Below are 110,806 nucleotides of genomic sequence, written 5' to 3'. Positions count from 1 at the left end.
GAGAACGTCGCGGCCGAGGCCGGACCGGAGGAAGAAGGCACGCGCAGGCCAATTCCGGGTCGACCCGCGTGCCGATCCTGAGGGCTCACCGCTCGACCGAGCGCGCGGGCAGGTGGGAGGCCGCTCCGCGCCGCCGGCTCAGTGCCCAGACGAGCGCGCCCGCGAGGAGCACCGCGCAGGTCAGCCCGGCGACGTGCAGGACGAGCGACGGCACGCCGTTCTCGGGGAGCAGGAAGCCGTACGGCACCCACCAGTCGGTCGCCCCGCGGACGAGCACGACGACGACCCAGACGATCGGGTAGGGCAGGACCACCCACAGCCGGCGCCAGGAGAGCTGTCCGCGGTCGGCGACGACGATCCAGTCGAGGAGGACGAGCGCGGGGAGCACCACGTGCAGGACGGCACTGACCCAGGGCGGGGCCGTCCCGGTACCGGGAACGAGAGTGTTGTAGATCACGGCGACGACGATCAGGTAGGCCGTCGCCGCGCCGCGGACGTGGCTCAGCCACACCGGGGTCGGACGGCGGGCGAGCGCGATCGAACCGGCGACGATCAGCACCGCGCTGGCGAGGAGGCTGGTCTGGTTCGTGAAGTAGCCGAAGTAGTCGAACGGATTCGGCTCGCCGGCCGCGATGCTCAAGGCGTAGGTGTGGAGGATCACCGCGACCGCGGCTGCACCGACGGCGATGCGCGCAGCGCCCACGAGAGGGCGGATCGATGCCGGGGTAGCCACCGGCTCAGCCTAGGAGCCGTCGCGCTCGATGCTGACCCGCGACAGACTCCTCCCCTTTCGGGATGTGGGCCGAGGACTTGTTCCACCTCAATGCGTTCCGCTTCCCTTCGGACGACCGAGGCCACGAGCAGAACAGAGGACCGGCGCGTGGACGAGTTCGAGGGTTCAGACGGCTTCCTCCCGTCGCTGGTTCTGGGCGTCCTTCCGTACCTCCTCATGGTCGCCCTGGTCTCGATCGTCACGTTCGGCAACCTCCAGTGGGTCGGAGAGCGCGGGCGGCCCCGTCCGCAGCCCGAGGGATCTCCCGTGAGAGGGTGATCCGCATGCAGCCCACGACAGCGGTCCGGATCTTGGTGGTCGCGGCGGCCGTTCTCTCGTCCGCTCTGCTCTCCGGCTGTGCAGGCACTCCCGCGGAGCCGACCGTCGAGCGGACGTCGCAGATGGCCGTCGACTACCCCTCCTACGACCTGCCGCAGCTCGTCGGGCAGGCCGATCGCATCATCGAGGGCACCGCCGTCTCGACCCGCGACGCCGTCCTGTATCCGACCTACGAGGGCACCGATCCGCTCTTGAACCCGCTGAGCGAGGCGTCGGAGGAGGAGCAGCGCGCCGCCAGTCTCGAGGGCGCCATCGCCGTCACGGAGGTCGAGCTCGAGGTGACCGCCGTCCACAAGGGCGAGGCGGGAGACCGCCTCACCATCACGCAGACCGGCGGCGTCCTGGACGGGGTCCGCTACACGACCGTGCAGGAGCCCCTGCTCGTACCCGGGAGCTCCTACCTGCTCTTCCTGCACGAGGGCGAGCGTCCCGCCCTCCTCGGCGGGGGCGCCGGCAGCTACGAAGCGGCGGACGGCGGCTACCTCGCCATGGCCGCGCACGCACCCGTCGAGTCGTTGAGCCGCGACGAGCTGGCGCTCCTCCTCGCCGAGGACCGCCGCGCCACCGAGTGATGCGGGCGCCCGCCGGACTGCAGCAAGGGCTCTCGAATACGCGGTGGATCTACTTGGAAGAGACGCCCGCAGACATGCTGGTCGAGTAGCCCCGAAGGGGCGTATCGAGACCCACCACCGCATGAACGTCAGTCTCTTCCCCGCCCTGCGCTGGCGCCGAAGGCGCCCCCTCTGCTCGATACGCCCGCTCCGCGGGCTACTCGATCAGCATGGGAGGGCACACGCAGACTGGTCGACACATGCTGGTCGAGTAGCGCCGTAGGGGCGTATCCAGACCAGCGCCTCCGTGCACATGTGGATCTCGATACGCCCGCTGCGCGGGCTGCTCGATCAGCATGAATCGCTCATGCCCTGCAGACGCTCGACCGAGACCGACCCACGCTGTTCGAGTAGCGCCGCGGGCGCGTATCGAGACCCGCGCGAAGCCCGGCCGCGCCGGATGCTGCGGCCTAGTGCGCTCGCGGCCGGAGCGCGACCGGGAGGGTCAGCTCGCCGCGCTCGACCAGGCTCTGGAGGGCCTCGAGGACGGCGGCCTCCGGTTCGTACCGCGGCGCGTAGCCGAGGAGCGTCGTCGCCTTGTCGATGGAGAAGTACTGGCTGCGGTGCAGGTGGCCCCAGCTCGCGTCGGCGAGGTCGTCGCCCGCGCTGCGGCGGAACTCCTCCCAGCCGACGCTCTCCAGCACGGCCTCCTGCCCGAACCAGCCCGCGGCGATCTGCGCGAACCCGCGGACCGTGAGCGCCGAGGGAGCCACGATGTGGAAGTCCTCCCCCGCGGCTTCCTCGGGCCGAGCCACCGCGAGCTCGAACGCCTGGGCGACGTCGTCGGCGTGCACGTGGTGCAGGGACTCCGCGCCCGAGCCCGGCATGCGCAGCGTTCCGCCGGTGGCCAGGGTCTCCCAGACGGCGGGGTCGAGGTTGCCCAGCGGGCCGATCGGCGCCCAGCCGGGTCCGCTGATGTGGCCCGGGTGCAGCGTGGTGGTGCGCAGGCCGCCCGCGGCGGTCTCGGCCTTCAGGAGGAGGGCGATCGCCTCCTTCTGGCGGCCGTACTCGTCGATCGCGGGCGTGCCCTCGCCCTCCCGGATCGGGAGCTTCAGGGTGGGCCCGTAGCGCCAGACCGATCCGCAGCTGATCAGATGGCCGACGTGCCCGCGGAGCGCCTCGACGAGGGCCCGCGCCGAGTCGACGGTGAAGCAGACCAGATCGATCACCACGTCCGGAGCCAGATCGCGGACCCGGGCGGCGAAGACGCCGTCCTCGTCCTCCTGCTGCCGATCGGCGACGACGTTCCGCACCTGCTCCCACTCCGGGCCGGCGGTGTAGGGGGTGCTGGTGCCGCGGGTGATGGTCGTGACCTCGTGCCCGGCGCGGACGAGCCGGGGGACGAGGAAGGAGCCGATGTGGCCGCTCCCGCCGATGACGACGACGTGCATGGTGGCTCCTCGGGGATGTGACGGGCGGTGCGCTCCACTCCACCACACTCGCGACCGGCGGCGCTGGTGACCCTCCCCTGCTCGGACGTCGGTCGCGCTGCCCTGCGCACCGGCTCAACCGGGACGTCACGAGCGAGGGCGGGAGAGCCTGCCGTTCAGAGGGCCGCGGGTGGCACCGGTGGCGGGTTCGGGATCTCGAAGACGGCCGAGCGCGGCCACATCAGCGTCGGCATGCGCATCTGCTCGGGCCCGCCGATGGCCAGCGCTGTGTCGAGCAGGTCCGCGGCGTGCGCGAGGACGTGCTCGACGTAGGCGGGGTGCACCCAGTGCGGTCCGGAGAAGGCGGAGATCAGGTCCTGGAGGGCACGGACGGAGTCGTGCTGATTCTCGTCCCGCGGGGTCATGGCGGCTCGGATCGCTAGGAGAAGCCCGCTCGGCCGAGCGATGTCACCCATCGGCGGGAGAGAGGTCGTGCACCTCCGCGACGCGGCCGGCATCCGTCACAGTACGCCTCGGACGACCCCGAAGAGGTGTTTCACGAATATCCCGGTGACACCGCAGAAACAGCCCTGCGCGTCTCCGTCCGGGCGATTGCGCGACCGATCGTCCCGGATCGGTGCGAGCAGTGCGGAACGGGGCTAGTCTCAGAGCCCATCCGAGACCTCGCGTGGCGAACCGCACCCTTCCCGGGCGCACACGACGGCGGGACCCCCATGGGCAGGCTGCAGGACGACTCCGGCCGCGGGACCGACGTCGACGACCGGCTCCTCGCTCCCCTGCAGCTCGTGATCGGGACGGAGCTCGGCACGAGCGAGTGCACGCGCGTACCCGGCTTCTTCTTGTGAGCACCAGTCGGCCGGGCGGCGCCTTCGGCGAGGAGATCGACCGGCTCCTCGCCTCCATCACCACTATGCTGCCCGGCGAGGACGCGGCCACCTCCGTGCTCGGCGCTCCCTTCGACATGCAGACTCTCGCGGCGACCAGCCGTCGAGCGGCGACTCTCGACGAGACGCAGATCGACCTCGGCGAAGGGCCCGCCTGGAGCGCGTACCGCGCCTACCGCCCTGTCGAGATGCAGGTCGACGACGAGCGGCACTTCGCCGCATGGCCCGTCTTCGCGCTCTCCGCAGAGGCGGCAGGAACGAGGACGGTCCTCGCCGTCCCTCTGGTCATCGGCACCTCGAGCATCGGCGCGGTCACCCTGTACAGCAGCGCCTCGATGCGGCTCGACGCCGAACAGCTGCAGCTCGCGGGCCGACTCTCGGGAGCGCTCGCCAGGGCCGTGGTCGATCAGGCGATCACCCTGCCGGAGAACGGGAGGCTCGCTCGTGATCCCGCGCTCTCGCGCCGGGAAGTGCACCAGGCGACCGGGATGGTGATCGGCCAGACCCGGTCGACACCGGCGGACGCCCTCGCGATCATCCGCGCCTACGCCTTCGCGGAAGGCATCGGAGTGCGCGACGTGGCCGCACTCGTCCTCGCCGGATCGCTCGACTTCTCCCACGATCCGCCCGCGTGATCCCCCTTTTCCGAGGCGGTCGCCTGCGGGCCTGGTCGGCGGTGATCAGTGCACTCGGCGCCGATCAGCTCGCCGGCGAGACGGTCGATGCGCTCATTCCAGCTCGGTCCGTGGGGCGACAACGGTGGCAGCGCGGTCACGGCAGCGGAAGCTCTTCCGCTCTGTCGGCGCCTACGATCTGGCGATGGTAGAGAAGCAGCTTCCAACCTCGGAGAGTGAAGTCATAGCGCGATCCTGGCTGCGGACAATCCCACCACCTGGACCGCCGCTCGCACCCACATGCCTAGGTCGAGCGCTACGAAGAACACCGTCTGTCCTACGATCGGGAAACGACCGAGCCCTCGAGGGCTCGAGAGGTTGGTCCATTCGATGCGACGAAAGGCTGTGGCGGTCACAGCGCTCGTGGTCCTGGCGGTAGCAGCGCCGATCACCGCCTGGAGCGTCCTCTGGGAGAACACGATCTCGTCGGCTCGGTGCACAGTGACGGAGGTCGTCGACATCCACGCCCGCTACACCCCGAAGTTCGAGGTCGAGACGACTGAATGCGGGACCCTCTTCCTCTCGGGCGGGAACGGTGCGTCCGATCAATGGGTGACGGAGCAGGCGCAGTCGTTGACCCCCTCTGCCGGCTACGACTTCGTGCTGAAGGGATGGAGCTGGTGGACCTCTCAGCGTTCCATCGTGTCGATCGCATCAGCGCGATGAACGTCGACGGCGCAACGACGACGATCGACTCACCTCGAGCGGGACAGGCGGGGCGGGACGGTCGGGGCGCCGGCACCGTCAACTCGAGAACGCTGCACGCGTCCCTAGGGGACGTACTCCTGGGACCAGTAGTCGGCCCGCACCTTCAAGAGGGGCCCCTCGACACTGGAACTCACCGAAAGCAATGACGACGCCCACTAGACCGACCAGGAGAACCCGTGTTCCTTGCGCTCCTCGCCGGCGCTCCCGCCGTGATCGGGGTCCTCTGGCTCGTCAACCTGTCAGGAGACGGGTCCCAGGAGAAGGTGCGGCGAGACACCTGCATCGGCGCCCTTGTCGTCAGCATGCTGTTCGTCGTCGGAGCCGTCGTCCTCTGGTTCGTGCCGGTGGACACGAGCAACGATGCTCAGGGGTCGTTCGGCGCTTCCGCTGTCGCCGTCTCAGCGCTGCTCGTCAGCGGCATCCTCGGCCTCGTCCTCACCTTGATCCTCCGGCTCACGATGCGGGGAGAGGCCCGCGTCGATCGCAGGTGACGCTGAGCTCGGACGATCGGGCTCGCCGCAGGCCGCGCAGCGCGGCTCAGCACGCCATCGGAGCGCAGGTCCGGGCCGGGAGCCACTGCGGAAGAACACGAGAGATCCGGTCGGCGCTCCGCCGTACTCTCTCCCCCATGACGGACTACGCCCGACCCGCTGTCGAGGACCGCGTCTTCACCGACGAGGACGGCCGGCCGATCCCCTACGGGAACCGCTGGCGAGGAGGACCACCTCCGGACGAGAGCTACTCCGTCACCCGCGACACCGAGCGGTTCCGACCCGTCCACACGATCGCGGACGCCCTGCTCGAGTACCTCGCTCGCAGCTACGACGTCACGATCGAGGACGACCCGGCCCTCGCGGCCCGGGACGAAGCCGAGATCTCCTGGGCCGCCCGCGCCGTCCGCGTCACCCCGCGATCGGTCGACGCCGCCCCGCTGACGATCGTCTGGACCGTCTTCCCCGGCGTCCTCCTCCACGCCGGAGCACTGCAGCGGTTCAACTACCCCGTCTGCGGCTGCGACGCCTGCGACGACGACTGGACCGCCCTCGCGGACGACCTCGAGCGAACCGTCCTCGACGTCGTCGCGGGACGCTACGAGGAGAGCATCACCGCTCACGACGGCGGCATCACCGTCGCCTACCGCATCGGAGGCGGTGGTGAGCTGGGCATGTCGAGCGGCTACACCAACGAGGAGGGCGTGCATGAGGTGACCAGTCACGACGGGCAGCAGCTGTCCGCGCCCTGGAGCCGGGCGTGGCAGGCCTGGCCGGAACGCAGGCGCTGACGGACGCTCCGCACGGAGTCACCTCAGCAGGAGCGCGCCGGTCGGGCGACCGCGATCCCGCGCCGCCCTTGACCTCCCTCCCCTATCTTCCTATTCTTCGGTCATGCCCAGACGGAAGCAGGGAGCGGTCCTCCCCCTCGAGCTCGACCTCCTGGACGCGCTCATCGATGCGGGCGAGCCGACGCACGGCTTCGCTCTCGCCGCATCGCTCGCCAGTGGAGACGGCCGGCCGCTCACCGCGCACGGCACGCTCTACAAGGCGCTGGGGAGGATGCAGGAGCGCGGTCTCGTCTCGTCGTCCTGGGAGGACAAGGCGGAGGCGAACGCGCAGGGCCGCCCTCCGCGCCGCCGCTACGAGGTGACCGGCGAGGGACGCGCCGTCGCCCACGCGGCCGCCGCTGCCCGCTCGAGCGCTGCCGGTCGCGCCCCGTTCGTCCTCGGTGGAACGGCGTGAGCGCCCGATCGTCGGCGGCGGTGCGCCGCTCCACGGTCGCCGCGCTGCGCTGGTGCCGCTTCTACACCCGCGGACTGGATCCGCACTTCGCGACCGAGCGGGCGGAGGAGATCGCGTCCGACCTCTTCGAGCACACCCGGTGGGCCGAGGAGAGTGAGCAGGCTCCCCGCCGCACGGCTCGGCAGATCGCCTCGCGCACGGTCCGGGGCGCCGGGGCGGATCTGCTGTGGCGCCGCGCCCGACTCCACGAGGGAAGCGCGGAGATGCTCTTCGACGCGCGAGTGGGGTCGCTCTCCACCGCCCTCTGGGCTGTCGTGTTCGTGCTCGTCCTGGCCTCCGTCGTCGTCGGCGGGTGGGCGAGCACCCGCCTGGTCACGGAGAGTCCGGTGCCGTTCGCGACGACGGCACCGGTGTTCGCGGCGACCGCCGTCGCCGCGCTGGCTCTGCTGCTGCTCCTGCACCACCGGACCCGCCGTGCCGGCGCCGTGCTGGGAGCGGTCGCCGTCTCGGTCCTCCCGACGGTCGCGGTAGACGCGCTCTGGTACATCAGCGCCACGGTCCCCGTGCTCGTGTCCTCGGTGCCCTCCCTCGACCTCCTTCTCCTGCTGCTGGGAAACGCGCAAGGACTCGTCCTGCTCGCCGCCGCCCTCTGCTGGTCCATCGCCCGACGCCCCACCGGAAGCCAGGTCACGACATGACGGATCCCCGCCCTCGAGGCACCACCCGGCTGCGCGCCACGATCGCCCTCGCCGCGGGAGGACTGCTCCTCACGGCAGGCCTCGGCGCCGTCCTCGCCGCCACCACGGCGTCGGCCGTCCAGGACTACGACGACCGCTTCGCCGCCGCGCGGGCGGCCGACCCGCCCGTCGTCGAGGACGACGTCGCCTCGTCGCCGCTCCCCTCGATCACCCCCGCCGCCCACGAGCCGGGCACGCCGTTCGAGGAGGCGACGCCGACCGCCGCCCCCGACGGGCACCGCTACGACCAGTGGGGCGTCCGCCTCTACGACGTCTCCGACGCACCGGACGACATCACCTACCCGGCGAGCCTCGTCGGCGACGAGCTCGGCAACGCGGTCAGCTGGGTCGACATGCAGCTGCGCATCGCCGGCTGCATGCGCGAGGAGGGCTTCGACTACACCTTCAAGCTGTGGTGGGAGCGCTCGCCCGAGGACCGGGGCTCCGAGCCCCTCGCGGAGGACAGCGAGGCCATGGCCGCCCTCTACGGCACGAACCTCACCTCGACCGGCCCCTACGACTGGACGCAGGCCGGCTGCCAGGGCCGGATCGTGCACGAGATGGGCAACGACGACGCCCACTGACGCCCCGACGACGGAGCCCCGCGACGGGCGGGTCCTCGCGGCCCCTCGCCGACCGTGCTCCGCTCCCGCGGTGCGCTCAGACCTCGTCCTGACGTGTCGCCCAGCAGGCGGCGGAGGCCGACCCGCGTCGCAGAGGCGGCGGGCTGCCGACGGCAGCGCGACCGGTGAGCACCAGGCGGACCGGAGCACCCGGAGCCAGGACCGGAGCCGCCGCGGAGGAGTGCGGCGGACCGACTTCGAGTCACCCGCGCCGACCGGTTCCCGGCTCCTCCGTTCGAGGCCTCGAGAAGGGCGTATGGTCCGGCCATGACCGCACTCATCAGCACGGCGCCGACGACCGGATCCCCGATGACACGCCTCCCGGTGGCACCTCGACCGCGCACCGCCGTGCCGGTCCTCCCCGCGGACGATCTGCGGGAGGAGGCGGCTCGCCACACGCGGTTCTGGGCCTCGTACGACGCCGCACCCGGGTCGGTCACCGCCTGGGCCGACGCCGCTCTGTCGACGTGGCGGCGCCCCGCCCCGGCCCCCCGGTCGCCCGCCCGCGAGGGTCTCGACCAGTGGGACGAGGAGGGCGGGTACGACCCCGCCTGACCCCCGATGCCACCGAGGCGCGCCGTCCTCGAGCGCCGCGTCGGTGACGCCTCGACACCACCGCCGGAGGCGAGGTGGTCGAGTGCTGTCGCTCTCCGCGGTCCGGGCGCCCCGCTCGGACCGAGCGGAACTCCGGGCGGTCACTCCCCGCTGGTCTGAACGCTCGCCACGCCGTCGCAGGTCGCCGTCATCGCGGCGACGACCGCGGGGTCGTCCTGCGCGAGGTCGTCGCCGCCGCTCGTGACGGCGCCGTTGGTCGCGGTGCGCCCGTCGGCCGAGAGCTCCACCTGCGTCGAGGTGATGCTGTAGCGCCCATCGGCGTCCCGCGCGGCGAGGACGCCGGAGATCGAATGGTGGCCGTCGGCGTCGGCCGTACCGCAGGTGACGCCCGTTCCGGCGTCGCCGAACCCGGCGAGCACGAATCGGTAGGGCTCCCCGTCGACGCCGACCGGCGTCACGAACGCGCAGTCGGTGAACGCGAAGAGCGCGGCGGTCCTGCCGTCGCTGAGGACGGTCGCCGCGAGGGTCGGGCTCACCGCGACCGTCCAGCCGCGGTGGGTCGCCGGGCCCGCCAGCGTGTCCTGCTGCAGGAAGGTCGCGCCCGAGGCGGTGCGGATGCCGTAGTCGAAGCCGCCGTCCTCGTCGTAGAACGCCTGGTCCGCCCGGCCGTCGCCGTCGATGTCGCCTATCTCCGCCGTCGCGACGCCGGCCGGGACGGGGGTGTCGTTCGGGGTGCAGCCGGCCGAGGACGCGGGCGGTGCGGACGACGGTGCGGACGCGGAAGGGCTCGCCGGTGCGGCCGTCGCGCTGGACGCGGCCGTCGACGTGGACGCCGAGGGCGCCGTCGACGCCTGCGTCTCCTGAGCCGCCCCCGTCGAGCAGCCCGTCACGCCGGCGAGTCCGCCGATCACCGCGACGGAGAGCACGAGCAGACGGGGCGTGAACGGACGGGTCTTCCTGCTTGCCGATCGAACCATGACGACCTCCTCCATCACGATAGGACTGCCGGGCCGCTCGCGCCTCCCCGTGATCGCCGTCTTCCGGTCTCCCGGCGCCGGCTCAGCGCCCCGGCAGGGTGTCGAGCGCCCGGGACCGGGCGGCGAGGAGCTCGGCGTAGGTGCCGTCCCGCTCGGCCCAGCGCAGTCGCTGCGCGGCCCGGACGACGATCTCGTCCGGGGTCGGCTCCTGCGTCAGGAGCTCGAGGACCTCGTCGAGGTAGGCGTCGAGGGGCAGGGCCGCCGGGTTGACGGCCTCCTGGCCCGCGGTCGCGACGGCCGGCGGGACGAGCTCGGTCACCCGGACGCCCGTGCCGGCCAGCTGCGCCCGCAGCGACTCGGTGTACGCGTGGACGCCCGCCTTGGACGCGCCGTAGCTGGGCATCAGCGGGAACGGCAGGAAGGCGATCCCCGAGGACACGGTGACGATGTCGCCGCCGCCCCGGCCGAGGAGGTGCGGGGTGAAGGCGTCGACGGCGCGGATCGTGCCGAGCAGGTTGACGGCGACGGTCCGCTCCGCGGTGGCGAAGTGGGCGGGGTCGCGGAGATCCTCCTGGAGCAGGACCCCGGACATGGTGACGACCGTGTCGAGGCCGGGATGCGCCGCCAGCACCTCGTCCCTGGCCCGGGTCACGGAGTCGGCGTCGGTGACGTCGATCCGGACGGTCTCGAGGTCCTCGACCCGGGCGGTGTCGCGTCCGCCGACGACGACGGTGCTGCCGGCGGCGGCGAAGCGGCGGGCGAGGCCGAGGCCGATGCCCGAGGTGCCGCCGATGACGAGGACGGTGCGGTCGGTGATGTCCATGGTGTCTCCTCCTGGGGGAACGGGTCCGCGGTGAGCGGCTCGGCTCGATGGTCGTCGCCGCCGCCGGGGGCAGCCAGGTCCCGGCGGATCCGGGGAGTGGCAGGGCCTCTCTCCGCGGGCGACGGGGTGGGTATCGTCGGCCCCATGGATGTCGACGCACCGGCGAACGCGCTCGGCGAGTACCTGCAGGCCCGGCGCGCGCTCGTCGCTCCCGAGCGGGTGGGCCTGCCGCCGGGGACGCGGCGGCGGGTGCCGGGCCTCCGCCGGGAGGAGGTCGCCCTCCTCGCCGGCATCAGCGCCGACTACTACGTCCGCCTCGAGCGCGGCCGCGACGACAACCCCTCCGCGCAGGTGCTCGAGGCCATCGCCCGGGTCCTGCAGCTGGACGACGTCGAGACGGCCTGGCTGCACGACCTCGCCGCGCCGAAGCCCCGCGTGCGGCGGCGCGCGCGGTCGGCGGAGCAGGTCCCCGCGCGGCTGCACCACCTCCTCGCCGCACTCGAGGTCCCCGCGTTCGTCGAGGGCCGCTACTTCGACGTCCTCGCCTCGAACCGGGCGGCCGTGTCGCTCTCGCCGCGGCTCGCTCCCGGCCACAACCGCCTGCGGTCGCTGCTGCTCGATCCGGAGGAGCGCCTGTTCCACCGCGACTGGGAGACAGCGGTCGAGTCGTTCGTCGGCGTCGCCCGGCAGACCCTCGGCCAGGACGCGAGCGACCCCCGCGCGGTCGAGCTCGTCGGCGAGCTGTCCCTCGCCAGCGCCCGCTTCCGCACCCTCTGGGCCCGGCACGACGTCCGCCCGCTCCGCGGCGGCACCGCGACGATCGACCACCCCCGGGTCGGCCCCCTCGACCTGCACCGCGAGAAGCTGCCGGTCGACGGGCTCGTCCTGGTGATCTACTACCCCGACGAGCACGGCGACAGCGCCGACCGCCTCCGCCTGCTCGCGGCCTGGGACGGCAGCACACCCGAGTCCGCCCTCGGGGCGCGCGACTGACGGTCCCCGGGACGATGTCAGAGCCGCGGCGCCCGCGGGGACGATGCCGGAGTCACGGTCCTCGTCGGACGGTCCCCCTCGGGTTCCGGCTCGTCGGTGAGGCGCAGCCCGCCCGGGGCGTAGGAGTCCGCGATCCAGCGCCGCACCCAGGCCTGGTTGAGGACGACGCGATCGACACTGGCGTACCGGAAACGGAGCGCGCTGGCGGGATGCAGCCAGATCGAGGTGCGACCGCTGCCCACGGCAGGCAGGTCCTTCCAGGAGAGGTAGAAGCTCTCGCCTCGGCCGAGCTTGGTGCCGATGACGACCTGGAGGTGACCGAGGAGGCGGTCCTCGAAGTCCACGTCGAGCCGCGAGTCGTAGACGAGTCGTCCCATGGGGATCCTGACGTCGGGTGCATCCGGAATGGATGCCGTGGCCACGCGAAAGGGGTCCTGATGGGGTCGGAACGGAGGCTACGCCCGAACGGGCCGGAATCCTCACGCTTCGTCGATATCGGTGCGACATCCCGCTCCTGGCCCCCCCGAGCGCTTCCCAGAGCGACTCGGGAGGTCTGGGTTGCAGACACACGGGGTTCCGGATCCGGATCGGAGGCCGTGAGGAGGGGGCTCACTGTCCTGGCGGCGCCGCCTCTGCGCGGGTTCCCGTCGGCTGCGCGCACTCCGGCGTGACCGACAGGCGCCGCAGTGCGGAGCCGGCCCGACCTGCGCGGCCGCGCGGAGCGCCTCGCTCCGCAGGACGAGCGGCGGTCGGCTACCTCCTGCTCGCCGGTCCCGGCAACCCCGTCCCCGCCCGGGCGACGCATCGCCGACCATGGAACGGTGCAGCAGCTGAGCAACGCCCTCCGGAGCTCCTTCCCGGCCGGCGGCGGAGACCGCCGTGACTGAGCCGGGCGAGGAGCCGGGCCCCTTCCTGTCCTGGGTCGGCGCGCTCGAGGAGGTGGGCGACGACGACGTGCCGGTCCTGCAGGCGGTCGGCTTCCTCAGCGTGAGCCTGCGCCTGAGCGCGGACGCGGCGTTCGCCGCTCTGCGCGACGAGGCCCGAGCGCTGACCCTCGACCTGCGGGAGGTCGCTTCCGAGGTGATCACCTTCCGCCGGACCATCCCCGCACCCGAATGAGGGGCCGGCGGGCGGACGGCGGGGCACACCGGTCGGATCGACGAGCGGCCGGGTCCGCGGCACGGGTCTGTTGCCCCGCATCCCTGTCCTCTAGCGGACATGTCCGCTAGAGGATCTTGCCGCGGACACTCCCCCACTGCGACACTCGCCCCGATGAGCACACACGGCGTCCGCGACCCCCGCCCCTCCGACGTCGCGAGGCGCACCGTGCTCGGGGCGGCCTGGTCGACCCCGGTCGTCGCGGTCGCGACGGCCGCGCCGATGGCCGCGGCGAGCACCGCCGGGCTCACGGCCCGCCTGTCCTGGGACGGCCCGAGGGGCGTCCAGACGGAGTCGTCCCTCCTGTTCCTCACCCTGGAGTCGCCCTCACGCGGCACTCCGGTCGTCCGCGGGACCGGCAGTCTCACCCTGACCGTCCTCGAGGAGTACGCCTTCTCCCCCGCGAAGTCGGTCGTCGCGCCGGCGGGGTGGACGGTGATCAACGACAACGGCCGGACGATCACGATCCTCGCCCCCGACGGCGTGAGCGCGGGGACCAAGGGCTTCAACGTCGAGTGGGGTGAGCTGTCCGGCAACTGGACGACTACGGCCACCTGGACCGAGAGCGAGGTCACCGGCTCCGTCTCGTCGACCATCGAGGTCGGGCCGCGGGGCTTCCCCGTGCTCGAGTGGCTGACGAACCCCGCCGTCTTCGGCGGGACGTCGACGCTCCGGCTGCTGGTGCCCGCCGACTGCTACGCGATCGGCTACCCCGGACTCCTGCTGATCCCCGCCGAGCTCTTCGACGCGTCGACGATCGCCCTGCCCGCGGGCTGGAGCGTCGTCGACGAGGACAGCGCCGCGTTCGCGTACCTCACCGGTCCGACCGTCGCCGGTGCGGCCGACTTCGCCTTCACCTTCGGCCCGGGCTCGACCACGACCAGCCCGGTCGTGCAGTGGATCTCCCCGACGGCACCGGGGACGACGCCGATCCAGCCCCGCCCGCCCCTCCGGCTCACGCCCGCCTGACGCGGCGCCGCCGGCGCACGGCTGCCGCTGGGTCTCGATACGCGCCTGCGGCGCTACTCGACCAGCATGCAGGGCGCGGAGCCGCACGCAGCAGGCAGCGCACCCATGCTGATCGAGTAGCCCGCGCAGCGGGCGTATCGAGATCCACCATCACCGACACGTCAGGCGACAGCGGGTCTCGATACGAGCCTGCGGCGCTACTCGACCAGCATGCAGAGGGCTCCGCCTCCGCCTGCTGCGGCGCACCCCTCCGCCGGCTAGGCCGGGTTCGACTTCAGCAGCCGGGTCACCGCGATCATCGCGCCGCCCACCACCGCGGGGATCCCGCCGCCGGGGTGCACCGACGCTCCGACCCGCCACAGCCACGGCCGCAGGCGGTCGTGGTACGCGGGCCGGTGGAAGGGCCCGCTCTGCCAGGAGGGCCGCGCCGCGCCGTAGAGCGCGCCGTGCGGTTCGCCGCCCTCGCCGTAGTACTGCGGATCGAGCACCGTCTGCTCGTCGAGGAGGTCGGTGAGGAGCCCGTCGAGCCTCATCGCCCGCGAGACGCGCTCGACCTCGCGCCGCACGAAGGGGTGCTCGGCGGTGTACCGGCCGCCGTCGGCGGGCGCGGTGAGCAGGACGCCGAGGGTGCTGTGCGGATTCGGGTACACCTCGCCCGCGCGGTACTGGTTGACGAACACCATGGTGTCCGCCGGCTCGTCGCCCGCCTCGAGGCTGCGGTGCAGCGCGGCGGGCCGGGTCGGCAGCACCACGCTGTGCGTCGCGATGCTCGCCGGCAGCTCCTCCCGCAGCACGCCGTAGAGCGCGATCGCCGAGCAGGAGAGGGTGCGGGGGCGCAGGCGGGGCAGCGCCGGCAGCCGCGACGGACCCGTCAGCACCTCCAGCCGGTCGGCGTCCAGAGCGCTGACGACGAGGTCGGCCGGATAGTGCCCGGTGTCCGTGGTGACCGACCCGCGCTCGATGCGGATGACCGCCTCGCCGGTGCGCACCTCGACGCCGGCCGCCTCGGCCAGCCGGCTCAGCGCCAGCACGATCTCGTACACGCCGCCGCGGGGCACCCAGGCCCCGGTCTCGGCCATGATCGCCGGCATGCTCGCGTAGAGGGCGGGGGTGCGCGCGGGCGAGACGCCCGCGTTGAGAGTGTGGATCGCGATGATCTCGCGCAGCCCCTCCGGCAGCCAGGGCAGGCCGTCGAGGTAGGCGCGCGTGGTGAGCCGCGAGCCGTAGACGGCCAGCAGCCGGCGCAGCGCCGGGAGCGCGGCCCGGTCGAGCGGGTCGGCGAGCAGCAGCTCGGTCACGTCGTCGGCGAGGGGCGCGTGCAGCTCGGAGAAGCGCCGCCAGGCCGGGTACCAGGGGTGTTCCGGCGCGACCGGCAGCGAGGTCTCCTCCCCGTCGTAGTAGTAGCGGCCCACCTCGGGCATCCGCACCAGGTCGAGCCGGCCGGCGTCCCGGACGCGCTCGGGGGCGCGGTCGCCGTCGCCGAGGCGCCGCAGCAGCTCGTCCCACACCGCCGGGAACGTCACCAGGGACGGCCCGGTGTCGATGCGGTCCTCGCCCAGCTGGAGGCGGCGGCTCTTGCCGCCGAGCTCGGCGGAGGCCTCCAGGAGGGTGACCCGGTGGCCGGCGCGCGCGAGCAGCGCGGCCGCGGTGAGCCCGCCGATCCCGCCGCCGACGACGACGACGCGGCTCATGCGGAGCCTCCCAGCACGATCGAGACCAGCAGCAGGACCCCGGTGAAGGAGCCCGCGATGTACGGGAAGGCGACCGACAGGCGGTAGAGCCGGTGACCGGTCTCCGGCGTCGGGTCGCGCAGCAGGCGCACGACGAGGACACCGGCGATCAGGAGGTTGACCGCGGCGACCGGCACGCTCACCAGGGCGAACAGCACTGTGGAGACGAGCCACCAGGCCCCGCTCCACAGGGCCGTCCCGCGCGCCCCGAGCCGCACCGCGGTGGTGGTGATGCCCGCGTCGCGGTCCTCCACGATGTCCTGCACCGCGTCGAAGGCGTGCTTGGCCACACTCCAGGCCATCAGCCCGAGGGCGGCCGGCCAGACCGGCGACACTTCGAAGGCGGCGGGCACGATGACCAGCGGCAGCGCGTAGGCCGCGTTGCTCAGCGAGTCGAGGAAGGGCCGCGCCTTGAAGCGCAGCGGCGGCGCGGAGTAGAAGACGAAGACGCCGGCGTAGAGCAGGATCGCGGCGTTCGCGAGCGGCGGCAGCGCGAGGAGGAAGTAGACCAGGAACGGGACGTTGGTCGCCGCGACGGCCCAGGCGATCAGCCGCACCTCGGACTGCCGGATCCTCGCGCCCTCGATCGAGCCCTTGCGGGGATTGGCCGCGTCCGTGTCCTGGTCGTAGATGTCGTTGACGCCGTAGATCAGCACGTTGAACGGCAGCGTGAGCCACAGGATGATCGGCAGCGCCCGCAGGTCGAACAGCGCGCCGGTGAGCCACACGGCGACGAGTCCGGAGCCGATGGTGTTGATCCAGAGCACCGGGCGCGAGATGTGCACGAGGCGGCGCACGACCGCGCCGATCGCGAGCGGTGCGGTGCTCGCCGTCCGCTCACTGCCATCAGTCACTCGCCCGAGGCTACCCGGCCCCTCGACGCGGGGTGATGACTTGCGGGCCACACTGGGGGGATGCGTATGATGCTCGCCACCGCCGGCACCCGCGGCGATGTGGAGCCCTTCGCGGCCCTCGCCCGGCACGCCGTCGCCCGCGGTCACGAGGTCCTGCTGGCCCTGCCCGACGACGCGGACGCCCCCGAGGGCGTCGACACCGTGGCGCTCGGCCTGGACGCGCGGCGGATGCTCTCCCCCGCCGGCCGCACCCCGTGGGCGCTCGCGAACCATCTGCGCCGGGAGGTGCGGCCCGCAATGCGGCGGATGCTGGCCACCGCGGTGCGGGAGACGATCGCCTTCGAGCCCGACGTGGTGGTCCACCACCCGCTGATCCTCAGCGCGCCGATGGCGGCGGACGCGCTCGGCGTGCCCCGGGTGCTGGTGGAGTTCGCTCCGGTGGCCACCCCGAGCGAGCGCTTCCCCGCCGCCGGCGGCCCCACGGCCACCCGCGACCTCGGCGCCTACAACCGGCACACCTACGCCGTGCCGCGCAGTGCCGCGCGGCTCTTCGAGGCCGACGTCGCCCGTGCCGCCGCCGAGCTGCCGGGCGGTCGCCGTCCGAAGCAGCGCTCGCCGTCGCGCGCGACGCTCATGGCCGTCAGCTCCGCGCTGCTGCCGCGCCCCGACGACTGGCCGGAGCGGGTGCACCAGACCGGGGCGTGGCACGGGGAGGATCCGGCGGCCGCCGTCGACCCGGGGGTCGCCGGATTCCTCGCCGCCGGCCCGTACCTCGTCGCCTCCTTCGGCTCGATGGCCGCCGGCGACGCGGCGGCCCGCGGGGGCGCGATCGTCGCCGCCGCGCGAGCGCACGGCCTGCGGGTGCTGCTCGTCACCGGCTGGGGCGGCCTCGCGCTGCCGGCGGAGTCCCGCGGTCACGATGTGCTGGCCGTGCGGTCGGCGCCGTTCGACGCGGTGCTGCCGGGCGCGGCGCTCGCCGTGCACCACGGCGGGGCCGGCACCTCCCACACCGTCGCGCGGGCCGGCGTGCCGGCGGTCGTCGTGCCCGTCACCGCCGACCAGCCGTTCTGGGCCGCGCAGCTGCACCGGCAGGGCCTCGCCGCCGCCCCGGTCCCGCTGCGCCGGCTCTCGGCCGGCACCCTCGTGCCCGCGATGACCGACGCCCTGTCCCGCCGCGAGCGGGCCGCCGAGGTGGGCCGCCTCCTGCGGAGCGAGCACGGGGTCCAGCGGGCGCTGGACGTGCTCGAAGCCCTCTGAGCCGAGGCGACCCGCTCGAGGACCGCCTCGAGGACCGCCCGGAGGATCGGCTCGTGGACAGCGACAAGACCGAGGGCGGTTGTCGGTGACCTGAGTGAAGACCATGCCGCGGGTCCGCCCGGAAGACTGGAGGCATGGATCAGGACAGCGTCAGCATCTCCTCCGAGCTCGCCCAGGTGTCGTCGCACTGGACGCCGCGGGTCGTCGGACGGGTGAACGATCAGTACGTGAAGGTGGCCAGGCTCCTCGGCGAGCTCGTCTGGCACTCGCACGACGAGGAGGACGAGATGTTCCTCGTCGTCTCGGGCCGGCTGCGCATCCAGCTCGAGAACCGGCCCGACGTGCATCTCGCTCCCGGTGAGTTCTTCGTCGTCCCCCGCGGTGTGCGGCACAATCCCGTGGCCGAGGAGGAGGTCGAGATCGTGCTGATCGAGACCGTCACCACCGCTCACACCGGCGACGTGGTCGTCGCCGGCACCGTGCCGATCGCCGCGCAGCTGAACCGCTCCTCCGAGCCCGGGGCCTAACCGCTCACTCGACGCCGGAGCCGCCCTGCTCGACGCCGGGTTCCGATCGCCGGGCCTCCGCCCGGGTGTACTCTCTCCTCATCTGAGGTAAAAAGCAGTCCGCGCTCGTCCGCGGTCTGTGCGCACACGCGGCATCGAGTGATCCGCCACTTCTTCCCCGTGAAGGAGTGCGCCCATGGTGATCGACGCCCCCGATCCGCCCCGCGAGGCACGGCCCCACGCCGCCTGCGCGAGGAGCGGGTCGCCCTCACCGGCCTGTCGGCCGCGTCCCTGCTCGGGATGCTCGACAGCTCGATCCTCACCGTCGCCCTGCCCGCCCTCGGCCGCGGCCTGCACCCGTCGACCACGGGCCTGCAGCGGGTGACCGGCGCCTCCTCGGTCGCGTCCGGCGGCCGCGGTCCTCGCGGGGACCGGCTTCGTGATCCGTCAGCGCACCGCCCGACCTCCTCCGCTTCCAGGACGCGATCACCGTCGCCGCCCTGACCCTCGCTCTCGCCGCCGCGGTGCTCGTCGCCGCCGACGCCCTCCGTTCCCGCACCACCTCGACCCAGGAGACCACCGATGTCCGACATCCTCACGCCGCCGCCCTTCGACCCCGAGCTCGCGACCTTCCTCGACCGGCTGCAGGAGCGCGGACCCTTCACCCTGACCACGGCGATGCTCCCGCGCATGCGCGAGCTGGAGACGACGGAGCAGGAGCTCGACGACGCACTGCGCGCCCGCGGCCTCGAACGGCGCACCGTCACCGTCCCCGGGCACGACGGTGATCCGATCGACCTCGGCATCCTCCAGCGCGCCGGTCGCACCGGCACCGCCCCCTGCTTCTTCACCATCCACGGCGGCGGCATGATGTTCGGCCACTACCTCGGGAACCTCGACTCCTACGACGACTGGCTGCTCACCCACGACGTCGTCCTCGTCACCGTCGACTACCGCCTCGCCCCCGAGCACCCCGATCCCTACCCCGTGGAGGACTGCTACGCCGGTCTCGTCTGGACCGCCGAGCACGCCGACGCACTGGGCGTCGACCCCGACCGCATCGTCCTGGTCGGCCAGAGCGCCGGTGGCGGACTCGCCGCGGGCACCGCCCTGCTCGCGCGCGACCGCCGGGGACCGTCGATCCTGGCCCAGATCCTGATCTCCCCGATGCTCGACGACAGCGATTCGACCGTCTCGACGAGGCAGATCGACGGGATCGGCGTCGCCGACCGAGCCATGACCCGGTTCGGCTGGGACGCCTACCTCGGCGCCAGGCGCGGCGGCGAGGACGTCTCCGTCTACGCCGCGCCCGCACGAGCCGGCGACCTGTCCGGACTCCCCCAGGCCTACCTCGACTGCGGCAGCGCCGAGGTGTTCCGGGACGAGACGGTCACCTACGCGAGCCGCCTCTGGGAAGCCGGAGTCCAGGCGGAGCTCCACGTCTGGCCCGGAGCGTTCCACGGCTTCACCAGCATGTTGCCCGGCGCCGAGCTGTCCCGCGCCGCCGTCACCGCGCTGGCCCGGTGGACGACCCGCCTCCTGGAGGGACGACCGTGAGCGGCGAGCGGGCGAGGCGCTGAGCGGGTCGCGCGCCGCCCGTTCGCCGGGTCGGGCCGCGTCCCGCGGGGCGCGCCCGTCCTCCGAGAGGTCTGCGACCTGAGGGGGAGGCTCGCGCCGAGCCCCGCGGCTACCGTGGAGGGATGGCTTCGAACGAGAATCCCGCTGCGCCCGTCGCGGTCTGGTACTTCGTGGGGGCGACGTTCGTCGCCGCCCTGCCGATGATCCTGTTCCCGGATCTGCCCTGGCCGCTGCGCCTGTGCAGCATCGCGCTCGCCCTCGTGCTGATCGCGGGCGGCGGCGCGCAGCTGCGCCGCGAGAAGCGCGGCGCCGACCGCGGCGTCGACCAGCCGCCCGAGGCGTAGCGCCGGCTTCCGCAGCAGTTGAGCGCCGCCGCGCGGAGCTTCTCGGGGTCGAGAGCGTCGACTCCCTCGTCCCGGACCCTCTCGACCCCCCCTGTCCGAGACCGACGGGGTGGGGCGGATGATGGTCGGGTGAACCGCACCGATCGTCTCTACGGGCTTGTCGAGGAGCTGCGAGCGGTCTCGCCGCGGCCGCGGAGCGCACGGCGCCTCGCCGAGCGGTTCGAGGTGTCCGTGCGGACCATCGAGCGGGACCTGTCCGCGCTGCAGCAGTCCGGACTGCCGATCTGGGCGGAGCCGGGCCGGACGGGCGGCTACGTCATCGACGCGACCGCGACCCTCGGCCCGGCGGGACTCACCCTCGACGAGGCCCTCGCCGTGCTGATCGGCCTCAGTGCGCTGGAGGGCAGTCCCTTCCGGCACGCAGCCCGGACCGCCGCCCGGAAGACGCTCGCGGTCCTGCCGGACGGGGAGGCCGCCCGTGTCGGCGCGGTCGCCTCGCGGGTGCACTTCCTCGAGAGCGAGGAGGAAGCGGTCGTTCCGGCGGAGTTCGCGACGGCCCTCCGAGCGGATCGGGTCGTCCGGCTCCGCTACCGGGACAGCAGCGGTGCGGAGTCCGTGCGCGAGGTCGAACCGCTGGGCTCGATCGGGAAGGAGGAGCACTGGTACCTGATCGCCTGGTGCCGGCTGCGCGAGGGTGTCCGCGCGTTCCGCGGCGACCGCATGCTGTCGGTGGAGGTGACCGAGGAGCGGACCCCGCAGCGCACCCTCCGAGCCGAGGACCTCGCGCTCCAGTACGGACGGCTGCGGTCCGTCATCGACGGCTGATCCGGCGCGCGGATCTCCCGGAGACGCCGACGATCGCCGGAAACACCGACAGGACGGTGTCGCGACGACCGACGAGCCTGGTGCGACGGCCTCACCCTCACCGGCCTCACCCGCACCACTGAAGGAGCTCCATGTCGTTCACTTCCCTCCGCATCGTCACCGACGACCTCGAAGGCCTCGTCGCCTTCTACGAGAAGGTCATCGGCCGGCCGGCCGAGCGCCCGGCGCCGGTCTTCGCGCAGTTCACCGGAGCGGGCGCGACCCTCGCCATCGCTCGCACCGCGACGGTCGGGATGCTCCACGGCGCCGTCGCCCCTGCGTCGAACCACTCCGTCCTGCTCGAGTTCGAGGTGGCCGACGTGGACCGCGCCTTCACCGAGCTCGGAACCGGGAGCGAGGACGTGGTGCTCGCGCCGACCACCATGCCGTGGGGCAACCGCTCCGCCCTCGTGCGCGACCCGGACGGCAACGTCGTCAATCTGTTCAGCAGGCCCGCCCGCACCGGACCTCCTCCGACGCCCTCTTCCGGACATGACCGCTAGAGGACGTTGCGGCCCGGATCGGGCAGCTGTCACGGTTCGAGAGCGACCGATGACGGTCGGCCCCACCCGACCTGAAAGCCGCCCATGCGCTCCGCCTCCCTCCCGACCACCGCCGACATCCCTCCGTCCCGCACTCCCCGGCGACTGGCAGCCGTGCTCACCACCGTGACCACGACGGTCGCGCTGCTCCTCACCGGCGTCGGACCCGCCGCCGCCGCGGAGACACCGCCGACGGCGCCCGCGGGCGGGATCGCGATCTGGGGCTGGAACTACTACGGCCAGAAGAACGTCCCCGCCGACGTGGGCGGCCTCGTCGCCGTCTCGGGGGGCGGCTTCCACAGCGTCGGCCTGCGGGACGACGGGACGGTCGTCTCCTGGGGGAACGACCGGTCGGGCCAGACCGCTGTCCCCGGCGACCTGAAGCCGGTCGTCGCGGTCGGCGCGGGATGGATCCACAGCCTCGCCGTGCAGAACGACGGGACCGTCATCACGTGGGGCGGCCAGGGATCGGGAGAGATCGTCCCTCCCGCGGGCCTGACCGACGTCGTCGCCGTCTCCGGCGGCGAGCAGTTCAGCCTCGCGCTGCAGAAGAGTGGCACCGTCGTGGGCTGGGGGCAGGATGCGACGACGAGCAACGCCGTCCCGGCGGGCCTCACCGGCGTCACGGCCATCGCGACCGGCTTCGATCACAGCCTCGCGCTGAAGGACGACGGCACGGTGGTCGCCTGGGGCACCGGAGCGCAGGTCACGGGCATGCCGGCCGGCGTCAGTGGCGTGGTCGGCATCTCGGCCGGCTGGTACCACAGCCTCGCGGTGAAGAGCGACGGGACCGTCGTCGCGTGGGGGTCGGACGAGTACGGGCAGACCGATGTCCCGGCGAACCTGACGGACGTCGTCGCGGTGTCCGGCGGCGCGCGACACAGCCTCGCCCTCCGGAAGGACGGGAGCGTCGTCGGCTGGGGCAGCAACGAGGACGGGCAGCTCGATCAGCCCATCGGCGTCGTCGGCGCCCGCCCCACCGCGCTCGTCGCCGGCGGCTACCACAGCATGGCGCTCGGCGCCCGACCGGCCCTCACGGCGGACGCTCCCCCGGCGACCACGGAGGTCGGGGCGCCCTACTCGTACACGTTCGCGGCGGACTCCGCCTCCGCCACGTTCTCCCTCGCCTCCGGCAGCCTCCCGCCCGGCCTGACCCTCGATCAGGCGGGCGAGCTGTCGGGCGCGGTGACCGAGCCGGGCGACTCCACCTTCACCGTGGCGGCGAGGACGAGCTTCGGCAGCACCAGCGGCGCCCAGCACACGATCCGCGTCGCCGCGACCGCAGTGGCTCCCGCGCTCTCGGGAGACGCCCCCGCCGGCACGGTCGGAACCGCCTACGACTTCGGCTACACGATCACCGGCACACCGGCGCCGACCGCCACCCTGCTGTCCGGCAGCCTTCCGCCCGGCCTGTCCCTCAGCCCGAGCGGTCGCGTCACCGGCACCCCGACAGCGGCGGGGACGTCCTCGTTCACCGTCCAGGTCTCGAGCAGCGCGGGTTCCGCGCAGCTCGCCGACTCCGTCACGATCACACCGGCGGCCGTCGCGCCGGGCATCTCGGGGACGGTCGCGGCCGGCATGGTCGGCTCGGCGTACGACTACACCTACACGGTCACCGGCTTCCCCGCCCCGGCCGTGTCACTGAAGTCCGGGACGCTCCCGCCCGGTCTCACCCTCGAGCCGACCGGCCGCCTCTCCGGCACGCCCACCACGGCGGGCATCTTCGTGTTCACCCTCCAGGCGACCAACGCCACCGGGAGCGCGACGGCGACCAGCACGCTGACCGTGTCGCCGCAGAAGGTGACCGCGCGCGCCGATCTGCGCGTCGACCTCGCCGGGCCGACGTCCGCGGTCAAGGGGAGGACCGCCGTCTACACCCTCACCACGACGAACGCCGGGCCGTCCACCTCGAGCAGCGTCTTCTCGAAGGTCGTCCTCCCGCCGAACACGCAGTTCGTGTCCGCCACCGGCACGTACACCCGCGTCGGGAACCTCGTCGTCTTCCAGCGCTCGAAGCTCACCAACGGGCAGAGCGTCATCGAGAAGATCACGGTCACGGCGACCGCCACCGGAAAGGGCACCGCGCTCGCGACGACGTTCTCGGTCAGGACCCCCGATCCGTCGATCCGCAACAACGCCGACACCGCAGCCACCACGGTGCGCTGAACCTCGGCGGACGAGGGAGGCGGGCGGTCCTCGCCGACCACCCGCCTCCCTCACCGTCCTCCGTCGGAACCGCCGGAGCACCTCGATGCTCAGGGGCGGAAGACCGCCCGCACGCACCCGTCGGTCTTCTCCTTGAACATGGCGTAGCCGGCGGGACCGTCCTCCAGCGGCAGGACGTGCGTGGCGAGGTGCTCGGTGACGATCTCGTCCCGCGCCATCCGCTCGAGGAGCATCGGGATGTACCGGTGCCCGTGCTGCTGAGCGGACCGGAGCGTGAGGCCCTTGTTCATCACCGCCCCCAGGGGGAACTTGTCGACGAAGCCGCCGAAGACGCCCAGCACGAAGACGCTGCCGCCCTTGCGCGCGGCGAAGATCGCCTCACGCACGGCGGTGGGCCTGTCCGTCTGCAGCCGCAGCTGCTGCTTCAGCTGGTCGTAGGCGAAGTCGGGTCCGTCGCGGTGAGCCTCCATGCCGACCGCCTCGATGCACACGTCGGGGCCGCGTCCGCCCGTCAGCTCGCGGAGCTCGGCCGTCACCTCGCTGGTCTCGTAGTTCATGGTCTCCGCGCCGATGACCTGCTCGACCTGGGTCAGCCGCTCCTGGAAGCGGTCGATCACGATGACGCGCTCGGCGCCGAGCAGCAGCGACGCGCGCGCCGCCATCTGCCCGACACCGCCGGCGCCCCAGACCGCGACGGTGTCTCCGGGCCGGACGCCGCCGAGGTCCGCTCCCATCCATCCGGTCGGAGCGGCGTCGGAGGCGAAGAGCGCCCGCTGGTCGCTGATCCCGTCGGGAACGGGGAAGGCGCCCTGGTCCGCGTACGGCACGCGGATGTACTCGGCGTGGCTGCCGGCCCACCCGCCCAGCGCGTGGGAGTAGCCGTAGCAGCCGCCGGGCGCCTGCCCCCAGAGCATCTCGGGGATCCCCGCGTTCGGGTTGCCGTTGTCGCACAGGGAGTAGAGCTCGTTGCGGCAGTACCAGCACTTCCCGCAGCTGATGAACGAGCAGACCACGACACGGTCGCCGACCCGGTGCTTCGTGACGGCGGATCCGACCTCGACGATCTCGCCGAGGAACTCGTGCCCGAGCACGTCGCCCGCTCGCATGGTCGGGACGTACCCGCCGAGCAGGTGGAGATCCGAGCCGCAGCTCGTGCTCAGGGTCACCTTGACGATCGCGTCCTGAGCATTGAGGATCCCGGGATCCTCGACGGTCTCGACCGAGAGCTCGTTCACTCCGGTCCAGCACAGAGCCTTCACAGCACACCCTCGCCCTTCGCCTCGTCCTCTGCCTCGTCGACCGCGCCACCGAGCAGGGTGCGCGGTCGTTCTCCGTGCGGTCTCGGGGTCGCCCGCAGCACCTCGCCCGTCTCGAAGATCTGCTTGGCGTCGCGCAGAGCCGCGCGCAGCGCCTTGCCCGGGTCGTCGCCCACCCCGGCATCGGCACCCTCGCGGACCCGGGCGTGCACCTCGAAGCCCTTGTCCCCGGGGGCCGGATCGATCCGGATCTCGAGCGACTCCGCCAGACGCGCCAACGGCTCGGGATACCCGCCGCTCTCGAAGTCCCGGGCCTCGCCCAGGACGGTGACCGCTTTCCACCCTTCCGGGTGGGCCCCGTCCCCGTCGGACTCCCGTTCCTTCTTCACGAGGGAACGGGCGACGAGGCCCACCGCGACCCCTGCGATGCCGACTCCGACTGCCGCAGCCGCTCTTCCGGCCATGATCACGCCGCCTTTCCCGGCTTGAGGACGACCTTGGTCCAGCCGTCGTCGCGGTTGTCGAAGTGCTCGTAGGCGTCCGGTGCCTGCTCGAGCGGCAGCTCGTGACTGACGAGGAAGGACGGCGTCGCCTTGCCCGCGGCGATCAGATCGCGGAGCCGGCGGTTGTACTTCTTGACGGGCGCCTGCCCGGTGCCCATGGTCTGGCCCTTGAACCAGTGCAGTCCCGCATCGAACGCGATGCGCCCCTGCTTCGCGAGCTCGTCGGGGCCACCGGGGTCCTGCGGGACGAAGACGCCGACGGTGCCGATCCGCCCGGTGAAGCGCACCGACTGGACCAGGCGGTTCAGCGTGAGGTTCGGCTGCTCGTCGCCGCCGGGGTCGTGCGCCTCGTAGCCGACGCACTCGCAGCCGTTGTCGGCGCCGAGCCCCATCGTGTGCTCCAGGACGGCCTCCACAGGATCGACCTTCGAGTCGTCGATGGCGATCGCGCCGAGGGACTCCGCCAGTCGAAGACGGTCCGGGTGCCGATCCACGACCATGACCTTGCTCGCACCCTTGATGGTGGCGGACAGCGCGGCCATCAGTCCGACGGGGCCGGCACCGTAGATCACGGTCTGGTCCCCCGGCTTCACCCCCGCCATCTCCGTCGCGTGATAGCCGGTCGGGAAGATGTCGGCGAGCATCACGTAATCGGCGGCCTTCTCCTCCGCGTCCTCTCCCAGGCGGAGGCAGTTGAAGTCCCCCCAGGGCACCCGCAGCAGCTCGGCCTGGCCTCCGGCCCACGGTCCCATGTCGGCGAAGCCGTAGGCCGCGCCGGCCCATTCGGGGACGGGCTGAGCGGTGAGGCAGTAGTTGGTCAGCCCGCGCTCGCAGTTCTTGCAGTGCCCGCACGCCACGTTGAACGGCAGGACGACGTGATCCCCCACCGCGACCTTGTCGACGCCGTCGCCGACCTCGATCACCTCGCCCATGTTCTCGTGACCGAACCACCGCCCGGTCTCGAAGCTGGTGCGCCCCTCGTACATGTGCAGGTCGGACCCGCAGATGTTCGTGGTCGTGATGCGCACCAGCACGTCCGTGGAGCGCTCGATCCGCGCATCCGGGACGTCTCTCACCGCGACCGTGCGCGGCCCCTCGTAGACGACTGCTCTCATGCTCGTTTCCCTCCCGTGCGCGACGTTCCGTCGACGCCGCCGCGGGTCGGTCGACCCGGCGACACGCCGATCTCACGCCCCGCGGACCGGGAGGCACCATCGGCAGACCTGCCGATGCGGTCTTCCTTCGAGGGGGTCCCCGTGAAGGGGCTCCTGGTGGTACTCCAGTAGCAACGGTCTCCGGACAATCCCTTCGTTTCCCCTGCCCCCGGTCCTGAGGTGGTCGAGTCCCGTGTCACGCACTGCTGCGCTCCAGCTCGCCGAGACGGCCGCGCGCCCCGGCCCGATCCGCGAGCGGGCGCAGGCGATGCTGGACGAGCTGCACCAGCACATCCCCTTCGACGGCGCGTGGCTGGCACTGGCCGAGCCGAACGGCACGGGGTACCGCTCGGTCGCGAGCACCGACCTCGACGAGTCCTGCGTCCGCTACCTCAGCGGCCCGCAGATGGCGCTCGACATCGAGAGGACCGGCGCCGATCGCGAGCGGCCTCCCCTCAGCCTGTCGGACGTCCCCTACTCGCCGAGGGACCTGCAGACCTGGGCGGAGTGCCTGCTCCCCGCGGGATTCCACGAGACCCTGTCCGTCGCCCTGTTCGAGGACGGGGGCCGGCACGTGGGCTTCATGACGGTGCTGTTCCGGAGCGCGGAACCGCCGTCGCAGGCGGTCCGCCGACGCCTCGCTCGACTCGTGCCGACGCTCACCTCGGGCATCGACCCCGTCCGCTCGCTCGCCGCGTCGGCCTCGGTCGTCAACGGAGCCGGAGCAGGCGTGGTCCTCCTCCCCGACCACGGCGTCGCCTCCCTTCCGGGCCTCTCCGCGGACGAGCTGCTCGCCGCCGATTCGGCTCTGATCGACGCCGCGAGGGACGCCCTCGCCGAGGGGCGGAACTACGCCTCGTTCCTCTGGCCCCGCGGACGCCGGCAGTCGCCGGATGGCTACGTGCGGGTGACCGTGCTGGCCTGCGAGAGAGAACTCGCCGCAGTGACCCGCGGAGTCGTCGTGCTCTCCCCCGCGACGGGCCTGCGGGGCCTGACACCGCGGGAGCTCGAGGTGCTGGGCCACGTGATCGAGGGGTGCTCCAATCTCGAGATCGCCCGGGCGCTGAGAGTCGCTCCCCGCACGGTCGCCGCCCACCTCGAGCACATCCTGGTCAAGCTGGACGCCACGTCGCGCACGCTCGCGGCCGTCCGCGCCGAGCGCGCCGGCCTCTACGTCCCCCTCTCGCGAGCCCGGGCCGGGTGAGCCGGCCCGGACGAGCTCCGCGCGGGGCATCACGGCACTGCGCGACCGGACGACGAACCATCGATCAGAAAGGAACCGTCATGTCCCACTTGTCCGTCAAGGCCGGCGTCGCCGCACTCGTCGGCGCAGTCGTCGCGGCGATCGCCGCGCTCCTCGGTGTCCCCGATCTGTCGCCTCTGCTCGGCTGGGCGATCGCCGCGGCGGTGTTCCTCGTCTGGGCCTGGTCGACGGCGTGGCCGGCCGGCCCCGAGCGCACCCGCGACCTCGCCCGCCACGAGGACCGGTCCCGGAAGCTGGTCGACTCGCTCATCATCGCCGCCACCTTCCTCAGCCTCGTCCTCGTGGTCATCGCACTCCTCCGCAGCCAGCAGAAGGACCCCGTCGGATCCGCGGCCGCGATCCTCGCGGTCGTCGGGGTCGTCGCGGCCTGGGCGCTCCTCAACACCGTCTACGCCTTCAAATACGCGCGCATGTACTACCTCGACGACCGCCACCGCTTCGACTTCGACCAGGACGAGGACCCGTCCTACAGCGACTTCGCCTACACCGCCTTCTCGATCGGGATGGCCTACAGCGCGAGCAACATCACCCAGTCCTCCACCCCGTCACGTCGCATCGCCCTGGCCCACGCTCTGCTGTCCTACTTCTTCGGCACCTTCGTCGTCGCCGTCGCCATCAACCTGATCACCGGCCTCACCCAGGGAGGGTGAGGAGCGCGGCACGCCGTCCGCCGCAGGGTCGCGTCCGCGAACCTCGTCGGAAGCGGGTACCGGATCCTCAGAAGACGGCGATCGGGTTCACCGGAACACCGGTGAGTCCGAGCAGGCGGGGCGGAGCCACGCTGAGCAGGAACGACGAGCGTGACAGCTCCGCGCAGAGTGCACTGACCTGTTCGACGTTCGCGCTGTCGATGAGCGGCATGCCCAGTCGCGCGAGCGCGACCATGTGCATCGGCATCGGGATCTCCGGGTCGAGAGGCGGGAAGCTGTCGCCGACGTCTCCGGCGTAGAGCGCCACACCTCGGTCGTGCATCCAGGTCACTGCATCGACGGTCATGCCGGGCCCCTGCTCCTCCGAGTTCCAGGAGAAGCCCCATCCGCTGCGCACGACCAGCGCATCACCGGGCTGCAGAGCGACGCCTGCGCGGTCCTCGGCCGCGTCGAGGTCGGCGGCGATGATCGCGTGCGCTGCGGGCAGCCGTCCCTGCGGCGCGAGGTCGAGGAGGACGCCGCGCGTGACGATGCCCGCGGCGAAGGACGTGGTGGATCCGTGCTGCACACCGCCGGCGGTGACCGCTTCGCCGACAGGCCGGCCCGGGTACACGACTCCGTCCTCGACAGGCAGGTGGGCGAACGCGTCCAGGTGGGTCATCGCCGGGTGGTGCGGCGTCACGACGAGCACCTCGGACATGCCCATCGGCGGCGTACCGGTGTGAAGCAGCGCCTGCTGCACGGGCGGCGACGGCGGGGACGGCGGGGCGAACGGCCCGCCGAGCATGGATGCGGGAGCGACCGGCAGGGCGAGCGAGGCCCAACGGCCGGTCCGCACCTCCTCCGCTGCACGCCGGCGAGCGGCGTCGTCGATGAGGTTGAGAGTGCCGAGGTCGTCGTCGGCGCCCCATCGGCCTCGGTTGTCGGGGATCGGCGTGCGGGTCATGGGGTGTCCTGTCGAATCGACGTGGCCCGAGGAGTGGTGCACACTCCAAGGAAGGATCTGCGGTAGCAGGTTCCTGCAGGTCACCCTAAACCAGGTTCCTGCTTCTGCGTCATGGGAGAGGACATCGGGATGGGCGATGACGAGGGACTCGACGCCGTCCTCGGCTGGAACGCGGTCAAGGTCGCGCGGATCATCGGCGCACGGATCACTGCCGGGCTCGCGGAGCACGACATGAGCCTGGTGCAGTTCGGCGTCCTCTCCTGCCTCACCGGTGGAGTGCAGCTGACGTCCGCCGAGATCGCCCGCGCGGTCTTCGTCCGCCCGCAGACGATGTCCGAGGTCCTCGACGGCATGGAGCGGCGAGAGCTGATCGAGCGCGTCGGGATCCGAGGCAAGGGCCGACGCAACCCCGTGCGCATCACTGAAGAAGGGGGGCGAATGGTCACCGCGGCCCGCGCGGTCGCGATGGCGACCAATGACCTGAGCGACGTCGGCCTCAGCGCGGCGGCCGCCGGACAGCTGAACGAGCTCCTGCTCTCTGTCATCCGAAACGCCGAAGAACCGACGGGAGCCGGTTTCGGGGAGTGAGGACCGGCTGTGGACCGTTCCCGTTCGGGACGCCTGGAGCGGCGGAACGCCACCTGGCTGACCGACCTCCACACGGGACGGCCTCCGACTCGAGGACGGGGCTAGCGTGGGACCGGCGAGGAGGGCGAATGCACGCCGAATGGGACGAGTCGTACTTCGACGCACCGCGGGAGGACCCGTCGATCTACTGGGTCTGTTTCTGGACCGGAGACGACATCGAGCAATCGGCGCGCCACGACCCGCAGCGGATCACCGGTGCGGGTTCGGTCGCGGAGGTGCTCGAGTGGGTGCACGAGGTGAAGGAGGAGCGCCGGTTCGAGCTCTCCGTGGAGACCACGGACCGCGCCGAGTCGAGAGCCCACGGTTGGCTCGACCACCGCAAGCTCATCCGTCTCGCGGGCGACTTCACGCCGGGAGGCACGACGTTCACCATCGCGTCGTACGCACCGGAGTGAGGGTGAAGCGGTCCGGTGAGCCGACCCTCCCGCCTTTGCGGCGAACTGCATCCATACGCTGACGGCGACGGTTTCGGCCCGCAGACGATTCAGACGATCCCTTCACGGGACACTCGGCTGCGCAGAGAGCAGCTGAGTACGATCGGGCCGTGCAGCGCGCAGTAGGCGGAGTAGTGATCGAGATCACTCACGCGAGAACCGATGACGCGACTCGGACAGCCGACACTCCCGTCCAGGCGTGGACGGTCACCCTCTCCGGAGCAGGTATCGCTCACACTGCGACCGTCGCCCTGGTCGGCACTCTCAAGGAGCCGGACGACGACGTGTTCGCCACGGTTCTCGAGGTGGCCGTGCTGGAGTACGTCTCCCTGTCGGAGGACACGGATCCGCTCGCGACCCCTGTGATCCGCGAGTGGAAGCGGGCCCACGCAGCCGAACTGCAGGAGCTCGTGGCGACGCTCCGAGCGACGGACAGCTAGCGCCCTCCCTGACGCACTCGACAGCGGACTGCTCATGACTCACCGCAGGCCGACGCTCGAACCAGAGCCGCCGGCCGACCTGGCGGGCCGACCCCGACGGGACGATCCGGACCGAGGTTCACGCTTCCCGAAGCATCGACCGAACGGCCTCGAGCGTGAACCCGGTCGCGACGGCGAGCTCGTGCTCGTCGGCACCGAGAAAAGCAGCGGAGCGCGCAGCAGAGAGGACTTTCTCCCACTCACCGGATCCCGAGAGCTGACTGCGAAGAAGTGCACTCTCCTCCGAGGCGTGCACGAGAGCCGCTTCCTCTTCGCCTGCCAGAAGCCTCGGCGGGTCGCTGAGATCGATTCGCCACCCACGAGCAGACGGCTCAGTGGCCTCATCCATATCCCGAAGCTACCCGACGCCGACGTCGAGCACCCGTCGCTCCTCCACTCGCGTTCCTGCCCCGACCCCCTGCTGGACCCCACCTGCTCACAAGGACGGGTCAGAGCAGAGATCGGGGGCCTCTGAGCTGACCCCACCCGAACGAGCTCTCCGCGATGAAGTCCTGGAGATCGCTCCGGACCGCGAGTGCGAAATCAGCAGGATCGACGCCGCGCTGCAACCCGCGGGCCGATCCCGGTTCACCGAGGATCTCCCGGTGGACGCGCACGTCGCCATCGTCCAGGCTCTCGCCGCCGTTGAGGGGACGCTCTGTGCCGTCGATGAACAGGCGCGTGAAGAAGAGGCGCAGCGAGGCGAATTCGTGCTCGCTGAGCATCTCCTCGAAGACCGGGCTCAGCGCCTCACGAAGCTCAGCGTCGGTGATCACCGGTTCCCTCCACGTCCGGCCTCAGCCTGCCAGTGTGACGACCGGATCGCGACGGTCGCGGAACGATCTCTTCGGCTGAGGATGCAGCCGGCGCTCCCTCCCTGCCGAGACGAGATCCCGACGTTCCATCGGCGCGGAGCGATCGGCTAGGACTGCAGTGCCTCGAGGTGCTCGAGGAGGCTCGAGTGCGTCGGCTCCCATCCGACCGCTTGTCGGGTGCGTGCGCTGGAGGACGGCTGGTCCATCGCGAGGATCGGCCCGAAGGGGCCGAAGGTGTCGTCCGGCACGGACTCGACGGGCAGCCCCAGGCGGCGCCCGACCACGGTGGCGATGTCGAGCACGCGGTCGCCCTCGTCGGCCACGGCGTGCCAGGCGGTGCCGCCCGGCACGGACTCGAGCGCGATCCGGAAGAGCGAGGCGGCGTCCCGGGCGTGGACGGCCGGCCAGCGCTGCTCGCCGTCACCCGGGTAGCCGGCGACCCCGGTCCTTCGGGCGGCGTCGGTGAGCAGAGTTCCGGGAAGCGACCGAGCTCCTCGCCACGAGCGGGCGGCCCTCGAGCGGTCGTCGTGTGTGGTCTACTGGTCTCGATCCGGGGGGATGAGCGATGAACAGCACGGTGGAACGGTCGGCGTGGGCGCGGTTCTGGGACCACGGGCGGTGGTGGAAGGCTCTGATCCTCGCGGTCGGCTACCTCGCGATCTACGAGCCGGCCTCACTGCTGATGGCTCCGTTTGTGCCCTTCATCGGTGACGCGGATTCCGCGAGCTACGTCGTCGTCCTCATCGTCGTCCCGGTCCTCATCGGCAGTCTCCTCCTGGTCGGCTTCGGCGCGAGCCTCGGCTGGCTGCGGAGCACGTTCGAGCGGCAGTCCCCTCGCGGCGGCGGCTGGATGTGGATCGCGATCGCGGTCGTCCTGCTCTTCAACGTGATGCGCTTCGCGAGCATCGACTACTCCGCGGCCGGGTTCGACTGGGTGGCCGCCTGGCTGCTCGCCGGACTCGTCATCGGCTTCTCCGAGGAGCTCCTCACCCGCGGCTACGTCGTGCGGATCATGCGCTCGTCGGGTCGCTCCGAGATCGCCGTCGGACTGGTCTCCGCCGCCCTGTTCGCCCTGCTGCACGCCACCAACCTCTTCGTCGGCCAGCCGCTCCTGCCGACGCTGCTGCAGATCCTCTACACGTTCTTCTTCGGCTTCTGCATGTACCTCGCGATGCGCGTGACCCGCACGATCATCGCGCCGATCCTGCTGCACGCCAGCACCGACCCCAGCATCTTCATGCAGGGCACCTACCCGGCCGGCGGCGCCCTCTCCGCCCTCGCCCAGCTCGGCAACATCGTCGTGATCCTGGTCGGAGTCGTCCTCCTCGTCGTCTTCCTCCTCACCGAGCGCCGAGCCGGCCACCGCCCCCGCGAGGCGCAGCACGAGGCCGCGCAGATCTCCTGAGCGATCGCGCGGGATCAGCTGCCGCGGGGTCCGCGGCGGAGGAGGACGAGCAGGGTCTGGGACATGACCGTCTCGTCGTGCTGGTCGAGCAGCTCGATGCCGATGCGGACGAGGCCCCTGTCGGGTCGTGAGGTGGAGGGGCGCGCGGAGAGGACGAGGAAGCGGCCACGCAGCCGGTCGCCCGGGCGCACCGGGAGGTGCCAGCGCAGGTCGTCCACTCCCGGCGAGGCGATGCTGGCGCGCTCGTTGAGGAAGGTGTCGACCAGGAGCCGCATCGTCATCGCCGTGGTGTGCCAGCCGCTGGCGATCAGGCCGCCGAAGTCGCCCGCACGGGCGGCCTCGGGGTCGGTGTGCATGCTGTGCGGGTCGAACGCCGTGGTGAAGGCGATGATCTCGGCTTCGGTCACCTCGATCGGCCCGGAGGTGCCTCCGAGTCCGGGACGGTAGTCGTCGAAGTACCGCTCGGCCAGGGGAACGGTGAAGGGCGTCATCGTCCGACCGTACTGCCCGGCGTGAGACGCCCCGTCGACGACCGGGGAGCCCTCCTCCCCTGCCGACCGCATCGCGTCATGCCGTCTCGGGCTGGTCGGCGCGGCGCCGGCGTCCGATGAACAGTGTTCCGATGAGCCCTGCGATCGCGAGGATCCCGCCGGTCATGAAGGCGGCCTGCCCAGCGGAGACGGTCTCGGCGACGCTCAGCTGCCCTGCGTCCGCGGCGTTCGAGCCGATCGTGTAGGCGGAGATCAGCACCGCGCCGCCCGCGGCGCCCGCGAGCTGCTGCACCGTGGTGAAGGCGGCGCTGCCGTGCGGGTAGAGCTCCGAGCGGAGGGAGGAGAGGGCGAGGGTGGTCACCGGCGCCCAGATCATCGCCTGCCCGGCCGTCATCACGAGGTAGCCGGTCAGGTACATCCACACGCTGTCGGCGTCGGTGAGGGTGCTGAGGAACCAGATGCTCGCCGTCCAGATCACGGCGCCGGGGATCGTCAGGGGCAGCGGACCGAAGCGGTCGTAGACACGGCCGCCGAGCGCGGACACGACCGAGATGATCACGCCTCCCGGGAGGAGGAACAGGCCGATCGACAGGCTGCTCAGCCCGAGCGCTCCGGTCAGGACGAACGGGAGGACGAGGGCGACGCCGAAGCCGTTCATCGCGACGAACAGCATGATCACCACCGCGACCACGAACGTGCGGCTGCGGAAGATGCGCAGGTCCAGGAGCGCGTTCCCTCGTCGGCGCAGCGCCACCTGGCGCAGGACGAACGCGCCGACCCCGACGACCCCGATCACGAGGGGCAGGAGCGGAGGCATCGGCGCGTGACCGGAGACGGATTCGCCGATCAGGGACAGCCCGAGCACGAGTCCGCCGAAGCCGAGCGCGGACAGGACCAGGGAGAGGAGGTCCAGAGAGGCGCGCTCGGGCGTGGTGATGTTCCTCAGCTTCAGCGCGCCGGCGACGAGGGCGAGCACCGCGAGCGGGAGCACCAGCAGGAAGAGCCAGCGCCAAGGCAGGTAGGTCAGCACGAGGCCCGAGACGGCGGGGCCGACGGCCGGAGCGATGGCCGGGACCGCCGTCACGATCGCCATGATGCGGCCGCGCCGCGACTCGGGGATGAGCCGGATCGCGGTGGTCATCAGCAGGGGCACGAAGACCGCTGTTCCGACGGCCTGCACGATCCGCCCGACGAGCAGGAGCTCGAAGCCCGGAGCGGCGGCGGCGAGAGCCGTTCCGACGATGAAGACCGAGAGGGCGGTCAGGAAGATCGTGCGGAGGTGGAAGCGCCGCATCACGAAGCCGGTGGCCGGGATGAGGACCGCCAGGGTCAGCAGGTAGCCGGTCGTCAGCCACTGGCCGGCCGCCGGGCTGATCTCGAGATCGGCGATGAGGGTCGGCAGGGCGACACCGAGGAGCATCTCGTTGAGCAGCACGAGGAACGTTGACGCCATCAGCAGACCGATGACGAGCCCGTCCCCCTTCCTGAGCCGGTCGGAGTGCGGAGGCTGTGCGAGCGGGCGCGTGGAGGTGGTCATGACTCCATGCTCAACCTTGACATCAGTGGCAATGTCAAGCGATATCCGCGGAATCGGTGCTCAGTAGATCGCGCGATTGAGCCGCACGAGGTAGTCCGCGCTGATCGAGCCCTCCGCCTCGGCGCGCTCGGTCACGACGGCGATCGCGAGATCCCGCCGGCGGGGGGAGCGAGCGGCATCGGCCGCGGCGAGAGAGCCCGGCAGCTCGGCGGCCGTGCGCTCGGTGCAGTACGCGGGGGTGCCGGGCTGCTGCTGCCAGGAGTCGGCGAGGGGACCCGCGTCGAAGGCGTCGAAACCGGTCTCCTCGACGAGGGTCATCGCGAGGCGCTTGCCGTCGGGGTCGTCCCCGGCGACGGGGATCGCGATGCGATCGGGCGTGCCCGCGGCCGTGGCGTGCTCGCTGAAGGACTGCGAGGTGATCGCGTTCCACGCCTTCAGCACCGGGCGCCCGAGCTGCTCCTGCACCCAGAGGCTCTCCACCTGGCCGCTCTCGAGCTCAGCGATGCGTCCGTCGCGCAGCGGGTAGTAGTTGCCGGTGTCGATGATCACCGCGCCGGCGGGCGCGGCGCGCACGAGCGGCGCGAGATCGGGGATGCGGCTGATCGGGACCGTCACGATCAGGACGTCGGCCAGGAGAGGAGCGTCCCGCGCTTCGACGGCCTTCGCGCCCCCGCTCAGCGCCGCTGCGCTGATCGTCGAGGGGCCGCGCGAGTTGGCGATGCCGACGTCATGGCCGGCCTCGCCGAGCCGCTGCGCCAGTGTGGTGCCGATCATTCCCGCGCCGATGATGCCGATCTTCATGTCCGTCCGTCCTTCTGCTGAGTCCTCCCTCCATCCTGAACGTTCGCACTAGTGTGAAGGTCAAGCGATCAGGAGGAGACGGACATGCGCATCGGAGAGCTCTCGAAGAAGACGGGCGTCGCGGCGCGGATGCTCCGCTACTACGAGGAGCACGACCTCATCCGCCCGACCCGCCTCGACAACGGCTACCGCGACTACGACGACTACCTCGTCGACCGCGTGAAGAAGATCCGCGGCCTCGTCGACTCCGGGATCCCGACCCGGATCATCGTCGACATCCTGCCCTGCCTCGACAAGCCGCAGACGATCGTGGTCGAGAACGCCGAGCCGGGACTCCGGGACCTGCTCACGACCGAGCGCGACCGGATGAGCGAGAAGATCGACTTCCTGATCCAGAACCGCGACGCGATCTCGCGCTACATCGACGCGATCGACGCGGCGTCGGACCGAGAGCTGCTCCAGACCGGCTGACGCTCGACCTCGTCGCTGGCGTGATGGTCCACCCGATCCTGCAGGACGGAGGCCTGTTCCTCGTCCCCGCCGCTGGGCGGGGCCGCCGCCGAGCCCCGCTCAGCCGAGCAGGTCGAGGCCGCCCTCGGTCACGACGGCCCGCACCTCGGTCAGGTAGCGCCGGGCCTGCTCGGTGAGGGGGATGGCGGAGTGCCCGATCCAGCCGATCTCGATGCGCTCGTCGACGTCGAGCGGGACGGCGACGATGGCGGGGTCGAGGTCGTCGCTGATGATCCCGGTCGAGATGGTGTAGCCGTCGAGGCCGATCATGAGGTTGAAGATCGTCGCCCGGTCCGACACGCGGATCTCCCGGTCGCTCGACAGCGTGGACAGGATCTCCTCGGCGAAGTAGAAGGAGTTGTCCGCCCCCTGGTCGAAGGTGAGCCGCGGCAGATCGGCGAGATCGGCGAGGGTGACCCGCTCGCGCGAGGCCAGCGGGTTCCTCCGCGAGACGAAGATGTGCGGCAGGGCGAGGAAGAGGGGATGGAAGGCGAGCCCCGCGTCCCGGAGGATCTTGTCGATGACGTCCCGGTTGAAGTCGTTCCGGTACAGGATCCCCAGCTCGCTGCGGAGAGTGCGGACGTCCTCGATGATGTCGCGGGTGCGGGTCTCGCGCAGCGAGAACTCGTACTTCTCCCCCTCCGTGCCCCGGACCATCCGCACGAAGGCGTCGACGGCGAACGAGTAGTGCTGCGTGGACACCCCGAGCAGGCGACGCGACGGCGGCCGCCCCAGGTAGCGCTGCTCGAGGAGCGCCACCTGCTCGATGACCTGCCGGGCGTAGCCGAGGAACTCGGTGCCCTCGGTGGTGAGGGTGACCCCGCGCGCGACGCGGACGAGGAGGGCGCGTCCCACCCGGGTCTCGAGGTCCTTCATCGCCGCGGACATGGTCGGCTGGGCGACGTAGAGCAGATCGGCGGCGGCGGAGATCGAGCCCTCGGAGGCGACCTCGACGAAGTAGTGGAGCTGCTGGAGCGAGATCCCGCCCGTTCGACGTGCCATAGGTCGGGACTATACCTCGGCATAGTCGCGCCGGATTCTTCGATGCCTCCCAGTGACGGGCACTCTGGTCCCGCACGCTTCCACCAGGGCCGGTGCGGCCTGCTGATCATCGGATTGGGCGCTCATGGCGAACGACGTCACCTTCAGGATCACCACGACCTGCTTCGACGAGCACTACTCGCCGTCGTCGAGCTCCCGGGCCACCACGAACTTCGCCAACCTCGCCCGGGGCGAGCACCGCCGGCAGAACCTCCGCAACGCCCTGACGATGATCGACCGCCGGTTCAACGACCTCGCCCACTGGGACAACCCCGGCCGGGACCGCTACGCCGTCGAGCTCGAGATCGTCTCGGTCGAGGTGCGGTTCCCCGCCGAGGAGGCGGTCCGCGACTTCCCTCTCCTCGAGGTCCTCGACGTCACGATCTGCGACAAGCTGACCGGCGTGCGCCACCACGGGATCGTCGGCAACAACTTCTCGTCCTACGTCCGCGACTTCGACTTCAGCGTGCGGCTGCCGGCGGCGAACAAGGGCGCGACGGAGTTCACCGTTCCCGACGACTTCGGCGACCTGCACGGCGCCCTGTTCCAGAGCTTCCTCGACTCCGACGCCTATCGGGAGCGCTTCTCCGCGCCGCCCGTCATCTGCATCAGCGTGTCGACGAGCAGGACCTACCACCGGACCTCGAACCACCACCCGATCCTCGGCGTCGAGTACCGGCAGGACGAGCGGTCCCTGACCGACGAGTACTTCGGCCGGATGGGGCTGCAGGTCCGGTACTTCCTGGCGCCCGGCTCCGTCGCGCCGCTCGCGTACTACTTCCGCGGCGACCTGCTCAACGACCACTCGAACCTCCAGCTGGCCGGCACGATCAGCACGATGGAGACGTTCCAGAAGATCTACCGCCCGGAGATCTACAACACGAACTCCGCCGCGGCGGACGTCTTCCGGCCGAGCCTCCAGCAGCAGGACTACTCGCGGACGCAGATCGACTACGACCGTGCCGAGCGCGATCGGCTCGCCGTCGAGCAGGGCGCGTACACGGCGGAGCACTTCATCGAGCCGCACCGGGAGCTGCTGGACGCCTGGGTGTCGAAGCACCGGACCCCCGCCCGCTGATCAGAGAAGGATCGCCACCCGTGAACACTCTCCTGCCCACCTCCATCGCCGGCAGCCTGCCCAAGCCCTCCTGGCTCGCCGAGCCGGAGACCCTCTGGTCCCCCTGGAAGCTCGAGGGCGACGAGCTGGTCGAGGGCAAGCAGGACGCCCTGCGCATCGCCGCCCACGAGCAGCACCGGCGCGGCATCGACATCATCAGCGACGGCGAGCAGACCCGGCAGCACTTCGTCACGACCTTCATCGAGCACCTCGCCGGAGTGGACCACGTGAACCGCGAGACCGTGCGGATCCGGGACCGGTACGACGCGAGCGTGCCGACCGTCGTCGGCGCCGTGAGCCGCGAGCGGCCCGTGTTCGTCGACGACGCGGCGTTCCTCCGCCGGCACACGTCGCAGCCGATCAAGTGGGCCCTCCCAGGTCCGATGACCATGATCGACACCCTCGCCGACCGCTACTACGGGAGCCGGGAGGAGCTGGCCTGGGAGTTCGCGGCGATCCTCAACCAGGAGGCGCGGGAGCTCGAGGCCGCCGGCGTCGACATCGTCCAGTTCGACGAGCCGGCCTTCAACGTCTTCCACGACGACGTGCGGGACTGGGGGGTCGCGGTCCTGGAGCGGGCGGCGGAGGGGCTGCGCGCCCAGACGGCCGTGCACATCTGCTACGGCTACGGGATCAAGGCCAACACCGACTGGAAGCAGACCCTCGGGCCGGAATGGCGCCAGTACGAGACGTCGTTCCCGCTGCTGCAGCGCTCCACGATCGACATCGTGTCGCTGGAGTGCCACCACTCCCGCGTCCCGATGGAGCTCATCGAGCTCCTCCGCGGCAAGAAGGTCATGCTCGGCGCGATCGACGTGGCGAGCGAGACCGTCGAGACCCCGGAGGAGGTCGCCGACACCCTCCGCAAGGCCCTGCAGTTCGTCGACCCGGCGGATCTCCTGCCGAGCTCGAACTGCGGCCTGGCTCCCCTGCCGCGCGGGGTCGCGCTCGGGAAGCTGAGCGCGCTGACCGCCGGTGCGGCGATCGTCCGCGCGGAGCTCGCCGGCTCGGCACTGTGACCCGGCTCTTCGCGCGGCCCGCGGAGCAGTAGCTGGTGTTCACGCCTCGTCGCGCAGCCCGATCGCGACCAGGGACGCCGCCGCGTCACAAACACGATCCGGCGCGTCGTCGGCGTGCCCGTGCTGTGCGGTGACGGCCGCGGTGAGCGCGTCGCCGCGCAGGTGCGGGTGCTGCCAGATGGTCGCGGCGATCCCGTCGAGCACGTGCACTGTGCCGGCGGCGAGGACGACGACCCGCTGCCCGTCCGTGACCGCGTTCCGGTCCTCGACCTCCCGCCAGCTCTCGTCCGGAGCGGGCGGCGCCGCGAGCAGCCCGGCGGTGATCGGGACGAGCTGCTCGGCATCGCGGTAGCGGGCCCGGTGCACGCCGCCGATGCCGGCGGCGAGGCGGGCGAGGATCGGGACGCCGTTCTCGAGCGCCGGCAGGGCACTCGTCTCCGGGACCAGGAGCGGGATCGCGTCGGCCAGGTCGAGGCGTTCGAGATGGGCCGGCCCGATCAGGTACGGGTCGCGGTCCAGGATCACGAGCGCGGCCAGCCGCGGGTCGGCGGGTGCGGGGAGGAGGCCGAGCTCGTCCGGGGAGAAGGGCCGCTTGGGCATGCCCTCCGCGGTGCGGAGCAGGAGGGGCTTCTCGTAGGGGAGGATCCGCCCGTCCGGAGTGATGCCGGTGGTCTCGTCGGTGAGGTACCCGTAGGAGCGGCCCAGGGTCGCCGCGGCCGTCGTCTTCCCGCGGCCGGAGGGTCCGACGAGCACGATCGCCGCGCCGGTCGGGTCCGCGAGAGCGCAGGCGTGCAGCATCAGGAGCGAGCCCTGCGCGGCCTCGATCGCCCGCAGCGTCACCTCCGCGATCGCCAGGGCGGCACTGTGCTCGAACGGATCCGTTGTTCCGGCCATCGAGAAGGAGCTCTCCGCCGTCGTGTCGAGGTCTGCGAGACGTGCGCGACGCCAGAGCGCCTCGAGCGCACCCCGGTCGGTCGTCGAGAGGGCGCCGGTGTCGACGCTGATCCGCACTCCCAGCCCGCGGATCAGCAGTGCGGCGTCCGGCGTCGGGCAGGATCCGAGGGTCAGGAGCGGAAGACCTTGGTCGGGAAACTGGTCGGTGCGGGTCTGGTGTTGAAGATGGCGAACGGGGCGAGGACAGGGACGAGTTCGACGACGCTGCCGGGGGCCTGCCCCAGGGAGACATCGATCACGAGCTGTCCGCCGGGAACGATGACGCCGGACTCCTCCTGGCTGTAGAGCACGCAGGGGATCCCGGCCGAGCGGTTCAATCGACCGGTGTACGTGGCTTCGTTCGTCTGGATGTACCCACTGAGGCCCATGATGACGAGAGCCCCCTGGTCGCCGCTCTCGGCGGAGTTGTGGCTGAACATCGTCATCGAGTTGAAGTCGTAATTGCTCGTGCCGGTGTTGACCACGGTGAAGGTGGTGTCGAACATCCTGCGCTCCGTGGAGACGGCACCCCAGAATCCCGTGAGACCTTCGAACGCCGCAGGCGGAGTCGCACTCGCATGAGCGGCAGGAGCGCCGACTGCAGCGATCAGGAGGGGCGCGGACCAGCCGGCGGCCTGCGCGACGCGGCGCCGCGAAGGGCCGGTCGGGTCGATGGCGGTGTGGTCGTGCTCAGTCATGGGGCGCTCCGCAGCGGTCGGTCCGACGAGGGATCGGAAGGAGTGCCGGCCGGGGAGGGAGCCGGGCCGGCATCGGTGCCGCGAAGCGTCGCCGCGGTCCGGTCGAAGGGCATGGGGACGCGATCCTCGACGGGCTCAGTGTGACGCATCCCCTTCGATCGCCCGCGGACCGGGGTACCCCCCGTTAAGCACGTGCGTGCAGCGACCGTCCGGCCCCTCGCCTGGTCGGCGATCCTCTACCGCGAGGCGATCTTCTCCTCGAGGACGGTGCGCTCCGCCGCGTTCGTGCACCGCGCGAGCGCCCGCGTCCACTCGGCGCGCGCGTCGGCGGTGCGGCCGAGCCGGGCGAGCAGCTCTCCGCGGACCGCGGGGAGGAGGTGGCTGCCGGCGAGCACCCCGCGCGCGTCGAGGTCGTCGACGAGGGCGAGCGCGTCCCGGGGTCCGGTCGCCATCGCGACGGCGACCGCCCGGTTGAGCTCGATGATCGGCGAGGGCGTCAGCCGACCGAGCGCCTCGTAGAGGACCACGATCCGCCGCCAGTCGGTCTCCGCGACCGACGGGGCGACCGCGTGGCACTCGGCGATCGACGCCTGGAGACCGAAGGCGCCGAGACCGCGCGGCGAGACGGCCTGCGCGAGAGCGGCGCGCCCGCGCCGGATCGCGCTCCGATCCCAGAGCCGCCGGTCCTGGTCCTCGAGCAGGATCGCGCGCCCGTCCGCTCCGAGCCGGGCGGGGAACCGGGCGGCGGTGAGCTCGAGCAGGGCGAGGAGCCCGAGCACCTCGGGCTCGGGTGCGAGGGCGACCAGTCCCCGCGCGAGGCGCCGGGCCTGGTCGGCGAGGTCGGTGCGCATCCAGTCGTCCCCGGCGGTGGCGGACGAGCCCTCCGTGAAGATCAGGTAGACCACCTGCAGCACCGAGCCCAGGCGGGCGGGGCGCTCCTCCGCGTCGGGGACGGCGAACGGGATCCGGGCGGCGGAGAGGGTCTTCTTCGCCCTCGTGATCCGGGCCTGGATCGTCGCCACCGGAACGAGGAACGCCTGCGCGATCTCGGTCGTGGTGAGCCCGCCGACCAGCCGCAGCGTCAGCGCGATCCGGGCCTCCTTCGCCAGCAGCGGATGGCAGGCCGTGAACATCAGCGCGAGCACGTCGTCCTCGATGGCGTCGGGATCGAAGAGCGCATCCGGACCCGGGCCCGCCTCGTCGAGATCGCGGGCGAGCAGCGCGTACCGCGCGTCGCGCGCCCCGCGCCGGCGGAACGCGTCGATCGCGCGGCGCCGGCCCGTGGTCAGCAGCCAGCCGACGGGCTCCGCCGGCACGCCGCCGACCGCCCAGGAGACGAGCGCTTCCGCGACCGCCTCCTGGGCGAGATCCTCGGCGAGATCGACGTCGCCGGTGTAGCGGGCGAGGGCGCCGACGATGCGGGCGGACTCCATCCGCCAGACCGTCTCGACGGCGGCCCTCGCGTCAGAGCTGGCCGGTCTGCTCACGCCAGGCGCGCTCCCGCTGCACGTACTCGTTGTCCTGCGGGAACTCGTCGATCGAGGGGATCCGGCGGATCTCGGCCTTGCCGCCGCCGGTCATCGGCGCCCGCTTGGCCCACTCGACCGCCTCCTGGATCGAGGCGACGTCGAGGACGTAGTAGCCGTTGAACAGCTCCTTCGTCTCCCCGTAGGGCCCGTCCGTGACGACCGGGGTCTCGCCGCTGAAGTCGACGACGACCCCCTGGCTCGGGTCGTCCAGCCCCTCCGCGGCCAGCAGCACTCCGGCCCGGATCAGCTCGTCGTTGAAGCGCCCCATCGACTCCAGCATCTGGCTGAAATCGGTGTTCATCATCGCGGCCAGCGACTCGTCGGTCGCGCGCCAGATCAGCATGTACTTCGGCATCAGGGGATTCCCGGCTCTCGGTGATGGAAGGAGCGTCTCGCGACCTTCTCACCTCGAGGTCGAACGGCGCGATCCCGGATCGACACCCGGCCCGAAGAAAGTCCGGCCGGCACTTCAGTGGTGTCGATTCTCGAGGGTCAGCGGCCGCCGCGCATGCCGCCACCTCCGGCGGCAGCCGTGCCCGCGGTGACGGTGGCGAGGGTCGTGCCGTCGGCGGTGAGGGTGTAGCTCTCGCCGGAGGTGATCTCCGGGCCGGCGTAGACGACGCCCGCGATCGTCTTCGACGTCGTGAACGTCGTGACGGTGGTGCCGTCCGCGTCGGTGATCGTCACATCGGTGCCCGCGGGGAGGGTGCTGCTGAGGGCGGAGGAGATCCAGCCCTGGGTCGAGGACGCGTCGGGCGAGACCATCATCCCGGCGCTTCCGGTGGCGAGCACCTCTCCGCCGGTGACGACGAGGGTGCCGTTGACGTCGAGTGCGCCGTTGCCGCTCTGCTCGGGGCCGTTCACGACGAGGCTGCCGCCGCTGATCGTCGCACTGCCGTTCGAGTCGAAGCCGTCGCCCTCGGCATCGATGGTGACCGTGCCGCCGCTGAGGGTGATCACGGAGCCGTCGTCGCCCTCGCCGCCCATGCCTCCGCCGGGGCCGCCGGTGGTGCCGGTCGCGGCTCCGTCGGAGTCCGTGCCGGTTCCGCCGGAGGCGTTCAGGCCGTCGTCGCTGGAGACCACGGAGACGTCGCCGTCGGTGATCCGGATGTCGGCGCTCTCGATCCCCTCGACCGAGTCGGTCACGGCGATGTCGGCTCCATCGAGGAGCAGGGCCGAATCGGCGTGGACGCCGTCGTCGCCGGTGGCGAGCGTCAGGGTTCCGGCGGTGGTGTGCACCCAGGTGTCGGAGTGCACGGCGTCGTCAGCGGAGTCGATGGTCACGTCGCCGCCCTCGAGGTCGACGATGATCCCGGCCTTGAGACCCTTGGCGGAGGCGTCGGTCGCGAGCTGCGCGCCGCTGCCTCCTCCCGCGGTGAGGTCCAGGTTTCCTCCGGTGACGACGATGTCCGTGACGGCGACGACGGCGTCGCCCTGCGCGTCGACGGTGATGTCGCCTCCGGCGATCGAGACGAAGCCCGCGGTGGCGTCCTCCTCGTTGTCGGAGGTGAGTCCGTCGCCGCCGGCGGTGACGGCGAGGGTGCCGCCCCGGACGACGAGGTAGTCCTTGCCGCGGATGCCGTCGTCGACCGCATCGACGGTGATGGTGCCGGAGAGGATGACGAGGCCGTCCTTGCCGGTGATGCCGTCGTTGCCGTTGCCGTGCACCTCGAGCGAGCCCTCGCCCGTGACGGTGAGGTCGGCGGCGCTGTACAGCGCGGCGTTCGACTCCGCGTCCTCGGCGTAGGAGGCGGTGTCGCTGAGGGTGTTCGTCGATCCGGTGGCGAGTTCGACGACGACGTCGGAGGCGGCGGTGACCGTGATCGCGGAACCGGTGGAGCTCGTGATGTCGACGCCGTCGAGCACGAGTCGCACGGTTCCTTCGGCGGTGGTGTCCACCACGACCTGGCCGTCGGTGAGGGTGCCGCTGAGGACGTAGGTGCCGGCGTCGGTGATGGTGACGGTCGAGCCGTCGACGCGCACGGCGTCCCCGTCTGCCGCGGCGCTGTCGCCGGAGAGGGTGATGCTCGTCGAGGCGGCGTCGGCGGCCTGGTCGGTGGCGTGCACGGCGGTGTTCGCCGCGAGGATCTGCGTGGCGGTGGAGTCGAGGGAGGTGCCGACGGCCTCGACGGTGGTGCCCGCCTCCGTGTCGTCGGTGCTCGTGCCGGTGGGGGCGGTGGAGCTCGAGTCGGTGGTGGTGCCGAAGGCGGAGCCGGCGACCGCGGCGGCGCTGCAGCCGGTGAGGAGAGCGCCGGTGAGACCCAGGACGGCGAGGACGGACAGCGGGCGGGAGCGGTTGTGCATGGTGGTCCTATCGGGGAGAGACGACTCGGGCGGGGGCCCGGTCGAAATGACGGTCGAGGGTGCGGGTCCACTTGTTGGCGGGGAGCTCGGAGCGGAACGCGGCCATCCCGGTCCCGTACTTCGAGAGCGAGACGGGGCGGTGGCCTTCGGCCCAGAGCGCCCGGTCGACCTCGGACGGGCGGGAGGCCGACTTGGTCTCGACGACGACCACGGCCGGTCGATCCAGCACTCGGGCCGGTGCGCTGCGCAGCCGCCAGACGAGGCGGGTGTCGATCGTGGCGCGGGTGGCGGATCCGGGGAGGAAGAGCGTCGTCCGGGCGTACTCGGTGGACAGCACCGGGGCGAGTTCTCGGGAGTCCAGGGCGATGCCGGTCGCGGCGAGGGTCTCGTCGATGTAGGTGAGACCCTCCGCGGTGAGCTCGTCGCGCCGTCCGGCCGGGTGGTCGATCCGCTCCTTGACGGTGCTGCTGCGGGATCCGCGCGTCTTCACCTCGAGGTAGCTCGTCGCGGAGTCCAGATAGGTGCGGGTGCGGATCTTGAAGCGCCGCCGGCGGCCGCGCACGGCGAGGTGGTAGCTGTCCAGCTGCGGGGTATCGAAGTAGACCGATTCGTAGTCGCAGTCGCGGCGCCCGCCGATCTCGAGCACGCGCGTGCTGTCGTCGAGTCGGGCGAGCACGGCGTCCAGGCTGCCCGCGGGAATCAGGTACTTGCGGTCGATGCGGGTCTGCAGCGACGCCTGGTCGACGAGCTCGGGGAGGCTGATCGGGGCGAACGACTGCAGGCGCGACGCCGTCACGGCGGTCATCGCGAGACCGGGACGCCGACGGCGGAGGTGGCCGGGGCGAGCTCGTCGTGCTGCCCGCCGCGGGCGCGGCGCTCCGCGACGTCGAAGCGGACGTCGACCTGCGTGGTGTCGTTGACGAGATCGAGCTGACGGACCTGCACCGACCGGATGCGGCCGCCGAGCAGCGCGGCCAGGTGAGCGGTCAGGGCGCCCTCGTCGGTGAAGGCGCTGTCGAGAGTGATCGTCTGCTGACGGGTGCGCGGGAACAGCCGCGGGTGGTCGGCGATGAACAGGACCGCGATGATCAGCGCGATCAGACCGACCGTCAGCGCGGACGGCGCGGTGCCCAGGCCGCTGATGAGGCCGATGGCCAGAGCGGAGAAGTAGTAGGCGACCTCGTGCTGCTCGATCTCGTCCGAGCGCAGACGGATGATCGAGAGGACCCCGAAGAGGCCCAGCCCGAGACCGGCTCCGACCGTGCTGGAGGCCAGGACCAGCGAGACGGCGAGGACGCCGACGTTCACGCCGAGGAAGGCGGCGACGAGGTCCCGACGCCGGTGGCGGGGGAAGTAGATGCCGAACGTCAGCAGAGCGATGGCGACGAGGTCGATGGCGACGGTGGCGAATGCGAGCACGAGAACTCCTGAAGACGGGCCGACCCGAGGTCGGCGAGCGAGGTGTCCCCATTCAGCCGCCGCGTCCTTTGCGCTTCCTATGACCCGTCTATGACGCTCGCCTGCATTGTCGGGCGAGCGCTGATCGCCGCGCGGAGCCGGTCGGAGACCAGCAGGTCTCCCCCGGTGCCGCAGGCGAGGACGTCCACGTCCCAGCGGGAGAGGACGCGGTCGAGGGTCGGCTCGCCGCCGGCGAGGACCGCGGTGGCGAGAACGTCGGCGGTGAGGATGTCGCCCGCGAGGACGGTGACCTGGCGGAAGCGCACCCCGTTCGCGTCGTGCGGGCGCCGCCAGACGTGCTCCCCGCGCTCCGCGGTGCCCGACGTCGCGACGGCGCGCCGGTCGCCGGTGAGCTGGACGGCGCACAGGAGCGAACGGCGGTCGTCGGGGTCGACGATCCCGATTCGGACCGGTGCGTCGTGGGCGTCGACGGCGCGGGATCCGAGGACGTCGCCCCCGACGGTCAGGAGCCACGGCGCGTCGCCGCCGCGCTCCAGCAGCCTCCCCGCCGCCGCGATCGCGCGGGCCTTGACCGTGCCGGCGAGGTCGAGCACGCCGTCCGGGCGGTGCGGGGTGAAGGCGCCGTCGGTGGCGGTCCGCCACTCGAGGGCCTCGGCGTAGGCGTCGCGCATCTCCGCGCTCGCGTCGGCGAGGCGGAGGCGGCCGTCGGCGATCCTGCTCGCCTCCGACTCCGGCCGGTACAGGCTGAACCGCTCGTCCGCGGACCGGAAGACCGCCCGGATCGCCGCCAGCGGCGCGTCGGCCTCGGCCCGGAGGCTCGCGACCGTTCCCATCGTGGCGAAGCTGGAGATCACAGGCCGGCCTGGTCGATCGCGGACTGCAGCGAGTCGAGGTAGGCGTCGCTGGTGTAGGTCGCGCCGCTGACCGAGGCGACGTCGGCGCTCTGCGCGGCGAGGACTTCGCTGCGCAGGATCGGCGCGGCACGGTTCGAGATCGAGACCGACCGGTTCTCCTTGTCCGTCAGCTGCAGCGCGGTCACGTCCGTGATCGCGCCACCGGCGACGGTGATCGCGACCTGCACGTCGCCGTAGCGGGTCGCGACGGCGGTCCCCGTGTAGGTGCCGTCCGTTCCGCCGGTGCTGTCGGTGTCGCCGCTGCTGTCGGTTCCGCCGGTGCCGGCGGGCGCCGAGGGCGTCGACGGAGTGGAGCTCGGCGTCGGAACCTCGAACGTGCCGGAGCCGCTCGAGCCGCTCGAAGAGGTCGGAACCGGAGTCGGAGTCGAGACGGCCGGCGCTGCGGCCTCCGGGGCCGGTGCGGCGGGAGTGCTCCCCGCGGCGCCGAGGTCCCAGCCGATGACGAGGACGGCCGTGGACGCGAGGACGCTCACGAGGGCGGCGCGCGTCCTCACCAGCTGAACCTCTCGACGTGGATCCGGTGCTCGGGGAGGCCCGCGCTGCGGGCGTCGCGGAGGACGACCTCGCTCCAGGCGTCCGGTCCGCAGACGTAGAGGTCGGAGTCGAGCAGCCGCGGGAACACCGAGGTCAGCGTGACGCCTCGCGAGAGAGCCTCGGCGGACAGCCAGGTGTCGCTGCCGGACGGGCGATGCCCCTGCATCCAGTAGAGCGTGCCGCCTCCGCGGCGCACGAGCTCGCCCGTCTCGTCCCAGAGGCGGTCCTGCGCGTGGTCCGCCCCGCGCAGGAGGACGGTGGCCTCGCCCGACTGCAGGGCACTGTGCTCGAGGAGTGCGCGCGCGGGGGTGATGCCGATGCCCGCGGCGACGACGGCGAGGAGTGGAGCGGTGCGCGCCGTGTCGGTGAAGATCCCGTAGGGGCCCTCGATCGACACGGCCGTGCCCGGCCGCAGTCGAGCGAGGCGTGCGGTGCCGGCGCCCAGCACGCGGACGGTGATCCGGGCGGTGCGGTCGGTGGGGACCGCGGAGAAGGAGACGGGGTGGGCGTGCCACCAGGTGCCGGCGCTCCAGAACCGCCAGATCGCGTACTGACCGCCGACGGCGCCGAGGGAGCGCATCCGTCGCCCCGTCAAGTGCAGCGAGAACACCCCGGGTGCGATCGTCTCGACCGCCTCGACCCGGATGCGGTGGCGGAGGGTGCGCACGACGGGCACGGCGAACCGGAACCACGCGACGGAGCCGAACGCCGCGACGTAGAGGGCGATCCAGTAGGCGCGCTGCGCGGACCCCTCGGCGAGGACCTGACCGGCGGAGAGCTGATGCGGCACCGCGACGAGCACGGCCGCGTAGCTGAGGAGGTGGATCGCGTGCCACGCCTCGTAGGCGAACCGGCGGCGCACCGCGACCAGCGAGGTGACCACGACGAGCAGCAGCAGCGCGGTCGCGAGCAGGGCGAGCAGCAGGTCGCTGCCGGAGTAGAGGGCGAGGCTCTCCTGCACGAGGTCGAGACCGTCCGTCATCGCGTAGCCGACCGTGAGGAGCAGGCCGTGACCGAGGATCAGCAGGAGGGCGGGCTTGCCGAGCCGCCGGTGCAGCGCCGTCGCGACGTCCTGACCGAAGGTGCGATCGATCCACGGGATGCGCGCGGCGAGGACCAGCATCAGCAGGAGCAGATCGGTCCCCACCAGCCCGGCGACGATCCCCGCCGCCGACAGCGCAGTCGGCAGGTCGGTCACGGCCTCGGGACCACCGGAGGCGAGGAACAGCGCGATCGCGACAGCGACCGACACGACGCACGCGGTCACCAGCGCATCGGCCGAGCGTCTCCGCCGCCGGAGGGCCCGGCGGCGGCGCTCACCCGAAGAGACGTCCACCCCCGGGCCGTCCGCCGCTGCGGGCGCCGGTCGAACTGTTCGCAGCACCGTGCTCATCGCATCGACCTTCCCTGAGCATCACCCTTTGCGGGGTCCCCGCCGGGAGATCAGGATCGGCGACGACGCTATGCACTCCCGATGAACCCGCCATGGCCTGCATCGGAGTCGGCCCGCGCCCGGGCCGGCGCCGCAGCGCTCCGATGCTGAGGCTCTCCGCGATGCCGCTGCCGGCGACCTCGACGACGGTCTGCCAGGGCGGGGAGGAGGTCGTCGTCCGCCGTCGCTCACCTGCCCGCGCGCCTTCATGGACAACCGGTCGAGCGGGACGAAGCGGATCAGCGCGCGTGCGCCGTCGCCAGCTCCCCCCAGTGCGTCGTGGCGCGCAGCGACAGCGCGGCGCGCTTCATCGTCCAGACCGGTCCCTTGCGGATCCCGGCGAGCCCGAGGCCGACGGCGGAGCGGCCGTGGCGCTTGGTCACGGCGTCGATCGTCGCGCCGAGACCCTTGCTGTCGAACGCGGTGTCGAACACCTCGAGGAGGGCGTGCGAGTCGCGCGGCGACAGGTTCGTCAGGATCACGCCGGCCCGCACGTAGCGGGCGCCCTCGCGCAGCCGAGGCCGCAGCGTCCCGATCGCCGCCTTCACGATCGCCACCGGGTCGTCCGTGGGCACGGGAAAGCCGGCCAGCCCACCCGCGGACTCGTACGGCGCGTCCGCGAACGGCGACGTCGACGCGAAGACGCTCATCGTCTTCGTCACCGACCCCTGCGCGCGGAGGCGGTGGGCCGCGCGCTGCGCGTAGACGGAGAGCACCTGCTCCATGTCCGCGATCGTCGTCACCGGAGTGGCGAACGAGCGCGAGAAGATCAGCTGGTCCCGGACGGTCCGCGCCGCCTCGAGCGGGATGCAGTCGACCCCGCGCAGCTCGTAGACGGAGCGCTGCAGCACCACCGAGAACTTCTTCCGGATCAGCGCCGGGTCGGCATCGCGCAGGTCCCGGATCGTGTGGATGGACAGCTCCGCGAGGCGCTTCCCGGTGCGGCCCGCGACGCCCCACAGCTCGGTGACGTGCTGCGACGCCATCAGCGCGTCGAGCTGCTCGGGGGTGTACCAGTCGGTGTCGCAGACGCCTCCCAGGCGCGGGTGCTTCTTCGCACCGCCCTTGTTGACGAACTTCGCGAGCGTCTTGCTCGGCCCGAACCCGACGCACACGGGCAGGCCGACGTTCTTCGCGACGGCCGCCCGCATCGCCCGGCCGATCCTCGCCCGCTCCGCCACGTCGCCGTCGACGCCGAGGAAGCTCTCGTCGATCGAGTACACCTCCTGCCAGGCCGAGTAGCGGCCCAGCAGCTCCATCACCCGCGCGGACAGCTCGCCGTACAGCTCGTAGTTGCTGGAGCGGGCGATCACCTCCGGGAGGCGTCCCGAGCGGATCAGGGGCAGGACCTTGAACCAGGGCGTCCCGTTCTCGATGCCGAGCTTCTTCACCTCGTCCGAGCGGGCGACCACGCAGCCGTCGTTGTTCGAGAGGACGACCACCGGCCGCCCCTGCAGCTTCGGGTCGAACAGCCGCTCGCAAGAGACGTAGAAGCTGTTCACGTCGACCAGGCCGATCCGCCGCTCAGAGCGCACGGTGCAGCCGGTGCAGGCAGACGGTGACGACGCCCCAGATCTGGAGGTCGCTCAGCTCGGCGACGAGGATCGGCGGGTAGTCCGGGTTCTCCGCGCGCAGCACCACTCCCCCGGGGCTCAGCTCGAGCCGCTTGACGGTCAGCTCGCCGTCGAGGATCGCGATCACGACGCTGCCGTGCGTCGGGGTCAGCGAGCGGTCGACCACCAGCTCGTCGCCGTCGCTGATGCCGGCGCCGGTCATGCTCTCGCCCGAGACGCGGACGATGAACGTCGAGGTCTTGTCCCGGATCAGGTGGTCGTTGAGGTCGAGGGAGCCGTCGAAGTAGTCCTGCGCGGGCGACGGGAAGCCCGCCGCCACCGCGTCGGCGGGGACGAGGAGGGAGACGGCCACGGCGTCCCGGGCCGGGGTCGCGATGCGGTCCACCACGGTCACGCTCATTCTCGGCCCTCCTCACGGGATCGAACATGTGTTCGAACATGTCCGAGTGTAGGTCGACCCCACCGACATCGGCACGGGAGGGACCTCGCTCGTGGCCGCCCCCGATGCGCGAGGATCGGACCCGTGGATGCGGAGCGGGTTCTCGGAGACGGTCGTGCCGACGGGGTGTGGTGCCGGCTCGGCGAGCCGCTGACGGTGGCGCAGATCGCGCGCGGCGGACCCGCCTGGCTCTGCCTGGACGCGCAGCACGGCGCCTTCGACGACGCCGCGGTGCTCGCGACCATGCGCGCGCTGGCGACGGTGACCTCGCGGCCGCCGGTCGCCGTCCGGGTCGCCGGGCTCTCGGACCCGCTGATCGGGCGGGCTCTGGACGCCGGAGCCGACATCGTCGTCGTCCCGATGATCGAGTCGGTCGAGGACGCGGCCGCGGCGGTCCGCGCCGCGCACTACCCGCCGCTCGGCCGACGCAGCTGGGGACCGATGACCGACCTCTGGGACGTCGCGCCCCAGTCGGCCGCCGAGGCGCGGCCGGCCCTGTGGCTGATGATCGAGACGCAGGCCGGCCTCGACGCCGTCGAGCAGGTCCTCGCGGTGCCGGGGGTCGCCGGCGTCTTCGTCGGCCCGTTCGACCTCGCGATCGGACTCGGCCGGGCGCTGCCCGACCTGCTCGCCGCGGACGGACCCGGGGACCCGCTGCCGAGGATCGCCGCGGCCGCCAGGAACGCGGGCAGGGGCGCCGGTGCCTACGCGGGCGACCCGGACCGCGCTCGGCAGCTGCGCGCGCTCGGCTTCCCGCGGGTCGCCGTCGCGACCGACCAGTCGCTGATCGCGCTCGGCACGGCGGCGGCGCTCGGCGCGGTGGCGGACGGCTCCGGATACTGAGCCTCCGAAGAATGCGACGATGACGACGACTCTCGAGCGGCTAATCCAGCGGACCGCCGACGCCGCGGACGACGGCCTCTCCCCGGGCGTGCTGGCCGACGCGCGCCGCACGCTGACGGCGGCGCTGGAAGCGCACGTCCGGGGCGACCGCGAGGCCGAGGCCGCGCTGCTCGCCCCTCTCGCCCGCCGCATCTCGGACTCCTGGCCGCACACGTCAGCGCTCGGACGGGACGTGCTCGGCTACGTGCAGGCCGTGCGGCACTGAGGCGCGGGTGTGAGCGGACGCTGAACCGAGTCCGAGGTCAGCAGCCGGGTCCCCGCGATCGTCGTACCGCCCGCTTGCGGAACTCCGCCGTGAGGATGCTGCGGGCGATGGTCGGTCGTTCCTGCGGGAGGCCGTGTCGATCGACGGCTCTCCGAAGGCGGTGTGGGACTCGTCGACGTCGAGCGTGCGCGGTGCCCCTTCCGCCGGGGTGCTGCAGCGGTGCCGCACGACGGTCGGTCCGGTGCAGGCCGGCTGCTCGGCGGCGACATCCGGGAGGGAGCGACCGCTCGATCCTCAACTCCGACACGATGAACTCAAGCGCGCGTCCGAGCGGGCGGTGCGGCTGGTCGGCTGCCGTCTGCGTTCTCCGTCCACACGATCCGCTCCTCCGTGAAACGGGGATCGGAACGCAGCTGCCGCTCGACGTCGCCGAACACCACGGCTCGAGTGCGCGGCCTCGTCTTGAAATCCACCATCCTTGTGTCCCGATAGCCGCCCCGTCATCGGGCATCTCATCGGGCGGGTCTAACGGGACGCTGCCGCCCCCGCCCCTACGGGGTGAACCCCGCTCGTCGACCTGACGCGGTGAACGACCGGCTATCGGACGCCCGCTTCGCCAACTGATCCCCCTCTGCATCGCGGCTTCACGGCGCGCAAGGGCGAGTCCGGCGTCGAGGGCCCGGGACGATAGGTGCCTAAGGCATGCTCCCCGACAGCCTCGGTGCAGCCTGGTTCATCAACGTCATCGTCCTCTGAGGCTGACCGAGCAAGACACCGGTGTGCCGGTCGGATCGGCGTTCTGCACAGCGACGTAACGCTCGAGTGAGGCCCACAGCTCGTCGGGCTGGGTGGGAATGGCGAGCAGGGGCTTCCCCTTCGTGAGTCGGGTTGCTCAGTGCCCGAGCAGCATGTTGTTGCGGGCCCGGATCTGCTCTTCGGTCGCGGGGAAGTAGCTGCTGACGCCGATGTGCTCGGCGTCGTGCTGGATCTCGTCGACGACCGGGCGGAGTGCGTGCTCGTAGTGGGCGAACGCCTGCTCGACATCGCCATCCGCCGCCTGGAAGGCGTCGAAAAGCGCTGTGGCGCCAATGACGGCGAGCGACCCTCCCATGCCCGCGGCAGGCGATGCGCAGTAGCCGGCGTCGCCGACGAGCGCGACGCGTCCTGACGTCCACGCCGGCATCTTGATCTGGCTGAGCTTGTCGAAATAGAAGGTCTCGACGTCGATCGCCTGTTCGAGGTGATCAGAGAACGGCGGGCCGGCGTGCAGCAGGTGTTCGCGGAGGATGCTCTTCTGCTCCTCCTCGTCGTGGTGGTCGTACGGGATCTCCTTCTCGGAGCGGAAGCCGAGAACGAGTTCGGTGGTGGAGTCGTACGAGTTCACCAGCATCGTCACGCCCGGAGAGCTCGTGATCCGAGTCGTCTGAGGGGCGATGATCAGGCTGTCGAGGGTCGCGATGGAGAAGTACGTCTGGAGGAAGTGGCTGTAGAGCGCTTCCTGACCGAAGTGCAGTCGGCGCACCGTGGAGTGATTGCCGTCGCAGCCGAACACCAGGGAGAAGTTCCTCTCGGTGCCGTCACGGAAGGTGACGCGGAGGCTCTCCTCGTCGAGCTCGTGCAGCGACGCGATGGAGTTGCTCCACAGCATCTCCACCTCGCCCTCCGTTGCCGCGGCGAGGATGTCGAGCAGATCATCACGGTGGATCTCGTAGCCGTCGCCCACCGCGTCCGCTGTGGGCGGCTCGGGGTCGATCCGTGCGATGAGGTCCCCCGCCGGCGTAGTGAACTCCGTCACGCGAGGAGCAAGTGCTTTCGCCGAGATCTGCTCGAGCAGGCCCATCCGCTCGATGATCGCGATGGTGTCATCGCGGATGTCGACCGGGGTGCCTCCTCGCTTCAGGCCGGACCCGATCTCAACGATCGTGACCTCGTAGCCGAGCCGGCGCATCCAGAGCGCCGTCGCGAGCCCCGCGAAGCTCGCTCCCGAGATGAGCACTCGCCTCTGCCTGTGCGCGTTCATCGGACATCCTCGTTCCCCGGCTCCCGCCGAATGTGTAGTGACTCGAACTTCGTCACCGTAACAGAAACTTTGAGTCACTCAACTCTTCGTGGCAGACTGGCGTGATGGGGGAAGCAGGCACGGTGGTCGCGTCGGGACTTCGAGAGCGCAGGAAGCGAGAGACCCGCGCGCGCCTGGGCGACGTCGCGGCACGGCTCTTCGCTGAGCGCGGGTACGACGAGGTGTCCATCTCGGACGTCGCGCGTGCCGCTGCCGTCTCGGATCAGACGGTCTACAACTACTTCCCGACCAAGCCCGATCTCGTCTTCGATCGAGCGGACGAGGTGCTCGAGAGGATCCGAGCCGCGGTCGCCGAGCGAGGCGCCCAGCAGTCCCCGGCCGACGCGATGCGCGCCGTCGTCCTCGAGGACATCGATCGGTACGTCGAGGAGGATCCGACCCTGGCACGAGGGGAGTTCCCCGCTCAGTGCAGACTCAGCACAGTGCTCCGGCGCCGGGCTCTGGAGTTCTACAGCGACGCCACGACCGCGGTTGCAGCGGAATTGGCTGGCACGGGGATGGACTCGATGACTCGGCGTGCTCAAGCAGCCGCACTCGTCGCGGTCGTGCAGCAGACCACCGAAGCCATCGGCGACGCGGTCCTCACCGGTGCTGATCGGGAAGCAACCCGCACGCGTTTGACGAAGGCGAGCACTGCCGCGCTCGATCACCTGTCGGCTTGGTGGCGCACGGAGCTGACCGACCAGACGCCGTCTCGGTGATCCATCCCCCAACGGGACGGCGCCGGATCAACGGTGCTGCACCCAGATATTCGGCTCTACGTAGGTCCCCTCGTCCGCGTCGCGGTCGAGGCGCAGCGTCGAGAGGCCGCCGGGGATCACGTACTCCCCCGACGACGGCAGCACCATCCCGGTCCACTCCTCCCACTGGGCGACGGTGCCGGTCATCACCTGCGATCGCGGGGCGACGTCGAGGACGCTCGCGCCCATCCGCACGTGCGTGCGCAGCCACGGATCCAGCGGCAGCCCGTCCTCACGGGTCCAGCCCGCGTAGACGTCGATCGGGGTCAGCGGGTAGCGCGGCTTCATCGTCGGGCGCAGCGGCACGATCACGTGCTCGAACCCGCTCGTGACGCTGAGGTCGCGGAACGCGCCGAGCAGCGTCCCGACGAGCCCGGCGCCGGTGCGATCCGGATGCACCTGGGCGGCGCAGACGGCGAGAGTCGTCGCCTCGTCCTCATCCTCGAGCGCCTGGCGGAGGGAGTCTCCGTACCCGGTGGGCAAACCCTCGCGGGTGCCGTCCCACCGGATCGGCACCGCCCAGCCCGCGGCGACCGGCACGTTTTCATCGAGGACCACGAGCTCGAACCGGGTGAATCGCTCGCGGACGTGCGGCAGGTGCTCCTCCGCGAGGCGGTCGGCGGAGATGAACGCCGGCCACCCCGAACTGAAGAGTGACTCCATCTGCGCGTCGTCTCGGGGGCGCGCATTAAGTAGTTCTACCGACGTCACGGGCTCAGTCTGCGCGGAGGGCGACCGCTAGGCGATCCCCATACGGGACGCTTGCCGCGACGCCCTGCGTCGTACTCTGAGCGGGCGCCTGGACTGTAGGCGCGACGAGCGCGTGTGGTCACACGTGCGCGGTGCGGCTGCTTTCCGTGGGAGGAGAGGCGAGCGGATTCGATTCGAGTTGTGCGAGTGGTCACCTGTGAACATGCCGGAGCTCCGTTCGCTCGAGGATGAGGGGCCGCCGACTGAAGCGGACGACGGAGGCAGCTGGACGGTGTCCGGCGCAGGACCGGTCAGCGAGGAGAAGGACTCGTCCTCTTTTACGCCGCTGCGGGCTCGACGGCGCTCAGCGCCATCAGCTGCTCGAGGGCGTCCTGGGGGAACGCGCCGCCGGTGAAGGCGAGGAACTGCTGCATGGGCATCGATTCGACCATCTTCAGATCGTTCGGGTTCTCCTGCGCGTGCTGACGCTGCTCCTCGCTCATGCCGGCCGAGAGGCCCTCCATCAGTGCCGGTCCGACGATCGGGTGGCCGAACCAGTCGCCGACGGTCGAGTCCATCGTGAGCGGGCGGAGGAGGACGTCGCCGGTGAGAGCGATGGTCGCTTCGGTGCTGATGCTCGCGACGGAGTCGCCGATCTGCACGGTGTAGTCGCCGGCCGGAACGACCCACTGGGAGAGCTCGATGTCCCAGTAGGCGAAGGCGCGACGTTCGAGCGTGAACTGGACGGTCTGCGACTCCCCCGGCTCGAGTGCGATCTTCGTGAAGGCGCGCAGTTCGCGGGAGGGTCGGCGGACGGGGCCGGCGACGGTGGCGACGTAGAGCTGGACGACATGCTTCCCGAAGATCCCTCCCGTGTTCGTCACGGTCAGGCGCACCGAGGCGGTGTCGGTGCCGGTCGCTGTGACCTGCAGGTCGGAGGCAGCGAAGCTGGTGTAGCTGAGTCCGTGGCCGAAGGGATAGCGGACGGGGGTGCCGGCGGTCTCGTAGTGGCGGTAGCCGACCATGACACCTTCGCCGTAGCGGACGTGTCCCTGCTCGCCCGGGAAGTTGTTCCAGCTCGGGTTGTCCTGCAGCCGCAGCGGGATGGTCTCGGCGAGGTGGCCGGACGGGTTGACGATCCCGAAGAGGATGTCCGCCAGAGCAGATCCTCCGGCTTGCCCGAGCAGCCAGCCCTCGAGGATCGCATCGACGTCGTCGTGCCAGCCCTCGAGCGAGACGACTCCGCCGTTGGAGAGGACGACGACCGTTCGGGGCGCGACCTCGGCGACCGCTCTGATCACCGCGAGTTGCGGTTCGGGGAGGGAGAGCGTGTCGCGATCGAAGCCCTCGGACTCCTCACGATCGCCGAGCCCGACGAAGACGATCGCGGTGTCGCAGCGACCGGCGACGTCGACGGCGAGTGAGCGCCGGGCTTCGGCGTCGGGGTCCTCCGTCAGCAGGAAGCCGTCAGCGTGTTCGACGGTGACACCGCGCTCGAGGGCGAGGTCGCGGATGCTGTGGAGCGCCGCGTCGGTGCGGGTGGGGTTGATGTGGGAGCTGCCGCCGCCCTGGAAGCGCGGCGTGGTGGCGAAGGAGCCGATGACCGCGAGCCGGGACGGGCCTGCCAGCGGGAGCACGTCGCCGTCGTTCTTGAGGAGGACGACCGAGTCCGCGGCGAGGGTGCGCGCGAGCGCGTGGTGCGCGTCGACGTCGATATCGCCGATGGCGGTATGCGGGAGGTCGGTGAGGGCGAGCACTCGGGCGACGGAAGCGTCGACGAGGCTCTCGTCGAGTTCGCCGCTGTGGACGGCGTCGATGATCTGCTGGTCGGTGCCTCCGCCGCTGCCGGGCATCTCGAGATCCATTCCGGCCTCGACGCCGGCGACGCGGTCGCTGACCGCGCCCCAGTCGGAGACGACGGCGCCCTGGTATCCCCATTCGTCGCGGAGCACGTCAGTGAGGAGCCACCGGTCGTGGGAGGCGTAGACCCCGTTGATCTTGTTGTAGGAGCACATCACGGTGGCGGGCGCGGCTTCGGTGACGACTCGTTCGAACGCGGGGAGGTAGATCTCGCGGAGGGTGCGCTCGTCGACGTCGGCGCTGATGCGCATCCGCTCGTGCTCCTGGTTGTTCGCGGCGAAGTGCTTCACGGAGGCGCCGGGTCCGACGTCCTGCATGGCCTTCACATGAGCTGCGCCGAGGACGCCGGAGAGCAGGGGGTCCTCGGAGTAGTACTCGAAGTTGCGCCCGCACAGCGGTGAGCGCTTGATGTTCACCCCGGGACCGAGCACGACGGCGACACCCAGAGCGAGCGCCTCGCGGCCGACGGCGGCACCCACCTGCGCCGCGATCTCCGGGTCCCAGCTGGAGCCGACGGCGACGGCCGGCGGGAAGCACGTCGATGGCAGAGCATCGTTGATGCCAAGGTGGTCGGCATCTCCTGCTTGACGGCGGATGCCGTGCGGGCCGTCGGTGAGGACGAGCGAGGGGATGCCGGCGTCCTCGATCGCGGTCGTCGACCAGAAGTCGTGGCCGGAGAGGAGCGAAGCCTTCTGATCGAGGGTCAGGGTGCTGATGTCGATGTTCATGCGGGGGCTCCGGTGGATGCGGCGGTGAGGGCGTTGACGAGGTCGGTGCGGAACTCGTCCGCCACTCCGGGGATGTACTCGAGCATCGTGGCGACGGACATCGCGGCGGCCTCGGGGGCGGCGCCGTCCAGCGGCACTCCGGGGTAGTAGCTGCCGAACACGTCGGTGAACAGGCGCCACGCGTTCGGATCGGCGGCCAGGGTTCCGAGAGTGGAGCCAAGATCGTAGACCGCGGTGCTCGTGGACACGTCGATCTCGTAGCTCCAGTCGTGCTCGCCTGCGTCGACAGGGATCGTCAGCGCGTCGGGGTGCTTCGGCAGGACGACCTCGGCGGTCGTTCCCTCCGGGATGCTGACCGAGACGTCGACCTGCGATCCGGTGATGCTCCAGCGCACGTGCACGTCTCCGTAGACGGTCGCGTGCCGCAGGGACGCGCTGGTGAGCTTCCTCCCGGGCTGGGGGGCGATGCGCATGGAGCGGTAGCCGGCGTCGAGGGCGGTGAGTCCGCCGATCGTGCGGTGCATCCAGTCGACAACCGCGCCGAGCGCGTAGTGGTTGAGCGAGGTCATCCCGGAGGGGTTGATGCTCCCATCGGGTCGGACGGAGTCCCACCGTTCCCAGATGGTCGTGGCTCCCATCGTGACGGGATAAAGGAAGGACGGGCAGCCGGTCTCGAGGAGCAGCAGGTACGCCTCGTCGAGGTGCCCGGTGGAGGAGAGTGCATCGGTCACGAGCGGTGTGCCGGCGAATCCGGTGGAGATGTGGAAGCCGGCCTTCGCGACGATCGCGGCGAGCCGGTCGCCGGCGTGCTGCTTCTGAGCCTCATCGAGGATGTCGAAGGTGATCGCCAGGGCGTAGGCGGTCGCTGTCTCGTTGACCACTCGTCCGCGGGGGGTGACGTACTCGTCGAGGAAGGCGGCTCTCACGCGCCGCGCGAGGGCGTCGAACTCGGCGCTGTCGTCGCCGCGGCCCAGAAGGCGGGCCGTGTCGGCCATCTCGCGGGTGGTGCGGCAGAGGTAGGCGGCCGCGACGAGGTGCCGATCGGTCTTGCCGCCGGCGGGGTTGTCGTCAGGAGCGTCGGGGTCGAGCCAGTCTCCGTACTGGAAGCCGGTGCTCCAGAGCCCGCGCTCGTCGAGGAGCTCGGCGACCTGGCGGATGAACGCGGTCATCGAGTCGTAGGCGTCGGCGAGGATGCCGGTGTCGCCGTATTCGCGGTAGAGCGCCCAGGGGAGGCTGACGGCCACGTCGCTCCAGAGCGCGGTCGGTGAGGACGGAGTGGAGAGCACGTCCGGCACGACCCACGGCACGAAGCCCTTCTCCTTCTGCTCGGCGGCGAGGTCGCGCAGCCAGGAGCCGAGCACTCCGCGCACGTCGAAGAGGAACGCTGCGGTGGGAGCGAAGGCGTTGATGTCGCCGGTCCAGCCCAGGCGCTCGTCGCGCTGGGGGCAGTCGGTGGGGACCCCGACGAAGTTGTCGCGCATCGACCAGACCGCGTTGGAGTGCAGCTGGTTCAGCAGCGGCTCCGAAGTCTCGAGCCAGCCGGTGCGCGGCATGTCCGAGTGGACGACGATCGCGCGGACCGCGCCCGGGGTCAGCTGTCCAGGCCATCCGTCGATCTCGACGTAGCGGAAGCCGTGGAACGTGAAGCGCGGCTCCCACGTCTCCACGTCTCCTCCGCGGAGGGTGTACCGGTCGGTTCCCGCTGCGGTGCGGAGGGTTTCGAGGTCGATCTCTCCCCCGGTCATCACCTCTGCGTGCCGGAGGGTGATGGTCGCCCCTGGCTCCCCGGACACGGTCAGTCGGACCCAGCCTGAGAGGTTCTGGCCGAAGTCCACGACCGTCTTGCCGGCGGGGGTGGTCAGGATCTGGACCGGGGCGAGTTCCTCAGTGCGCCGGATGGGCGGAGCGATCGGTTCGACCAGTGCATCCAGTGGCCAGTCGAACGTCTCGACCTCTCCCCAGCCGGAGGCGTCGAAGCCGGGACGGTCCCATCCGGCGGGTTCGAGTCGAGCGTCGAAGACCTCGCCGTCGTAGATGCTGTTCGCGAGCACGCCCCCGCGGCCGGCTCGGAAGCCGTCGCTGCCATCGATCACGTGGACGGATCCGTCGGTGTTCTCGAGCTCGAGCTGCACCCATGCGGCGGGGCGGTCCGAGTAGTGGTTGCGCTTGTCCTCCCAGCCCAGGCGTCCGAGCGCCCAGCCCTCTCCGAGGACGAGCCCGATCGTGTTCGCGCCAACGGTGACGCGGTCGGTGACGTCGTGGCTGCTCACGACGAGCCGATGACGGTAGGAGGTCCACCCCGGCGCGAGCACCTCGTCTCCGATGACCTCGCCGTTGAGGTGGGGCTCGATCAGACCGATCGCCGAGACCCGCAGTGTCGCGCGGACCGGCGCCTGCTCGATCGCGAACTCGCGTCGGAGGTAGGAGGCGGGCTCGTCGGTGGCGCCGCGCGAGGCGACGGGGGTGATGAACGGGGCGGTCCAGGCTGCGGGCATTGCGAAGAGCTCCAGAAGTCGAGAGGAACGAGGGATCCGAGAAGCGGTCGGTTGCTAGCGGACAGACTTGACCCGCATGACGACCAGACCGCCGATGATCGTGAAAGCGCCGGCGATGAGGTAGAGCAGGGTGTAGTTCTTGTCGCCTGCGGCGCTGGCGCCGACGGCGAGGAACACCGGGGCGATGAAGGGTGCCGCGGCCTGCGGGATCGAGACGGCGAAGCCGATGATGCCCAGGTAGCGGCCGGCGCTGGTCTCCTTCTCGGGGAGCACGTCGAGCATCAGGGCCTGATCGACGGCGGCGAACACGCCGATGCCGACCGAGGTGAGCAGCGAGCCGATGTACAGCTGGGGAACGTCGGTCGCGAAGGCGGCGACTGCCGCGCCTACAGCGAAGAGCACAGAACCGAGGAGGACGAAGGTGCGGCGGCGACGCAGGCGGTCCGAGAGGAATCCGCCGCCGAGCGCGCCTACGGTCGTCGCCAGAATGCCGAACAGGCCCATGGTCGCGATGATCGGTGCGACGTCCACCACTTCCACGCCCAGGCGAGAAGCGAAGAAGAACGCGGTGAAGGTCGTGTTGAGGGTGAGACCGAAGTAGAAGAGGAAGCGGCCGAGCCAGACCCAGGAGAAGTCCGGGTACTGACGCGGGTTGTAGATGTACTTTCTGAAGATCGTCTTGGGTGAGAGGCGCTCGTCGAAGACGTTGCCGCGGCTGTCCTGCTCCTTGATGAACAGGACGAACAGCGCGACGAAGAACACTCCGACCGCACCGGGAAGCAGGAAGAGCAGCAGTGAGTTGCTCGCGAACCCTCCGGCGATGACGACACCGAACACCGGCGCGACCTGGGTGGCGAAGCCGGTGAGGCCTGCGACCTTCCCGCGCTGGCTCTCCGGGAGCCTGTCGGCCATCGAGATCTGCAGATTTCCCAAGACCTGACCCCAGCCCAGCTGAGCGAGGATCCATCCGGCGCCGAGCACGAGAGGGTTCGGCGCGAGCGCCATGACGATCAGGGACACGACTCCCAGCAGAGTGCCCACGATCAGGAACGGGCGACGACGACCGAGACGAGTCCGGGTCCGGTCGCTGAGCGTTCCGAGCAGCGGCCCCGTCAGCATCACGACGAGGGCGCCCGAACCGGTGATGTAGCCGAGGTACTCCTCCCGGCCAGGAGCGAGCTCGGCGAGGCGGATGGAGAGCGAGATCGCGAGCGGCGTGATGAAGGCGATGAAGACGCCGAACTGCCCGAGAACCTGGAGCCAGATGTAGAGAGCGCTGACCTTTTGCTCGGCAGGCGGAGTCTGCTCCGCCGCGGTCGTCTCCTCCTGGGCGGCAGGTGCCGAGGGGATCGGGAACGGAGCGGGAGCTCCGGTGGGTGGGACGTCGCGTGCGGGCGTGGCCATGTAGGACTCCATTGTCAGAGGCAGATCGGAAACTAGAGCGAGCTAGTAGCGCGAGGTTAGCGCTCCCCGGCTAGCGCGTGCAAGTGATTTTTCGGTCCGTCCCGCCGAACGACTAGCGCGGTCAAGCGATAGGCTCCGATCGGAGGGACCCATGACCCAGACGACGGCAGACCGACGAGTCACCGCTGCCGACATCGCGCGCGAGGTCGGTGTCTCGCGAGCCACTGTCGGGTTCGTGCTGAACTCGACACCCGGGCAGACGATCTCCGAGATGACGAAGAGCAAGGTCATCGCCGCCGCGCAGCGCCTCGGATACCGGCCCCACCTGGCAGCCAAAGCCCTCGCCAGCGGACGAAGCAAGATCGTCCTCCTGGTGCTGCCCGATTGGCCGATGGAGTACTCCATGAGCCGGCACATCGACCAGGCATCGACAGCTTTGGACGAAGCCGGCTACTCCCTCGTCACCATGACGCCTCACGCCGGTGGCAGAGCACGGCCCCTCTGGGAGACCTTGCAACCTGATGTCGTCCTGGGCATGGTCCCCTTCACCCGCGAGCAGGCCGACATGATCCGCGCTGCAGGAGTGACAGCGGTGATCCAGGGTCCGGATCAGCCGCTGAGCGACGAAAGCTTCTCCTGGGGAGACGGCCCGCGCCTCCAGGTGAACCACCTGGTTGAGCAGGGGCGACAACGACTGGCGTTCGCCGCCCCGACGGATGTCCGGCTCTCCGAGATCTCCACAGCCCGACACCGCATCGCGTCGGCAGCCTGCGACGCTCTCGGAATGGACGCTCTCGACAGCGTGCGCATCGATGCGGAGACCGCGCGTGACGTGGTGTCCGCATGGCGCGCGAACGGCGTGGACGGCGTCGTCGCCTACAACGATGAGATCGCCGCGATCGTCGTCGGAGCAGCCCTGCGCCTGGGGATCTCCGTACCGGAGCAGCTCTCCGTCGTCGGCCACGACGACGCCCCGCTCGCACGACTCTTCGTCCCTTCGCTCTCGAGCGTCTTCATCGACGACGAGGGCCTCGGAAGACACGTGGCACAACTGGCGCTCAGCGCCGCGCTCGGAGAGGCCCCTCCGACCGGGCACGTTCCCCGCGCGCAACTCGTCCCTCGTGAATCGACGGCGACCCGGACCGGCCTGGACTCGAGCTCATGACCACGCAAAGATCGACGCCGTGAACGCGGAACAGATTCTCGGTGACGGTCGAGCCGACGGAGTGTGGTGCTGGCTCGGCGAGCCGCGGACCGTCGCGCAGATCGCGCGCGGCGGGCCCGCCTGGCTGGCGCTGGATGCTCAGCACGGAGCCTTCGACGACACCGCCGTGATCGCCACCATGCTCGCGCTGGCAACAGTGAGGAAGCGGCCTCCCGTCGCCGTCCGGGTCGCAGGACTCTCCGATCCCCTGATCGGCCGTGCCCTCGACGCGGGAGCGGACATCGTCGTCGTCCCGATGATCGAGTCGGTCGAGGACGCGGCCGCGGCGGCCCGCGCCGCGCACTACCCGCCGCTCGGCCGGCGCAGCTGGGGCCCGATGAGCGACCTCTGGGGCACCGTACCCCCGTCGGCCGCCGAGGCGCGGCCGGCCCTGTGGCTGATGATCGAGACGCAGGCCGGCCTCGACGCCGTCGAGGAGATTCTCGCGCTACCGGGAGTCACCGGCGTCTTCGTCGGTCCGTTCGATCTCTCGATCGGACTCGGTCAGGAGCTGCCCGACCTGCTCGCCGCGGACGGACCCGAGGACCCGTTGCCGAGGATCGCCGCCGCCGCCCGACGCGCCGGGAAGAGCGCCGGCGCGTACGCCGGCGACCCGGAGCGCGCGCGACAGCTACGCGCCCTCGGCTTCCCGCGGGTCGCCGTCGCGACCGACAAGTCGCTGATCGCGCTCGGCACGGCCACGGCACTCGACGCAGCGACGGCAGCCTCCAGCTACTGACGGCTTCCGGCACTATCAACGCAAGTGCCACACGCCAGCACCGAGATGGTCGACGCGAACTGTCAGACGATCACCGCTTCCGGCGCGAGCGAGCGACACGAAGCACGTAGAAAAGACGGCCACGAAGCGGCAAAACCCATACGGCTCATCAAGCTGTCAGCACGTGTACCGGTCACCGATCCCCTTACGGGATGACCTAGCTGGCTTCGCAGGAGCTGACTTGAGCGGTGAGCCGTTAGGGAGTGCTCTGCGCCGCGCGCACTGTTAGGAACCATGACGTGTCGTGATCGGCGTTCGTTGTGGCCACGCCGACCAGGCCGATCGGGTCGGTGCCGAGAGAGGCCGGGTCGATCGCGTGCGGACCCTTTGCGCAGTCCACTGCCTCGACAGTCGTCGTCGTCGTCGTGTTGGCCGCACCTGTTGTAGAAGCGGAATCGAGCTGCAACTCGACCGTGCCGTCTCCAAAGCATTCAAAGGTGATGGCGCCTGGCAACTCTGGTCGGTCGAAGACGGCCTCCACCCGATCGCCTTCCTGCCCAGCGGTCGATTCGGACGACAGCACCGCGAGAAAAGGACCGTCCGCGTCGATGTCGGCCTGACGATCCGAGCGCCACTGATCGAGTTGCGCGCGATCCACTGGGTCCGGCGCGCAGGCGGTCATGGTGCCCACGACAGCCAGAAGAAGAGTGAGTGCAACAGAACGACGACTCATCTGCCCACCCTAGATCGGGGCGGGCGGGCCTAGTCGCCCGGTCTGCCAAGAGTGTCGCACCGAGCAATCCCCATACGGGACGCCCTTAAGCGCCTCGCGGTCACGCGGCGGGACGGAAGCGCCGACTGAAGTGCTGACCAGATTCGACCGTGCTGCGCGCGCGGCGGAGGCGCTTCTTCTCGTAGCGGAGCAGAGCGGTCGTGGTGCTCGCGGTATTGGAGTGCGTGCGGCGTGCGTGGTCGAGGGCGTCGGCAAGAGCTTCGGCGTCGTTGAGAGCCTCCGTGAAGCCGCGGCCGGTCATGGGTGTGGCAACGTGCGCGGCGTCTCCGATGATCGCAAGTCGTCCATCCACGAGACGGGTCGGGACGTACTCGGTGATGGGCGTGCCAAGGACGATGTTCTCTCGGAGGCTGGTGATCATGGCTTCGCGCCAGGGTGAGGGCCAGCGCGACTCGACCATGGCTGTCAGCTCGCGGCGGAGCGGAGGGGTGATGTCCTGTGGGCTCACGGAGTGGTGGACCGTGTCGTTGCGAACGTGACCGTTCCGGATCAGGAAGTCGTTGTGGGTGCTGTCGTACATCGCCCACCCGATGATGCGGTGACCTGGGGTCGCCGTTCCGTCGGCTCCGGGGAAGGATCCGGCGGCGAGTAGCGCGTCTGAGCCGAGGAAGACGCCGTCATCGAAGCGGCGGTCGCCCTGCACGCTGACGGGCAGGTCTTGCTCGTTGATGCTGGCGAGCCAGACCAGGTAGCCAGCGAATGTCGCGTCTTCGTGGTCGGGAGCGACTGCGCGTCGAACGACGCTCCGGTGGCCGTCGGCGCCGACGACGAGATCGGCGTGGAACGTGCCGGAGTCGGCGGTCACCCAGGCAGTGGTCTCGTCCTGGCCGACGGTGACGGCGCGGGTGTTGTGGACGAGGGTGACTGCGGGGTCGTGCTCGGCGGCGTGCAGGAGTGCCGTGTAGACGGTGTGCCAGGAGTGCATTCCAGCAATCAGTGATGTCGGCGCCGTGGGCTGGTCGGTGCGGCTGCCCCAACCGGTGACCTGTTCGACGAGGCCGTCGGGGATGAAGAGGCCGCCGCCGCGGCTGCGGACGGGGCCGCTGCGTTCGAGGACGGTGACGGTGATTCCGACTCGCGAGAGCGTCCGCGCCGTCATCAGGCCGGCGAGGGACCCGCCGACGACGATCGCCGTGGACGGTCGTGCTTCTGCGCGGGCCGCGGCGTTCATGTGCCGCTCGTGAGGGCGTCGAGGTCCCGGCGCACGGAGGCGGGCTCGTTGGCGAGGGGCATGTTCACTTGGTCCCGGATGCCGTCGATGGAGTCCGCGGCGTCGGGGTCGAGGGCGGCGAAGGCGGGGCTGAGGTCGTCCTGCTCGGGTCCGTGCTCGGAGACAAGTTCGAGGGTGCGGTGGGCGGCGTTCGGGTCGGTGAGAGCGGCGACGAGGACGCGGGCGATCTGGCGTCTGGCGATGGCGCCGTCCGCGGGGGATCCGGTCCAGCGATCGTCTCCCTGGCGCATCAGGATGCGGTCCTCGCCGGGGCCGTTGTAGTCGAACCACCCGGGTCGGATGATGGTGTATTGGTTGCCGCTGGCGCGGACGAGGCGTTCGCCTCGACGCTTCCAGTCGCTCATGTCGTGTCTCGCGGTGGCGCCGATCGAGGTCATCAACGAGATGCGGATCGGCGTGCCGTCGAGCGCTTCGAGGACGTTTCTCACGGCCCCGTAGTTGGCGCTTCCCCGTCGGAGCTGCCGTGGGCGAAGATCACCGCGTCGACGTCTTCGAGGGCGGAGCGGAGAGTGTCGATCTTGGTGGCGTCACCCACGATGATCTGGGCGCGCGGGTTGAGGTTCTTGGCGCGGCGCGTCTTCCGCACGAGGGCGCGGGTGGTGTGACCCGCGGCGACGGCCTGCTCGACGACGAGGGTGCCGATACTTCCCGTCGATCCGACGACGAGGACGGTCAGGTGCTGCTGGGTCATGGTGTGTTCCTGTTCTGCGAGGTGGGCCGGCGGCAGGGCCGCCAGCCCACCTCGCTGGTGGCCTAGAAGAACGTGGGTTCGCGGGGCGTGTAGGGGCCCTCGAGGGCGGCGATCTCGTCGTCGGTGAGCGTGAGTGCGAGGGCGGCGACGGCGTCCGTGAGGTGCTTGTCCTTCGTGGCGCCGATGATTGGGGAGCTGATCACGGGGTTCTTCAGTACCCAGGCCAGCGCGACGGTCGCCATGGCCACGCCACGGTCGGCGGCGATGGCCTCGACGGCGTCGACGATGGCCTTGTCGGAGTTCAGGAACAGAGGCCGACCGAACTGGTCGACGCTCGGGTAGGACTTCGCGCGAGTGGTGCTCTTATCGCCCCACGGGCGCGCGACGATGCCGCCTCCGAGAGGGCTCCACGTCAGGCTGCCGATGCCCTGGTCGGCGAGCAGGCCCTGCATCTCGCGCTCTTCTTCGCGCTGAACGAGGTTGTACTGGTCCTGCATGGAGATGAAGGTCGTCCACCCGTTCAGCTCGGCTGCCGTCTGCATCTTGGCGAACTGCCACGCCCACATGCTCGACGCGCCCAAGTAGCGCGCCTTCCCGGCCTTGACGACGTCGTGCAGCGCCTCCATCGTCTCCTCGACGGGGACCTCGGGGTCGAAGCGGTGGATCTGCATCAGGTCGACGTAGTCGGTGCCGAGACGGGTGAGGGACGCGTCGACCTGCTCGAAGATGGCCTTGCGGCTGAGCCCGCCGCCGCCGGCGTTCTGGCTCATCGGCCAGTAGATCTTCGTCGCGAGGACGATCTCCTCGCGGCTGGAGTACTCCCGGATCGCGCGGCCGACGATCTCTTCGGAGGTCCCCATCCCGTACACGTTGGCGGTGTCCCAGGTGGTGATGCCGAGCTCTACCGCTGTGCGGAACAGTGGGGCGGCCCCTTCTTCACCGAGCGACCAGTCGGCCATCGGGCCGGGGTCGCTGAAGCTCATGCAGCCGAGAGTGATCCGGCTGATCTTCAGCCCGGAGGTGCCGAGGCGGGTGTAGTCCATTGCGAGTGTCCTGTCAGGAGAAGAAGTGGGGTGGGGAGGTCATGGGCGGGCGGCGCGAGGCCGCCCACCCGTGGAGGAGGGGTTACGCCTCGGGGATCTCGAAGGCGTAGGCCTCGCGGGTGATCGACTCGACCGGGGGGCCGCTGCGGACTCCGGCGTCGAGGGCGTCGATCGCGGCGAGCTGGTCGGCGGTGAGCTCGAAGTCGAAGACGTCGAAGTTCTCCGCGATCCGGGCGGCCTTGGTCGCCTTGGGGATGGCGGAGCGGCCCTCCTGGACGTGCCAGGCGAGCATGACCTGCGCCGGGGACTTGCCGTGCTCGGCCGCGATCTCGCCCAGGGTGGGGTTGTCGAGGGCGCTGTTCTGTCCCGGGATGTAGGTCGTGACGCCGCCGATGGGCGACCACGCCTGGGTGAGGATGCCGTGCTGGGCGTGGAGCGCCTGGAGGTCCTTCTGCTGGAAGTAGGGGTGCAGCTCGATCTGGTTGACCGCCGGCACGATCGTGGTCGCGTCCAGGAGCTGCTGGAGCAGGTCGGTGGTGAAGTTGCTGACGCCGATCGCGCGGATCTTGCCGTCGGCGTGCAGCTCCTCGAGAGCGCGGTAGGCGTCGAGGGTCAGGTCGAACTCGGACGGGAGCGGCTGGTGCAGGATCACGAGGTCGATCGTGTCGACGCCGAGCTTCGCGGCGCTCTTCTCGAACGCGTGCAGCGTGGCGTCGTAGCCGTAGTCGCTGATCCAGATCTTCGTCTCGATGAAGACCTCCTCGCGGGGCACGCCGGAGGTGCGGATGCCCTCGCCGACCTGCGCCTCGTTGCCGTACGCGGCGGCGGTGTCGATGTGGCGGTAGCCCACCCGCAGCGCCTCAGCGACCGCGGAGACGGTCTCCTCGGGGGGAGTCTGGAAGACGCCGAGGCCGATGGCCGGAAGCTCGACGCCGTTGTTCAGGGTGATGTTCGTGTTCGTCATGCTTCGACGCTACGAGCGGATGCTCCCGGGGTGAGAGTCACCAGCATTCGCCCCCAGCACGCTGGTGGGGGCGACCAGCAGTGACTCCCAGCCGCCGACGGCTCTGAGCTACCGTCAGCGGCATGGACACCCCGAACGACGTGCAGCAGTTCCTCACTGCCCTGCGCGGTCGCATCACCCCGGAGAAGGCAGGACTGACCGTCTTCGGCGGAGAGCGCCGCGTCCCGGGCCTTCGCCGTGAGGAAGTCGCCCAGCTCACCGGCGTCAGCACCGCGTACTACACGCGGATGGAGCGCGGTGACCTCTCCGGCGTCTCCGAGAGCGTCCTCTACGCACTCGTGCGCGCCCTTCAGCTGGGCGACGCGGAATCCGCGCACCTGTTCGACCTCGCCCGCGCCGCCACCGGTGCTCGCCGGCAGCCGCGCGCGAAACCGGAATCGGCCGTGTCCCCTCTCGTCGCCCAGCTCCTGGACACCATGCGCGACGTCCCCGCGATCGCGACGAACCGCGTCACGACCATCGCCGGCTCCAACGCACTCGGCCGCGCCGTGTTCCCCGACCTGTTCCCCGCCGACGGAGCCCCCGTGAGCGGCGCCCGGTACCTCTTCCTCGATGACCGTGCGAAGGACTTCTACCTCGACTGGGAGACCAGCGCCCGCGAAGCCGTCTCCGCGCTGCGTCTGCTCGCCGGCCAGGACCCCAGCGACAAGGCCCTCATGGCGCTCGTCGGCGAACTCGCCACCCGAAGCTCCGACTTCCGCACCTGGTGGGGCGGACACACCGTCCGCGTCCACAACTCCGGAACCAAGCGCATCAAGCACCCCGTCGTCGGAGAGATGACCCTCTCCTACGAGTCGATCGTCGTCCCCTCCAACGCGGGGATCGTCGTCGCGACCTACCTCGCCGAACCGGGAACGCCCTCCGCCGACGCCCTCGACCTCCTTCGTAGCTGGAGCGCTCAGCCTGTCGACCCGGCATTGAACGGATCAGCGTTCAACTGAGCCACAAGCAGCACCACCGTTGAGTGCCGTCAGTGGCCAGCAGGGGCGTCGCGTGGCTGTCAGAAGCCGCCGGCGGCGCGCACGGTGTAGTGCTCGGTGAGCGCGGTGTGCTCGTCCGGGGTGAGCTCGATGTCGACGGCTGCGGCCGCATCATCCAGGTGGTGGGGCTTTGTCGCGCCGATGATGGGGGCGGCGACGACGGGGTTGCTGAGCACCCATGCCATCGCGATCTGCGCCATCGGCACACCGCGGGCCTCGGCGATGCGCTGCACGGCGTCGATGACGGGGCGGTCGCGTTCGGTGTCGGCGAAGAAGCTGTTGCCCACCGGGTCGTCGGAGGAGCGCTGGGTCTGCTCGCCGGCGGGGCGGGCGACGCGGCCCTTCGCGAGGGGGCTGTAGGGGATGCTGCCGACGCCCTGGTCGGCGAGTAGGCCGAACATCTCGCGCTCCTCCTCGCGGTAGAGGAGCGAGTACTGGTCCTGCATCGAGACGAACCGGGTCCAGCCGTGCAGGTCCGCGGCGTGCTGCATGGTGGCGAACTGCCACGTCCACATCGCGGACGCGCCGATGTAGCGGGCCTTGCCGGCCTTGACGACGTCGTGGAGGGCTTCCATCGTCTCCTCGATCGGGGTCTCCGGATCGAAGCGGTGGATCTGGTACAGGTCGACGTAGTCGGTGCCGAGGCGGGTGAGCGACGCGTCGATCTGCTGCATGATCGCCTTCCGCGACAGGCCGGCGACGCGCAGCCCCGGACCACTGCCAGCGGTGTCGCCGAAGTGGGCCTTGGTCGCGAGGACGATCTCATCGCGGTTGGTGAACTGGCGCAGCGCTTCGCCGACGATGCGCTCGGAATCGCCGTAGGAGTACACGTTCGCGGTGTCCCAGAAGGTGATGCCGAGGTCGAGGGCCTGCCGGAAGTACGGCAGGGCGTCGTCCTTGGGGAGTGACCACGGGAGGTGGCCGCTGGCGGGGTCGCCGAAGCTCATGCAGCCGAGCGCGATGCTGCTGATTCTCAGGCCAGAGTTGCCGAGGCGGGTGTACTTCATGGCGTGAATCCTTTCGATGGGCGCGACGACGATAGCCGGGGCGGCTGGGGTGTCGAGCGGGTGCAGTGACGCGGGCGGGGTGAGCCCGCCGCTGTCACTGGGTTCTGGTGGGTGCCGTGGTCGGGGTGGGGCTGGCGGTCCAACTGGCGAGGACGCGGAGACGTTCTTCCGACACGGAGGCGGGTTCGGTGACGTAGGTGATGATCGTGATGTCGGGTTCGCTGGCGAGGGTGAGCGCTTCGCCGGTGACCTCGACCTCGCCGACCGTGGGGTTGTGCAGGGTCTTCGTGGCGCTGGTGTGCAGGCGCACGTTGTGGGAGGCCCACCAGGTGCGGAACGGGTCGCTGCGGGTGCTCAGTTCACCGATGAGGTCGGTCAGGGACCGGTCGAAGGGGGTGCGGCCGGCTTCGATGCGGAACGCGGAGACCATGTCGCGGGCGACGCGCTCCCAGTCGCCGTAGAACTCCTGCGAGGACGGGTCGAGGAAGAGGTACCGGGCGAGGTTCGCCGGCTCGTTCCCGTTCGGAACCAGGCCCGGCATGAGGGCGGCGCCGAGCTGGTTCATCGCGATGATGTCGGTGCGGCCGTTCCGGGCGTACGCGGGCAGTCCGCTCATCCCGTCGAGGATGCGCTGCACCCGGTTGCTGGCACGGAACTTCGCGGGGGTGCGCTGGGGCGTGGGACGGGTCAGGGCATGCTCGGCGTTCGCGGCCCGGGCGAGGTCGAACAGGTGCTGCTCCTCGGAGTCATCGAGCTGCAACGCCCTCGCGACGGCGTAGAGGACGGACTCGGAGACGCCGGCGAGCTTCCCGCGCTCCATCCGGTTGTAGTACTCCGCGCTGACCCCGGCGAGGGTCGCGACTTCCTCGCGGCGCAGGCCCTTCACGCGCCGGCCCGTCGCGGAGGCGGTGAGGCCGGCCGCTTCGGGGGTGATGCGGTCGCGACGGGTGCGGAGGAAGTCGCTCGCTTCGGTTCCGGTGTCCATGTGGGTCAGCGTAGGCCGGACCCGTCCGGGTGAAACAGACACTGCCAGTACACCAAACGCTGCTGCCTGTTCCGTAAGGAGGGGCCGCTGTTGGATGGGATCACCGGCGGAACCGCAGCCGGTCCGCTTCTTGGAAGGAATGCTCGTGAGCACCATCCCCACCGTCACCCTGAACACCGGCGCTGAGATGCCGCAGCTCGGCTTCGGCGTGTTCCAGATCCCCGCCGAGGACACCGAGCAGGCCGTCATCGACGCGATCAAGGCCGGCTACCGCCTCATCGACACCGCCGCCTCCTATGCCAACGAGGAGGCTGTCGGCCGCGGCATTGCCGCCAGCGGTGTGCCCCGCGAGGAGCTGTTCATCACCTCGAAGCTGTGGATCCAGCGCCGCGGCGAGGAGGGCGCCCGCGACGCGATCACCACGTCCCTGCAGAAGCTCGGCCTGGACTACCTCGACCTGTACCTGATCCACCAGCCCTTCGGTGACTACTACGGCGAGTGGCGTGCGCTCGAGCAGGCCCACAAGGACGGCCGGCTCCGCGCGATCGGCGTGTCCAACTTCGCCTCCGACCGCCTCGTGGACCTCATCGCGTTCGCCGACGTCGTGCCCGCGGTGAACCAGATGGAGACGAACCCCTTCCACCAGCAGGTCGACTACCAGGAGCTGCTGCACGCCGAGGGAGTGCAGCTCGAGGCGTGGGCGCCGTTCGCCGAGGGCAAGAACGACCTGTTCACGAACCCCGTCCTGACCGAGATCGGTGACGCGCACGGCAAGTCCGTCGCACAGGTCGTGCTCCGCTGGCTCGTCCAGCGCGGCGTCGTGGTCGTGTCCAAGTCCGTCAAGCCCGAGCGCATGCAGCAGAACCTCGACGTCCTCGACTTCGAGCTCACCGACGAGCAGATGGCGAAGATCGCCGAGCTCGAGGCGGGCGAATCGCAGTTCTTCTCCCACGTCGACCCCGACATGGTCCGCTGGCTCACCGGCCGCGCCGAAGCGTAAGCATGCCCGTCCACCAGCCCACCCGCAGGCAGCTCCTGCGGAGCGCCGCGGCCGGCGCGATCAGCGCCGCCGCGGCCGGGCTGCTGGCCGCCTGCACCACCCCGGCGCCTCCTCCCTCCCCGTCCACGCCTGACGCCGCCGCGCCCGCGCCGACCCCTTCGAGCTCGACAGGAACCTTCGTGACTCCCACCCCCAGCAGCCGGATCCTGCTCGCCTACTTCTCCCGCCCGGGCGAGAACTACTGGAACGGCGGCCGCCGAACCCTCGACGTCGGCAACACCGAAGTCCTCGCCGGCCTGCTCAGCGACCGTATCGACTGCGACGTCTACCGCATCGAGGCCGCCGACCCCTACTCCGACCGCTACGACCCCACCGTGGCGCGCAACGTGCAGGAGCAGGACACCAACGCACGCCCCGCGATCGCGAACCCCCTCCCCGACCTCACGGGCTACGACACGGTGCTGCTGGGCAGCCCGATCTGGAACGTGCAGCCGCCGATGGTCCTCGCGACCTTCACCGAAGGAGTCGACCTCACCGGGAAGACACTGCTCCCCTTCGTCACCTACGCCGTCAGCGGCCTGGGCTCCACCGACTCCTTCTACCGAGACCTCAGCACCGGCGCGCAGCTCGGCGACGGACTCGCCGTCCGCGGCGAAGACGTCGCCGAAGGCGTCTCCGACGTGGCGACCGACGTCGACCAGTGGCTCAGTGCCTCCGGCCTGGCCTGAAAGGCACCCTCATGACCGACCCCTCCCTCACCGTCCTCCTCGTCGGCGCCACCGGCAGCGTCGGCCGCCACGTCGTCACCGCCTCCCTCACCGCCGGACACCGCACCCGCGCGCTCGTGCGCACCCCGTCCCGCGCGAGCGACGTGGATCCCCGCGCGGAGACCGTCGTCGGGGACCTCACCGACGCGGCGACCCTCGCCGACGCGGTCGAGGGGATCGACGCGGTGATCTTCACCCACGGCGACAACGCTCACGCCGAGGCCGTGAACTACGGCGCCGTCCGCAACGTCCTCCGCGCCCTGAACGGCCGCCCGGTGCGCATCGCGCTGATGACGACCATCGGCGTCACAGTCCGCCACCCCAGCTCCGAGTGGAAGCGCCGCGGAGAACGCCTCGTCCGCGCCAGCGGCAACCGGTACACGATCGTCCGGCCCGGCTGGTTCGACTACAACGACGCGAACGAGCGGAAGATCCTGATGCTGCAGGGCGACACCCGCCGCAGCGGCTCCCCCGCCGACGGCGCCATCGCCCGCGACCAGCTCGCCCGCGTCCTCGTCGCCGCCCTCACCGACCCCGCCGCCGAGGGCCGCACCTTCGAGCTCTTCGACGAGCGCGGCCCCGAGCAGGACGACCTCAGCCCCCTGTTCGCCGCCCTCGACACGGACCCCGCCAGATCCGTCGATGGAGTGCTCGACCAAGCGAACCTGCCGCTCGAGCAGGAACCCGCGCCCGTCCGCGCGGACCTCGACCGCGTCCGCGCCACCCGCTGACCATCACCACCGACGGGAGAAGCGTCACGACACGAAGCCCCGTGAAAACACCGCCACGAAGAGCCGAGATCCACAGACAATGAGAGCCGCGAGATCTCGGCACGTCGAGACGCCATCTTCGGCGGCCGGACGACGACCCCCTTACGGGACGGGCGCGTCGCCTCCCCTGGCGTCACTAGCGTGACATTTTGACAGTATGGTGACGTATATTCGTCGCATGCACCCTCCGCAGCTCGCCGAGCACGACCCGCCCTTCCAGGATCTGGTGCTCAGCGTCTTCCACCTCAGCAACGTGCTGTCCGCGTCCGGGGACCGCCTCGTTGCGGATCTCGGGTTGACCTCGGCGCGCTGGCAGATCCTCGGAGCCCTCGCCGCGGGTGCGCCGCGGCCGGTCGCGTGGCTCGCCCGCGACCTGGACCTCTCCCGGCAGAACGTCCAGCGGATCGTGAACGACCTCGAACGCGACGGCTTCGTCGCCTTCCAGCCCAACCCGCACCACCGGCGCGCGCAGCTCGTCACCCTGACGCCGGAGGGTGACGCCGTGCTCGCCGCCGCCGCCGCCCGCGCCGCGCCCTGGGCGGGGAACGCCGCCGCGGGACTCGATCCGGCCGACGTCGACACCGCTCGACGCGTGCTCCACGCGATCGGCACCGCGGTCCAGGCCCACGACACCGACTCCCGCCCGAAGGACCCAGAATGAACGACCGACCGGACCTCCCGCCCCTGCTCAAGTACGGCAACGCTGCGGTGAAGCTCCTGAACCGACTCGGCGTCCCGGCCGGGCCGCCGAGGATCCTCACCGTCCGCGGACGCGTCAGCGGACAACCCCGTTCCACGCCCGTCTCGATCGTCACTCTCGAGGGCGCCCGATACGTCGTCGCCGGGCGGCGGATGGAGTGGGTGAAGAACGTCCGCGCGGCGGGCGAGGGCGAGATCCAGCGCGGTCGGCGACGCGAGAGAGTCACTTTCACCGAGCTCCCCGAGGAGCAGCGCGGCCCCGTCCTCCGCGCCTACTGGCATCAGCACAGCCAGGGACGAAAAGTCGCCGCCCGCATCTTCGAAGCCGGCGAGAACGCGGGCCCCGACGACTTCGCCGCGGCGGCCCCGCGCTGCGCGGTGTTCCAGCTCACGGCGGTCGACCTCGATCGCTGACCCGAGAACCGCTTCGCCACTTCGTACCGGTGAACGATCCCCTTACGGGACGGGCTGAGCATGCTCCAGCGGACTTCAAGGAGGTCGTAGGACCATGCTCAGCCGTCCAGGTCAGTTGAACAGTTCGCCAAGGACCTGGTCGCTGGATCCGCGGTAGCGGTCGCGCTGCTTCTGCCCGAAGGGTCCGTAGGGGTAGTCGTTCGGGGTGGGGGCGCTGACCTGGTCGAGGCGCCGGGTGGTGTCCTCGTCGAGGACGAGGTCGGCGGCGACGAGGTTCTGCTCGAGCTGGCGGACGGTCTTCGCTCCGATGATCGGCGCGGTGACGCCGGGGCGGTTCGCGATCCAGCTCAGCGCGACCTGGCTGGGCGTGACGTCGAGCTCGGTGGCCGCGGTGCGGACGGCGTCGACGACGGCCCAGTTCTGATCCTTCGCGGCGAGGTCGCCGAGGACGTGGCCGAACAGGGGGTTCCCCTGTCCGCCGCGGGTGTCGCTGCCGGCTTTCCGGTCGCGGTCGTACTTGCCGGTGAGGAAGCCGCTGGCGAGCGGGGACCAGGGCAGGATTCCGACCTGGTTGTGAAGGGCGGCGGGGATGATCTCGTACTCGATCTCCCGCGACGCGAGGCTGTACTGCGCCTGGAGGGTGACGGGGATCTGCACGCCCATCGCCTTCGCGGTGTCGAGGGTGAGCTGCAGCTGCCAGGCGGTGAAGTTGGACAGGCCGATGTAGGTGATCTTCCCGGCGTGCACGGCGTCGTCGAGGAAGCTCAGCGTCTCCTCGATCGGGGTGAGCGGATCCCAGCCGTGCAGCTGGTACAGGTCGACGTTCTCCCGGCCCAGACGACGCAGGGACGCGGTGAGCGCGCGGTTCAGGTGCCGGCGGGAGAGGCCGGTGTCGTTGGCGTCGGGTCCAGTGCCGAAGCGGCCCTTGGTGGTGAGGACGACCCGGTCGGTGACGTCGTCGGGGCGGCTGGTGAACCAGCGGCCGATGGTCTCCTCCGAGACGCCGCCGCCGTAGACGTTGGAGGTGTCGACGAGGTTGCCGCCGGCTTCGACGAACGCGTCGAGGACAGCGAACGCGTCGTCCTCGGGGGTCTCGGTGCCGAAGCCCATCGTGCCCAGGGCCCGGTTCGAGACGCTGGTGCCGGTGCGAGCGAGGGGGACGTACTTCATGGTCGTGCTCCGTTCAGAGGTAGTGAGCTTCTCGGTGCGCGTCGTGGCGGGGACACCGGCCGGCGACGACCCTCCGCCCGGGGGCGGTGGGATCGCGCGTCGTGCTTCTTCCAGAGAACGCTGTCCCGGCAAGGCGGGGAAGGCCGCCGTGAACACTGGGTGCGCCGCACCCAGGTACCGGCAGGACACCCTTCGCGGGAACGGTCCGGCATAGCCTCGGAGCGTGAAGCTGGAAGACGAGATCAAGGACTTCTTGACGACCAGGCGCGCCCGGATCAGCCCCGAGCAGGCCGGCGTCCCGATGTTCCTCGGCACCCGCCGCGTGCCCGGACTGCGCCGCGAGGAGGTCGCCCACCTCGCGGGCGTCAGCGTCGACTACTACAACCGGCTGGAACGCGGGAAGACGCAGGGCGCCTCGCGCGAAGTCCTCGACGCGATCGCCCGCGCCCTCCAGCTCGACGACACCGAACGCCAGCACCTGTTCGACCTCGTCCACACCACCCGCACCCGCACCACCGCGCCGAAGAAGCGCACGGCGCGCAGCCGCGTCACCTCGGCGCTGCAGGCGGTCCTGGACTCCATCACGGGACCGGCGTTCCTGCAGAACGAGCGCATCGACCTCGTCGCCGCGAACACTCTCGGCTGGGCCCTCTACCCGGCCGCCGCGGAAGCCGCACCCGCACCCTTCAGCCACCCACGATTCACGTTCCTCGACCCGCGCGCCAGCGACCTCATCACCGACTGGGACTCCACCGCCCGCACCACCGTCGCCCTCCTGCGCGGCGCCGCCGGCCGGAACCCCTACGACGACGACCTCATCGCCCTCGTTGGAACCCTCTCCACCCAGAGCGAGCACTTCCGCACCCTCTGGGCAGCACACGACGTCGTCCGCTACCGCGGCGGCGCGAAGCACTTCCAGCACCCCACCGTCGGCGAACTCGAATTCGGCTACCAGACCTTCGACGTGCCCACCGACCCCGGCCTCGTCCTCCTCGTCTACACCGTCGAACCAGACTCCCCCACCGCGCAGGCCATGACCCTCCTCTCCAGCTGGATCGCCCCCACCGCCGACCGCCCCGCGGAGCGCAGCGCCACCGACCAGCACCGATGACAGCGCCCGCACCCGCACGCACCACCGACACCGGCCACAGCTCCCCGAAACGGACCCTGTTCCTCGCGTCGCTCGGCTTCTTCCTGATCACCCTCGACATCCTCATCGTCAACGTCGCCCTCACCCGCATCAGCGACGACCTCGGCGGCGGCACCACCGGCCAGCAGTGGATCATCGACGGCTACACGCTCCTGTTCGCCTCGCTGCTGCTCTTCGCCGGGAACCTCGCCGACCGGATCGGCGCGAAGCGCGCCCTCGGCACCGGGATCGCCCTGTTCCTGCTGTCGTCGATCGCCTGCGCCCTCGCCCCCACCGTCGGAGCGCTGATCGCCGCCCGGTTCGTGCAGGGCGCTGCGGCCGCCGCGATGCTGCCCTCCTCGATGGCGCTGATCCGCGAGGCGTTCCCCGACGCCCGCGAGCGCGCCCGCGCCCTCGGCGTCTGGGCCGTCGGCGGGGCGGTCGCCGGCGCCGTCGGCCCGCTCCTCGGCGGCCTGCTGACCACGATCGACTGGCGGCTCGTCTTCCTCATCAACATCCCGGTCTGCGCGGTCATGCTCGTCCTGCTGCGCTGGGTCGCCCCCTCGCCCACCACCTCGCCGCCGTTCGACTTGGCCGGCCAGGCCCTCTCCCTCGCCGGGCTCGGCGCGCTGATGTACGGGCTGATCGAGGGCGGCGCGATCGGCTTCGACGACCCGCTCGTCCTCGGCTGCCTCGCCCTCGCCGTCCTCGCGCTGTCCGGCTTCCTGGTCGTGCAGCAGCGCGCCCGCCATCCGATGATGCCGCCCGACCTCTTCCGCAGCCGGAACATGCGCCTCGCCCTCCTCGTCGGCTTCGCGTTCATGGTCGGCAACTTCGGCTCCGTGTTCGTCGTCAGCCTCTACCTCCAGCAGCACCTCGGCCTCACCCCGCTGCTCGCCGGGCTCGCCTTCCTGCCCTCCGCCGCCTTCGCCGTCGTCGGCAACATCGTCAGCGGCCGGCTCGCCAACCGCTTCGGACCGCGCCTGCCGATCGTCGGCGGGCTCGCCACGATGGCCGTGGGGCTCCTCGGACTCCTCGCCGCCGCACCGCTCGGCGCGCCGCTCCTCGTCAGCGGGTTGCTCGTGCTCACCGGCGCCGGCGGCTCCGTCGCCATGCCGCCCGCGACCGCCGTGGTCCTCGCCAGTGTCCCGCCGCACCGGGCGAGCACGGCCAGCGCCGTCTTCAACACCTTCCGCCAGATCGGCGGCGCCGTCGCCATCGCCGTCTTCGGCGCCCTCCTCGCCGGGTCCGACTTCGTCGACGGCATGCGGACCAGCATGCTGATCGCCGCCGCCGTCCTCGTCCTCGCCGCTGCGGCCGGCTCTTTCGTTACCCCACGAGAACAAAAGCCCTAGTCCCTAAAGACATCCACACGCGGCACCGAACGCCGCGGGAAGACCGCCATCGAGCGCCGCGATCCACAGACACTGCCGCCCACGCCGAAGCGCGGCGCATACCGCTCGACGAACTGATGCAGTAAACGATCCCTATACGGGACGCGCATAGCGTCACCGGAGAGCGTGCCGGGCCTCAATGGTGGCCTGCAGCTGCCGTTGCATTACGGCGATGTCGGGATGGTCCCGACTCCAGAGATGTGCGAGCTGGTAGGTGTGAGCGATGTCGTCCGGCGTGGCCGTGTCCCACCAAGTGGGATCGTGGGTGGCAGTGAGGGCGGCCCGGGTGCGACGGAGGCCGGCGGCGAGACGGTTGAGCATCCAACGCGCTTCATCGGGATTCGTCTTCGCGCGCCAGAGAGCGTCGATGTGCATTTGCGCTGTGAGGTCGGCGAGATGGCGAGCGGCGGCGATCGCAAGGGTGAGGTCGTCCATCGTGTCGTCTCGTCACGTCGTGCCATGGGTGGCGCGGGTCGCTTCGTCTCGGCGGGGTGCGCCGAGACGAAGCAGCCATGGCGCTTGCTCGTCGCGGGAACTCGCGAGCAGGGGTGGGGCTGGGGATTCACCTGCTCGTGAGCGCCTCGGGTTCTTCCGCACCTGTGCCGAGGCAGAGGAAGGGTTCAGCAGGAGTGCGACTGCTCTCGCCGGAGGTGGGTTTCAGTCGAGTGCGCCTGTTGCCGCCCAGCTGCTGAGGAGGGTGAGTCTGTCCGCGGTGTCGGAGCCGTCATCGGCGGTGTAGGTGGTGATCGACAGCCCGTTCTCGCCAGGCATCTCGAACACGTCGTAGGTGAGGTCGAGGTCGCCGACAGCGGGATGCCGGTAGATCTTCCGTCCGGTGCGGTGCTCGTGGACGTCGCGGTCGGTCCAATCGATCCGGAACTGCGGGCTTCGCGTGGCTAGCTCTCCGATGAGTGCTGTCAGTTCGGCGTTCAGGGGATCTCGACCTGCTTCGAACCGGAGCATCGCGGCAGTGAGGCTGCAGGCGAGGGACCAGTCCTCGTAGAAGTCTCGTGCTCGGGAGTCGAGGAAGATGAAGCGCGCCAGGTTGGGGTGCTCCGCTTCGAAGTGCGGGGCGAAGAGGGCGCGGCCGGCGAGGTTGGACGCGATGAGCGACTGGGCGGCGTCGATGACGACGGCAGGCACTGCCATGTTGTCGAGGACGCGCTGGACCGACTCGCGAACAGCGGGGGGCGAGGAGGCGTCGCCGTGCTGAGCCGCGAGGGCGAGTGGGGCTGTCCGAGCGAGATCGAACAGGTGCTCCCGTTCGACGTCATCGAGGTGCAAGGCACGCGCGATCGCGTTCAGGATGCTGTCCGAGGCGCCTTCCAGTCCGCCGCGCTCGAGCCGGGTGTAGTAGTCCGCGCTGATTCCCGCGAGCATCGCCACTTCCTCGCGACGCAGACCAGGAACGCGGCGTTCACCGCCGAGGACAGGGATCCCGGCGTCGGCCGGCGTCAGGTTGCCGCGGCGGGAGATGAGGAACTCCCGGATGTCGCTCTTCCGATTCATGATCGCTCCAAGCTAGGACGCCGAGGTCTGCAGGGGGGCACCTCGGCGCCTCGGGACGGTGGCGGCTAGAGGGTGAGGAGGACCTTCGTCGCGCGGCGCTCGTCCATGGCCTTGTAGCCCTCAGACGCCTGCTCGAGCGGAAGGGTGAGGTCGAAGACCTTGCCCGGGTCGATCGCGCGATCCCAGATCAGCTGAATCAGGTCCGGCAGGAACCGGCGGACAGGAGCCGGCCCGCCCTGGGTGTGGATGCCGGCCATGAAGAGGTCGATGCCGGGGAGCTGCACGCCGTAGTTCACGCCGACGAAGCCGAGGTGGCCGCCTCCGCGAGTGGCGCCGACGGCCTGCATGAAGGACTCCTGCGTGCCGACCGCTTCCACGACCGAGTGGGCTCCGAGGCCGCCGGTGAGCTCCTTGATCCGTGCCACTCCCTCGTCGCCGCGCTCCTCGACGATGTCGGTCGCTCCGTAGAACCGGGCGAGCTCCTGCCGGTCCTTGTGCCGCGACATGGCGATGATGCGCTCTGCACCGAGCTGCTTCGCGGCGAGGATCGCCATCAGTCCCACTGCTCCGTCGCCGACGACGGCCACCGTCTTACCGGGTCCGGCCTCGGCCGCGACCGCGGCGTACCAGCCGGTTCCGAGGACGTCGGAAGCGGCCAGCAGCGACGGGATGAGGTCCGCGTCCGGCTGGCCCGGGGTGGCGACGAGGGTCCCGTCGGCGTAGGGGATCCGAGCTTTCTCGGCCTGCGTGCCGATGGTCGCCGCCACGAACTCGGCGTGAACGCACTTGGACTGGAAGCCTGCCTGGCAGATCTCGCAGGTGTTGTCGGAGATGACGAACGAGCCGACGACGAAGTCGCCCGGCTTCACTGTCTTCACGTCCGCGCCGACCTCCTCGACGATGCCGACGTACTCGTGACCCATCGCCTGATGATCCGCCGGTTCCACACCGCGGTAGGGCCACAGGTCCGATCCGCAGATGCACGTGGCGGTGAGCTTCACGATGGCATCGGTCGGGTGGACGATCGTCGGGTCCTCCCGCTCCTCCACTCGAACATCGCCGGCGGTGTGCATGACCACTCCACGCATGGGTTTCCTCCTTGCTCTCGGCATCCGTGATGCCGTTGCGAACGATGGGCGTCCTCGCGACCCCACACGTTCATAGAACGACGATGCACGGCGAGAGTGGGAGACCCGATTCGGTCCCCCCAGCGCTGCACAGACCTCGAGGGCGCTCTCGGAGAGCCGAGCACTGAGAGAGCAGCTCCCAGGGCATGCGCGTCCGTTCAGCGATCCCCTAACGGACGCCCGCACGACACGGGACGCCTAGAGCCCCTTTGGGAAGCCGATCGGCCGAAGGTCTGGGTCGAGCATCTCCCATTGGCGCCGCCGCTCAGCCTCGACACCGCCCTCCTCCATCCCGTGTAGCGCGATCGCTTTCGCTGCGTAGGTCGCAGCGTGGGGAGAGTGGTCGAACATATGGGCGACGGCGGCGGCTTGGCCGGCCGCTCTCGCGGCTGCGGTCGCTCCGGCAGCGCCGGCCTGAGTGGCGGAGCGTGCGGCGGCGTGAGCCGCGAACGCAGCGGAGCGGCAATCCGTCATCGGGACCTCTCCTCGCTCCCAAGCCCGGAGGACGTTGAGCGCCCGTCGCGGGCGAGTGTCGGCCGGGTCCCATTCCTCGAATACGGGCAACGCTCGTTCTGCACAGTCGGCCGCCCAGCGTGCCAGCGCTCGGTGGATCTTCGGCTCAGGGTTGGACCACTTCTGCTTCGCGGATTCGATCACGAAGCCATCGAACCAGCGGCCGGCGCCGAGAACATCAGCCGTGGGCCGGTTGGTCGCACGAGCCCTGCGCGTACGTAGCCCCACCCCCTACCGGAGGCCCGCCAGATCATCATCCGCGCGCGACGGTCGGCCTGGCATTGCGCCGCCGTGATCATCGCTCGGGAGTCGAGGGACGGCCTTACGGCATGTGGGAGGCGATGGCCGCGAGGGCGAAGCCGACGAGTGCGGTCGGCAACGCCAGGATGCACCAGACGATTTCCCACCCGTGGTGAGCATGGGCCCCGCTTGTCGCGCGAACGACGGTGAGGACCCAGACGCTGATAGCGCTGATGAGGGCGACGATGCCAGCCGCGAGGAGGAAGGCTTTCCCTGCTGCAGCCTCCTCGTCGGTGGGCATCAATCCCATGCCGATTCCTCTCTCACTGATGGAGAGGTAGGTCAGCACGACGGGTGCGACGATCATCCCGAGGATGGCGATCGCGGCGATCACCGAACTCAGGTGTCCCTTCCGAGCGACGTCAACTACGCAGTGCACACTATCCGCGCGTCGCTACCCTCGCCCCCCTGCGAGCGGGCCGCTCGTCGTCGGCATGGAGACGCCCTGCCGGACGCCCGCTGGACCATCCTCTAGCGGGAGGCTCCACCAGCGATGGCGGGCGCCTGAGCCGGAGCTCCTGCTCGGATCTGCACGAGGGTGAGGTCGAGGAGCGGCGTCGGGACGCTCAGCTCCCGCGCTCGACGAGCGAGGTCGCCGAGCAGGTGCTCGGCCTCGGTGGGCAGGCCGGCGACGAGGTCGCGGTAGAGCGAGGTCGTGAAGGCGGACCCCTCCTCGGTGAGGATCGCGAGGGACTGCTCGTGCGCCGCGGCGGACACCGGCAGGCCTGCCGCGTCGGCGACGGTCTCCGCCTCCTCGATCGCGTCGAGGATCCACGGGAGGGCCCCCGCCTCGAGGGCCGGGCCGATCGCGCTGCGGAAGAGGCAGGTGACGACGCCCGCTGCGGCGATGAAGACCCACTTCTCCCACAGCGCGGAGAGCACGTCATCGGACACCCGCAGGTCGATGCCGGGGACGTCGAGCGCCTCGGCCACGTGGGCCGGCACCGGTGCGTCCGTCAGCGAGCCGATCGTGAGCACCGAGAGCCCGGTCATCTGGCGGACCGCGCCGCCGTCGAGAGTCGCGACGATCTTGGCCGAGCCGCCGAGCACTCGCCCGGGGAACTCGGTCTGCAGCAGGTCGATGTGCGCCGTGCCGTTGAGGATCGGCAGCACGAGCGTCTTCGCGTCGACCCAGGCACGGACATCGGCCACGGCGTCCTCCAGCGCCGACGCCTTGACCGTCACGAGCACCAGATCGAAGGCGGGCGCCTCCTCCCCCACGACCAGTGTCGTCACGTCGAGGGTGCGGTCCTCCGAAGGCGAGACGAAGCGGAGTCCGTCTCTCCGCAGCGATTCGGCCCTGCCGGCACGCACCAGGTAGGTGACGTCGCGGCCGGCTTCCTGCAGGCGGCTCCCGAACGCACCACCGGTCGCGCCCGCTCCGATGATGAGAATCCGCACGGCGATGCCCTTCTGTCGCGACCACGAGTCCTCCGAGAGTAGGACGTGGCCGCCACCCCGCTCGACCAGCCGCAGCGTTCACCGGCAGCTCCGCACCCGTGGACAGCGGACCCGGTCACCGGTCAGCGGGCAGGAACGGCCCTCCGTACTCGCGGATGTGCGCGATCCTCCCGTCGCGGAGGGTGAGAACGGAGATGTACCGTCGGCGCTGCGCTCCCGGCATGTCGGCGCGGACGAGGACGCCGACGTACTCGCAGACCAGGACATCGGGTCGATCGGTCGGCAGGACGCTGGTGAAGTCGACCCGCTCGAAGCGCAGGAAGCCCGCGAGACCGGCGACCATGCGCTCGATCGCGGGCCGGCCGACGATCGGCGCGCTGTCGCCGTCGCCGTCGAACGGCACCTCGATCGTCCCGTCCTCGCAGAAGAGGTCGGGGAAGGTCCTGACCTCTGGATCGATCCGCCCTTCGAGGGCAGCCGAGAACGCGACGACCGCCGCGTCGAAACCGCTGGAGTCCGAGGTCATCAGCGGACCCGCGTGCTGCGGCGGAGGGGACGGAGACGATCGGGAGTGGACGGCATGGTCCCTTCCTAGCGTGAGAGCCCTCGGAACGGTGGTGAATCGCCCTCGTGGAGTACCCCGTCGAGTCGGAGCGCTCGCTGTCAAGCATCCGATCCGCTCTTGCCGGGCGTCCGCGATCGCTGTTCTCCGAGTCCGGAAGCTCTCCCGCCGGCCGGACCGCGGACCGGCCCCGCACCCGGGCGCCTCGACGAGGCCGCTGCCACGACCGATCGAGGAGCACCCCATGACCGACCCCGCACCCGAACGCTACTACCGCACCAACGGCATCTGGACCGACCGCCTCGTCCGCCGCGACGGCCGCTGGCTCTTCGCTGAGCGCAGCTACCGATACCTGTGGCTCGACCTCTCCCCGTTCAACGGGGACGTCTTCCCGCTCCAGGGCGACTGACGACGAACGGGCGGAGACACCGTCGGGGCTCCGTGATCCCCTGGCGATGCGCTCGAGGGCGGCGACCTGGTCGGCGGAAGGCCCGCCCGAGACGCGCGCTCAGTGTCCCGTTGAACGATCCCCATACGGGACATCGATCGTGCTTGACAAGAGGATCCGACCGGAAGCGCGCAGCACCCCCGATCGAGCTGCGGCCGACTAAGAGAATGCGCGCACGCCCGTGACGTCAGAGCCCCTTGGATGGCTCAACGCGGCATCTGAAGAGACGCACGGGGCCTCCCCGCCGGACGGATCGGCGGGGAGGCCCTTCTGCACGCGGTCCTCCGGTCAGCAGGCCTTCAGTCGTGCGACGTCGTCGGAGAGTGTGCCGGGTCCTCCGAGGAGGATGACTCTGTCGGCGCCGAGGGCGGTGATGTCGTCGAGGACCTTGCGGGGGACGCAGTCGGGGCGGACCGCGAACAGGGGACTGCTCGTGTAGCCGGCGGCGGTAGCGCCGGCGAGGGCGTCGGGGAAGTTCTCGCCGGTGGCGAAGTAGACGGTCTCGGCCGCTGTGAACGCGGCCCGGTTGAGCTGCTCGGAGGTGTCGTAGCGGTCGGTCCCGCCGATTCTCGTCGAGGGGACGCCGAGTGAGCTGCGGATGCCCTCGCTCACCGAGAGGCTGCTGCCGGCGATGGTGAGCGAGCTCGTGCCCAGGTCGGTCAGGAGCTGCCGGGTCGCGGGTGCAGCCGATGCCTGTCCGCCGTTCACGAGGAGCACGGGGGCGTCGACGGATCCCGCCGCGGCGCTGGCGCCGAGGGCGTCGGGGAACTTCTCACCCGTGGCGATCCAGGCCCTGCTCGCGCCGGAGGGGAACGCGTAGCGGACGATCCTGTCGGCCGTGTCGTAGCGGTCGACGCCTCCGATGCGCTGGATCCCGCCCGAGCCCGCGTAGCCTCGCAGCTCGTTCAGGAGTCCGTCGCCGACGCTGAGCGCGGAGCCCACGACGACGATCTTCGCCGGCCGGAGGCGGCTCAGCTCGTCTCGGACGCTCTGGCTCATGGTGTCGCGGTCGACGAGGAGCAGCGGGCCTCCCTGCGTCGCAGCGGCCGGGGCGGCGGCGAGCGCGTCGGGGAACTTGCCGCCCGTAGCGACGTAAGTGACGGGCACTCCCGGCGCGAAGGTCGCCTTCGATATCTCGACGGCGGTCCCCTGACGATCGCTCCCCGCAAGGCGCGTCACATCGACGTCGGGTGCGGGAGTGTCGGTGCGGGTGACGGTGAGCCGATACGGCAGGCCTGCCGTGACTCCTCCTGTGCGGGCGGAAACGAGGAAGTACACGTTCCCTGCGGGAGCGGCGACGGTCATGGCCCGCAACGTCTCCCCTTCGCAATCCGAACCCTGGAGGTCGGCTGTCGTCAGCCGGTTCCCGGCGTTGTCGTAGGAAGAGACCGAGTAGACCTTCCCCGTCCCGAGGTCGCACGCGAACCGGAAGTCGATGCTCAACCGTGCGGGAGAGGGGAGCTGGAGGCGGAAGTAGTCGCAGTCGGAGCTGTTGCAGTCACCGTCGAAGATGGATCCCTCGATGGTCTGTCCGAGGGTGATGACGTCGGCCGTCGCGGTCGTGCCGTTCTTCTCCGTCTCGACGACGCCCGGAGTGAGGCTCGCGCTGAGGGAGTAGGCCTGACCGGACCAGATGTACCCGCTGCTGAATCCGGCCACGCGGGTCTTCAGCTGGACATAGGACGTGCCCGAGTCCACGTACATCCCGAGGCCTCGCAGTCGGCTTCCGTCGTAGTCGGCTGAAGAGATCGTCTCGGTGTAGATGTAGTCGCCTCGGGCGTCCTGGACCACCAGCTCGAACGACGAGGCGGTGCCCAGGGAGTCCGAGAACCGCAGGTCGAGGACGAGCCGCCCCGCGCTCGGCGCCGCGATCCGGTAGACGTCGCAGTCGTAGAAATTGTTGTCGCAGTCTCCGGACGGCCCGAAGACGGCGGCGACGCCCGTTCCGAGCGCCAGCGGTTGAGCAGTCGCCGTCGACCCGTTCGGCTCAACCTCCAACGCCTCCGCCGCCCGCGCGGGTGGCGCTGCGATCAGCGTCGCGAACAGGAGCAGCAGGACGAGCACTGCGAGCAGTGGACGGGCGAGCGGACGAGGAGCGGCGTAGGACGACATCGGTCGCCTTTCTCGGCAGTGAGGAGTGGTTCCGGACGCCGCGGCCGCATCGAAGGAGCCCGAGGCCGCGTGCCGCTCACTGTAGGCATTCCGCCCCGACCTGTCGATGAGTAGGACTACCCACCCGCACGGGGAGCCACGTCACGGCCGGGGACCGAGGCTGACGCCGCCGAGCCGGAGGAGCGGTGCGGGGGCGTCCGGCCCACGCGCACCGCTCTTCTGCTCAGTCGCGCTCTGCGTGCGGCTCGGACGTGTCCCGGTCGCCGATCGGCTGTCGGACACGCTTGCGTTCCCATGCCCGGTCCCGCGGGTCGCGCAGCCGCCGCGGCTGGGGCTGAGCATCCGAGACCTCTCCGACGCGCAGTTCGCTCTGTTCGAGTCGCTGTTGAAGGCGACCATCGGCACGGCCACCGGCCTCGGCTATGACGAGGTCCAGCAGCACCTCAACGCGGACGACTACCTCGCGGACAACGGGGGCGGCGACGACTACGGCCGCTCCCAGTTCTTCGTCGCCTTCCTCGGAGTCCCTCAGGACACCGGCACCTGGGAGTTCCAGTTCGGCGGCCACCACCTCGCTGTCGCGAACACCTACATCGACGGCTCCCTCGCCGGCGCGACCCCCTCCTTCCGCGGCATCGAGCCCAACGGCGACTTCGAATGGGACGGCGCGACGAACCACCCGATGGCCGAGAAGGAAGCCGCTTTCACCGCCGCGTTCTCCTCCCTCACGAGCGAGCAGCAGGCGACCGCGAAGCTCAGCGACGTCAACTCCGACCTCGTGCCCGGCCCCGGCGACGACTGGGCGTTCCCCCCGACCAAGGAAGGCCTCCAGGTCTCCTCGCTCTCCGCCGACCAGAAGTCGCTCGTCCTCGCCGCGATCGCCAGCTACGTCGACGACATCGCCGACGCGGACGCCACCACCATCCTGGCGAACACCGCGGGCGCCCTGCTCGGCACGGTGCTCGCTCCCGTGCTCGTCCTGCTCACCGGGCGGCGCAGCGAGCGCGACGCGGGGCAGCCGCGGCCGGTCACCCTGCGGCGCCGGCTGTTCGGGATGCTCTGCGACGCCCTCGTGCTGACCCTGGTGTCGGGGGCGCTGGCGTCGGTGACCGCGCTCGGCCTCGCGCTCCTCGAGCCGGGTGTGCCGCCGGGGCTCAGCCCGCTGGTGCTGGGCGTCCTCGCCTTCGTGGCGCCGGCACTCCAGCTCGTGCTGGTGCTGCGCACCGGGCGGACGATCGGCGAGGCCGTCGTCCGGCTGACGCCCTCGACGACGCCGGTGCTGTGGCAGCGGCTGGTCCGTTGGGCGCTGGGGTCCGGCGGATGGGCGGCCGCGCTCGCCTCCCCGCTGCCCGGCTCCGGGACCGGCGCGACGCTGCTCGTCCTGGCGGCGCTCGTCGGGGTGCTCGCCACCCGGGACCGCCGCGGTTTCGCGAGCGCGGTCGCAAGGCTGCGGGTGATCGACGACCGGGCGGCACCTGCCGAGGACGCTGTGGACGCGATCGACTCCCCCTGACCACAAGGTCCGCACATCTCGCTGGAGTGTCGTTATAGTGAGAAACGCGAAGTCGCACGATATCGCCACGAGCGATCCGCCTCCCTCCGCACCCACCACCTCTTGACTCCTGGAGACACCTCCGTGACCGCCGCACCCATCCGCGCCGCGACTTCCCCGGCGCCCGCCGCCGTGAGCCCGTCGGGATGAGCGGCGGCGACGAGCAGAGGGCGGCCTCCCGCCCCTACGACGCCCGGCGGCGGCGTGAGCGCGGCGACACCGATCGGGCGCAGACCCGGGCGCGGATCCTCGACGCCGCCGCGGGACTGTTCCTCAGCCAGGGCTACGCGGGGACGACGATCTCGCAGCTGGCCCGCGCGGCGGGGACCTCCGTGCAGACCATCTACCTCGCGATCGGCGGCAAGGCCGACGTGCTCCGCGCGCTCACGGCGGCGATGACGACCGGGGAGGACTCCGAGGCGGGCGTCACCGACCAGGACTGGGTCGCGGCGGTCGCGGCGGAGTCCGATCCCGAGCGGCAGCTGCGGCAGCTCGCCCACCACTCCGTCGCCCTGGCGCAGCGGGCCGCGCCGCTCTGGAACGTGATGGCCGCCGCCGCGCAGGACGACCCCGACCTCGGCGAGGACCTCGCCCGGCAGAGCGCCGGCCGCCTCGCCGACCAGCAGGCGTTCGCCCGGCTCGTGCGCGGTCCGCTGCGCGACGACATGACCCCGGAGCAGGCGGGCGACATCCTCTACGCCCTCGCCAGCCCGCAGCTCTGGAACCTGCTCGCCCTCGACCGCGGCTGGAGCGCCGAGCAGCTCGAGCGGTTCCTCGGGGACGCGCTCACCCGCCTGCTCCTCCCGCCGCACGCCGAGAGCCCCGCGAACCACCCCGAAGACTCCGAGCACCACCCCGAACCGACCTGATCGAGGAGCCGTCGTGGCCACCATCCTGCTCTGCAGCACTCCCCTCTACGGTCACCTGGCACCGCTGCTCGCCATCGGCAGGCATCTGGCCGAGTGGGGGCACCACGTCATCGTGCTGACCGGCTCCGCCTTCGAGGAGCGCGTGCACGACGCCGGCCTGCACCACGAGGCCCTCACCGGTCGAGCCGACTTCGACGAGCGCGACGAGGCGAGCTTCCTGCCCGACCTGCACCGGCACCGCGGCCTCGCGCTCTCGCGGTACCAGGTCGAGCAGACGTTCGTCGCGACCCTGCCGGAGCAGCACCGCGCCGTCCGGGCGATCCTCGACCGGGAGCGGATCGACGCCGTCGTGACCGACTCCTTCTTCGCCGGGATCCTGCCGCTGCTCGAGGCGGACCCATCCTCGCGCCCGCCGATCCTCGGCGTCGGCATCGGCCCGCTCGTGCAGGTCAGCCGCGACGTCGCCCCGTTCAACACGGCACTGCCGCCCTCCGCGACGCCGCTCGGGCGGCTGCGGAACCGCGCGCTGAACCTCCTCGTGGCCCGCCTGCTCTTCGCGAAGACCCAACGGCTCGCGGAGCGGCTGACCCTGGACACCGCGGGCGTGCCCCTCCGCACCTTCGTCCTGGACTTCACCGCGGCGTTCGACCGCTTCGTGCAGCTGGGCCCGGCGGAGTTCGAGTACCCCCGCTCGGACCTCAGCCCGAACGTGGTGTTCGCCGGACCGATCCCGAGCACCCCCTCGCCGGCCGCCCTGCCCGACTGGTGGGCCGACCTGCACGACGGCCGCCCGGTGGTGCACGTCACCCAGGGCACGCTCGACAACCACGACTTCGGGAAGGTCGTCCGCCCCACCCTCGAGGCGCTCGCGCACGAGGACGTGCTCGTCGTCGTCAGCACCGGCCGCGCACCGCTCGCCTCCCTCGGCCCGCTGCCGGCGAACGCCCGCGCCGCGGAGTTCCTGCCCTACGAGCAGCTGCTGCCGCTGACCTCCGTGATGGTCACCAACGGCGGCTTCGGCGGCACCCTGCTCGCCCTCCGTCACGGCGTCCCACTCGTGGTCGCCGGCGCCGCCGAGGACAAGCCCGAGGTCGCCGCCCGCGTCGCGCACTTCGGCGTCGGCCTCGACCTGCGGACCGGGCGTCCCTCCGCCGAGGCGCTCGGCACGGCGATCCGCGCCGTGCTGCGCGACCCCGCCTACCGCGCCCGAGCCGTCGAGATGGCGGCGTCGATCGCCCGCTGCTCCCCGCTGGCCACGATCGACGACGAGCTGAGCCGCCTCCTGCGGCGGGACCGGAAGGGCTGAGAGCGCTCCCGGGGCGACCGGCCCCCGCCTGACCCCCGAGGGGGAGCACGACCGACGCCGGCGCCTCCCCCGCCGCTAGCGTGGGGCCGTCGGCTCCGCACCGGGCCGGCACGAGGGGGGTACTCGTGGACGATCAGCGGACGGCATCGGCGTGGCGGCGGTTCTGGGAGCGCGGCGGGGGCCGGCGGGCGCTGCTGCTGGCGGCCGTCTACTACGGCCTCTACGAGCTGATCGGCTTCGTGGTCGGCGACACCGGCAGTCCCCTCCGCGGCGAGGAGGGATCCGCGACGGACGTCTTCTTCTCGGTCGGGCTGCCGATCCTGCTCGCGAGCGTGCTGCTGGTGCTCTTCGCACTCTCGCTCGGCTGGCTGCGCGAGCTGTTCGCGCCGCAGCGGATCCGCGGCCGCGGCTGGATGTGGATCGGGGTCGCCGTCGTCCTCGCGATCAACGTGTCCGCCCTGCTCGATCTCGACTACGCCGGCGCGGGCGGCGCGCTCATCGCCTCCTGGCTGCTGACCGGCCTGTTCGTCGGCTTCGCCGAGGAGACGCTCACCCGCGGCTTCGTCGTGAACCTGATGCGCAAGCGCGGCCACGGCGAGACCCGGGTCGCCCTGGTCTCGGCCGGGATCTTCGCCGCCCTGCACATCGGCAACGTCTTCACCAGCGACCAGGGCGTCGCCGTCACCGCGCTCCAGGTGGTCTACACCTTCGGCTTCGGCGTCGTGATGTACCTGGCGCTCCGGGTGACCGGCACGCTGCTCGGGCCGATCCTGCTGCACGCGTCCACCGATCCCACGCTCTTCCTGCACGGCGCGCACCCCGCCGGCACGATCGCCGGGATCCTGCCCGCCCTCAGCACCCTCCTCGTCATCGCGACGGGGCTGATCCTGCTGCTCGTCCTCGTCCTCGGCGAGCGCCGTCGGACCCGGGGCGCCGTCTCGGAAGGAGCACTCGCATGACCGCGAGCACCGATCACCGCCCGGTCCCCCGCACGATCCCGGTCGGGATCGCGGCCGCCGTCCTCTACGTGCTGATCGCGGCCGGCGTCGGCACGGTGCTCGATCCGCTCGCCGGCGGCGACGAGACACTCGACTTCGTGATCGGGACCTGGCTGCCTGTCGGCGTCCTCATCGTGATCGGCCTGCTGTTCGCGCGGCGCGCGGGCTGGCTGCGCGAGGCGTGGACGGCGCCGTCGCCGTTCACCGAGCGGCGGCGCTGGTGGCTGCTCGCGATCCCGGTCGTCCTCGTCGTGCAGACCGTGCTGCTGCTGCTCGCCGTGCCCTGGGCGGAGCGGGCGCTGCCGATGGTCCTCGTCTACCTGGTCGGCTGCCTGCTGATCGGCGTCGGCGAGGAGCTCTACTTCCGCGGTCTCTTCCGCGTGGCGGTCCGCGGGCACCACGGCGAGCTGGCCGCGCTGCTGATCACCTCGATCACGTTCGGCCTCGCGCACACCGCCGGCTATCTGATCAACGGCGTCCCGCTGCCCGCGACGGCGCTCGCCGTGGCGTTCCTGGCGATGGACGGCGCGATCTTCTACGGCGCCCTCCGCGCGACGGGGACGCTGTGGGTGCCGATCCTGCTGCACGGGCTCGGCGACTTCGCCCGCTTCCTGCAGCAGGGCGGCGACGACCAGTCCACCACTCCGGGCTTCGGCGGCGACGTCGTCGCCGCGCTCGTCGAGTACGTCCTCATCGGCCTCTCGATCGCGCTCGTGGTCAGCGTCGCTCGCAGCGACCGCCGCGAGCGGAAGGCGAGAAGGGCCGCCGCCGTCCCGGAGTGACGCGGCGTCGGGAGCTCCCGACGGCAGGCGCTCGACCGCTGGCGTAGGGAACCCGTGAGGTTCCGCCGTCAAGCCGTATGGGAACCGTGAGCACCGCCGGACGGCGGGCCGCGGAGGTGTCTAGTGAGTGCTCGTGCCAGCTCTGGCACGTGCCCGCGGATCCGCGGTCACGATCCGCCTCCGGATGGAGTCCTCCCGTGCTCGACCTCGTCTCCGTGATCGGCGTCCTCGCCGTCTTCACCCTCCTCGGCGTCCTCGCTAAGGGGGTCGAGAAGCTGAGCCTCCGGGCCGGCGTCGCCGACCCCCGCGACGCGCGGAAGGGAGGGGACCGGGCGTGATCGTCCTCGACACTCTCGCCGCGGTCCTCGCGATCGCCGCGATCGGCTACCTCGTCGTCGCCCTCGTGAAGCCGGAGCGCTTCTGATGGCCGCCTTCCTCGCGATCCTGCAGGTCGCCTCCGCCGCCCTGATCCTCGTGCTGCTGCACCGCCCGCTCGGCGACTACATGGCGCACCTCTATACCTCGCCGAAGGACCTCGCCGCCGAGCGCGGCTTCTACCGCCTCATCGGCGTGGACGCCCGCGCCGAGCAGAGCTGGCAGGCCTACCTGCGCGGCGTCCTCGCGTTCTCGCTCGTCAGCGTGCTGATGCTCTACGCGATCCAGCGGGCGCAGGCCGTGCTGCCGTACTCGCTCGGGTTCCCGGCGATCCCGGAGGGGCTCTCGTTCAACACGGCGATCTCGTTCGTGACCAACACGAACTGGCAGTCGTACTCCCCCGACGTGACGATGGGCTACTCCGTCCAGCTGATCGGCCTCGCCGTGCAGAACTTCGTCTCGGCCGCGGTCGGCATCGCCGTCGCCATCGCGCTCGTCCGCGGCTTCGCCCGGCGCGGCAGCGGCACGATCGGCAACTTCTGGGTCGACCTCACCCGCGGCCTCCTCCGGCTGCTCCTGCCCCTGGCCGTGCTGAGCGCGGTCCTGCTCCTGGCCGGCGGCGTGATCCAGAACGTCACCGGCTTCACTGACGTCACCACGGTCACCGGCGCCACGCAGAGCGTCCCGGGCGGCCCGGTCGCCTCGCAGGAGGCGATCAAGATGCTCGGCACCAACGGCGGCGGCTTCTTCAACGCCAACTCGGCGCACCCGTTCGAGAACCCCACCGCCTGGACCAGCCTGCTGCAGGTGGTCCTCATGCTGGCGATCCCGTTCTCCCTCCCCCGCACCTTCGGGCGGATGGTCGGCGACGCGAAGCAGGGCTCCGCGATCCTCGCCGCGATGGCGACGATCTTCCTCGTCTCCCTCACCGCGCTCACGCTCCTGGAGCTCGGCGGGGGCGGCGGCGCCCCGCAGGCCGCCGGCGGCGCGATGGAGGGCAAGGAGACCCGGTTCGGGATCGTCGGCTCGACGCTCTTCGGCGCCACCAGCACCCTCACCTCCACCGGCGCGGTCAACTCGATGCACGACTCCTACACCGCCCTCGGCGGGATGCTGCCGATGCTGAACATGATGCTCGGCGAGGTCGCCCCCGGCGGCGTCGGCTCCGGCCTCTACGGAATGCTCGTGCTCGCCGTCCTCGCGGTCTTCATCGGCGGGCTGCTCGTCGGCCGGACGCCGGAGTACCTGGGCAAGAAGCTCGGCCCGCTCGAGATCAAGCTCGCCAGCATCTACATCCTCATCACGCCGACCCTCGTGCTCGCCGGCACCGCGCTCAGCTTCGCGATCCCCGCGGTGCGGGCCGACGTCGAGAGCACGTCGATCTGGAACCCCGGCCTGCACGGCCTCTCCGAGGTGCTCTACGCCTTCACCTCCGCGGCCAACAACAACGGCTCGGCCTTCGCCGGGCTCACCGCGAACACGCCGTGGTTCAACGCGGCCCTCGGAGTCGCGATGCTGCTCGGCCGGTTCCTGCCGATCGTGATGGTGCTCGCCCTCGCCGGCTCGCTGGCCCGGCAGGGCGCCGCACCGGCCACCGCGGGCACGCTCCCCACCCACCGGCCGCAGTTCGTCGGCCTCCTCGTGGGCGTCACCGCCATCGTGACCGCCCTCACCTACTTCCCCGTCCTCGCACTCGGACCCCTCGCAGAAGGACTGCAGTCATGACCGCCACTCTCGACCGACCCGCCGCCTCCCCCACCCCAGAGAAGACCCCGCGGCGCGGCGCCTCCGCGTTCAGCCCCGAGCAGATCCTCGCCGCCGTGCCCGGCGCGCTCCGCAAGCTCGACCCGCGCCTGATGGTGCGGAACCCGGTGATGTTCCTGGTCGAGGTCGGCGCCGCGCTGACCACGGTCCTCGCGATCGCCGAACCGTTCCTCGGCGGCGCGCAGGAGTCCGGCGGCTCCCCGGTCCCCGGCTCCTTCACCTGGGGCATCGCGCTCTGGCTCTGGGCGACCGTCGTCTTCGCGAACCTCGCCGAGTCGGTCGCCGAAGGCCGCGGCAAGGCGCAGGCCGACAGCCTCCGGCAGACCCGCACCAGCACGATGGCCCGCCGCCTGCTGGAGTACCGCGCGGGCGACGGCGCCGCAGCCCACGGCCAAGTGCGCGAGGTCTCCTCGGCCGACCTGCAGCTCGGCGACCACGTCGTCGTCGAGGCGGGCGACCTGGTCCCCGGCGACGGCGACATCGTCTGGGGCATCGCCTCGGTCGACGAGTCCGCGATCACCGGCGAGTCGGCCCCCGTGGTCCGCGAGTCCGGCGGCGACCGCAGCGCCGTCACCGGCGGCACCCGTGTGCTCTCCGACCGCATCGTGGTGCGGATCACCTCGAAGCCCGGCGAGACCTTCGTCGACCGGATGATCGGCCTGGTCGAGGGCGCCTCGCGCCAGAAGACGCCGAACGAGATCGCGCTGAACATCCTCCTCGCGAGCCTCTCGATCGTCTTCCTCGTCGTCACCCTCACCCTGAACCCGATCGCCTCCTACGCCGCCGCCCCCGTCAGCGTCCCGGTGCTGGTCGCCCTGCTGGTCTGCCTCATCCCGACCACCATCGGCGCCCTGCTCTCCGCGATCGGCATCGCCGGCATGGACCGGCTCGTGCAGCGCAACGTGCTCGCGATGTCCGGCCGCGCCGTCGAGGCCGCCGGCGACGTCACCACGCTGCTGCTCGACAAGACCGGCACCATCACCTACGGCAACCGCCGCGCCACCGAGTTCGTCCCCGTCGGCGGGACCGGCGAGGACGAGCTGATCCGCGCCGCCGCGTCCTCCTCCCTCAGCGACCCGACGCCCGAGGGGAAGTCGATCGTCGACCTCGCCGCCGCCCGCGGGATCCGCGAGGAGGCGCTCGCGAGCGAGGTCCTCTCCGCCGAGGTCGTGCCCTTCACCGCGCAGACCCGGATGAGCGGCCTCGACCTCCCCGACGGCGCGATGATCCGCAAGGGCGCCGGCTCGGCCGTCACCGCCTGGCTCGCGGACGGCGGCCCGCTCGCCGCCGCCGCCGAGCTCGAGGCGCAGGTGCACCGCATCTCGGAGAGCGGCGGCACCCCGCTGGTCGTCGCCGTGAAGGACGCGAGCGGCACCGGCAGGATCCTCGGCGTCGTCCACCTCAAGGACGTCGTCAAGGAGGGGCTCAAGGAGCGCTTCGCCGACCTGCGCGCGATGGGCATCCGCACCGTGATGATCACCGGCGACAACCCGCTCACCGCGAAGGCGATCGCCGCCGAGGCCGGCGTCGACGACTACCTCGCCGAGGCCACCCCCGAGCAGAAGCTCGCGTACATCCGCCGGGAGCAGGAGGGCGGCAACCTCGTCGCGATGACCGGCGACGGCACCAACGACGCCCCGGCGCTCGCGCAGGCCGACGTCGGGGTCGCGATGAACACCGGCACGTCGGCGGCGAAGGAGGCCGGCAACATGGTCGACCTCGACTCCGACCCGACCAAGCTGATCGACATCGTCCGGATCGGCAAGCAGCTGCTGATCACCCGCGGAGCGCTCACCACCTTCTCGATCGCCAACGACATCGCGAAGTACTTCGCGATCATCCCCGCGATGTTCACCGGGGTCTTCCCCGGCCTCGCCGTGCTGAACGTGATGCAGCTGCACTCGCCGTCCTCGGCGATCCTCTCGGCGATCGTCTTCAACGCGCTCGTCATCATCGCCCTCATCCCGCTCGCCCTCCGCGGCGTGGCCTACCGCGCGCTCAGCGCCTCGAAGGTCCTCAGCCGCAACCTCCTCGTCTACGGGCTCGGCGGGGTGATCGCGCCGTTCGTCGGCATCAAGCTGATCGACCTCGTCGTCTCCCTCCTCCCCGGCTTCTAGCCGGACCCAGCACTCCCAGCACTCCCAGCACTCCTCAGCAGGAAGCAGACCATCCCATGACCACCCCCCGCACCGGGCTCCGGCAGTACGGAGTCGCCCTCCGCGCCCTCCTCGTGCTCACCGTCGCCCTCGGCGTCCTCTACCCCCTCGCGATCACCGGAATCGGCCAGGTCGCCTTCGCCCGCCAGGCGAACGGCTCCCTGCTCACCGAGAACGGCGAGACCGTCGGCTCGAGCCTCATCGGCCAGTCCTTCACCGACGCCGACGGGAACCCGCTGCCCGAGTGGTTCCAGTCCCGGCCCTCCGCCGCGGGCGACGGCTACGACGCGAGCGCCTCCAGCGGCTCCAACCTCGGCCCCGAGAACGAGGACCTCATCGCCGCGATCCAGGAGCGCCGCGCCGCGATCGCCGCATTCGACGGCGTCGACCCGGCCGCCGTCCCCGCCGACGCCCTCACCGCCTCCGCCTCGGGTCTGGACCCGCAGATCAGCCCCGCCTACGCCGCGATCCAGGTGGCCCGCGTCGCCGCCGCCCGCGGGCTCACCGAGGAGGACGTCCGCGCTCTCGTCGCCGAGCACACCCAGGCACGCGATCTCGGGTTCCTCGGCGACGAGACCGTGAACGTCCTCGAGCTCAACCTCGCCCTCGCGGCGCAGGCGAGCTGAGACGGCGATGAGGACGGGGCGGCTCCGGGTGCTGCTGGGCGCCGCCCCGGGCGTCGGCAAGACCTACGAGATGCTCGAGGAGGGCCGGCGCCTCCGCAGCGAGGGCCGCGACGTCGTCGTCGCCTTCGTCGAGACCCACGGCCGCGCCGCGACCGCAGCGATGGTCACCGGGCTCGAGGTCGTCCCGCGGACCACCCTCGAGCACCGCGGCGTGCGGCTCGACGAGCTGGACCTCGACGCCGTCCTCGCCCGGCGCCCCGGGATCGCCCTCGTCGACGAGCTCGCGCACACCAACGCGCCCGGCTCGGCCCACGAGAAGCGCTGGCAGGACGTCCGGACCCTCCTGGACGCCGGGATCGACGTCGTCTCCACCGTCAACATCCAGCACATCGAATCGCTCAACGACGTCGTCCAGCAGATCACCGGAGTCCCGCAGCGCGAGACGATCCCCGACGCGATCCTGCGCGGCGCCGACCAGATCGAGGTCGTCGACCTCGCCCCGCAGGCCCTCCGCGACCGGCTCGCGGCCGGCCGCGTCTACCCGTCCGAGCGGATCGACGCCGCCCTGTCGAACTACTTCCGGCTCGGCAACCTCACGGCGCTGCGCGAGCTCGCGCTGCTGTGGCTGGCCGACGAGGTCGACTCGGCGCTGAACGGCTACCGCGTCGAGCACGGCATCGACAGCACCTGGGAGGCGCGCGAGCGCGTCGTCGTCACCCTCACCGGCGGACCCGAGGGCGAGACCCTGCTCCGCCGCGGCGCCCGCATCGCCGCCCGCTCCTCCGGCGGCGAGCTGCTCGCCGTGCACGTCACCAGCCAGGACGGCCTGCGCGCCGCCCGCCCGGAGGTGCTCGCCGAGCAGCGCGCCCTCGTCGACACCCTCGGCGGCAGCTACCACCAGATCGTCGGCGAGGACGTGCCCCGCGCCCTCGTCGAGTTCGCCCGGTCCGTCAACGCCACCCAGCTCGTCCTCGGCGTCAGCCGCAGGAGCCGGCTCGCCGCCGCGCTCACCGGCCCCGGCATCGGCGCGACGGTCATCCGCGAGTCCGGGACGATCGACGTCCACATCGTCACCCACGCCTCGGCGGGCCGCTCGCCCGCGCTGCCCCGGCTCGGCGGAGCGCTGACGCTGAAGCGGCGCGTCCTCGGCCTGCTGCTCGCCCTCGTCGGCGGGCCGCTGCTCACCTGGCTGCTCGCCGCCTTCCGGAGCGACGAGTCGATCACCAGCGACGTCCTCGCCTACCAGGTCCTCGTCGTCCTGGTCGCCCTCGCCGGCGGCCTCGGTCCGGCACTGTTCGCCGCCGTGCTGTCCGGGCTCACCCTCGACTTCTTCTTCGTCGACCCGCTCTACACCGTCACGGTCGACGAACCGCTGCACGCCCTCGCCCTCCTGCTCTACATCGCCAACGCGATCCTGGTCAGCGCCGTCGTGGACCGCGCCGCCCGCCGCGCCCGCACCGCCCGCCGGGCCGGCGCCGAGGCCGAGCTGCTCGCCACCATCGCCGGCGGCGTCATCCGCGGCCAGGACGCCCTGCAGGCGATCCTCGAGCGCGCCCGCGAGGCCTTCGGTCTGACCGGTGTCCGCCTGCTCCGCGGCTCCGAGCTCGTCGGCGCCGACGGCGAGCCCGGCGGCGAGCACGAGACCGTCCCGGTCGGCCGCACCGCCGTCCTCGAGCTGCACGGCCGCCCCGTCGGCGCGGGCGAGCGGCGCCTGCTCTCCGTCGTCGTCGCCCAGCTCGACGCCGCCCTCGAGCACGAGGACCTCAGCGAGACGGCGAGCGGCCTCGCTCCTCTCGCCGAGACCGACCGGGTGCGCAGCGCCCTGCTCTCGGCCGTGAGCCACGACCTGCGCCGGCCGCTCGCCGCCGCGACCGCCGCGATCAGCGGACTGCGCTCCACCGACATCGCCTGGAGCGCCGCGGACCGCGCGGAGCTGCTCGCCACCGCCGACGAGAGCCTCGGCACCCTCGCGGACCTCGTCACGAACCTCCTCGACGTCACCCGGCTGCAGGCCGGGGTGCTCGCCGTCTCCCTCGCCCCCGTCGACCCCTCGGACGTCGTCCTCCCCGCGATCGACGAGCTCGGCCTCGGACCGGCGGAGCTCGACCTCGACCTCGACCTCGACCTGCCGCCGGCGCTCGCTGACGCGGGGTTGCTCCAGCGCGTGGTGGTGAACCTGCTCGCCAACGCCGTCCGGCACTCCCCGGCCGACCGGCGCGTGCGGATCTCGACCAGCGGCTTCGCCGGCACGCTCCAGATCCGGGTCGCCGACCACGGACCGGGCATCGCCCCCGAGCGCCGGGCCGACGTCTTCGTCCCGTTCCAGCGCCTCGGCGACACCGACAACACCACCGGCCTCGGCCTCGGCCTCGCCCTGTCCAAGGGCTTCACCGAGGGGATGGGCGGCACGCTCGACACCGAAGACACCCCCGGCGGCGGGCTGACCATGGTCGTCACCCTCCCGCTCGCGCCGCCGCCGACCGCTTCCGCGCCCGCACCGACGCCCCGGGAGGGAGGCCGATGAGGGTCCTCCTCGCCGACGACGACGCGCAGCTGCTGCGCGCCCTCCGGATCACCCTCGGCGCCCGCGGCTACCACGTCGTCACGGCCGAGGACGGCACCAGCGCCCTCGCGCTCGCCGCCGAGCGGCGTCCCGACCTCGTCGTGCTCGACCTCGGCCTGCCCGGGCTCGACGGCCTCGACGTGATCCGCGGACTGCGCGGCTGGAGCACCGCGCCGATCCTCGTCGTCTCCGGCCGCACCGGCGCCGCCGACACGATCGACGCCCTCGACGCCGGCGCCGACGACTACGTCACCAAGCCCTTCGCGATGGACGAGCTGCTCGCCCGCCTCCGCGCCCTCACCCGGCGGCTCGGCACGCAGGAGACCGGCTCGCTGGTCGTCCTCGGCGACCACGTCGTCGACCTCACCGCGCGGGCCGTCACCCGGCGCACCGGCGACGGCCCGACCGCGGTCCGGCTCACCCCCACCGAGTGGCGCGTGCTGGAGCTGCTCGTGCGGAACCCCGGCCGGCTCGTCACCCGGCAGACCCTGCTGCACGAGATCTGGGGACCGAGCCACAGCACGGACACCGGCTACCTCCGCCTCTACCTCGCCCAGCTGAGGAAGAAGCACGAGCCCGAGCCGGCCCGCCCCCGCCACCTGCTCACGGAGTCGGGGATGGGCTACCGCTTCGTCCCCGGCGACGGCCCGGACTCCGGCTGAGCACGCGCGGCGCCGTCGCACTTCGGCTCTCGCCATCGATACAGCACTGCGTGTACTGTGGCCGCGTGACCGACACCGCGACCGTGACCGTGACCCACTCCGCCGCCCTCGCGCGCCTGGGCTCCGCTCTCGCGGACGAGACCCGGGCGCGGATCCTGCTCGCACTGCGCGAGGCGCCGGCCGTCCCCTCCGATCTGGCGGACGCGCTCGGCGTGTCCCGGCAGGTGATGTCCAACCAGCTCGCCTGCCTGCGCGGCTGCGGACTCGTCGAGGCCGTCAAGGACGGCCGCTACACCTGGTACCGCCTGGCCGAGACCCGCCTGGCCGGCGCGCTCGACGACCTGCTGCGCCTGGTCCTCGTGGTCGACCCGGACTGCTGCTCCGGTACGGACTGCCACTGCGCATGAGCGCCCTCCCGCTCCGCGCCCCGCTCGCCCCGGCCCGCCGCCGCGTCCTGCAGCGGCGCATCCGCTGGATCGTCGCGGCGACCATCGGCTACAACGTCGTCGAGGCGGTCGTCGCCCTCGCGGCCGGAACGGTCGCGTCCTCCAGCGCGCTCGTCGGATTCGGCCTCGACTCCGTCGTCGAGGTGCTTTCGGCGGCCGCCGTGGCCTGGCAGTTCTCCGGCCGCGATCCGCACGCCCGCGAGCGCACGGCCCTGCGCGTGATCGCCCTGTCCTTCCTCGGCCTGGCCGCCTTCGTCGCGGTCGACTCCGTCCACGCCCTGCTCGGCTTCTCGGAGGCGCAGCACTCCCCCGTCGGCATCGTGCTCGCAGCCGTCAGCCTGCTCGTGATGCCGGCCTTCTCCCTGGTCGAGCGGCGCACCGGCGAGGAGCTCGGCTCCGCCTCCGCCGTGGCCGACTCGAAGCAGACCCTGCTCTGCTCCTACCTCTCCGCCGCCGTCCTCGTCGGCCTGCTGCTCACCAGCACCCTCGGCTGGACCTGGGCCGACCCGGTCGCCGGTCTCGCCATCGCCGCCTTCGCCGTCCGCGAGGGCCTCGAGGCGTGGCGGGGCGACGCCTGCACGCAGCCGGTCGCCGCCCTCACCGCCGAGAGCACCGCCTCCTGCACCTGCTGCTGACCACCCGTGCGGACCAGGACCGGCCGGCGCGCGCATTCCCATGCTGATCGAGTAGCCCGCGAAGCGGGCGTATCGAGATCCACCCCGGCAAGGACCTGGGCCGCAGCACACCCGCCTCACCCACCCGAGCCCGGGGCTTCCTGCACATCCTGCGTCCGGCGCTGAGAACGTCCATATCTCCGCGGATCCGGCCGACTCCCACCCGTCGCCGGTGCGACCATGACCGTGGGAGGCCCTGATGCGTGACGCGGTGCTGGTCGTGGAGGACGACGTCGAGATGGGGGAGCTCCTCGTGCGAGGTCTCACCGGCGACGGCTACGACGTCGACCTGTTCCCCGACGGCATCGGTGCGCTGAACGCGGCGCGCGGCACCGACTACGCGGCGGCCGTCCTGGACGTGATGCTTCCCGGCATGAGCGGCTTCGAGATCTGCCGGCACCTGCGCGCGACCGGCGCCACGCTCCCGGTGATCATGCTCACCGCCCGCGACGCGCTGCAGGACCGGGTCTTCGGCCTCGATGCCGGCGCCGACGACTACCTCGCGAAGCCGTTCCACTTCGAGGAGCTCTCCGCCCGCCTGCGGGCGATGATCCGCCGCGAGCGCCTGACGAACCGCGCCCCGGTCGTGCTCGGCGATCTCCGGGTGGACCCCTACACGCACACCGCCTCCGTCGACGGGTCCGTGCTGCCGTTGAGCCCGAAGGAGTTCGGGGTGCTCCGCGCGCTCGCAGCGCGGGCCGGCGACTTCGTGCCGCGGGGGGAGATCCTGCTCGAGGTCTGGGGCTCCGCGGAGTTCGTCGACCACAACATCGCGGAGCAGTACGTCAGCTACCTCCGCCGCAAGCTCGCTGCCGGCGGGGCGTCGGTCGAGATCACCACCCGGCGCGGTGCGGGCTACCGCCTCGAAGTGAAGCCGTGAGCTGGCGGTCGCTGTCGATCCGCGTGCGGATCACGGTGTCGAGCCTGCTGGTCGCGATGCTGTTCTTCGGCGTCGTCGCGGTCATCGTCCGCGAGCAGCTCGATCACATCCTCGACGCCTCCACGATCGAGCTCGTCCGCTCGGGAGCGTCGCAGGCGCTGATCGAGGAGAGCCGCGACACCGCCGAGGCGGTCGTAGGCGGTGTCAGCACCACCCTGCTGATCGCCCTGGCGATCCTGTTCGTCGCGTTCGCCGCCACCTCCTGGCTCCTCGTCGGCCTCGCGCTGCGCCCCGTCGGCCGGATGCGCGCGATCGCCGACCGGCTGCGCCACGGCCGCTCCACCGAGCTCCTCCCTGTCGGGCCCGCCCGCGACGAGCTCTCCGACCTCGCCGCGACCCTGAACGCGCTGATCGCGGATCTGCGGGAGTCGGCGGACCGGGAGCGGCGGCTCGTCGCCGACGCGAGCCACGAGCTGCGGACCCCCCTCGCTGCCCTGCGCACCCGCCTCGAGCTCGCCGAGCGCGTCCGCGACGATCCGGCGGCGCTCTACGCCGACGTCGTCGACGCGCGCCGCTCGATCGACCGCCTCCAGTCCCTGACCGACGGGCTGCTGATCCTCTCCAGGATCGACGCCGGCACCGTCGCCGGCGACGCCTCCTCGGCGGCCCTGCGCGAGGAGGTCGCCGACAGCGTCGACCGCGCCCGGATGCTCGCCCGCGACCGGGATCTCGCGATCGACTTCGTCGCCCCCGCCTCGATCACCGCAGCCCGCTACCCGGTCTCCCCGACCGACTTCGGCCGCATCCTGGACAACCTGCTCGCGAACGCCGTCACCGCGACGCCCGACGGCGGCAGCGTCACCGCGACCCTCGTCGAGCGCGCCGACGAGATCGTCCTCTCCGTCGACGACGACGGCCCGGGCGTCCCCGACGCGTTCCTCGCCGTCGCGACCGACCGCTTCACCCGCCCGGACGACGCCCGCTCCCGGGAGGGCGGCGCCGGCCTGGGCCTCGCCATCGTCGCCGGGCTCAGCCGGGCCGCCGGCGGACAGTTCACGATCCGCAACCTCGCCCCCCACGGCCTCGGTGTCGAGATCCGACTCCCCACGACGCATCCCGACCACACCCCTCCCAAGGAGAACCGATGATCGACCCCCAATCCCTCCTCGACGGCGCCGGCCCCTGGGCGATCGCCCTGGTCTGCCTGATCGCCTTCGTCGAGACGGGCCTGCTGATCGGGTTCTTCCTCCCCGGCGACACCCTCCTCTTCTTCACCGGAGTCTTCGTCGCGACCGGCGTGATCTCCCTCCCGGTGCCGCTGGTGATCCTGATGGTCGCCGCGTCCGCGTTCCTGGGCGATCAGCTCGGGTTCGTCATCGGCCGCGAGACCGGCCCGCGGATCTTCGAGCGCAAGGACAGCGGCCTGTTCAGCCGCTCGAGCGTCGCCCGCACCCAGAAGTTCTTCGACCGCTTCGGCGGCTGGGCGGTCACCATCGCCCGCTTCGTCCCGGTCGTCCGCACCTTCGCCCCCGTCGCGGCCGGCGTCGGGAAGATGCACTACGCCCACTTCGTCGGCTTCAACGCCCTCGGCGCGGCCGTCTGGTCCACCGGCGTCATCCTGCTCGGCTTCTTCCTCGGGCGGATCCCCGGCGTCGCGGACTTCGTGGGGAAGTACATCGACATCGTCCTCGTCGGCATCGTCGTGATCAGCCTCGCCGGGATCGCGCTCACCTACTGGCGGCAGAAGAACCGCGCCCGCCGCGACGCCGCCTGACCGCGGTCGTCAGACGGTCGGCGCCGGTGCGGCCGCGCGTGGCCGACGGCCGACCGCGATCACGGCGACCAGCAGCAGGAACACCGCCAGAGCGGCGAGCGTGACCGGGCCCGTCCCCAGGCCGAGCCCGCTGCGGCTCACCGGGTCCGCGAGCCAGTCGCACACCGACGCACCGAGCGGCCGGGTGACGACGTAGGCGGACCAGAACGCGAGGACCGCAGTCATCCCCGCGAACCGGTGCGCGACGGCCGGCACCGCGATGATCAGCGCGAACAGGACCGCGGAGGGCAGGTAGCCGAACCCGAGGGTCGACGCGGTCAGGTCGCCTGCTGCGGTGCCGAGCGCGAACGTCCCGGAGACGGCGAGCCAGTAGAACAGGGCCCGGCGCGGCGTCGTGATCGAGTGGATCGACAGCGTCCGCTCCATCCGCCACCACACGGCGAAGACTGCGGCGAGAGCCACCGCGAACCCGAGGGTGGAGACGAGGTAGGGGACGCCGGCGACGACGTGCAGCACGTCGGCGGCCATCGTGCCGAAGACGCTCACCATCAGCACGGCCAGCCAGTACACCCAGGGGAGGTACCGGCGGACCGCGAACTGCAGCCCGAGGGCCGCGAGGAACGCGAGCCCGGTCGCGACGACCACTATCACGGGGTCGAACGCGGTCGCGAGGAAGTCCGACGCCGTCTCGCCCATCCCGGTGGTCAGCACCTTCAGGATCCAGAACAGCGCCGTCGCCTCGGGCACCGTGGAGGCGCCGTACCGCCCGGCGAGGAGGCGGCGCGGGTCGGGACGGGACCGGAGGCGCGGGGCGGCGAGGTGCGTCATCCCGCCATGCTCGACGACCGCGGCGGCGTGCCCGCTGTGCCCTCGGCCGTCGTCGTTGAAGATGTGTACAGCGCCCACCCGCCCCCGGACCGGCGCGCTGTCAGCGCCGTTGCCAGCGGATCGGCCGAGCCGGAAGGAGCCGACGGATGACCGGCGCCGTGGACGCTGCTGCCGTGATCCTCGCCGTCGCCGTGTGCGGGGCGGTCTCGATCGCCGCACTCCGCACGTTCGGAGTCGTCTCGTTCGCGCGGCCGGCGCTGGCGATCCTCCGTGGGGCTGTTCAGCTCGGGGTGCTCGCGGTGATCCTCTCGGGAGTCATCGCGGACCTCCACTGGGTCCTGCTCTTCCTGGCCGTCATGTTCGGTGCCGCGGTGCTCACCGCGGCCGGTCGCCTCGGCCGCACCCGGCGCACGGTCCTCGCCGTCACCGCGGCGATGGCGGCCGGGGTCGCGGTGAGCGCCGGGATCGTCTTCGGGCTCGGGGCCGTCCCGTTCACCGGCCGCTACGTCCTCGCGGTCGGCGGGATCCTCCTCGGCGGCGCGATGACCGTCGCGACCGTCACCGGTCGAGCGCTGGCCGCGACGCTCGCCGACCGCTGGGATCAGGTCGAGGGCTGGCTGGCTCTCGGCGCGCGGCCGCGGCAGGCCACGCTCGGCCTGGCGCGGGAGGCGGCCTGGACCGGGCTCGTGCCGCTGACCGACCAGACGAGGACCACGGGTCTCGTCGTCCTGCCCGGTGCGTTCATCGGCGCCGTCTTCGGCGGACTCTCGCCGGTGGCGGCGGGCGTCTTCCAGATCGTCGTGCTCGCCGGCCTGGTCGCGTCCGGGTCGGTCGTAGCCGTCGTCCTTCTCGTAGTCCTTCGCGGCGATCTGGTGAAGCCTCGGCCCTGACGGGGCATCAGCCGAGTGAGCGTCGCTGGTCGACCCGCCGCCAGAGGGGCGGCGGTGACGACACGCGCTCGGTGTGCAGCCGGACCGCGAGCGGCGCCCAGACGATCAGCGCTACGCCGGCGCCCAGGAGCAGCCCGCCGACGGTGTCGGAGATCCAGTGCGCACCGAGGTACGTGCGGCTGAGCATCATCGCCACCGTGTAGAAGGCACCGGCGATCCGGACCCACCACAGCGGGAAGACGATCGCGAGGACCACCGCGGTCGTGGCGGCGTTCGCGCTGTGGCCGGAGGGGAACGAGCCGAAGTCGGCGTTCACGAGGATCTCCAGCGGCCGCGGACGCCCCACCGCGTTCTTGAGGATCTGCACCAGCAGCCCACTCAGCGGCGCGGCGATCGCGAAGTACGTCGCCGCCCACCGACCCCGCCAGACCAGCAGCGCCGCGAACACGACGAGCGGGACCACGATCGTGCCGACGATCCCGCCGCCGAGGCTGTTCATCACCAGCGACGGCACCAGCCAGAACGTGGACCGGTGCTCGACGACCTCGTTCATCCACGCGGTGTCGAACCCGAACGGCTTGTCGTGCTCGCGGTAGAAGATCAGCGCGGCCAGGAGTCCGGTGAGCAGCACCGCGAGGCCCGCCGAGATCAGCGGCCAGCGCCGCGCCGCCCGATAGGCGATCGCACCGTCTGTCGCGGGTTCCCGGTTCGGCATCAGTGTCGTCCTCGTCTCTCGACGCGGAGCGCGCCGAAGGAAATACACGCTACGAACGCGCGGCCTGTGGTGGCGGAGGATTCCCCCGCATCCGTTGTGAAACCACAGAGCCTCGGCTCCTCGGCTCGGTGCCGACCCGATCGCGTTCGGGAGCTTCTGGTCGTTGTGAGCGAACACAACGCAGCAGGGCGCATCCCGAGCCGCCGCCCCCGTCCCGGCTGGGACTCCGCGGGCATGGACACGTCAACGACGACGACCCGCTTCCCGGTGCACCGGCTGCTCAGCAAGGTCCCCGAGGTCACGATCTGGTTCTGGATCATCAAGATCCTCTGCACCACCGTCGGCGAGAGCTTCGCGAGGCGCTCTACTGGCTCACCGTCCTCGTCACCTTCGCGCTCGGCACCGCCCTCGGCGACTGGACCCTCGAGCTCACCGGCTGGGGCCCCGGCGTCTCGATCCTCCTGCCCCTCGCCCTGATCGCGGGAGCGGGCACGGCCGGAAGCCCGGCCGTCCGCAGGGGACCGGGGCGGTCTGCAGCGGCGGTCCCCTCGGCCGGAGTGTGCGGAGGAGGACACGGCTGAGCGCCCGCCTCTACACTCGCAGCAGGGCGTGTCGAGGATGACGCGCACCGACGGAACGAGTGCCCCCATGGACCTGGACGTCGCGCAGCAGCGCTCCCGCGAGACCGGCGCCCCGGCGTCGACCCCCGAGAGCGCGCGCCCGCTCACGACCTTCGCCGTCCGTCACCGGAGCGGACTCGACGTCGCCTTCCTCCTCGACGGCACCGACGGTGACTTCCAGATCGGCATGGGAGCCGCCTCAGAGGACTTCCGGAGCGTCCTCACCATCGGCGTCGATCAGCAGCGCGGCCGGCTGCGGGCCGTCTCGGAGTGGATGCTCGACGGCCGCAGCATCCACGTCCCGGTCCGGATCCTGCACCGCTCGCCCACTGCGATCCTCGTCGAGGCCGCGCACCTGCCGCTGGAGCGCCGCCCCGCCTCGCTGAAGTGCTGGTCGTTCCTGCGCCGGCGGTCCGTCGACCACTGCGCCGAGGTCATCGCCTGCGTGTCGCCGGAGCTGGCCGGCCTCCCCGCGATCAGGTTCGTGACCGACCCGAGGACGGCCGCGACCCGCTGACCGCACGGGGATCCCGACCAATCCGCCGCGGCCGCCGCTGCGAACAGCATCAGGACGTCCTGGTCCCGCAGGGCGGTGCCGAACCCGATGAGGCTCCGCCCTGCAACGCCGGACGCGCCCCTCAGGCGCCGGAGTCAGGCGAAGTCGGCCGTGTCGCCGACGAGGCGGGTGTTCTCGGCGGGGATCGGCTCGACCGCCGCGAGGGCGACCTCGGCCGCGAACTCGCCGACGTTGTAGAGCTTCCCCGCCGATTCGCGACGCGAGCTGATCGCGCCGGGGTTCGAGCGCTCGAGCAGCGTCGCAGTGATGGTGCCCTCGATCATGTCGCCGGAGACGACCACGAACTCGACACCGCGCTCGGTCAGCGCCGGGATCCGCTCGCGGAGGGCGTCCTCGCCCGCGCGCTTGGACAGCGCGACCGGCTCGTACTCCGGCATGGTCGGCGTGGTCCGGATGAAGTGCGCCTGGTGGCTGGTGACGAAGACGATGCGCGAGCCTTCGCCGAGCAGCGGCAGCGCCGCCTCGAGCGTGGCGACCTGGGAGTCGCGGTTGAGGACCATCGCGTAGTCCTCGCCCATGTTGCTCTCCATGCCGCCGGAGGCGTTCAGCACGAGCACGTCGAGCCCGCCGAGCCTCTCCTCGATCTCCGCGAAGAGCGCGGTCCGCGACTCCGCGTCGGTGAGGTCGGCGCCCACGGCGAAGGCCGAGCCGCCCGCGGCGGTGATCTGGTCGACGAGCTTCGTCGCGCGCGGCGCCTTCGAGCGGTAGTTGACGACGACGCTCGCGCCGGCCTCGGCGAAGTAGCGGACGGTGTCGGCGCCGATGCCGCGCGAGGAGCCGGTGACGAGGACGCGCTTGCCGTCGAGCGAGCCGGGAGCGAGGGGGTTGGACACGAGGAGATCCTCCAGGACGCCGGCGCAGGAGCCGGATCGGGCACGGGTGACGGGCCCACGGCCCGACGCAGGAGCCTACCAAGCCGCCGCCGCCGGCGCCGGTCCCGCGCCGCCCACTCCCCTCCCAGCCCCCCTTGCTACCGTTGACTCCCGTGCTCGTAAGGGGAAGGAGCACCGCATGGACGCAGTGACTCAGTACGCCTGGATCCTCTGGATCGCCCTCATCCTGATCTTCGTGATCGTCGAGATGATCACTCTCGAGTTCACCTTCCTGATGCTCGCGGTCGGCAGCATCGGCGGCCTCGCGACCGGCCTCGCCGGCGCCCCGTTCTGGGTGCAGGTCCCGGTCGCCGCGGTCCTCGCCGTGCTGCTGCTCTTCCTGGTCAGGCCCCCGCTGCTGCGGCTGCTCAAGCGCGGCAGCGACCCCACGCCGACCGGAGCCGACGCGCTGCTCGGCCTCGCCGGCAGCGTCGTCATCGCGGGGCCCGGCCCGGGCCAGGTGAAGCTCGTCAACGGCGAGACGTGGACGCTCAAGCTGTCCCCGCTCGTCGAATCCCGTCCGCTCGGTCTCGGCGAACGTGTCGTCGTCACCGCCATCGAGGGCGCGACCGCGGTCGTCGTCCCCGCCGAAAGGAGCTCCTCGTGAACACCGCAGCAGTCGTGACCACGGTGATCATCGCGGTCATCGTGCTCTTCGCCCTGGTGGTGCTGTTCAAGGCCATCCGCATCGTCCCGCAGGCCACGGCCGGGGTCGTCGAGCGCCTGGGCAAGTACCACCGCACCCTCCTCCCGGGCCTCAACCTGGTGATCCCCTTCATCGACCGGGTCCGCCCGTCCGTCGATCTGCGCGAGCAGGTCGTCTCCTTCCCGCCGCAGCCCGTCATCACCGAGGACAACCTGGTCGTCTCGATCGACACGGTCGTCTACTTCCAGGTGACCGACGCCCGGGCCGCGACCTACGAGATCGCCAACTACCTCGGCGCCGTCGAGCAGCTCACCACCACCACGCTCCGCAATGTGGTCGGCGGGTTGAACCTGGAGGAGGCGCTGACCTCCCGCGACAACATCAACGGCCAGCTGCGCATCGTCCTCGACGAGGCCACCGGCAAGTGGGGCATCCGCGTCGGACGCGTCGAGCTCAAGGCGATCGACCCGCCGATCTCCATCCAGGACTCGATGGAGA

General features: G+C 71.3%; 120 protein-coding genes (1 of these 120 cut by a window edge). 64 read left to right on the top strand and 56 right to left on the bottom strand.

The window, feature by feature from the left end; translation table 11 throughout:
• Positions 1-85: 85 nt before the first annotated feature.
• On the bottom strand, positions 86-733 hold the full coding sequence (locus MT350_RS16880) for a Pr6Pr family membrane protein (protein WP_243616302.1): 648 nt from the start codon (positions 731-733) through the stop codon (positions 86-88).
• 323 nt (positions 734-1,056) lie between these two features.
• Between MT350_RS16880 and MT350_RS16875 the strand changes: the two genes are divergently transcribed.
• Entirely contained in the window at positions 1,057-1,683 is a 627-nt protein-coding gene (locus MT350_RS16875) for a hypothetical protein (protein WP_243600122.1), read from the top strand.
• 449 nt (positions 1,684-2,132) lie between these two features.
• On the opposite strand, the gene MT350_RS16870 is transcribed toward MT350_RS16875, so the two are convergent.
• Positions 2,133-3,113, bottom strand: a complete 981-nt coding sequence (locus MT350_RS16870; protein ID WP_243600121.1) for an NAD(P)-dependent oxidoreductase — start codon at positions 3,111-3,113, stop codon at positions 2,133-2,135.
• 155 nt (positions 3,114-3,268) lie between these two features.
• Positions 3,269-3,517, bottom strand: a complete 249-nt coding sequence (locus tag MT350_RS16865; RefSeq protein ID WP_243600120.1) for a hypothetical protein — start codon at positions 3,515-3,517, stop codon at positions 3,269-3,271.
• Positions 3,518-3,826: 309 nt separating this feature from the next.
• On the opposite strand from MT350_RS16865, the gene MT350_RS20240 reads away from it, so the two are divergent.
• The 9 genes from MT350_RS20240 to MT350_RS16825 all read left to right on the top strand — a co-directional run bounded on the left by MT350_RS20240 (position 3,827) and on the right by MT350_RS16825 (position 9,030).
• The gene (locus tag MT350_RS20240; RefSeq protein ID WP_279392414.1) at positions 3,827-3,958 is read left to right on the top strand and encodes a hypothetical protein; all 132 of its coding nucleotides are present in this window, start codon (positions 3,827-3,829) and stop codon (positions 3,956-3,958) included.
• On the top strand, positions 3,955-4,632 hold the full coding sequence (locus MT350_RS16860) for a GAF and ANTAR domain-containing protein (RefSeq protein WP_243600119.1): 678 nt from the start codon (positions 3,955-3,957) through the stop codon (positions 4,630-4,632). Before MT350_RS20240 ends, MT350_RS16860 begins: the two co-directional genes overlap by 4 nt.
• Before the next feature lie 384 nt (positions 4,633-5,016).
• Positions 5,017-5,337 (top strand): hypothetical protein, encoded by a 321-nt coding sequence (locus MT350_RS16855; protein WP_243600118.1) that lies wholly within the window; start codon positions 5,017-5,019, stop codon positions 5,335-5,337.
• A 218-nt stretch (positions 5,338-5,555) separates the two neighbouring features.
• Positions 5,556-5,870, top strand: coding sequence for a hypothetical protein (locus MT350_RS16850; RefSeq protein ID WP_243600117.1), 315 nt, complete (start codon positions 5,556-5,558; stop codon positions 5,868-5,870).
• Between the two features lie 137 nt (positions 5,871-6,007).
• Positions 6,008-6,661 (top strand): DUF6226 family protein, encoded by a 654-nt coding sequence (locus tag MT350_RS16845; protein WP_243600116.1) that lies wholly within the window; start codon positions 6,008-6,010, stop codon positions 6,659-6,661.
• 103 nt (positions 6,662-6,764) lie between these two features.
• The gene (locus MT350_RS16840) at positions 6,765-7,115 is read left to right on the top strand and encodes a PadR family transcriptional regulator (RefSeq protein WP_243600115.1); all 351 of its coding nucleotides are present in this window, start codon (positions 6,765-6,767) and stop codon (positions 7,113-7,115) included.
• Positions 7,112-7,813: a hypothetical protein gene (locus MT350_RS16835; RefSeq protein WP_243600114.1), complete on the top strand. Its 702-nt coding sequence runs from the start codon at positions 7,112-7,114 to the stop codon at positions 7,811-7,813. Before MT350_RS16840 ends, MT350_RS16835 begins: the two co-directional genes overlap by 4 nt.
• A complete protein-coding gene (locus MT350_RS16830) occupies positions 7,810-8,436 on the top strand; it encodes a hypothetical protein (RefSeq protein ID WP_243600113.1) in 627 nt (208 codons plus the stop codon). Before MT350_RS16835 ends, MT350_RS16830 begins: the two co-directional genes overlap by 4 nt.
• Positions 8,437-8,742: 306 nt before the next feature.
• Complete coding sequence (locus MT350_RS16825) at positions 8,743-9,030, top strand: hypothetical protein (RefSeq protein WP_243600112.1); 288 nt, start codon at positions 8,743-8,745, stop codon at positions 9,028-9,030.
• 140 nt (positions 9,031-9,170) lie between these two features.
• On the opposite strand, the gene MT350_RS16820 is transcribed toward MT350_RS16825, so the two are convergent.
• Together MT350_RS16820 and MT350_RS16815 are read right to left on the bottom strand one after the other, a co-directional pair.
• Entirely contained in the window at positions 9,171-10,007 is an 837-nt protein-coding gene (locus MT350_RS16820) for a hypothetical protein (RefSeq protein WP_243600111.1), read from the bottom strand.
• Between the two features lie 82 nt (positions 10,008-10,089).
• Positions 10,090-10,830, bottom strand: a complete 741-nt coding sequence (locus tag MT350_RS16815; RefSeq protein ID WP_243600110.1) for an SDR family oxidoreductase — start codon at positions 10,828-10,830, stop codon at positions 10,090-10,092.
• Positions 10,831-10,974: 144 nt separating this feature from the next.
• On the opposite strand from MT350_RS16815, the gene MT350_RS16810 reads away from it, so the two are divergent.
• A complete protein-coding gene (locus MT350_RS16810) occupies positions 10,975-11,823 on the top strand; it encodes a helix-turn-helix domain-containing protein (RefSeq protein WP_243600109.1) in 849 nt (282 codons plus the stop codon).
• A 17-nt stretch (positions 11,824-11,840) separates the two neighbouring features.
• On the opposite strand, the gene MT350_RS16805 is transcribed toward MT350_RS16810, so the two are convergent.
• Positions 11,841-12,200 carry an ATP-dependent DNA ligase gene (locus MT350_RS16805; RefSeq protein ID WP_243600108.1) on the bottom strand — a complete coding sequence of 120 codons (360 nt, stop codon included), beginning with the start codon at positions 12,198-12,200 and terminating at the stop codon, positions 11,841-11,843.
• 502 nt (positions 12,201-12,702) lie between these two features.
• On the opposite strand from MT350_RS16805, the gene MT350_RS16800 reads away from it, so the two are divergent.
• Both MT350_RS16800 and MT350_RS16795 read left to right on the top strand, forming a co-directional pair.
• Entirely contained in the window at positions 12,703-12,942 is a 240-nt protein-coding gene (locus MT350_RS16800) for an ANTAR domain-containing protein (RefSeq protein ID WP_123737003.1), read from the top strand.
• A gap of 153 nt (positions 12,943-13,095) precedes the next feature.
• The gene (locus MT350_RS16795) at positions 13,096-13,950 is read left to right on the top strand and encodes a hypothetical protein (RefSeq protein ID WP_243600107.1); all 855 of its coding nucleotides are present in this window, start codon (positions 13,096-13,098) and stop codon (positions 13,948-13,950) included.
• Between the two features lie 257 nt (positions 13,951-14,207).
• Here the strand turns inward: MT350_RS16795 and MT350_RS16790 are convergent, their stop codons facing one another.
• Complete coding sequence (locus tag MT350_RS16790) at positions 14,208-15,641, bottom strand: NAD(P)/FAD-dependent oxidoreductase (protein ID WP_243600106.1); 1,434 nt, start codon at positions 15,639-15,641, stop codon at positions 14,208-14,210.
• Positions 15,638-16,534 carry a UbiA family prenyltransferase gene (locus MT350_RS16785; RefSeq protein ID WP_243600105.1) on the bottom strand — a complete coding sequence of 299 codons (897 nt, stop codon included), beginning with the start codon at positions 16,532-16,534 and terminating at the stop codon, positions 15,638-15,640. The genes MT350_RS16790 and MT350_RS16785 overlap by 4 nt, the downstream gene beginning before the upstream one ends.
• A gap of 69 nt (positions 16,535-16,603) precedes the next feature.
• Between MT350_RS16785 and MT350_RS16780 the strand changes: the two genes are divergently transcribed.
• The 7 genes from MT350_RS16780 to MT350_RS16750 all read left to right on the top strand — a co-directional run bounded on the left by MT350_RS16780 (position 16,604) and on the right by MT350_RS16750 (position 23,791).
• On the top strand, positions 16,604-17,791 hold the full coding sequence (locus MT350_RS16780) for a glycosyltransferase (protein WP_243616301.1): 1,188 nt from the start codon (positions 16,604-16,606) through the stop codon (positions 17,789-17,791).
• A 134-nt stretch (positions 17,792-17,925) separates the two neighbouring features.
• Complete coding sequence (locus MT350_RS16775; RefSeq protein ID WP_243600103.1) at positions 17,926-18,318, top strand: cupin domain-containing protein; 393 nt, start codon at positions 17,926-17,928, stop codon at positions 18,316-18,318.
• A 561-nt stretch (positions 18,319-18,879) separates the two neighbouring features.
• Complete coding sequence (locus MT350_RS16770; RefSeq protein ID WP_243600102.1) at positions 18,880-19,854, top strand: alpha/beta hydrolase; 975 nt, start codon at positions 18,880-18,882, stop codon at positions 19,852-19,854.
• A gap of 143 nt (positions 19,855-19,997) precedes the next feature.
• Complete coding sequence (locus MT350_RS16765; protein ID WP_243600101.1) at positions 19,998-20,219, top strand: hypothetical protein; 222 nt, start codon at positions 19,998-20,000, stop codon at positions 20,217-20,219.
• Between the two features lie 129 nt (positions 20,220-20,348).
• A complete protein-coding gene (locus MT350_RS16760; protein ID WP_243600100.1) occupies positions 20,349-21,044 on the top strand; it encodes a YafY family protein in 696 nt (231 codons plus the stop codon).
• Positions 21,045-21,175: 131 nt separating this feature from the next.
• Positions 21,176-21,586: a VOC family protein gene (locus MT350_RS16755; RefSeq protein WP_243600099.1), complete on the top strand. Its 411-nt coding sequence runs from the start codon at positions 21,176-21,178 to the stop codon at positions 21,584-21,586.
• A gap of 84 nt (positions 21,587-21,670) precedes the next feature.
• Complete coding sequence (locus MT350_RS16750; protein ID WP_243616300.1) at positions 21,671-23,791, top strand: putative Ig domain-containing protein; 2,121 nt, start codon at positions 21,671-21,673, stop codon at positions 23,789-23,791.
• Positions 23,792-23,880: 89 nt separating this feature from the next.
• On the opposite strand, the gene MT350_RS16745 is transcribed toward MT350_RS16750, so the two are convergent.
• From MT350_RS16745 to MT350_RS16735, 3 genes are read right to left on the bottom strand one after another with little or no spacing between them, the layout of a single operon-like run.
• The gene (locus tag MT350_RS16745; RefSeq protein WP_243600097.1) at positions 23,881-25,050 is read right to left on the bottom strand and encodes a zinc-dependent alcohol dehydrogenase; all 1,170 of its coding nucleotides are present in this window, start codon (positions 25,048-25,050) and stop codon (positions 23,881-23,883) included.
• Positions 25,047-25,460, bottom strand: a complete 414-nt coding sequence (locus tag MT350_RS16740) for a hypothetical protein (protein ID WP_243600096.1) — start codon at positions 25,458-25,460, stop codon at positions 25,047-25,049. Before MT350_RS16740 ends, MT350_RS16745 begins: the two co-directional genes overlap by 4 nt.
• 53 nt (positions 25,461-25,513) lie before the next feature.
• Entirely contained in the window at positions 25,514-26,665 is a 1,152-nt protein-coding gene (locus MT350_RS16735; RefSeq protein WP_243616299.1) for a glutathione-independent formaldehyde dehydrogenase, read from the bottom strand.
• A gap of 232 nt (positions 26,666-26,897) precedes the next feature.
• Between MT350_RS16735 and MT350_RS20530 the strand changes: the two genes are divergently transcribed.
• Both MT350_RS20530 and MT350_RS16725 read left to right on the top strand, forming a co-directional pair.
• Positions 26,898-27,908 carry a LuxR C-terminal-related transcriptional regulator gene (locus MT350_RS20530; RefSeq protein ID WP_243600094.1) on the top strand — a complete coding sequence of 337 codons (1,011 nt, stop codon included), beginning with the start codon at positions 26,898-26,900 and terminating at the stop codon, positions 27,906-27,908.
• An 80-nt stretch (positions 27,909-27,988) separates the two neighbouring features.
• Entirely contained in the window at positions 27,989-28,618 is a 630-nt protein-coding gene (locus MT350_RS16725; RefSeq protein ID WP_243600093.1) for a DUF1345 domain-containing protein, read from the top strand.
• 67 nt (positions 28,619-28,685) lie between these two features.
• Here MT350_RS16725 and MT350_RS16720 read toward each other — a convergent pair whose 3' ends face one another.
• Positions 28,686-29,792, bottom strand: coding sequence for a cyclase family protein (locus MT350_RS16720; protein ID WP_243616298.1), 1,107 nt, complete (start codon positions 29,790-29,792; stop codon positions 28,686-28,688).
• 12 nt (positions 29,793-29,804) lie between these two features.
• Here MT350_RS16720 and MT350_RS16715 point away from each other — a divergent pair, with 12 nt between their 5' ends.
• From MT350_RS16715 to MT350_RS16705, 3 genes are all read left to right on the top strand, one after another.
• Positions 29,805-30,152 carry a MarR family transcriptional regulator gene (locus MT350_RS16715; protein WP_243616297.1) on the top strand — a complete coding sequence of 116 codons (348 nt, stop codon included), beginning with the start codon at positions 29,805-29,807 and terminating at the stop codon, positions 30,150-30,152.
• Between the two features lie 128 nt (positions 30,153-30,280).
• Positions 30,281-30,607 carry a hypothetical protein gene (locus tag MT350_RS16710; RefSeq protein WP_243600090.1) on the top strand — a complete coding sequence of 109 codons (327 nt, stop codon included), beginning with the start codon at positions 30,281-30,283 and terminating at the stop codon, positions 30,605-30,607.
• Between the two features lie 149 nt (positions 30,608-30,756).
• Entirely contained in the window at positions 30,757-31,086 is a 330-nt protein-coding gene (locus MT350_RS16705; RefSeq protein ID WP_243600089.1) for a hypothetical protein, read from the top strand.
• Between the two features lie 118 nt (positions 31,087-31,204).
• Here MT350_RS16705 and MT350_RS16700 read toward each other — a convergent pair whose 3' ends face one another.
• From MT350_RS16700 to MT350_RS16690, 3 genes are all read right to left on the bottom strand, one after another.
• Positions 31,205-31,474 (bottom strand): hypothetical protein, encoded by a 270-nt coding sequence (locus MT350_RS16700; RefSeq protein WP_243600088.1) that lies wholly within the window; start codon positions 31,472-31,474, stop codon positions 31,205-31,207.
• A gap of 100 nt (positions 31,475-31,574) precedes the next feature.
• Entirely contained in the window at positions 31,575-31,901 is a 327-nt protein-coding gene (locus MT350_RS16695; protein ID WP_243600087.1) for a hypothetical protein, read from the bottom strand.
• Positions 31,902-32,047: 146 nt separating this feature from the next.
• Complete coding sequence (locus tag MT350_RS16690; RefSeq protein WP_243600086.1) at positions 32,048-32,290, bottom strand: nucleoside-diphosphate sugar epimerase; 243 nt, start codon at positions 32,288-32,290, stop codon at positions 32,048-32,050.
• A 215-nt stretch (positions 32,291-32,505) separates the two neighbouring features.
• Here MT350_RS16690 and MT350_RS16685 point away from each other — a divergent pair, with 215 nt between their 5' ends.
• The gene (locus tag MT350_RS16685; protein WP_243600085.1) at positions 32,506-33,345 is read left to right on the top strand and encodes a CPBP family intramembrane glutamic endopeptidase; all 840 of its coding nucleotides are present in this window, start codon (positions 32,506-32,508) and stop codon (positions 33,343-33,345) included.
• A gap of 14 nt (positions 33,346-33,359) precedes the next feature.
• Here MT350_RS16685 and MT350_RS16680 read toward each other — a convergent pair whose 3' ends face one another.
• The 3 genes from MT350_RS16680 to MT350_RS16670 form a co-directional block, all read right to left on the bottom strand.
• Positions 33,360-33,836 (bottom strand): MaoC family dehydratase, encoded by a 477-nt coding sequence (locus MT350_RS16680; RefSeq protein WP_243600084.1) that lies wholly within the window; start codon positions 33,834-33,836, stop codon positions 33,360-33,362.
• 76 nt (positions 33,837-33,912) lie between these two features.
• Positions 33,913-35,373 (bottom strand): DHA2 family efflux MFS transporter permease subunit, encoded by a 1,461-nt coding sequence (locus tag MT350_RS16675; RefSeq protein WP_243616296.1) that lies wholly within the window; start codon positions 35,371-35,373, stop codon positions 33,913-33,915.
• A 60-nt stretch (positions 35,374-35,433) separates the two neighbouring features.
• Positions 35,434-36,174 (bottom strand): NADPH-dependent F420 reductase, encoded by a 741-nt coding sequence (locus MT350_RS16670; protein ID WP_243600082.1) that lies wholly within the window; start codon positions 36,172-36,174, stop codon positions 35,434-35,436.
• Positions 36,175-36,258: 84 nt separating this feature from the next.
• On the opposite strand from MT350_RS16670, the gene MT350_RS16665 reads away from it, so the two are divergent.
• Positions 36,259-36,645 carry a MerR family transcriptional regulator gene (locus MT350_RS16665; protein ID WP_127886746.1) on the top strand — a complete coding sequence of 129 codons (387 nt, stop codon included), beginning with the start codon at positions 36,259-36,261 and terminating at the stop codon, positions 36,643-36,645.
• A 99-nt stretch (positions 36,646-36,744) separates the two neighbouring features.
• Here the strand turns inward: MT350_RS16665 and MT350_RS16660 are convergent, their stop codons facing one another.
• Positions 36,745-37,686 (bottom strand): LysR family transcriptional regulator, encoded by a 942-nt coding sequence (locus MT350_RS16660; protein ID WP_123703993.1) that lies wholly within the window; start codon positions 37,684-37,686, stop codon positions 36,745-36,747.
• Positions 37,687-37,810: 124 nt separating this feature from the next.
• Here MT350_RS16660 and MT350_RS16655 point away from each other — a divergent pair, with 124 nt between their 5' ends.
• Both MT350_RS16655 and MT350_RS16650 read left to right on the top strand, forming a co-directional pair.
• Complete coding sequence (locus tag MT350_RS16655) at positions 37,811-38,803, top strand: putative oxygenase MesX (RefSeq protein WP_243600081.1); 993 nt, start codon at positions 37,811-37,813, stop codon at positions 38,801-38,803.
• 20 nt (positions 38,804-38,823) lie between these two features.
• Positions 38,824-39,861, top strand: coding sequence for a methionine synthase (locus MT350_RS16650; RefSeq protein WP_243600080.1), 1,038 nt, complete (start codon positions 38,824-38,826; stop codon positions 39,859-39,861).
• 39 nt (positions 39,862-39,900) lie between these two features.
• On the opposite strand, the gene MT350_RS16645 is transcribed toward MT350_RS16650, so the two are convergent.
• From MT350_RS16645 to MT350_RS16590, 12 genes are all read right to left on the bottom strand, one after another.
• On the bottom strand, positions 39,901-40,872 hold the full coding sequence (locus tag MT350_RS16645; protein WP_243600079.1) for a hypothetical protein: 972 nt from the start codon (positions 40,870-40,872) through the stop codon (positions 39,901-39,903).
• Positions 40,873-40,925: 53 nt separating this feature from the next.
• A complete protein-coding gene (locus MT350_RS16640; RefSeq protein ID WP_243616295.1) occupies positions 40,926-41,492 on the bottom strand; it encodes a hypothetical protein in 567 nt (188 codons plus the stop codon).
• A 236-nt stretch (positions 41,493-41,728) separates the two neighbouring features.
• Positions 41,729-42,925, bottom strand: coding sequence for an RNA polymerase sigma factor (locus MT350_RS16635; RefSeq protein ID WP_243616321.1), 1,197 nt, complete (start codon positions 42,923-42,925; stop codon positions 41,729-41,731).
• Between the two features lie 31 nt (positions 42,926-42,956).
• Complete coding sequence (locus MT350_RS16630; RefSeq protein WP_123704001.1) at positions 42,957-43,376, bottom strand: YciI family protein; 420 nt, start codon at positions 43,374-43,376, stop codon at positions 42,957-42,959.
• 137 nt (positions 43,377-43,513) lie between these two features.
• Positions 43,514-45,325, bottom strand: coding sequence for a carbohydrate-binding domain-containing protein (locus MT350_RS16625; protein ID WP_243616294.1), 1,812 nt, complete (start codon positions 45,323-45,325; stop codon positions 43,514-43,516).
• Between the two features lie 7 nt (positions 45,326-45,332).
• Entirely contained in the window at positions 45,333-46,130 is a 798-nt protein-coding gene (locus tag MT350_RS16620; RefSeq protein WP_243600076.1) for a polyphosphate polymerase domain-containing protein, read from the bottom strand.
• Positions 46,127-46,744 carry a DUF4956 domain-containing protein gene (locus MT350_RS16615; protein ID WP_123733210.1) on the bottom strand — a complete coding sequence of 206 codons (618 nt, stop codon included), beginning with the start codon at positions 46,742-46,744 and terminating at the stop codon, positions 46,127-46,129. Before MT350_RS16615 ends, MT350_RS16620 begins: the two co-directional genes overlap by 4 nt.
• A 77-nt stretch (positions 46,745-46,821) precedes the next feature.
• Positions 46,822-47,598, bottom strand: a complete 777-nt coding sequence (locus tag MT350_RS16610) for an FAD:protein FMN transferase (protein WP_243600075.1) — start codon at positions 47,596-47,598, stop codon at positions 46,822-46,824.
• Positions 47,595-48,152: an FMN-binding protein gene (locus MT350_RS16605; protein ID WP_243600074.1), complete on the bottom strand. Its 558-nt coding sequence runs from the start codon at positions 48,150-48,152 to the stop codon at positions 47,595-47,597. Before MT350_RS16605 ends, MT350_RS16610 begins: the two co-directional genes overlap by 4 nt.
• Complete coding sequence (locus MT350_RS16600; protein ID WP_243616293.1) at positions 48,149-49,459, bottom strand: ferric reductase-like transmembrane domain-containing protein; 1,311 nt, start codon at positions 49,457-49,459, stop codon at positions 48,149-48,151. Before MT350_RS16600 ends, MT350_RS16605 begins: the two co-directional genes overlap by 4 nt.
• A gap of 404 nt (positions 49,460-49,863) precedes the next feature.
• Positions 49,864-51,159: a Y-family DNA polymerase gene (locus MT350_RS16595; RefSeq protein ID WP_243600072.1), complete on the bottom strand. Its 1,296-nt coding sequence runs from the start codon at positions 51,157-51,159 to the stop codon at positions 49,864-49,866.
• Positions 51,149-51,598, bottom strand: a complete 450-nt coding sequence (locus MT350_RS16590; protein ID WP_123446383.1) for a LexA family transcriptional regulator — start codon at positions 51,596-51,598, stop codon at positions 51,149-51,151. The genes MT350_RS16595 and MT350_RS16590 overlap by 11 nt, the downstream gene beginning before the upstream one ends.
• Before the next feature lie 123 nt (positions 51,599-51,721).
• Between MT350_RS16590 and MT350_RS16585 the strand changes: the two genes are divergently transcribed.
• Both MT350_RS16585 and MT350_RS16580 read left to right on the top strand, forming a co-directional pair.
• Positions 51,722-52,480, top strand: coding sequence for an aldolase/citrate lyase family protein (locus tag MT350_RS16585; protein ID WP_243600071.1), 759 nt, complete (start codon positions 51,722-51,724; stop codon positions 52,478-52,480).
• Between the two features lie 19 nt (positions 52,481-52,499).
• Positions 52,500-52,745 carry a hypothetical protein gene (locus tag MT350_RS16580; RefSeq protein WP_243600070.1) on the top strand — a complete coding sequence of 82 codons (246 nt, stop codon included), beginning with the start codon at positions 52,500-52,502 and terminating at the stop codon, positions 52,743-52,745.
• 892 nt (positions 52,746-53,637) lie between these two features.
• Here MT350_RS16580 and MT350_RS16575 read toward each other — a convergent pair.
• Complete coding sequence (locus tag MT350_RS16575) at positions 53,638-54,765, bottom strand: FAD-dependent monooxygenase (protein ID WP_279396498.1); 1,128 nt, start codon at positions 54,763-54,765, stop codon at positions 53,638-53,640.
• Positions 54,766-54,887: 122 nt separating this feature from the next.
• Between MT350_RS16575 and MT350_RS16570 the strand changes: the two genes are divergently transcribed.
• On the top strand, positions 54,888-55,526 hold the full coding sequence (locus tag MT350_RS16570; RefSeq protein WP_243616291.1) for a TetR/AcrR family transcriptional regulator: 639 nt from the start codon (positions 54,888-54,890) through the stop codon (positions 55,524-55,526).
• A 27-nt stretch (positions 55,527-55,553) separates the two neighbouring features.
• Here the strand turns inward: MT350_RS16570 and MT350_RS16565 are convergent, their stop codons facing one another.
• The 4 genes from MT350_RS16565 to MT350_RS16550 form a co-directional block, all read right to left on the bottom strand.
• Positions 55,554-56,228 (bottom strand): hypothetical protein, encoded by a 675-nt coding sequence (locus tag MT350_RS16565; RefSeq protein ID WP_243616290.1) that lies wholly within the window; start codon positions 56,226-56,228, stop codon positions 55,554-55,556.
• A gap of 365 nt (positions 56,229-56,593) precedes the next feature.
• The gene (locus tag MT350_RS16560) at positions 56,594-58,843 is read right to left on the bottom strand and encodes a glycoside hydrolase family 3 C-terminal domain-containing protein (protein WP_243600066.1); all 2,250 of its coding nucleotides are present in this window, start codon (positions 58,841-58,843) and stop codon (positions 56,594-56,596) included.
• On the bottom strand, positions 58,840-61,338 hold the full coding sequence (locus MT350_RS16555; RefSeq protein WP_243616289.1) for an alpha-L-rhamnosidase: 2,499 nt from the start codon (positions 61,336-61,338) through the stop codon (positions 58,840-58,842). The genes MT350_RS16560 and MT350_RS16555 overlap by 4 nt, the downstream gene beginning before the upstream one ends.
• A 54-nt stretch (positions 61,339-61,392) precedes the next feature.
• Positions 61,393-62,742 carry an MFS transporter gene (locus tag MT350_RS16550; RefSeq protein ID WP_243600064.1) on the bottom strand — a complete coding sequence of 450 codons (1,350 nt, stop codon included), beginning with the start codon at positions 62,740-62,742 and terminating at the stop codon, positions 61,393-61,395.
• Between the two features lie 151 nt (positions 62,743-62,893).
• On the opposite strand from MT350_RS16550, the gene MT350_RS16545 reads away from it, so the two are divergent.
• Both MT350_RS16545 and MT350_RS16540 read left to right on the top strand, forming a co-directional pair.
• Entirely contained in the window at positions 62,894-63,907 is a 1,014-nt protein-coding gene (locus tag MT350_RS16545) for a LacI family DNA-binding transcriptional regulator (RefSeq protein ID WP_243600063.1), read from the top strand.
• 19 nt (positions 63,908-63,926) lie between these two features.
• Positions 63,927-64,685 (top strand): HpcH/HpaI aldolase/citrate lyase family protein, encoded by a 759-nt coding sequence (locus MT350_RS16540; protein WP_243600062.1) that lies wholly within the window; start codon positions 63,927-63,929, stop codon positions 64,683-64,685.
• A gap of 235 nt (positions 64,686-64,920) precedes the next feature.
• Here the strand turns inward: MT350_RS16540 and MT350_RS16535 are convergent, their stop codons facing one another.
• The 6 genes from MT350_RS16535 to MT350_RS16515 form a co-directional block, all read right to left on the bottom strand.
• Complete coding sequence (locus MT350_RS16535) at positions 64,921-65,397, bottom strand: hypothetical protein (RefSeq protein WP_243616288.1); 477 nt, start codon at positions 65,395-65,397, stop codon at positions 64,921-64,923.
• A gap of 100 nt (positions 65,398-65,497) precedes the next feature.
• Positions 65,498-66,628, bottom strand: coding sequence for an FAD-dependent monooxygenase (locus MT350_RS16530; RefSeq protein WP_243616287.1), 1,131 nt, complete (start codon positions 66,626-66,628; stop codon positions 65,498-65,500).
• Positions 66,625-67,116 carry an NAD(P)H-binding protein gene (locus tag MT350_RS20230; RefSeq protein WP_308197397.1) on the bottom strand — a complete coding sequence of 164 codons (492 nt, stop codon included), beginning with the start codon at positions 67,114-67,116 and terminating at the stop codon, positions 66,625-66,627. Before MT350_RS20230 ends, MT350_RS16530 begins: the two co-directional genes overlap by 4 nt.
• Complete coding sequence (locus MT350_RS20225; RefSeq protein ID WP_279396483.1) at positions 67,113-67,379, bottom strand: NAD(P)H-binding protein; 267 nt, start codon at positions 67,377-67,379, stop codon at positions 67,113-67,115. The genes MT350_RS20230 and MT350_RS20225 overlap by 4 nt, the downstream gene beginning before the upstream one ends.
• 62 nt (positions 67,380-67,441) lie before the next feature.
• Positions 67,442-68,422, bottom strand: coding sequence for an aldo/keto reductase (locus MT350_RS16520; protein ID WP_243600059.1), 981 nt, complete (start codon positions 68,420-68,422; stop codon positions 67,442-67,444).
• Positions 68,423-68,504: 82 nt separating this feature from the next.
• Complete coding sequence (locus tag MT350_RS16515) at positions 68,505-69,386, bottom strand: aldo/keto reductase (protein WP_243616286.1); 882 nt, start codon at positions 69,384-69,386, stop codon at positions 68,505-68,507.
• Positions 69,387-69,508: 122 nt separating this feature from the next.
• Here MT350_RS16515 and MT350_RS16510 point away from each other — a divergent pair, with 122 nt between their 5' ends.
• The gene (locus MT350_RS16510) at positions 69,509-70,387 is read left to right on the top strand and encodes a helix-turn-helix transcriptional regulator (protein ID WP_243616285.1); all 879 of its coding nucleotides are present in this window, start codon (positions 69,509-69,511) and stop codon (positions 70,385-70,387) included.
• 59 nt (positions 70,388-70,446) lie between these two features.
• On the opposite strand, the gene MT350_RS16505 is transcribed toward MT350_RS16510, so the two are convergent.
• A complete protein-coding gene (locus tag MT350_RS16505) occupies positions 70,447-71,433 on the bottom strand; it encodes an aldo/keto reductase (RefSeq protein WP_243600056.1) in 987 nt (328 codons plus the stop codon).
• A 94-nt stretch (positions 71,434-71,527) separates the two neighbouring features.
• Positions 71,528-72,418, bottom strand: coding sequence for a helix-turn-helix domain-containing protein (locus MT350_RS16500; RefSeq protein WP_243600055.1), 891 nt, complete (start codon positions 72,416-72,418; stop codon positions 71,528-71,530).
• 154 nt (positions 72,419-72,572) lie between these two features.
• Here MT350_RS16500 and MT350_RS16495 point away from each other — a divergent pair, with 154 nt between their 5' ends.
• From MT350_RS16495 to MT350_RS16475, 5 genes are all read left to right on the top strand, one after another.
• Positions 72,573-73,418, top strand: a complete 846-nt coding sequence (locus tag MT350_RS16495; protein ID WP_374206648.1) for an aldo/keto reductase — start codon at positions 72,573-72,575, stop codon at positions 73,416-73,418.
• A 179-nt stretch (positions 73,419-73,597) separates the two neighbouring features.
• On the top strand, positions 73,598-74,146 hold the full coding sequence (locus tag MT350_RS16490; RefSeq protein ID WP_243616283.1) for a flavodoxin: 549 nt from the start codon (positions 73,598-73,600) through the stop codon (positions 74,144-74,146).
• A gap of 11 nt (positions 74,147-74,157) precedes the next feature.
• On the top strand, positions 74,158-74,916 hold the full coding sequence (locus tag MT350_RS16485) for an SDR family oxidoreductase (RefSeq protein ID WP_243600052.1): 759 nt from the start codon (positions 74,158-74,160) through the stop codon (positions 74,914-74,916).
• A 217-nt stretch (positions 74,917-75,133) separates the two neighbouring features.
• The gene (locus MT350_RS16480) at positions 75,134-75,616 is read left to right on the top strand and encodes a MarR family winged helix-turn-helix transcriptional regulator (RefSeq protein ID WP_243600051.1); all 483 of its coding nucleotides are present in this window, start codon (positions 75,134-75,136) and stop codon (positions 75,614-75,616) included.
• Positions 75,613-76,068, top strand: coding sequence for a nitroreductase family deazaflavin-dependent oxidoreductase (locus MT350_RS16475; protein ID WP_243600050.1), 456 nt, complete (start codon positions 75,613-75,615; stop codon positions 76,066-76,068). Before MT350_RS16480 ends, MT350_RS16475 begins: the two co-directional genes overlap by 4 nt.
• A gap of 111 nt (positions 76,069-76,179) precedes the next feature.
• Here the strand turns inward: MT350_RS16475 and MT350_RS16470 are convergent, their stop codons facing one another.
• On the bottom strand, positions 76,180-77,238 hold the full coding sequence (locus MT350_RS16470) for an aldo/keto reductase (protein ID WP_243600049.1): 1,059 nt from the start codon (positions 77,236-77,238) through the stop codon (positions 76,180-76,182).
• A 223-nt stretch (positions 77,239-77,461) separates the two neighbouring features.
• Between MT350_RS16470 and MT350_RS16465 the strand changes: the two genes are divergently transcribed.
• Both MT350_RS16465 and MT350_RS16460 read left to right on the top strand, forming a co-directional pair.
• Complete coding sequence (locus MT350_RS16465; protein ID WP_243600048.1) at positions 77,462-78,349, top strand: helix-turn-helix transcriptional regulator; 888 nt, start codon at positions 77,462-77,464, stop codon at positions 78,347-78,349.
• The gene (locus tag MT350_RS16460; RefSeq protein WP_243600047.1) at positions 78,346-79,722 is read left to right on the top strand and encodes an MFS transporter; all 1,377 of its coding nucleotides are present in this window, start codon (positions 78,346-78,348) and stop codon (positions 79,720-79,722) included. Before MT350_RS16465 ends, MT350_RS16460 begins: the two co-directional genes overlap by 4 nt.
• A 153-nt stretch (positions 79,723-79,875) precedes the next feature.
• Here the strand turns inward: MT350_RS16460 and MT350_RS16455 are convergent, their stop codons facing one another.
• The 7 genes from MT350_RS16455 to MT350_RS16430 form a co-directional block, all read right to left on the bottom strand.
• Positions 79,876-80,196, bottom strand: coding sequence for a hypothetical protein (locus MT350_RS16455; protein ID WP_243600046.1), 321 nt, complete (start codon positions 80,194-80,196; stop codon positions 79,876-79,878).
• A gap of 222 nt (positions 80,197-80,418) precedes the next feature.
• On the bottom strand, positions 80,419-81,270 hold the full coding sequence (locus tag MT350_RS16450) for a helix-turn-helix transcriptional regulator (RefSeq protein ID WP_243600045.1): 852 nt from the start codon (positions 81,268-81,270) through the stop codon (positions 80,419-80,421).
• Positions 81,271-81,335: 65 nt separating this feature from the next.
• Entirely contained in the window at positions 81,336-82,358 is a 1,023-nt protein-coding gene (locus MT350_RS16445) for a zinc-dependent alcohol dehydrogenase family protein (protein ID WP_221180897.1), read from the bottom strand.
• A 237-nt stretch (positions 82,359-82,595) separates the two neighbouring features.
• The gene (locus tag MT350_RS20605; protein WP_374204659.1) at positions 82,596-83,054 is read right to left on the bottom strand and encodes a putative immunity protein; all 459 of its coding nucleotides are present in this window, start codon (positions 83,052-83,054) and stop codon (positions 82,596-82,598) included.
• Positions 83,055-83,232: 178 nt separating this feature from the next.
• On the bottom strand, positions 83,233-83,544 hold the full coding sequence (locus MT350_RS16440; RefSeq protein WP_243600043.1) for a hypothetical protein: 312 nt from the start codon (positions 83,542-83,544) through the stop codon (positions 83,233-83,235).
• 137 nt (positions 83,545-83,681) lie between these two features.
• Complete coding sequence (locus MT350_RS16435) at positions 83,682-84,611, bottom strand: 2-dehydropantoate 2-reductase (RefSeq protein WP_243616282.1); 930 nt, start codon at positions 84,609-84,611, stop codon at positions 83,682-83,684.
• 115 nt (positions 84,612-84,726) lie between these two features.
• On the bottom strand, positions 84,727-85,137 hold the full coding sequence (locus tag MT350_RS16430) for a nuclear transport factor 2 family protein (protein ID WP_123735699.1): 411 nt from the start codon (positions 85,135-85,137) through the stop codon (positions 84,727-84,729).
• A 280-nt stretch (positions 85,138-85,417) separates the two neighbouring features.
• On the opposite strand from MT350_RS16430, the gene MT350_RS16425 reads away from it, so the two are divergent.
• Positions 85,418-85,582 (top strand): hypothetical protein, encoded by a 165-nt coding sequence (locus MT350_RS16425; protein ID WP_243600041.1) that lies wholly within the window; start codon positions 85,418-85,420, stop codon positions 85,580-85,582.
• Between the two features lie 327 nt (positions 85,583-85,909).
• Here MT350_RS16425 and MT350_RS16420 read toward each other — a convergent pair whose 3' ends face one another.
• Positions 85,910-87,733, bottom strand: coding sequence for a cell wall-binding repeat-containing protein (locus MT350_RS16420; protein WP_243616281.1), 1,824 nt, complete (start codon positions 87,731-87,733; stop codon positions 85,910-85,912).
• A 106-nt stretch (positions 87,734-87,839) separates the two neighbouring features.
• Here MT350_RS16420 and MT350_RS16415 point away from each other — a divergent pair, with 106 nt between their 5' ends.
• The 17 genes from MT350_RS16415 to MT350_RS16335 all read left to right on the top strand — a co-directional run bounded on the left by MT350_RS16415 (position 87,840) and on the right by MT350_RS16335 (position 105,160).
• A complete protein-coding gene (locus MT350_RS16415) occupies positions 87,840-89,246 on the top strand; it encodes a DUF3500 domain-containing protein (RefSeq protein WP_279392412.1) in 1,407 nt (468 codons plus the stop codon).
• Between the two features lie 185 nt (positions 89,247-89,431).
• Complete coding sequence (locus tag MT350_RS16410) at positions 89,432-90,154, top strand: TetR/AcrR family transcriptional regulator (protein WP_243600038.1); 723 nt, start codon at positions 89,432-89,434, stop codon at positions 90,152-90,154.
• A 13-nt stretch (positions 90,155-90,167) separates the two neighbouring features.
• Entirely contained in the window at positions 90,168-91,460 is a 1,293-nt protein-coding gene (locus tag MT350_RS16405; RefSeq protein WP_243600037.1) for a glycosyltransferase, read from the top strand.
• A 125-nt stretch (positions 91,461-91,585) separates the two neighbouring features.
• Positions 91,586-92,419, top strand: a complete 834-nt coding sequence (locus tag MT350_RS16400; protein WP_243616280.1) for a CPBP family intramembrane glutamic endopeptidase — start codon at positions 91,586-91,588, stop codon at positions 92,417-92,419.
• Positions 92,416-93,240: a CPBP family intramembrane glutamic endopeptidase gene (locus MT350_RS16395; protein WP_243616279.1), complete on the top strand. Its 825-nt coding sequence runs from the start codon at positions 92,416-92,418 to the stop codon at positions 93,238-93,240. Before MT350_RS16400 ends, MT350_RS16395 begins: the two co-directional genes overlap by 4 nt.
• Before the next feature lie 197 nt (positions 93,241-93,437).
• Positions 93,438-93,578 (top strand): hypothetical protein, encoded by a 141-nt coding sequence (locus tag MT350_RS16390; RefSeq protein ID WP_243616278.1) that lies wholly within the window; start codon positions 93,438-93,440, stop codon positions 93,576-93,578.
• Positions 93,575-93,664, top strand: coding sequence for a potassium-transporting ATPase subunit F (locus tag MT350_RS16385; protein WP_123446358.1), 90 nt, complete (start codon positions 93,575-93,577; stop codon positions 93,662-93,664). The genes MT350_RS16390 and MT350_RS16385 overlap by 4 nt, the downstream gene beginning before the upstream one ends.
• The gene (kdpA, locus tag MT350_RS16380) at positions 93,664-95,340 is read left to right on the top strand and encodes a potassium-transporting ATPase subunit KdpA (protein ID WP_243616277.1); all 1,677 of its coding nucleotides are present in this window, start codon (positions 93,664-93,666) and stop codon (positions 95,338-95,340) included. The genes MT350_RS16385 and kdpA overlap by 1 nt, the downstream gene beginning before the upstream one ends.
• On the top strand, positions 95,337-97,496 hold the full coding sequence (gene kdpB / locus MT350_RS16375) for a potassium-transporting ATPase subunit KdpB (RefSeq protein WP_243616276.1): 2,160 nt from the start codon (positions 95,337-95,339) through the stop codon (positions 97,494-97,496). Before kdpA ends, kdpB begins: the two co-directional genes overlap by 4 nt.
• 56 nt (positions 97,497-97,552) lie before the next feature.
• On the top strand, positions 97,553-98,161 hold the full coding sequence (kdpC, locus tag MT350_RS16370; RefSeq protein WP_243616275.1) for a potassium-transporting ATPase subunit KdpC: 609 nt from the start codon (positions 97,553-97,555) through the stop codon (positions 98,159-98,161).
• A gap of 7 nt (positions 98,162-98,168) precedes the next feature.
• Entirely contained in the window at positions 98,169-100,685 is a 2,517-nt protein-coding gene (locus MT350_RS16365; RefSeq protein WP_243600031.1) for an ATP-binding protein, read from the top strand.
• On the top strand, positions 100,682-101,386 hold the full coding sequence (locus MT350_RS16360) for a response regulator (protein WP_243616274.1): 705 nt from the start codon (positions 100,682-100,684) through the stop codon (positions 101,384-101,386). The genes MT350_RS16365 and MT350_RS16360 overlap by 4 nt, the downstream gene beginning before the upstream one ends.
• Positions 101,387-101,451: 65 nt before the next feature.
• A complete protein-coding gene (locus MT350_RS16355; RefSeq protein WP_243616273.1) occupies positions 101,452-101,793 on the top strand; it encodes a helix-turn-helix transcriptional regulator in 342 nt (113 codons plus the stop codon).
• Entirely contained in the window at positions 101,790-102,467 is a 678-nt protein-coding gene (locus tag MT350_RS16350; protein ID WP_243616272.1) for a cation diffusion facilitator family transporter, read from the top strand. The genes MT350_RS16355 and MT350_RS16350 overlap by 4 nt, the downstream gene beginning before the upstream one ends.
• Positions 102,468-102,705: 238 nt before the next feature.
• Complete coding sequence (locus tag MT350_RS16345) at positions 102,706-103,386, top strand: response regulator transcription factor (protein WP_243616271.1); 681 nt, start codon at positions 102,706-102,708, stop codon at positions 103,384-103,386.
• Positions 103,383-104,534 (top strand): HAMP domain-containing sensor histidine kinase, encoded by a 1,152-nt coding sequence (locus MT350_RS16340; RefSeq protein ID WP_243616270.1) that lies wholly within the window; start codon positions 103,383-103,385, stop codon positions 104,532-104,534. Before MT350_RS16345 ends, MT350_RS16340 begins: the two co-directional genes overlap by 4 nt.
• Positions 104,531-105,160: a DedA family protein gene (locus MT350_RS16335; RefSeq protein ID WP_243600025.1), complete on the top strand. Its 630-nt coding sequence runs from the start codon at positions 104,531-104,533 to the stop codon at positions 105,158-105,160. The genes MT350_RS16340 and MT350_RS16335 overlap by 4 nt, the downstream gene beginning before the upstream one ends.
• 9 nt (positions 105,161-105,169) lie before the next feature.
• On the opposite strand, the gene MT350_RS16330 is transcribed toward MT350_RS16335, so the two are convergent.
• The gene (locus MT350_RS16330; protein WP_243616269.1) at positions 105,170-105,988 is read right to left on the bottom strand and encodes a hypothetical protein; all 819 of its coding nucleotides are present in this window, start codon (positions 105,986-105,988) and stop codon (positions 105,170-105,172) included.
• Positions 105,989-106,134: 146 nt separating this feature from the next.
• On the opposite strand from MT350_RS16330, the gene MT350_RS16325 reads away from it, so the two are divergent.
• Positions 106,135-106,878 carry an ABC transporter permease gene (locus MT350_RS16325; protein ID WP_243600024.1) on the top strand — a complete coding sequence of 248 codons (744 nt, stop codon included), beginning with the start codon at positions 106,135-106,137 and terminating at the stop codon, positions 106,876-106,878.
• A gap of 7 nt (positions 106,879-106,885) precedes the next feature.
• On the opposite strand, the gene MT350_RS16320 is transcribed toward MT350_RS16325, so the two are convergent.
• Entirely contained in the window at positions 106,886-107,593 is a 708-nt protein-coding gene (locus MT350_RS16320) for a phosphatase PAP2 family protein (protein WP_243600023.1), read from the bottom strand.
• A 648-nt stretch (positions 107,594-108,241) separates the two neighbouring features.
• On the opposite strand from MT350_RS16320, the gene MT350_RS16315 reads away from it, so the two are divergent.
• Positions 108,242-108,730, top strand: coding sequence for a hypothetical protein (locus tag MT350_RS16315; protein WP_127886831.1), 489 nt, complete (start codon positions 108,242-108,244; stop codon positions 108,728-108,730).
• Positions 108,731-108,864: 134 nt separating this feature from the next.
• Here MT350_RS16315 and MT350_RS16310 read toward each other — a convergent pair whose 3' ends face one another.
• Positions 108,865-109,623, bottom strand: a complete 759-nt coding sequence (locus tag MT350_RS16310) for an SDR family oxidoreductase (protein ID WP_243582739.1) — start codon at positions 109,621-109,623, stop codon at positions 108,865-108,867.
• A 178-nt stretch (positions 109,624-109,801) separates the two neighbouring features.
• Here MT350_RS16310 and MT350_RS16305 point away from each other — a divergent pair, with 178 nt between their 5' ends.
• Entirely contained in the window at positions 109,802-110,269 is a 468-nt protein-coding gene (locus MT350_RS16305; RefSeq protein ID WP_243616268.1) for an NfeD family protein, read from the top strand.
• Between the two features lie 23 nt (positions 110,270-110,292).
• Positions 110,293-110,806 carry the 5' portion of an SPFH domain-containing protein gene (locus MT350_RS16300; protein ID WP_374204662.1) on the top strand. 404 nt of this gene lie beyond the right edge of the window, so 514 of the gene's 918 nt are visible here — the first part of the coding sequence; it begins with the start codon at positions 110,293-110,295; its stop codon lies off the right edge, out of view.

It is taken from the genome of Rathayibacter sp. VKM Ac-2928, assembly GCF_022815545.1.
In the GTDB taxonomy this organism is placed as follows: Bacteria; Actinomycetota; Actinomycetes; order Actinomycetales; family Microbacteriaceae; genus Rathayibacter; species Rathayibacter festucae.
The sequence above is the reverse complement of the archived record's forward strand: the minus strand, read 5'-3'. Positions and strand labels throughout refer to the sequence as shown.

Bases quoted from the DNA above. Each gene is read 5' to 3' on its own strand.
- MT350_RS16845 (WP_243600116.1), top strand. From the start codon at position 6,008: ATGACGGACTACGCCCGACCCGCTGTCGAGGACCGCGTCTTCACCGAC.
- MT350_RS16450 (WP_243600045.1), bottom strand. From the start codon at position 81,270: ATGAATCGGAAGAGCGACATCCGGGAGTTCCTCATCTCCCGCCGCGGC.
- MT350_RS16680 (WP_243600084.1), bottom strand. From the start codon at position 33,836: ATGACGCCCTTCACCGTTCCCCTGGCCGAGCGGTACTTCGACGACTAC.
- MT350_RS16840 (WP_243600115.1), top strand. From the start codon at position 6,765: ATGCCCAGACGGAAGCAGGGAGCGGTCCTCCCCCTCGAGCTCGACCTC.
- MT350_RS16550 (WP_243600064.1), bottom strand. From the start codon at position 62,742: ATGGCCACGCCCGCACGCGACGTCCCACCCACCGGAGCTCCCGCTCCG.
- MT350_RS16545 (WP_243600063.1), top strand. From the start codon at position 62,894: ATGACCCAGACGACGGCAGACCGACGAGTCACCGCTGCCGACATCGCG.
- MT350_RS16670 (WP_243600082.1), bottom strand. From the start codon at position 36,174: ATGAAGATCGGCATCATCGGCGCGGGAATGATCGGCACCACACTGGCG.
- MT350_RS16810 (WP_243600109.1), top strand. From the start codon at position 10,975: ATGGATGTCGACGCACCGGCGAACGCGCTCGGCGAGTACCTGCAGGCC.
- MT350_RS16825 (WP_243600112.1), top strand. From the start codon at position 8,743: ATGACCGCACTCATCAGCACGGCGCCGACGACCGGATCCCCGATGACA.
- MT350_RS16565 (WP_243616290.1), bottom strand. From the start codon at position 56,228: ATGGAGTCACTCTTCAGTTCGGGGTGGCCGGCGTTCATCTCCGCCGAC.
- MT350_RS16505 (WP_243600056.1), bottom strand. From the start codon at position 71,433: ATGAAGTACACCCGCCTCGGCAACTCTGGCCTGAGAATCAGCAGCATC.
- MT350_RS16345 (WP_243616271.1), top strand. From the start codon at position 102,706: ATGCGTGACGCGGTGCTGGTCGTGGAGGACGACGTCGAGATGGGGGAG.
- MT350_RS16790 (WP_243600106.1), bottom strand. From the start codon at position 15,641: ATGAGCCGCGTCGTCGTCGTCGGCGGCGGGATCGGCGGGCTCACCGCG.
- MT350_RS16815 (WP_243600110.1), bottom strand. From the start codon at position 10,830: ATGGACATCACCGACCGCACCGTCCTCGTCATCGGCGGCACCTCGGGC.
- MT350_RS16500 (WP_243600055.1), bottom strand. From the start codon at position 72,418: ATGGACACCGGAACCGAAGCGAGCGACTTCCTCCGCACCCGTCGCGAC.
- kdpB (WP_243616276.1), top strand. From the start codon at position 95,337: ATGACCGCCACTCTCGACCGACCCGCCGCCTCCCCCACCCCAGAGAAG.
- MT350_RS16430 (WP_123735699.1), bottom strand. From the start codon at position 85,137: ATGACCTCGGACTCCAGCGGTTTCGACGCGGCGGTCGTCGCGTTCTCG.
- MT350_RS16455 (WP_243600046.1), bottom strand. From the start codon at position 80,196: ATGGACGACCTCACCCTTGCGATCGCCGCCGCTCGCCATCTCGCCGAC.
- MT350_RS16655 (WP_243600081.1), top strand. From the start codon at position 37,811: ATGGCGAACGACGTCACCTTCAGGATCACCACGACCTGCTTCGACGAG.
- MT350_RS16515 (WP_243616286.1), bottom strand. From the start codon at position 69,386: ATGACGAACACGAACATCACCCTGAACAACGGCGTCGAGCTTCCGGCC.
- MT350_RS16640 (WP_243616295.1), bottom strand. From the start codon at position 41,492: ATGACTGAGCACGACCACACCGCCATCGACCCGACCGGCCCTTCGCGG.
- MT350_RS16530 (WP_243616287.1), bottom strand. From the start codon at position 66,628: ATGAACGCCGCGGCCCGCGCAGAAGCACGACCGTCCACGGCGATCGTC.
- MT350_RS16770 (WP_243600102.1), top strand. From the start codon at position 18,880: ATGTCCGACATCCTCACGCCGCCGCCCTTCGACCCCGAGCTCGCGACC.
- MT350_RS16665 (WP_127886746.1), top strand. From the start codon at position 36,259: ATGCGCATCGGAGAGCTCTCGAAGAAGACGGGCGTCGCGGCGCGGATG.
- MT350_RS16480 (WP_243600051.1), top strand. From the start codon at position 75,134: ATGCACCCTCCGCAGCTCGCCGAGCACGACCCGCCCTTCCAGGATCTG.
- MT350_RS16685 (WP_243600085.1), top strand. From the start codon at position 32,506: ATGAACAGCACGGTGGAACGGTCGGCGTGGGCGCGGTTCTGGGACCAC.
- kdpA (WP_243616277.1), top strand. From the start codon at position 93,664: ATGGCCGCCTTCCTCGCGATCCTGCAGGTCGCCTCCGCCGCCCTGATC.
- MT350_RS16350 (WP_243616272.1), top strand. From the start codon at position 101,790: ATGAGCGCCCTCCCGCTCCGCGCCCCGCTCGCCCCGGCCCGCCGCCGC.
- MT350_RS16795 (WP_243600107.1), top strand. From the start codon at position 13,096: ATGAGCACACACGGCGTCCGCGACCCCCGCCCCTCCGACGTCGCGAGG.
- MT350_RS16580 (WP_243600070.1), top strand. From the start codon at position 52,500: ATGACGACGACTCTCGAGCGGCTAATCCAGCGGACCGCCGACGCCGCG.
- MT350_RS20225 (WP_279396483.1), bottom strand. From the start codon at position 67,379: ATGACCCAGCAGCACCTGACCGTCCTCGTCGTCGGATCGACGGGAAGT.
- MT350_RS16460 (WP_243600047.1), top strand. From the start codon at position 78,346: ATGACAGCGCCCGCACCCGCACGCACCACCGACACCGGCCACAGCTCC.
- MT350_RS16305 (WP_243616268.1), top strand. From the start codon at position 109,802: ATGGACGCAGTGACTCAGTACGCCTGGATCCTCTGGATCGCCCTCATC.
- MT350_RS16360 (WP_243616274.1), top strand. From the start codon at position 100,682: ATGAGGGTCCTCCTCGCCGACGACGACGCGCAGCTGCTGCGCGCCCTC.
- MT350_RS20240 (WP_279392414.1), top strand. From the start codon at position 3,827: ATGGGCAGGCTGCAGGACGACTCCGGCCGCGGGACCGACGTCGACGAC.
- MT350_RS16415 (WP_279392412.1), top strand. From the start codon at position 87,840: ATGAGTAGGACTACCCACCCGCACGGGGAGCCACGTCACGGCCGGGGA.
- MT350_RS16325 (WP_243600024.1), top strand. From the start codon at position 106,135: ATGACCGGCGCCGTGGACGCTGCTGCCGTGATCCTCGCCGTCGCCGTG.
- MT350_RS16875 (WP_243600122.1), top strand. From the start codon at position 1,057: ATGCAGCCCACGACAGCGGTCCGGATCTTGGTGGTCGCGGCGGCCGTT.
- MT350_RS16575 (WP_279396498.1), bottom strand. From the start codon at position 54,765: ATGAACGCGCACAGGCAGAGGCGAGTGCTCATCTCGGGAGCGAGCTTC.
- MT350_RS16410 (WP_243600038.1), top strand. From the start codon at position 89,432: ATGAGCGGCGGCGACGAGCAGAGGGCGGCCTCCCGCCCCTACGACGCC.
- MT350_RS16320 (WP_243600023.1), bottom strand. From the start codon at position 107,593: ATGCCGAACCGGGAACCCGCGACAGACGGTGCGATCGCCTATCGGGCG.
- MT350_RS16425 (WP_243600041.1), top strand. From the start codon at position 85,418: ATGACCGACCCCGCACCCGAACGCTACTACCGCACCAACGGCATCTGG.
- MT350_RS16420 (WP_243616281.1), bottom strand. From the start codon at position 87,733: ATGTCGTCCTACGCCGCTCCTCGTCCGCTCGCCCGTCCACTGCTCGCA.
- MT350_RS16535 (WP_243616288.1), bottom strand. From the start codon at position 65,397: ATGAGTCGTCGTTCTGTTGCACTCACTCTTCTTCTGGCTGTCGTGGGC.
- MT350_RS16475 (WP_243600050.1), top strand. From the start codon at position 75,613: ATGAACGACCGACCGGACCTCCCGCCCCTGCTCAAGTACGGCAACGCT.
- MT350_RS16315 (WP_127886831.1), top strand. From the start codon at position 108,242: ATGGACCTGGACGTCGCGCAGCAGCGCTCCCGCGAGACCGGCGCCCCG.
- MT350_RS16470 (WP_243600049.1), bottom strand. From the start codon at position 77,238: ATGAAGTACGTCCCCCTCGCTCGCACCGGCACCAGCGTCTCGAACCGG.
- MT350_RS16805 (WP_243600108.1), bottom strand. From the start codon at position 12,200: ATGGGACGACTCGTCTACGACTCGCGGCTCGACGTGGACTTCGAGGAC.
- MT350_RS16560 (WP_243600066.1), bottom strand. From the start codon at position 58,843: ATGAACATCGACATCAGCACCCTGACCCTCGATCAGAAGGCTTCGCTC.
- MT350_RS16735 (WP_243616299.1), bottom strand. From the start codon at position 26,665: ATGAGAGCAGTCGTCTACGAGGGGCCGCGCACGGTCGCGGTGAGAGAC.
- MT350_RS16700 (WP_243600088.1), bottom strand. From the start codon at position 31,474: ATGGATGAGGCCACTGAGCCGTCTGCTCGTGGGTGGCGAATCGATCTC.
- MT350_RS16725 (WP_243600093.1), top strand. From the start codon at position 27,989: ATGTCCCACTTGTCCGTCAAGGCCGGCGTCGCCGCACTCGTCGGCGCA.
- MT350_RS16820 (WP_243600111.1), bottom strand. From the start codon at position 10,007: ATGGTTCGATCGGCAAGCAGGAAGACCCGTCCGTTCACGCCCCGTCTG.
- MT350_RS16395 (WP_243616279.1), top strand. From the start codon at position 92,416: ATGACCGCGAGCACCGATCACCGCCCGGTCCCCCGCACGATCCCGGTC.
- MT350_RS16445 (WP_221180897.1), bottom strand. From the start codon at position 82,358: ATGCGTGGAGTGGTCATGCACACCGCCGGCGATGTTCGAGTGGAGGAG.
- MT350_RS16330 (WP_243616269.1), bottom strand. From the start codon at position 105,988: ATGACGCACCTCGCCGCCCCGCGCCTCCGGTCCCGTCCCGACCCGCGC.
- MT350_RS16750 (WP_243616300.1), top strand. From the start codon at position 21,671: ATGCGCTCCGCCTCCCTCCCGACCACCGCCGACATCCCTCCGTCCCGC.
- MT350_RS16555 (WP_243616289.1), bottom strand. From the start codon at position 61,338: ATGCCCGCAGCCTGGACCGCCCCGTTCATCACCCCCGTCGCCTCGCGC.
- MT350_RS16710 (WP_243600090.1), top strand. From the start codon at position 30,281: ATGCACGCCGAATGGGACGAGTCGTACTTCGACGCACCGCGGGAGGAC.
- MT350_RS16365 (WP_243600031.1), top strand. From the start codon at position 98,169: ATGAGGACGGGGCGGCTCCGGGTGCTGCTGGGCGCCGCCCCGGGCGTC.
- MT350_RS16630 (WP_123704001.1), bottom strand. From the start codon at position 43,376: ATGCCGAAGTACATGCTGATCTGGCGCGCGACCGACGAGTCGCTGGCC.
- MT350_RS16780 (WP_243616301.1), top strand. From the start codon at position 16,604: ATGCTCGCCACCGCCGGCACCCGCGGCGATGTGGAGCCCTTCGCGGCC.
- MT350_RS16830 (WP_243600113.1), top strand. From the start codon at position 7,810: ATGACGGATCCCCGCCCTCGAGGCACCACCCGGCTGCGCGCCACGATC.
- MT350_RS16485 (WP_243600052.1), top strand. From the start codon at position 74,158: ATGACCGACCCCTCCCTCACCGTCCTCCTCGTCGGCGCCACCGGCAGC.
- MT350_RS16520 (WP_243600059.1), bottom strand. From the start codon at position 68,422: ATGGACTACACCCGCCTCGGCACCTCCGGGCTGAAGATCAGCCGGATC.
- kdpC (WP_243616275.1), top strand. From the start codon at position 97,553: ATGACCACCCCCCGCACCGGGCTCCGGCAGTACGGAGTCGCCCTCCGC.
- MT350_RS16510 (WP_243616285.1), top strand. From the start codon at position 69,509: ATGGACACCCCGAACGACGTGCAGCAGTTCCTCACTGCCCTGCGCGGT.
- MT350_RS16675 (WP_243616296.1), bottom strand. From the start codon at position 35,373: ATGACCACCTCCACGCGCCCGCTCGCACAGCCTCCGCACTCCGACCGG.
- MT350_RS16865 (WP_243600120.1), bottom strand. From the start codon at position 3,517: ATGACCCCGCGGGACGAGAATCAGCACGACTCCGTCCGTGCCCTCCAG.
- MT350_RS16775 (WP_243600103.1), top strand. From the start codon at position 17,926: ATGGATCAGGACAGCGTCAGCATCTCCTCCGAGCTCGCCCAGGTGTCG.
- MT350_RS16590 (WP_123446383.1), bottom strand. From the start codon at position 51,598: ATGAGCGTGACCGTGGTGGACCGCATCGCGACCCCGGCCCGGGACGCC.
- MT350_RS16660 (WP_123703993.1), bottom strand. From the start codon at position 37,686: ATGGCACGTCGAACGGGCGGGATCTCGCTCCAGCAGCTCCACTACTTC.
- MT350_RS16765 (WP_243600101.1), top strand. From the start codon at position 19,998: ATGGCTTCGAACGAGAATCCCGCTGCGCCCGTCGCGGTCTGGTACTTC.
- MT350_RS16625 (WP_243616294.1), bottom strand. From the start codon at position 45,325: ATGCACAACCGCTCCCGCCCGCTGTCCGTCCTCGCCGTCCTGGGTCTC.
- MT350_RS16755 (WP_243600099.1), top strand. From the start codon at position 21,176: ATGTCGTTCACTTCCCTCCGCATCGTCACCGACGACCTCGAAGGCCTC.
- MT350_RS16620 (WP_243600076.1), bottom strand. From the start codon at position 46,130: ATGACCGCCGTGACGGCGTCGCGCCTGCAGTCGTTCGCCCCGATCAGC.
- MT350_RS16870 (WP_243600121.1), bottom strand. From the start codon at position 3,113: ATGCACGTCGTCGTCATCGGCGGGAGCGGCCACATCGGCTCCTTCCTC.
- MT350_RS16335 (WP_243600025.1), top strand. From the start codon at position 104,531: ATGATCGACCCCCAATCCCTCCTCGACGGCGCCGGCCCCTGGGCGATC.
- MT350_RS16635 (WP_243616321.1), bottom strand. From the start codon at position 42,925: ATGGAGTCCGCCCGCATCGTCGGCGCCCTCGCCCGCTACACCGGCGAC.